The organism is Roseibium sp. RP-7, from assembly GCF_053005225.1.
In genome coordinates this window covers 170,502-283,030 of the sequence record NZ_JBRKQA010000004.1, presented here as the reverse complement: position 1 = coordinate 283,030, position 112,529 = coordinate 170,502, and the positions used below count along the sequence as shown (strand labels likewise).

106 protein-coding genes (2 of these 106 cut by a window edge) are annotated in these 112,529 nt (G+C 59.6%); 61 read left to right on the top strand and 45 right to left on the bottom strand.

All coding sequences use genetic code 11. The features are described from left to right. Positions 1 to 1,074, top strand: partial view of a PAS domain-containing protein gene (locus tag ACVDG9_RS27600; RefSeq protein ID WP_081713180.1) — the 3' portion only. The gene continues 105 nt to the left of window position 1, outside the view; 1,074 of the gene's 1,179 nt are visible here — the last part of the coding sequence; its start codon lies off the left edge, out of view; its stop codon occupies positions 1,072 to 1,074. A gap of 68 nt (positions 1,075 to 1,142) precedes the next feature. On the opposite strand, the gene ACVDG9_RS27595 is transcribed toward ACVDG9_RS27600, so the two are convergent. After that, positions 1,143 to 2,057, bottom strand: coding sequence for a PhzF family protein (locus ACVDG9_RS27595; protein ID WP_447239533.1), 915 nt, complete (start codon positions 2,055 to 2,057; stop codon positions 1,143 to 1,145). Between the two features lie 85 nt (positions 2,058 to 2,142). Between ACVDG9_RS27595 and ACVDG9_RS27590 the strand changes: the two genes are divergently transcribed. After that, positions 2,143 to 3,072 (top strand): LysR family transcriptional regulator, encoded by a 930-nt coding sequence (locus ACVDG9_RS27590; RefSeq protein WP_447239532.1) that lies wholly within the window; start codon positions 2,143 to 2,145, stop codon positions 3,070 to 3,072. Positions 3,073 to 3,362: 290 nt separating this feature from the next. Continuing rightward, on the top strand, positions 3,363 to 3,845 hold the full coding sequence (locus ACVDG9_RS27585; RefSeq protein WP_447239531.1) for a GNAT family N-acetyltransferase: 483 nt from the start codon (positions 3,363 to 3,365) through the stop codon (positions 3,843 to 3,845). A 43-nt stretch (positions 3,846 to 3,888) separates the two neighbouring features. Here ACVDG9_RS27585 and ACVDG9_RS27580 read toward each other — a convergent pair whose 3' ends face one another. Both ACVDG9_RS27580 and ACVDG9_RS27575 read right to left on the bottom strand, forming a co-directional pair. After that, the gene (locus tag ACVDG9_RS27580) at positions 3,889 to 4,632 is read right to left on the bottom strand and encodes a response regulator transcription factor (protein WP_055660733.1); all 744 of its coding nucleotides are present in this window, start codon (positions 4,630 to 4,632) and stop codon (positions 3,889 to 3,891) included. Beyond that, positions 4,629 to 6,011, bottom strand: a complete 1,383-nt coding sequence (locus ACVDG9_RS27575) for a sensor histidine kinase (RefSeq protein ID WP_447239530.1) — start codon at positions 6,009 to 6,011, stop codon at positions 4,629 to 4,631. The genes ACVDG9_RS27580 and ACVDG9_RS27575 overlap by 4 nt, the downstream gene beginning before the upstream one ends. A 113-nt stretch (positions 6,012 to 6,124) precedes the next feature. Between ACVDG9_RS27575 and ACVDG9_RS27570 the strand changes: the two genes are divergently transcribed. The 5 genes from ACVDG9_RS27570 to ACVDG9_RS27550 are packed head-to-tail and all read left to right on the top strand — an operon-like array spanning position 6,125 to position 11,437. Continuing rightward, complete coding sequence (locus ACVDG9_RS27570; protein WP_055660735.1) at positions 6,125 to 7,141, top strand: ABC transporter substrate-binding protein; 1,017 nt, start codon at positions 6,125 to 6,127, stop codon at positions 7,139 to 7,141. A gap of 13 nt (positions 7,142 to 7,154) precedes the next feature. Beyond that, complete coding sequence (locus ACVDG9_RS27565; protein ID WP_447239529.1) at positions 7,155 to 8,636, top strand: sugar ABC transporter ATP-binding protein; 1,482 nt, start codon at positions 7,155 to 7,157, stop codon at positions 8,634 to 8,636. Then, positions 8,633 to 9,574 carry an ABC transporter permease gene (locus tag ACVDG9_RS27560; protein WP_023001512.1) on the top strand — a complete coding sequence of 314 codons (942 nt, stop codon included), beginning with the start codon at positions 8,633 to 8,635 and terminating at the stop codon, positions 9,572 to 9,574. The genes ACVDG9_RS27565 and ACVDG9_RS27560 overlap by 4 nt, the downstream gene beginning before the upstream one ends. After that, on the top strand, positions 9,567 to 10,529 hold the full coding sequence (locus ACVDG9_RS27555; RefSeq protein ID WP_447239528.1) for an ABC transporter permease: 963 nt from the start codon (positions 9,567 to 9,569) through the stop codon (positions 10,527 to 10,529). The genes ACVDG9_RS27560 and ACVDG9_RS27555 overlap by 8 nt, the downstream gene beginning before the upstream one ends. After that, a complete protein-coding gene (locus ACVDG9_RS27550) occupies positions 10,526 to 11,437 on the top strand; it encodes an SMP-30/gluconolactonase/LRE family protein (RefSeq protein WP_447239527.1) in 912 nt (303 codons plus the stop codon). The genes ACVDG9_RS27555 and ACVDG9_RS27550 overlap by 4 nt, the downstream gene beginning before the upstream one ends. Before the next feature lie 100 nt (positions 11,438 to 11,537). Here the strand turns inward: ACVDG9_RS27550 and ACVDG9_RS27545 are convergent, their stop codons facing one another. The 3 genes from ACVDG9_RS27545 to ACVDG9_RS27535 form a co-directional block, all read right to left on the bottom strand. Beyond that, entirely contained in the window at positions 11,538 to 12,563 is a 1,026-nt protein-coding gene (locus tag ACVDG9_RS27545; protein WP_447239611.1) for a LacI family DNA-binding transcriptional regulator, read from the bottom strand. 174 nt (positions 12,564 to 12,737) lie between these two features. Then, on the bottom strand, positions 12,738 to 13,733 hold the full coding sequence (locus ACVDG9_RS27540; protein ID WP_447239526.1) for an ABC transporter permease: 996 nt from the start codon (positions 13,731 to 13,733) through the stop codon (positions 12,738 to 12,740). Between the two features lie 13 nt (positions 13,734 to 13,746). After that, the gene (locus tag ACVDG9_RS27535; protein ID WP_447239525.1) at positions 13,747 to 14,487 is read right to left on the bottom strand and encodes an ATP-binding cassette domain-containing protein; all 741 of its coding nucleotides are present in this window, start codon (positions 14,485 to 14,487) and stop codon (positions 13,747 to 13,749) included. 180 nt (positions 14,488 to 14,667) lie between these two features. Between ACVDG9_RS27535 and ACVDG9_RS27530 the strand changes: the two genes are divergently transcribed. The 5 genes from ACVDG9_RS27530 (at position 14,668) to ACVDG9_RS27510 (ending at position 20,521) form a co-directional block, all read left to right on the top strand. Then, positions 14,668 to 15,648 carry an NAD-dependent epimerase/dehydratase family protein gene (locus ACVDG9_RS27530; RefSeq protein ID WP_228866731.1) on the top strand — a complete coding sequence of 327 codons (981 nt, stop codon included), beginning with the start codon at positions 14,668 to 14,670 and terminating at the stop codon, positions 15,646 to 15,648. 39 nt (positions 15,649 to 15,687) lie between these two features. Continuing rightward, entirely contained in the window at positions 15,688 to 16,680 is a 993-nt protein-coding gene (locus ACVDG9_RS27525) for a substrate-binding domain-containing protein (protein WP_077294129.1), read from the top strand. 268 nt (positions 16,681 to 16,948) lie between these two features. Continuing rightward, entirely contained in the window at positions 16,949 to 17,896 is a 948-nt protein-coding gene (locus ACVDG9_RS27520; RefSeq protein ID WP_077294132.1) for a sugar-binding protein, read from the top strand. A gap of 93 nt (positions 17,897 to 17,989) precedes the next feature. After that, positions 17,990 to 19,492 (top strand): sugar ABC transporter ATP-binding protein, encoded by a 1,503-nt coding sequence (locus tag ACVDG9_RS27515; RefSeq protein ID WP_447239524.1) that lies wholly within the window; start codon positions 17,990 to 17,992, stop codon positions 19,490 to 19,492. A gap of 18 nt (positions 19,493 to 19,510) precedes the next feature. Beyond that, entirely contained in the window at positions 19,511 to 20,521 is a 1,011-nt protein-coding gene (locus ACVDG9_RS27510; protein ID WP_447239523.1) for an ABC transporter permease, read from the top strand. A gap of 74 nt (positions 20,522 to 20,595) precedes the next feature. Here ACVDG9_RS27510 and ACVDG9_RS27505 read toward each other — a convergent pair whose 3' ends face one another. The 4 genes from ACVDG9_RS27505 to ACVDG9_RS27490 form a co-directional block, all read right to left on the bottom strand. Next, a complete protein-coding gene (locus ACVDG9_RS27505; protein ID WP_447239522.1) occupies positions 20,596 to 21,591 on the bottom strand; it encodes a zinc-binding alcohol dehydrogenase family protein in 996 nt (331 codons plus the stop codon). Positions 21,592 to 21,629: 38 nt separating this feature from the next. After that, positions 21,630 to 22,421 (bottom strand): ATP-binding cassette domain-containing protein, encoded by a 792-nt coding sequence (locus ACVDG9_RS27500; RefSeq protein ID WP_023001508.1) that lies wholly within the window; start codon positions 22,419 to 22,421, stop codon positions 21,630 to 21,632. A gap of 75 nt (positions 22,422 to 22,496) precedes the next feature. Further along, on the bottom strand, positions 22,497 to 23,438 hold the full coding sequence (locus tag ACVDG9_RS27495) for an ABC transporter substrate-binding protein (protein ID WP_023001507.1): 942 nt from the start codon (positions 23,436 to 23,438) through the stop codon (positions 22,497 to 22,499). A 46-nt stretch (positions 23,439 to 23,484) separates the two neighbouring features. Then, a complete protein-coding gene (locus tag ACVDG9_RS27490) occupies positions 23,485 to 24,507 on the bottom strand; it encodes an ABC transporter permease (RefSeq protein ID WP_152507791.1) in 1,023 nt (340 codons plus the stop codon). A gap of 138 nt (positions 24,508 to 24,645) precedes the next feature. On the opposite strand from ACVDG9_RS27490, the gene ACVDG9_RS27485 reads away from it, so the two are divergent. Continuing rightward, positions 24,646 to 25,548, top strand: a complete 903-nt coding sequence (locus ACVDG9_RS27485) for a GntR family transcriptional regulator (RefSeq protein WP_023001505.1) — start codon at positions 24,646 to 24,648, stop codon at positions 25,546 to 25,548. Here ACVDG9_RS27485 and ACVDG9_RS27480 read toward each other — a convergent pair. From ACVDG9_RS27480 to ACVDG9_RS27465, 4 genes are all read right to left on the bottom strand, one after another. After that, complete coding sequence (locus ACVDG9_RS27480; protein ID WP_447239521.1) at positions 25,533 to 26,534, bottom strand: aldo/keto reductase; 1,002 nt, start codon at positions 26,532 to 26,534, stop codon at positions 25,533 to 25,535. The two genes, ACVDG9_RS27485 and ACVDG9_RS27480, sit on opposite strands and share 16 nt — an antisense overlap. Next, entirely contained in the window at positions 26,531 to 27,652 is a 1,122-nt protein-coding gene (locus ACVDG9_RS27475) for a mannitol dehydrogenase family protein (protein ID WP_447239520.1), read from the bottom strand. The genes ACVDG9_RS27480 and ACVDG9_RS27475 overlap by 4 nt, the downstream gene beginning before the upstream one ends. 111 nt (positions 27,653 to 27,763) lie before the next feature. Beyond that, positions 27,764 to 28,852 carry an ROK family transcriptional regulator gene (locus tag ACVDG9_RS27470; RefSeq protein ID WP_447239610.1) on the bottom strand — a complete coding sequence of 363 codons (1,089 nt, stop codon included), beginning with the start codon at positions 28,850 to 28,852 and terminating at the stop codon, positions 27,764 to 27,766. A gap of 69 nt (positions 28,853 to 28,921) precedes the next feature. Further along, positions 28,922 to 29,563 (bottom strand): SGNH/GDSL hydrolase family protein, encoded by a 642-nt coding sequence (locus ACVDG9_RS27465; protein WP_023001501.1) that lies wholly within the window; start codon positions 29,561 to 29,563, stop codon positions 28,922 to 28,924. A gap of 377 nt (positions 29,564 to 29,940) precedes the next feature. Here ACVDG9_RS27465 and ACVDG9_RS27460 point away from each other — a divergent pair, with 377 nt between their 5' ends. From ACVDG9_RS27460 to ACVDG9_RS27430, 7 genes are all read left to right on the top strand, one after another. Further along, the gene (locus tag ACVDG9_RS27460; RefSeq protein ID WP_447239519.1) at positions 29,941 to 31,014 is read left to right on the top strand and encodes a substrate-binding domain-containing protein; all 1,074 of its coding nucleotides are present in this window, start codon (positions 29,941 to 29,943) and stop codon (positions 31,012 to 31,014) included. A 98-nt stretch (positions 31,015 to 31,112) separates the two neighbouring features. Beyond that, the gene (locus ACVDG9_RS27455; protein WP_447239518.1) at positions 31,113 to 32,606 is read left to right on the top strand and encodes a sugar ABC transporter ATP-binding protein; all 1,494 of its coding nucleotides are present in this window, start codon (positions 31,113 to 31,115) and stop codon (positions 32,604 to 32,606) included. Between the two features lie 25 nt (positions 32,607 to 32,631). After that, positions 32,632 to 33,594 (top strand): ABC transporter permease, encoded by a 963-nt coding sequence (locus ACVDG9_RS27450; protein ID WP_152512205.1) that lies wholly within the window; start codon positions 32,632 to 32,634, stop codon positions 33,592 to 33,594. A 2-nt stretch (positions 33,595 to 33,596) separates the two neighbouring features. After that, on the top strand, positions 33,597 to 34,553 hold the full coding sequence (locus ACVDG9_RS27445) for an ABC transporter permease (RefSeq protein WP_023001496.1): 957 nt from the start codon (positions 33,597 to 33,599) through the stop codon (positions 34,551 to 34,553). Positions 34,554 to 34,582: 29 nt separating this feature from the next. Beyond that, positions 34,583 to 35,263, top strand: a complete 681-nt coding sequence (locus ACVDG9_RS27440; protein ID WP_447239517.1) for an SGNH/GDSL hydrolase family protein — start codon at positions 34,583 to 34,585, stop codon at positions 35,261 to 35,263. 352 nt (positions 35,264 to 35,615) lie between these two features. Then, entirely contained in the window at positions 35,616 to 36,062 is a 447-nt protein-coding gene (gene rnk / locus ACVDG9_RS27435; RefSeq protein ID WP_447239516.1) for a nucleoside diphosphate kinase regulator, read from the top strand. A gap of 183 nt (positions 36,063 to 36,245) precedes the next feature. Continuing rightward, complete coding sequence (locus tag ACVDG9_RS27430) at positions 36,246 to 36,764, top strand: GreA/GreB family elongation factor (RefSeq protein WP_447239515.1); 519 nt, start codon at positions 36,246 to 36,248, stop codon at positions 36,762 to 36,764. A gap of 72 nt (positions 36,765 to 36,836) precedes the next feature. Here ACVDG9_RS27430 and ACVDG9_RS27425 read toward each other — a convergent pair whose 3' ends face one another. Both ACVDG9_RS27425 and ACVDG9_RS27420 read right to left on the bottom strand, forming a co-directional pair. Next, positions 36,837 to 37,409, bottom strand: coding sequence for a carboxymuconolactone decarboxylase family protein (locus ACVDG9_RS27425; protein WP_447239514.1), 573 nt, complete (start codon positions 37,407 to 37,409; stop codon positions 36,837 to 36,839). Positions 37,410 to 37,478: 69 nt separating this feature from the next. Beyond that, entirely contained in the window at positions 37,479 to 38,669 is a 1,191-nt protein-coding gene (locus ACVDG9_RS27420) for an acetyl-CoA C-acyltransferase (protein WP_447239513.1), read from the bottom strand. A 111-nt stretch (positions 38,670 to 38,780) separates the two neighbouring features. Between ACVDG9_RS27420 and ACVDG9_RS27415 the strand changes: the two genes are divergently transcribed. After that, complete coding sequence (locus ACVDG9_RS27415; protein WP_209171158.1) at positions 38,781 to 39,353, top strand: TetR/AcrR family transcriptional regulator; 573 nt, start codon at positions 38,781 to 38,783, stop codon at positions 39,351 to 39,353. A 135-nt stretch (positions 39,354 to 39,488) separates the two neighbouring features. Here the strand turns inward: ACVDG9_RS27415 and ACVDG9_RS27410 are convergent, their stop codons facing one another. Next, positions 39,489 to 40,595: a glycosyltransferase family 4 protein gene (locus ACVDG9_RS27410; RefSeq protein ID WP_447239512.1), complete on the bottom strand. Its 1,107-nt coding sequence runs from the start codon at positions 40,593 to 40,595 to the stop codon at positions 39,489 to 39,491. A gap of 1,610 nt (positions 40,596 to 42,205) precedes the next feature. Between ACVDG9_RS27410 and ACVDG9_RS27405 the strand changes: the two genes are divergently transcribed. Together ACVDG9_RS27405 and ACVDG9_RS27400 are read left to right on the top strand one after the other, a co-directional pair. Beyond that, positions 42,206 to 42,724 carry a MarR family winged helix-turn-helix transcriptional regulator gene (locus ACVDG9_RS27405; protein WP_297836017.1) on the top strand — a complete coding sequence of 173 codons (519 nt, stop codon included), beginning with the start codon at positions 42,206 to 42,208 and terminating at the stop codon, positions 42,722 to 42,724. Further along, complete coding sequence (locus ACVDG9_RS27400; protein WP_152507806.1) at positions 42,721 to 43,341, top strand: gamma carbonic anhydrase family protein; 621 nt, start codon at positions 42,721 to 42,723, stop codon at positions 43,339 to 43,341. Before ACVDG9_RS27405 ends, ACVDG9_RS27400 begins: the two co-directional genes overlap by 4 nt. An 83-nt stretch (positions 43,342 to 43,424) precedes the next feature. On the opposite strand, the gene ACVDG9_RS27395 is transcribed toward ACVDG9_RS27400, so the two are convergent. Both ACVDG9_RS27395 and hemA read right to left on the bottom strand, forming a co-directional pair. Continuing rightward, positions 43,425 to 43,808, bottom strand: a complete 384-nt coding sequence (locus ACVDG9_RS27395; RefSeq protein ID WP_023001486.1) for a c-type cytochrome — start codon at positions 43,806 to 43,808, stop codon at positions 43,425 to 43,427. 216 nt (positions 43,809 to 44,024) lie between these two features. Further along, positions 44,025 to 45,248, bottom strand: coding sequence for a 5-aminolevulinate synthase (gene hemA / locus ACVDG9_RS27390; protein ID WP_297836012.1), 1,224 nt, complete (start codon positions 45,246 to 45,248; stop codon positions 44,025 to 44,027). A 171-nt stretch (positions 45,249 to 45,419) separates the two neighbouring features. On the opposite strand from hemA, the gene ACVDG9_RS27385 reads away from it, so the two are divergent. Both ACVDG9_RS27385 and ACVDG9_RS27380 read left to right on the top strand, forming a co-directional pair. Beyond that, on the top strand, positions 45,420 to 46,124 hold the full coding sequence (locus tag ACVDG9_RS27385; protein WP_023001484.1) for a Crp/Fnr family transcriptional regulator: 705 nt from the start codon (positions 45,420 to 45,422) through the stop codon (positions 46,122 to 46,124). Between the two features lie 2 nt (positions 46,125 to 46,126). Continuing rightward, positions 46,127 to 46,687, top strand: coding sequence for a DUF4202 domain-containing protein (locus ACVDG9_RS27380; RefSeq protein WP_447239511.1), 561 nt, complete (start codon positions 46,127 to 46,129; stop codon positions 46,685 to 46,687). Here ACVDG9_RS27380 and ACVDG9_RS27375 read toward each other — a convergent pair. Genes ACVDG9_RS27375 through ACVDG9_RS27350 form a run of 6 tightly spaced genes read right to left on the bottom strand, consistent with a single transcriptional unit; the run spans position 46,677 to position 52,153 of the window. After that, the gene (locus ACVDG9_RS27375) at positions 46,677 to 46,949 is read right to left on the bottom strand and encodes a hypothetical protein (RefSeq protein ID WP_023001482.1); all 273 of its coding nucleotides are present in this window, start codon (positions 46,947 to 46,949) and stop codon (positions 46,677 to 46,679) included. The two genes, ACVDG9_RS27380 and ACVDG9_RS27375, sit on opposite strands and share 11 nt — an antisense overlap. A gap of 6 nt (positions 46,950 to 46,955) precedes the next feature. Then, positions 46,956 to 47,534, bottom strand: coding sequence for a cytochrome c oxidase subunit 3 family protein (locus ACVDG9_RS27370; RefSeq protein ID WP_447239510.1), 579 nt, complete (start codon positions 47,532 to 47,534; stop codon positions 46,956 to 46,958). Positions 47,535 to 47,542: 8 nt separating this feature from the next. Next, complete coding sequence (locus ACVDG9_RS27365; protein WP_447239509.1) at positions 47,543 to 49,480, bottom strand: nitric oxide reductase activation protein NorD; 1,938 nt, start codon at positions 49,478 to 49,480, stop codon at positions 47,543 to 47,545. Between the two features lie 10 nt (positions 49,481 to 49,490). Further along, entirely contained in the window at positions 49,491 to 50,300 is an 810-nt protein-coding gene (locus tag ACVDG9_RS27360; protein WP_228933061.1) for a CbbQ/NirQ/NorQ/GpvN family protein, read from the bottom strand. Positions 50,301 to 50,305: 5 nt separating this feature from the next. Beyond that, positions 50,306 to 51,676, bottom strand: a complete 1,371-nt coding sequence (locus tag ACVDG9_RS27355; RefSeq protein WP_075281799.1) for a cbb3-type cytochrome c oxidase subunit I — start codon at positions 51,674 to 51,676, stop codon at positions 50,306 to 50,308. A 24-nt stretch (positions 51,677 to 51,700) separates the two neighbouring features. Then, positions 51,701 to 52,153, bottom strand: a complete 453-nt coding sequence (locus ACVDG9_RS27350) for a c-type cytochrome (protein ID WP_023001477.1) — start codon at positions 52,151 to 52,153, stop codon at positions 51,701 to 51,703. Positions 52,154 to 52,664: 511 nt separating this feature from the next. On the opposite strand from ACVDG9_RS27350, the gene ACVDG9_RS27345 reads away from it, so the two are divergent. The 12 genes from ACVDG9_RS27345 (at position 52,665) to ACVDG9_RS27290 (ending at position 62,658) form a co-directional block, all read left to right on the top strand. Continuing rightward, complete coding sequence (locus ACVDG9_RS27345; protein WP_447239508.1) at positions 52,665 to 54,278, top strand: cytochrome D1 domain-containing protein; 1,614 nt, start codon at positions 52,665 to 52,667, stop codon at positions 54,276 to 54,278. Between the two features lie 70 nt (positions 54,279 to 54,348). Then, the gene (gene cobA, locus ACVDG9_RS27340) at positions 54,349 to 55,152 is read left to right on the top strand and encodes a uroporphyrinogen-III C-methyltransferase (RefSeq protein WP_447239507.1); all 804 of its coding nucleotides are present in this window, start codon (positions 54,349 to 54,351) and stop codon (positions 55,150 to 55,152) included. Continuing rightward, complete coding sequence (locus ACVDG9_RS27335; RefSeq protein WP_023001474.1) at positions 55,145 to 55,462, top strand: c-type cytochrome; 318 nt, start codon at positions 55,145 to 55,147, stop codon at positions 55,460 to 55,462. Before cobA ends, ACVDG9_RS27335 begins: the two co-directional genes overlap by 8 nt. Beyond that, entirely contained in the window at positions 55,459 to 56,607 is a 1,149-nt protein-coding gene (locus ACVDG9_RS27330; RefSeq protein WP_447239506.1) for a cytochrome D1 domain-containing protein, read from the top strand. The genes ACVDG9_RS27335 and ACVDG9_RS27330 overlap by 4 nt, the downstream gene beginning before the upstream one ends. Positions 56,608 to 56,610: 3 nt before the next feature. After that, positions 56,611 to 57,600, top strand: a complete 990-nt coding sequence (gene ahbB, locus ACVDG9_RS27325; RefSeq protein WP_447239505.1) for a siroheme decarboxylase subunit beta — start codon at positions 56,611 to 56,613, stop codon at positions 57,598 to 57,600. Then, a complete protein-coding gene (locus ACVDG9_RS27320; protein ID WP_447239503.1) occupies positions 57,597 to 58,052 on the top strand; it encodes an Lrp/AsnC family transcriptional regulator in 456 nt (151 codons plus the stop codon). The genes ahbB (ACVDG9_RS27325) and ACVDG9_RS27320 overlap by 4 nt, the downstream gene beginning before the upstream one ends. Then, positions 58,049 to 58,537: a siroheme decarboxylase subunit beta gene (gene ahbB / locus ACVDG9_RS27315; protein ID WP_447239502.1), complete on the top strand. Its 489-nt coding sequence runs from the start codon at positions 58,049 to 58,051 to the stop codon at positions 58,535 to 58,537. Before ACVDG9_RS27320 ends, ahbB (ACVDG9_RS27315) begins: the two co-directional genes overlap by 4 nt. Positions 58,538 to 58,540: 3 nt before the next feature. Then, positions 58,541 to 59,761: a heme d1 biosynthesis radical SAM protein NirJ gene (gene nirJ / locus ACVDG9_RS27310; protein WP_447239501.1), complete on the top strand. Its 1,221-nt coding sequence runs from the start codon at positions 58,541 to 58,543 to the stop codon at positions 59,759 to 59,761. Then, positions 59,736 to 61,283, top strand: coding sequence for a cytochrome D1 domain-containing protein (locus ACVDG9_RS27305; RefSeq protein WP_447239500.1), 1,548 nt, complete (start codon positions 59,736 to 59,738; stop codon positions 61,281 to 61,283). The genes nirJ and ACVDG9_RS27305 overlap by 26 nt, the downstream gene beginning before the upstream one ends. Further along, positions 61,240 to 61,983 (top strand): CbiX/SirB N-terminal domain-containing protein, encoded by a 744-nt coding sequence (locus ACVDG9_RS27300; RefSeq protein WP_447239499.1) that lies wholly within the window; start codon positions 61,240 to 61,242, stop codon positions 61,981 to 61,983. The genes ACVDG9_RS27305 and ACVDG9_RS27300 overlap by 44 nt, the downstream gene beginning before the upstream one ends. After that, positions 61,980 to 62,231, top strand: coding sequence for a hypothetical protein (locus ACVDG9_RS27295; protein WP_023001466.1), 252 nt, complete (start codon positions 61,980 to 61,982; stop codon positions 62,229 to 62,231). Before ACVDG9_RS27300 ends, ACVDG9_RS27295 begins: the two co-directional genes overlap by 4 nt. Before the next feature lie 25 nt (positions 62,232 to 62,256). Beyond that, positions 62,257 to 62,658, top strand: a complete 402-nt coding sequence (locus ACVDG9_RS27290) for a hypothetical protein (protein WP_228873121.1) — start codon at positions 62,257 to 62,259, stop codon at positions 62,656 to 62,658. A 12-nt stretch (positions 62,659 to 62,670) separates the two neighbouring features. Here ACVDG9_RS27290 and ACVDG9_RS27285 read toward each other — a convergent pair whose 3' ends face one another. The 8 genes from ACVDG9_RS27285 to ACVDG9_RS27250 all read right to left on the bottom strand — a co-directional run bounded on the left by ACVDG9_RS27285 (position 62,671) and on the right by ACVDG9_RS27250 (position 72,803). Next, positions 62,671 to 63,696 carry an FAD:protein FMN transferase gene (locus ACVDG9_RS27285; RefSeq protein WP_447239498.1) on the bottom strand — a complete coding sequence of 342 codons (1,026 nt, stop codon included), beginning with the start codon at positions 63,694 to 63,696 and terminating at the stop codon, positions 62,671 to 62,673. Beyond that, complete coding sequence (locus tag ACVDG9_RS27280; RefSeq protein WP_447239497.1) at positions 63,693 to 64,241, bottom strand: nitrous oxide reductase accessory protein NosL; 549 nt, start codon at positions 64,239 to 64,241, stop codon at positions 63,693 to 63,695. Before ACVDG9_RS27280 ends, ACVDG9_RS27285 begins: the two co-directional genes overlap by 4 nt. Beyond that, positions 64,238 to 65,068, bottom strand: coding sequence for an ABC transporter permease (locus ACVDG9_RS27275; RefSeq protein ID WP_447239496.1), 831 nt, complete (start codon positions 65,066 to 65,068; stop codon positions 64,238 to 64,240). The genes ACVDG9_RS27280 and ACVDG9_RS27275 overlap by 4 nt, the downstream gene beginning before the upstream one ends. 3 nt (positions 65,069 to 65,071) lie before the next feature. Then, positions 65,072 to 65,992 (bottom strand): ABC transporter ATP-binding protein, encoded by a 921-nt coding sequence (locus ACVDG9_RS27270; protein WP_447239495.1) that lies wholly within the window; start codon positions 65,990 to 65,992, stop codon positions 65,072 to 65,074. After that, the gene (locus ACVDG9_RS27265) at positions 65,989 to 67,272 is read right to left on the bottom strand and encodes a nitrous oxide reductase family maturation protein NosD (protein ID WP_447239494.1); all 1,284 of its coding nucleotides are present in this window, start codon (positions 67,270 to 67,272) and stop codon (positions 65,989 to 65,991) included. The genes ACVDG9_RS27270 and ACVDG9_RS27265 overlap by 4 nt, the downstream gene beginning before the upstream one ends. Before the next feature lie 3 nt (positions 67,273 to 67,275). Next, a complete protein-coding gene (gene nosZ, locus ACVDG9_RS27260) occupies positions 67,276 to 69,186 on the bottom strand; it encodes a TAT-dependent nitrous-oxide reductase (protein WP_055660829.1) in 1,911 nt (636 codons plus the stop codon). A gap of 30 nt (positions 69,187 to 69,216) precedes the next feature. Further along, positions 69,217 to 71,430 carry a 4Fe-4S binding protein gene (locus ACVDG9_RS27255; protein WP_447239493.1) on the bottom strand — a complete coding sequence of 738 codons (2,214 nt, stop codon included), beginning with the start codon at positions 71,428 to 71,430 and terminating at the stop codon, positions 69,217 to 69,219. Between the two features lie 155 nt (positions 71,431 to 71,585). Then, complete coding sequence (locus tag ACVDG9_RS27250; protein WP_447239609.1) at positions 71,586 to 72,803, bottom strand: NnrS family protein; 1,218 nt, start codon at positions 72,801 to 72,803, stop codon at positions 71,586 to 71,588. 139 nt (positions 72,804 to 72,942) lie between these two features. Between ACVDG9_RS27250 and ACVDG9_RS27245 the strand changes: the two genes are divergently transcribed. Then, positions 72,943 to 73,704, top strand: a complete 762-nt coding sequence (locus tag ACVDG9_RS27245; protein WP_447239492.1) for an NnrU family protein — start codon at positions 72,943 to 72,945, stop codon at positions 73,702 to 73,704. An 11-nt stretch (positions 73,705 to 73,715) separates the two neighbouring features. Here ACVDG9_RS27245 and ACVDG9_RS27240 read toward each other — a convergent pair whose 3' ends face one another. From ACVDG9_RS27240 to ubiT, 4 genes are read right to left on the bottom strand one after another with little or no spacing between them, the layout of a single operon-like run. Continuing rightward, positions 73,716 to 74,102 (bottom strand): hypothetical protein, encoded by a 387-nt coding sequence (locus ACVDG9_RS27240; RefSeq protein WP_447239491.1) that lies wholly within the window; start codon positions 74,100 to 74,102, stop codon positions 73,716 to 73,718. Beyond that, complete coding sequence (gene ubiV, locus ACVDG9_RS27235; protein ID WP_447239490.1) at positions 74,075 to 74,986, bottom strand: ubiquinone anaerobic biosynthesis protein UbiV; 912 nt, start codon at positions 74,984 to 74,986, stop codon at positions 74,075 to 74,077. The genes ACVDG9_RS27240 and ubiV overlap by 28 nt, the downstream gene beginning before the upstream one ends. A gap of 3 nt (positions 74,987 to 74,989) precedes the next feature. Continuing rightward, complete coding sequence (gene ubiU, locus ACVDG9_RS27230) at positions 74,990 to 75,976, bottom strand: ubiquinone anaerobic biosynthesis protein UbiU (RefSeq protein WP_447239608.1); 987 nt, start codon at positions 75,974 to 75,976, stop codon at positions 74,990 to 74,992. 20 nt (positions 75,977 to 75,996) lie between these two features. Further along, positions 75,997 to 76,554: a ubiquinone anaerobic biosynthesis accessory factor UbiT gene (gene ubiT, locus ACVDG9_RS27225; protein WP_447239489.1), complete on the bottom strand. Its 558-nt coding sequence runs from the start codon at positions 76,552 to 76,554 to the stop codon at positions 75,997 to 75,999. A gap of 149 nt (positions 76,555 to 76,703) precedes the next feature. Between ubiT and ACVDG9_RS27220 the strand changes: the two genes are divergently transcribed. The 12 genes from ACVDG9_RS27220 to ACVDG9_RS27165 all read left to right on the top strand — a co-directional run bounded on the left by ACVDG9_RS27220 (position 76,704) and on the right by ACVDG9_RS27165 (position 92,638). After that, on the top strand, positions 76,704 to 78,218 hold the full coding sequence (locus ACVDG9_RS27220; RefSeq protein WP_447239488.1) for a UbiD family decarboxylase: 1,515 nt from the start codon (positions 76,704 to 76,706) through the stop codon (positions 78,216 to 78,218). Further along, on the top strand, positions 78,215 to 78,796 hold the full coding sequence (locus ACVDG9_RS27215; protein ID WP_447239487.1) for a UbiX family flavin prenyltransferase: 582 nt from the start codon (positions 78,215 to 78,217) through the stop codon (positions 78,794 to 78,796). The genes ACVDG9_RS27220 and ACVDG9_RS27215 overlap by 4 nt, the downstream gene beginning before the upstream one ends. Positions 78,797 to 78,936: 140 nt before the next feature. Next, positions 78,937 to 79,305: a FeoA domain-containing protein gene (locus tag ACVDG9_RS27210; RefSeq protein ID WP_447239485.1), complete on the top strand. Its 369-nt coding sequence runs from the start codon at positions 78,937 to 78,939 to the stop codon at positions 79,303 to 79,305. After that, positions 79,305 to 81,686, top strand: a complete 2,382-nt coding sequence (gene feoB, locus ACVDG9_RS27205; protein ID WP_447239483.1) for a ferrous iron transport protein B — start codon at positions 79,305 to 79,307, stop codon at positions 81,684 to 81,686. Before ACVDG9_RS27210 ends, feoB begins: the two co-directional genes overlap by 1 nt. 585 nt (positions 81,687 to 82,271) lie before the next feature. Beyond that, positions 82,272 to 84,008: a dihydroxyacetone kinase subunit DhaL gene (gene dhaL / locus ACVDG9_RS27200; protein WP_447239481.1), complete on the top strand. Its 1,737-nt coding sequence runs from the start codon at positions 82,272 to 82,274 to the stop codon at positions 84,006 to 84,008. Between the two features lie 19 nt (positions 84,009 to 84,027). Further along, complete coding sequence (gene dhaL / locus ACVDG9_RS27195; RefSeq protein WP_023014445.1) at positions 84,028 to 84,690, top strand: dihydroxyacetone kinase subunit DhaL; 663 nt, start codon at positions 84,028 to 84,030, stop codon at positions 84,688 to 84,690. After that, a complete protein-coding gene (locus ACVDG9_RS27190) occupies positions 84,690 to 86,777 on the top strand; it encodes a bifunctional sugar-binding transcriptional regulator/dihydroxyacetone kinase subunit DhaK (RefSeq protein ID WP_023001445.1) in 2,088 nt (695 codons plus the stop codon). Before dhaL (ACVDG9_RS27195) ends, ACVDG9_RS27190 begins: the two co-directional genes overlap by 1 nt. 131 nt (positions 86,778 to 86,908) lie before the next feature. After that, positions 86,909 to 87,889: an ABC transporter permease gene (locus tag ACVDG9_RS27185; RefSeq protein ID WP_077294620.1), complete on the top strand. Its 981-nt coding sequence runs from the start codon at positions 86,909 to 86,911 to the stop codon at positions 87,887 to 87,889. Between the two features lie 80 nt (positions 87,890 to 87,969). After that, on the top strand, positions 87,970 to 88,971 hold the full coding sequence (locus tag ACVDG9_RS27180; RefSeq protein WP_023001443.1) for a substrate-binding domain-containing protein: 1,002 nt from the start codon (positions 87,970 to 87,972) through the stop codon (positions 88,969 to 88,971). A 78-nt stretch (positions 88,972 to 89,049) separates the two neighbouring features. Next, the gene (locus tag ACVDG9_RS27175) at positions 89,050 to 90,654 is read left to right on the top strand and encodes a sugar ABC transporter ATP-binding protein (protein ID WP_075281778.1); all 1,605 of its coding nucleotides are present in this window, start codon (positions 89,050 to 89,052) and stop codon (positions 90,652 to 90,654) included. 5 nt (positions 90,655 to 90,659) lie between these two features. Further along, positions 90,660 to 91,670 (top strand): ABC transporter permease, encoded by a 1,011-nt coding sequence (locus ACVDG9_RS27170; RefSeq protein ID WP_436839754.1) that lies wholly within the window; start codon positions 90,660 to 90,662, stop codon positions 91,668 to 91,670. Between the two features lie 23 nt (positions 91,671 to 91,693). After that, the gene (locus tag ACVDG9_RS27165) at positions 91,694 to 92,638 is read left to right on the top strand and encodes a carbohydrate kinase family protein (RefSeq protein WP_447239480.1); all 945 of its coding nucleotides are present in this window, start codon (positions 91,694 to 91,696) and stop codon (positions 92,636 to 92,638) included. Positions 92,639 to 92,657: 19 nt separating this feature from the next. On the opposite strand, the gene ACVDG9_RS27160 is transcribed toward ACVDG9_RS27165, so the two are convergent. The 6 genes from ACVDG9_RS27160 to ACVDG9_RS27135 all read right to left on the bottom strand — a co-directional run bounded on the left by ACVDG9_RS27160 (position 92,658) and on the right by ACVDG9_RS27135 (position 99,088). Further along, positions 92,658 to 93,638 carry a sugar-binding transcriptional regulator gene (locus ACVDG9_RS27160; protein ID WP_447239479.1) on the bottom strand — a complete coding sequence of 327 codons (981 nt, stop codon included), beginning with the start codon at positions 93,636 to 93,638 and terminating at the stop codon, positions 92,658 to 92,660. Positions 93,639 to 93,807: 169 nt separating this feature from the next. Next, positions 93,808 to 94,665: a DeoR/GlpR family DNA-binding transcription regulator gene (locus tag ACVDG9_RS27155; RefSeq protein ID WP_447239477.1), complete on the bottom strand. Its 858-nt coding sequence runs from the start codon at positions 94,663 to 94,665 to the stop codon at positions 93,808 to 93,810. A 101-nt stretch (positions 94,666 to 94,766) separates the two neighbouring features. Then, positions 94,767 to 95,714: a D-ribose ABC transporter substrate-binding protein gene (locus tag ACVDG9_RS27150; protein ID WP_023001437.1), complete on the bottom strand. Its 948-nt coding sequence runs from the start codon at positions 95,712 to 95,714 to the stop codon at positions 94,767 to 94,769. A 98-nt stretch (positions 95,715 to 95,812) separates the two neighbouring features. Then, the gene (locus ACVDG9_RS27145; protein ID WP_447239476.1) at positions 95,813 to 96,862 is read right to left on the bottom strand and encodes an ABC transporter permease; all 1,050 of its coding nucleotides are present in this window, start codon (positions 96,860 to 96,862) and stop codon (positions 95,813 to 95,815) included. Between the two features lie 13 nt (positions 96,863 to 96,875). Further along, positions 96,876 to 98,417, bottom strand: coding sequence for a sugar ABC transporter ATP-binding protein (locus tag ACVDG9_RS27140; RefSeq protein ID WP_447239475.1), 1,542 nt, complete (start codon positions 98,415 to 98,417; stop codon positions 96,876 to 96,878). Further along, on the bottom strand, positions 98,414 to 99,088 hold the full coding sequence (locus ACVDG9_RS27135) for a DUF2291 family protein (RefSeq protein WP_296598009.1): 675 nt from the start codon (positions 99,086 to 99,088) through the stop codon (positions 98,414 to 98,416). Before ACVDG9_RS27135 ends, ACVDG9_RS27140 begins: the two co-directional genes overlap by 4 nt. A 540-nt stretch (positions 99,089 to 99,628) precedes the next feature. On the opposite strand from ACVDG9_RS27135, the gene ACVDG9_RS27130 reads away from it, so the two are divergent. The 4 genes from ACVDG9_RS27130 to ACVDG9_RS27115 all read left to right on the top strand — a co-directional run bounded on the left by ACVDG9_RS27130 (position 99,629) and on the right by ACVDG9_RS27115 (position 104,812). Further along, positions 99,629 to 101,233: an FGGY-family carbohydrate kinase gene (locus tag ACVDG9_RS27130; protein ID WP_447239607.1), complete on the top strand. Its 1,605-nt coding sequence runs from the start codon at positions 99,629 to 99,631 to the stop codon at positions 101,231 to 101,233. A 1-nt stretch (position 101,234) separates the two neighbouring features. After that, positions 101,235 to 102,752: a glycerol-3-phosphate dehydrogenase gene (locus tag ACVDG9_RS27125; RefSeq protein WP_447239473.1), complete on the top strand. Its 1,518-nt coding sequence runs from the start codon at positions 101,235 to 101,237 to the stop codon at positions 102,750 to 102,752. A gap of 45 nt (positions 102,753 to 102,797) precedes the next feature. After that, positions 102,798 to 103,730 (top strand): sugar phosphate isomerase/epimerase family protein, encoded by a 933-nt coding sequence (locus ACVDG9_RS27120; protein WP_447239472.1) that lies wholly within the window; start codon positions 102,798 to 102,800, stop codon positions 103,728 to 103,730. A gap of 146 nt (positions 103,731 to 103,876) precedes the next feature. Then, positions 103,877 to 104,812 carry a sugar-binding transcriptional regulator gene (locus ACVDG9_RS27115; protein ID WP_055661105.1) on the top strand — a complete coding sequence of 312 codons (936 nt, stop codon included), beginning with the start codon at positions 103,877 to 103,879 and terminating at the stop codon, positions 104,810 to 104,812. A 26-nt stretch (positions 104,813 to 104,838) separates the two neighbouring features. On the opposite strand, the gene tkt is transcribed toward ACVDG9_RS27115, so the two are convergent. Further along, positions 104,839 to 106,854 (bottom strand): transketolase, encoded by a 2,016-nt coding sequence (gene tkt / locus ACVDG9_RS27110; protein WP_447239471.1) that lies wholly within the window; start codon positions 106,852 to 106,854, stop codon positions 104,839 to 104,841. A gap of 143 nt (positions 106,855 to 106,997) precedes the next feature. Between tkt and ACVDG9_RS27105 the strand changes: the two genes are divergently transcribed. From ACVDG9_RS27105 to fba, 5 genes are read left to right on the top strand one after another with little or no spacing between them, the layout of a single operon-like run. Then, on the top strand, positions 106,998 to 107,762 hold the full coding sequence (locus ACVDG9_RS27105; protein WP_447239470.1) for a DeoR/GlpR family DNA-binding transcription regulator: 765 nt from the start codon (positions 106,998 to 107,000) through the stop codon (positions 107,760 to 107,762). A 4-nt stretch (positions 107,763 to 107,766) separates the two neighbouring features. Continuing rightward, positions 107,767 to 108,546, top strand: coding sequence for a triose-phosphate isomerase (locus ACVDG9_RS27100; RefSeq protein WP_075281771.1), 780 nt, complete (start codon positions 107,767 to 107,769; stop codon positions 108,544 to 108,546). Position 108,547: 1 nt separating this feature from the next. Further along, positions 108,548 to 109,003 (top strand): D-erythrulose-4-phosphate isomerase, encoded by a 456-nt coding sequence (derI, locus tag ACVDG9_RS27095; RefSeq protein ID WP_023001425.1) that lies wholly within the window; start codon positions 108,548 to 108,550, stop codon positions 109,001 to 109,003. A gap of 32 nt (positions 109,004 to 109,035) precedes the next feature. Then, positions 109,036 to 110,022, top strand: a complete 987-nt coding sequence (locus tag ACVDG9_RS27090) for a class 1 fructose-bisphosphatase (protein WP_447239469.1) — start codon at positions 109,036 to 109,038, stop codon at positions 110,020 to 110,022. A gap of 10 nt (positions 110,023 to 110,032) precedes the next feature. After that, the gene (gene fba, locus ACVDG9_RS27085) at positions 110,033 to 111,070 is read left to right on the top strand and encodes a class II fructose-bisphosphate aldolase (protein WP_447239468.1); all 1,038 of its coding nucleotides are present in this window, start codon (positions 110,033 to 110,035) and stop codon (positions 111,068 to 111,070) included. A 54-nt stretch (positions 111,071 to 111,124) separates the two neighbouring features. On the opposite strand, the gene ACVDG9_RS27080 is transcribed toward fba, so the two are convergent. Next, positions 111,125 to 112,018 carry a LysR substrate-binding domain-containing protein gene (locus ACVDG9_RS27080; RefSeq protein ID WP_447239467.1) on the bottom strand — a complete coding sequence of 298 codons (894 nt, stop codon included), beginning with the start codon at positions 112,016 to 112,018 and terminating at the stop codon, positions 111,125 to 111,127. Positions 112,019 to 112,087: 69 nt separating this feature from the next. Between ACVDG9_RS27080 and ACVDG9_RS27075 the strand changes: the two genes are divergently transcribed. Continuing rightward, positions 112,088 to 112,529 carry the beginning of a DMT family transporter gene (locus tag ACVDG9_RS27075; protein WP_447239466.1) on the top strand. Its footprint extends 512 nt past the window's final position, so 442 of the gene's 954 nt are visible here — the first part of the coding sequence; it begins with the start codon at positions 112,088 to 112,090; its stop codon lies beyond the right edge, outside the window.

Genomic DNA, 112,529 nt, shown 5'->3' with positions numbered 1-112,529 from the left:
GATCCGGTTGCGGAAGAGTTGTGCTGGCAAAGGTCGGATCCGACCTCTGTCAGAGGTTATCGCCTTGCAAAGCTGTCCATTCAAAGGGCGCTTCAATACTACATCCAGCGTGACAGAACCCGCTTCCTCAAGGTGATTTCCAATGCGGTGGAACACGGTCTGTCGCAGACGACACGTGTCACCATGAAAACGGATGGCGGTCACAAGTCCTACGACCTGGTGGCTTCTCGCATTTCCGGCAAACCGGCGTTTCTGATCATAGGGCTGATGAAGGAGTGTGCGCCGGAAGCGCCGGTCAACGCGGAATTGCCGGACATTCTGCAAAACCTGTCCAACGTCTTTATCTCGAACGCCAGTGCTGTCCTCATTACGGATAACAAGGGGGTGGTTCAGTCGGCCAATCGCCAGTTTCTGAAGCTGTTCGGCATAAGTAACGCCAAACAGGTTGTCGGCCGAGATGCAAGAACGATCCCCAATTACATAGGCAAGAAGCTCGCCGGCTCATTTGCCGAGATGTTGCGAAGCCGCCTTGCGTCCAAAGGAACGCTCAAGCTGCCTCAGACGGTAGGCGATCCTGTTGAAGTTCTTTACGATCTGCATCCGATGGCGCTCGATGATCCGAACGGCGGTATCATCTTTGCAGGGGAACTTGCTGCCAATTCAGTGGAAATATCCGCCAATGAAGTTCTGGATGCGGTTCCAACCCCAATTCTGGTTGCCGATCTGGATACTCGCCGCATCAAATACGCCAACAAGGCCGGGCGCGGCGAGTTGGGCTTGTCCGCAAAACAAATAGGAACCGAACGGCTATCCGACACGCTCATGAGCGCGAATGACGTTCGTGATCTGACCCTTGTTCTCGACAAGGTCGGTTGGGACGCTGGCCGTGTGTGGCAGGTTCAAAGTCACATCGGACTCAAGCGGCACTACCGCATTCGCACCTGCTTCATCGGCAAACAGTCCTCGCGGCAGATCGTGCTCGAGTTTCTGCCTGTCCGGCTTGAAAAGGACAAACCCGGCAACGAAAAAGCCCAGAATTTCTTCTCGCGCCTGCTGGACATGAGCTTCAACTGATCCTGCCATCACCGTACGTCTCTGGAGGCCCGCCAACGCAGACCTCCAGGCATTTGAGTGTCATGCCGTCAGATCGTGACGGTCATTTCCTCCATGACGGATCCATAACCACCCGCCATCAGGCCGGTAATCCTGCCATCTTCAAGGTCAAGATCCACGGTAATGACGCTAGGGGAAGCCGGGGTCATGAAGTGGCCCTGTTCAATGACGAACCGTGATTTCCTTTCGTGAAGCAGGTCGTGCAGCACACAGGCGAGGGGGCCCGCGGCCATGCCAGTGGCGGATTCCTCGTCAATTGCATAGCGCGGTGCGAACATGCGGGTGGTGGCGTCGGCCTGCGTGGCGTTTCGATCGGTCGTGAAAACGTAGTAGCCGATCAGGTCCAGCTTGTTGCTGATGTCATTGATCCTCGACTGGTCCGGCACGATCTTCTTCAGGACTTCTGCATCGCGTACAGCGACGACGATGAAACTGTTGCCTGTGTTCACGAGGACAGGGCGCAGGCGCTCATCCAGCTGGTCTGCCTTCAGACCGAGCGAAGCCAGCACGTCGGCTTCGCTGACACCGCGCTCGGCCCAGGCTGGGCTCCGTTCATAAGTCGGGGCGAGCTGTTCCATGTATGCCGCGCCGTTCTTGATGACGATCTTGCGCGGACCATCGACGGTTTCCTTTGAGGTGACACCCTCCCGAACCCGGCCCAGTTCTGCCATGTAGCTGAAGGTCGCTATCGTTGCATGGCCACAATGGGCTATCCGCCTGTTTGGCGTGAAGAAGTCCAGCTTGAACCCTTCTTTCGCTGATTTAGACACGAAGGCTGTCTCTGAGAGTCCGATCTTTCCCGCAACGGTCAACATGTCTGCGTCCGACAAGCCATCGGCATCGAGGATGACGCCGGCCGGATTTCCACCAAAGGCTTCCGAACCGTTCCGGCGCGTAACGAACCCGTTCACGATGCGGGCGACAATTTCTTTCGTTTCACTCATTCCATGCACCTCTCAATCATTGACTGGACACAAGAATGATGTCGTCTTATTGCTCTTTCAACGTCTGAATACATGAGTGAATTTCATGAATGAGCGAGACGAACTGCAAAACCGTCTTTTGCTGAACGCACAGCTGCTGCACGCTATTGCGGAAGAAGGGAACTTCTCCCGGGCAGCCGTCGCAGTGGGGCTGGAGCAGTCGGCGGTCAGCCATCGCATCAAGTCTCTGGAGGCTGCGCTCGGCATTCGGCTTTTCGAGCGAACGACCCGGCGCATCGTCCCGACGGAAGCGGGACGGATCGTTTGTGATGCCGCGCAGCGCTGTCAGGAGATCTGGGGCAGTGCGCTGTCGCGGATAGCGGATGTGAAGACGTCCAGGACCATACGTCTGTCCGTGTCGTCCTCTGTTGCCATGAAATGGATCGTTCCGGCGCTGCAGCGCGCGCAGGAGGCCGGTCTTGACCTTGTGGTCGATGTGGAAGACAGGCTTGTCGACCTTCACACCGGTGAAGCCCAGGCGGCGATCCGCTACGGGACCGGCCCTTATCCCGGGTTCCACGCAGAAGCACTCATGACTGCACAACTTGTGCCCGTTGCGCGGCCCGGCTTGTTGAAGGGGCAAATGGTTCCCGGCAGGGGAGCACCGGCCTTGCTTGCAGACAGGTCCGGCGGGACAGACGGAACGGGCTTCAGCTGGACCGACTATTTCAAGGGGTGCAACTGGCCCGAGCCACCTTCAAGACCAGTGGCTTCCTTTGCAAGAGCCGACCTCGCGATCCAGGCGGCCATCAGTGGCATGGGTGTAGCGCTCGGCAGGACACTACTGATCGAAAACGACATCGAGGCAGGGTTTCTGGAAGTCGTCGGCAAACCGGTCGCCTCGAAGGCAAAATACTGGCTGGTGACGACGGCTGCCTATGCAGACACGGAGGGATATCGCGATCTGCGGGCCTGGATCGGCACTGAAATCGAGATCGCACGCAACCAGAACCGAAGGCTGATTTCCCAGGCTTGAACGGTATTTGGTTCCGTAGGTGGCCTTTCAAGCGTCACCAGACGCCTTGAGCCATTGCATCGCAAGGTCAAGTTTGTCCTGGTCGGAAAGACCGAGGTACTCGAGGTTCGACCAGGTCAGGAAATGCAGGGCCAAATTATCCAGAACATGATTGCAGTGGCGAAGTCCGCTTTGTTGACTGCTCGTGGCTGATCGATCAAACGGATGGCCTGCTGCTTCACGCAGAGGCCATCACGTTACCGGTACGCTGGTTCACGCCTTCCGCCAACCTCGAAAGATCCACTGGACCCATGACTGACAAGACCTACCAGATCAGGGCATTTGAGCCAGGCGACGGTGATGCCCTTGCCGCCATCTATCAAGGTGCGGTCGATCAGATTGCCAGGGCCGACTACTCGGAAATCCAGCGGTCTGCCTGGCTCTCCATTGCACCGACGGGTGATATGATGGAAACGGCCTATGGGGATGGAAGGCTCGCGCTTGTGGCGGTAGATCACGAAGCGCGGGTCATCGGATTTTCCGACCTCGAAGAGGATGGGCATATCCAGTTCCTCTACGTTGATCCAGGTGCGGCCGGCCGTGGTGTTGGTTCAAGCCTGATCAGGGCGCTTGAAGGCGCGGTGAGGCAACGGGGTCTGGGCCGCCTTTATTCGGAGGCAAGCGAGACGGCACTGCCGGTATTTTTAAAGCAGGGCTTTGAACGTCTGCATCGTCGCGACCTGAAGATCGGCGATGTCGATATACATAATTACAGCGTCGAGAAGCGTCTTTGACGGATCTGGATGCCGGGTGGTTTGTGGCAATCGGGCCGAAGCGTCAACGCGCCTTTTCGATCTGCTCGGTATGGCTGTCCAGCCACTTCTGCAGGTCGCGCTCGGCGCTTTCCAGGCTTTCGGCGTTTATGGCACGCAGGTTCAGGGCGCGTGTAATGGCACGTGTTCGTTTGTTGATCGCAAAATCGGCAGGTACCGTTTCGAGATTGTCCACGCCCAGCTTGTCATAAAGCGAGAGCAGGCGGTTCTGGACGGTGCGAAGCGACAGCCCTTGCCGAACGGCAATGACCTTGTCCGAAAGGCCGAGAGCCATGTCGAGGAGAACGGCATATTCGCTGTCCGTAAGCGTGTCGTGCGTCCGGATGTGGCGCTGCTGAACCCGGTGGATTTCCTGGTCCACCACGATCTGGGACTCCAGAAAAACACCGCGCAGCGCCAGGTGGAGCCGCTCCTGTGTTGCCGTCTTCAGAACATATCCATAGGACGTTTCCTGGGGCACGATCCGGGCAATGCCGCGCAGGTAAGCCTCGTCCGAATAGTTTGACCAGAACAGGATGCGGGTCTGGGGACGTTCGCGCCAGATCGTCCGGGCGGCGTCGATGCCATTGCGTTCCTTCATCTGAAGATCCATCACCACCGACTGGATGGAATGCCTGCGTGCCAACTGCTCGCCCTCCAGGCCGTTGGTCGCGTGGAGGATATCCTCGACATCCGGCAAGGCCAGCTGCAGGGCTTCGCTCAGATACCCGGCATGGAATTGATCGTCTTCTACCAGAAGCACCTTCATGCAAGCTCTTCCTCACCCGTGTGTGGTGCGGTTTCCTGGCACGGGGCGCAGGTCATCGGCAATTTCACCGTGATGGTCGTGCCTTCCTTGCTCGACATGCCGAAATCCGCGGCGATCAGCCTTGCCCGTGTGCGCATATGGGCAATGCCTCCTGTTGCCTTGCTGGTGTGCCGGCCGAGACGGGAACCGGGAAGCCCCTTGCCATTGTCCTTGATTGTCATTTGCAGGCCGGATTTCACACGCTTCACGGAGACACTTATCTGGTCGGCTCCGGAGTGGCGAGCGGCATTGTTGATGGCTTCCTGGGCAATGCGAAACAGGGCAATCCGGATGGTGGGATCCAGGGTATCGATCAATCCGTCCGTCTCGTCCGCAGCTTCAAGGAAGGTGGACGAAACGTCCTCCACCGCGCGCTCCAGATGTATTCGCAAGGCGTGTGCAAAGCCGAACAGGTCCAGGATCGTTGGTACGGCAGTATCGATGATCCGGCGAAGGTCACCGATGCAGTGCTGTATGCTGCCGATCACCCGGGCCTTGTCGGAGGCCGTATCCATCTTCTCGACATCGCGCATGATCCGGGTCAGATCGGCAAGGGTCTGGTCATGCAGATCCATGCCGATGCGCTGGCGTTCCTGTTCCAGAACCCGGGTCAGCTCCAGTGCGCCTTGCCGCAGGCCTTCTTCGCGAGCCTGGGCTTCCGCGCGGACGACGGCTGCGCGCTTGGCCTTTTCATTCGCGCGAAGGGAATAGAAATAGGGGGCAAGCACATCGGCAATCTGCCTGACGCGCACAACTGTTGCCTCGTCGTAGATGTCCGCTGTGCAGGAGGAGCAGTTCAGCGCGCCGATGGTGCGGCCAAGCACCTTCATGGCGACATTCACCCGGCTGCGCAGCTTGTGCTTGATGATCGGTTGGGCCAGCGCACCCTCATAGGTGTAGCGCTCGTCTTCCATGGCGTTGCCGGTGAGCATGTAATCCGTCTCCCCGAGCAGGATGCTGCGAACGGGTGAGATGGCGACAAGCGTGCGTGACAGGCTCCAGCGCGTCTTCATGCCGACTTCGTAACTGGTGTTCCAGGTGTTCTTGTCGTCCACCAGGCAGACGTCCAGGTGATCGATCGGAAGCAGGTTCTCGATCTCGGCCTTCACCGATCTCAGGGCAGCCCGGATTTCGACCTGGCCCGCAAGATGACTGGAAATGCGCAAGAGAGAGACGAGAGCCGTCGGCTCCGACACCTCCTGGTTTTCATTGGCTTCCTGTCGCATGGCAACAACAAGCTCCTCCCGTTTATTGCATGCCAGTGTGCGGTACAGGGCTTGCGTCGGCAACCCATCTGTTGCGCGCTCAAGTGCATCATGGTTGCGGGAACCCGCAACCATGATGCGTTTCTTCCGCTTTACGCATTTCCTTAACGTCAGCAATCTGAGCGCGGGATGCGTTGGGAGAACTGTGTCCCGTTATCAAAGACGCCTGCTGGCGTCAGGGAGGAAACATGAACACCAAAGCCAAGCTCTTGGGGGCGGTCGCACTTGTTGCGGTCACCCTGCCGGGTCACGCTGTAGCGGACACCGCAGATAAACGTATTGCCCTTTCCAATAATTATGCCGGCAATTCATGGCGTCAGGCCATGCTTGAAAGCTGGGCCAAGGTCGGTGACAAGGCTGTTGAAGACGGCTTGGTCGCCTCGGCCGATGCATTCACCACGTCCGAAAACCAGGCAACCGAACAGGCTGCCCAGATTCAGAACATGATCCTGCAGGGCTACGACGCGATTGTGGTCAACGCAGCTTCGCCAACCGCCCTCAACGGCGCGATCAAGGAAGCTTGCGACGCTGGCATCACGGTCGTCTCGTTCGACGGTATCGTCACCGAGCCCTGCGCATGGCGCATTGCGGTCGATTTCAAGGAAATGGGCCGTCAGCAGGTCGAGTATCTCGCCGGACGCCTGCCGGATGGCGGCAACCTTCTTGAAATCCGCGGTCTGGCCGGGGTTTTCGTGGACGATGAAATCCACGCAGGTATCGAGCAGGGCGTGACGGAATTTCCGAAATTCAAGATCGTCGGATCAGTTCACGGCGACTGGGCGCAGGACGTTGCCCAGAAGGCGGTCGCAGGCGTCTTGCCGAGCTTGCCGGAGATCGTTGGGGTCGTCACCCAGGGCGGCGATGGCTACGGGGCAGCGCAGGCGATCAAGGCGGCCGGCCGCGATATGCCGATCATCGTGATGGGCAACCGCCAGGATGAAATGAAGTGGTGGGCCGAAGCGCGTGACGAAAACGGCTACGAGACCCTGTCTCTTTCCATTGCCCCGGGTGTTGGCACGCTTGCCTTCTGGGTGGCCCAGCAGGTGCTCGATGGTGCCGAAGTGCCCAAGGATCTCACGGTCCCTTTCCTGAAAGTCACCCAGGAAACGCTTGACGAGACGCTTGCCGCAACACCTGCCGGTTCGGTGGCGAACGTCGAATACAGTCAGGAAGACGCCAAGTCCGTCATTTCAGCTGCCAACTAAGGGAGAGACGGAATTGGAAGTGGCAACTGGCGCCGGCAGGCCGAAGCCGGATGTCCCGTTGGTTGCCCTTTCGGGCGCGTGCGTTCACTTCGGTGCAGTGCGCGCGCTCGACGGGGTCAGTCTGACCGTCAGTCCCGGCGAATGTGTCGGTCTGATGGGTCACAACGGTGCGGGCAAATCGACAGCCGTCAACGTGATCAACGGCGGACTGACGCCAACGGACGGACAAGTCCGTTACGGGCATGAGGACGGCAGAAAAGGAACGGGGGCAGCACGTGCGCGTGCCTGCGGTATCCGCAGTGTTTTTCAGGAACTCTCCTTATGCCCTAACCTGTCCGTGCTGGAAAATCTGAGGGTTCCACATCGTGATCTGACAGGATTTGGCTGGCGCAAATCGGCTGCCGGACGGATTGCCGGTGCTCTCGACGAAATCTTTCCCGGACACAGGATCGAACCGGGCATGATCGTCGGCGACCTCACCCTGGCGGAACGTCAGATGGTCGAGATCGCTGCCGGATTTGCAGGTGGCCCTACACCGCCGCGTCTCGTCATCCTTGACGAGCCGACATCGTCCCTTGATGCCTCGATCGCCCGGCAACTGCTCGAACATGTCCGCCGTTTCTGCGCCGAGGGCGGTGCGGTCATTTTCATTTCGCACATGCTGGGCGAGGTTTTCGAAGTCGCTTCACGGATCGACGTGATGAAGGACGGCAAGATCATCGCCAGCAGACCGGCGTCCGAATTTACCCAGCAGGGCCTGATCGACGCCATGGGACATGTGGCAAACGAGAAGGCTGTCGCCCGGGCGGCGGTCGAAAGCAGCCAGCGCATCGGCGAAGAAGTGCTGAAGACGCCGGAAGGGCTCAGTGCCCGCAAAGGGGAAATCGTTGGCCTGGCGGGTCTTGCCGGGCATGGGCAGGCAGAAGCTTTGGCCCGGTTCTTCATGTCCCGGTCGGGGAAACTAACGCGGGTGAAGGATCCTGAAGCGGCCTTCGTTGCCGGTGACCGCGGCCGGGACGGGGTCATGCCGCTCTGGTCGATCCTTCGAAATCTCACGCTGACACACCTGCCAAGCCTGACCCGGCGAGGGTTGGTCGACAGGATTGCTGAACAGGCGCTGGGCGCAGACTGGAAGAAGCGCATCGGTATTCGGACCGACAATCTGGGCAATCTCATCCTGTCCCTGTCCGGCGGCAATCAGCAGAAAGTTCTTTTCGCCCGCGCTCTGGCCTCATCCGCCCCGATCGTGGTGATGGACGACCCGATGCGCGGTGTCGATGTCGGCACCAAACAGGAAGCTTACGACATGATCCGAACGGAAGCCGCCAACGGGCGCACCTTCCTGTGGTACTCGACGGAAACGGATGAAGTCTGCCAGTGTGACCGGGTGTTTGTGTTCCGGAACGGGCAGATATCAGCGGAGTTGACCGGGGACAGCATCACGGAAGAAAACATTCTGGCCGCATCCTTCCAGATGCAGGGGGCCGGCGCATGAACGGAAAGTACCGCATTCTGCTTCCGGTCCTGTCCCTGACTGTGCTGCTGGCGGCCGTCTTTTACCTTCAACCCCGGGCAATGAGCTACTTCGGCCTGAACCTGCTCTTCAATCTCGCGGTGCCGATCGCATTGGCAACCATCGCGCAGATGATGATCATCATGGTCAACGACATCGACCTGTCGGTCGGGACGTTCGTCAGCTTCGTCGCCTGTGTAACGGCAACCTTCCTGAACGATGCGCCGCTTGTCGGCGCGGCTATCCTGCTGGCATCGATCCTCGCGTATGCGGCCATCGGCGCGCTCATTCACATTCGCCAGCTTCCGGCAATCGTGGTCACGCTCGGCATGTCATTCGTCTGGGGAGGCCTGGCGGTTCTGCTGCTGCCATCGCCGGGTGGTGCGGCGCCGACATGGATCCGGACGGTGATGACCGTCAAGCCTCCGCTTGTGCCGATGGCGGTGGTGGCCTGCATCCTCATCGCCGGTCTAACGCACCTTTTGATCATGCGGTCTTCGACGGGCACGCTGTTGCGCGCAGTCGGCGGCAACGCCCAGGCGGTCGCCCGCTCCGGCTGGTCGGTCACGAAACTGAAGGCGGGCGCCTATGCGCTTGCCGGCTTTTTCGGGGTCCTGGCCGGTATTTGCCTCGTCGGACTGACAACGTCGGCCGATGCCAATATCGCGCTGCGCTACACGTTGCTCTCCATCGCCGGAGTGATCCTGGGGGGAGGAGAGTTCACCGGCGGCCGGGTCTCGCCTGTCGGTGCGGTCCTCGGTGCGTTGACACTCGCGCTCGCCGGAAGCTTCCTCTCGTTCATGCGCCTGTCGCCGGACTGGCAGATAGGCGCCCAGGGCGCGATCCTCATCCTTGTGCTTGCGGTGCGGCTGATCTTTTCGCGCCGCAGCCGGAAATGGAAGGGAGCCGAAAATGGATAACTCCCGTCTTTCGACAGTTCTCGCCATCCCCAGAAGACCCTCGTTCTGGGCATTCGCGGCCAGTGCTATCGCCTATTTCGCAACCCTTTCGCTGACGGAAGGGCGCGGCGGAGGGGAGCTTCTTTCCGCAGCGCTGACCTTTGCCTCCTTCTCGGCCATTGTCGGGCTTGGCCAGATGTTCGTCATTACGCTGGGGCCGGGCAATGTCGATCTGTCTATCCCTGCGACCATGACCCTGGCCGGCACGCTGTCGCTCAAGTTCATGGATGGCGCTGCAAATCTCATCTTGCCGGGTCTCGCCGTTGCGCTTGCCGTCGGTATCGGCGCGGGCACATTCAATTACCTGCTGATCCGGCTTTTGCGGATCCCGCCAATCATTGCGACCCTTTCAGCGTCGTTCCTTTATCAGTCGCTGGCGATCTGGTGGAACCGCGGCCTCAGGATCAAACCGCCCGAGGCGCTCGCGGATTTTTCGACCGGTGCCATAGCCGGCCTGCCAAACCTGACGATCATTGGCGTGTTGATTGCGCTGTTGAGCTGGGTGGTTCTGGAACGCTCGATCTTCGGACGCTGGGTGTCCGCATTCGGGCAGAACACGCGCGCGGCCCGGCTGAGCGGGATCCCGGTGGAGACGGTCCGCGCGGTCACCTATGTCGTCTCCGCCGTCCTGGCCGCGTTCACCGGATACCTTCTGGCGAGCTTTTCAGGAGGTGCCGCGCTGAACATGGGCACGGAATATCTCCTGATTTCCATCGCCGTCGTCGTGATCGGAGGCTGCTCGATCGCAGGCGGCAATTCGAATGTCCCGGGCATCTGGGGTGGGGCGCTGCTGATGTTCCTGGTCGTCTCGATGTTGAATTCCTACGGCTTCGGCGCAGGCGTGCGCCTGATCATGACTGGCGCCATCATCATTGGCATCGTCGCTGCCGCATCCGGAAAGGGCAGACCCACATGAACAGTTTCTCTTCTCCCTATCAGATCGACGATCCCCGGTTCAGGAACCTGATCCAGAAGAACGCCAGGCTGCGCCCACTTGCGACCGGCTTTGAATGGACCGAAGGGCCCGTCTGGTTTGCCGATCACCAGCACCTGTTTTTTTCCGATATTCCCGCAAACCGGATGATGCGGCTGACACTCGATGGGCAAGTCAGCACCTACCGCCAGCCTTCGGATTATTCCAACGGCAACACCCGGGATCGTCAGGGCAGGCTGGTGTCCTGTCAGCACGGAACCCGTTCCGTTACCCGGACCGAGCTGGACGGCACCCGCACCGTGATTGCAGACAGCTACCAGGGAAAACGTCTCAATTCACCGAATGACGTGATCGTCCAGTCGACCGGTGCGATCTGGTTCTCCGATCCGACCTACGGCATCCTGAGCGATTATGAAGGCTACACGGCAGAGCCGGAGCAGGCGGCCCGCAATGTCTTCCGCGTTGATCCGGCGACGGGGGACGTCGAGGCAATGATCACCGACTTCACCCAGCCGAACGGTCTGGCCTTTTCAGCGGACGAGAGCGTTCTCTACGTGGCGGAATCCGGCTCCAGTCATGATGCCGGGGTTCCCTCCGTCATCCGCTCCTTCAAACTGGACGACACCGGCAGGATCCTGTCGGACGATGTTTTTGCCACGATTGACCGGGGCCTTCCCGATGGAATGCGGGTTGATATGGCGGGCAATCTTTGGAGTTCGGCGTCCGACGGCATCCACTGTTTCCACCCCGACGGGACCCGGCTCGGGAAGATCCTGGTGCCGGAAGTCGTCTCCAACCTGTGTTTCGGTGGTGTGCGCGGCAACCGGTTGCTGATCACCGCAACCACGTCCGTTTATGAGATTGCGGTCAACGCGAGATCGGCGATCTGACAAATCTGGCTTGTGAGGAAGCATTCTCGGCGATGAGAAAGTCCTTTAAAGCCCCTGAGGGACGGTTCGTTGGTTAATCCTGGAGCGCTGCCTGGGCCCACTACAGCATTTCGGTTTCCTGTCCGAGAACCGGTCTTGCAGCCCTTACGGACGCCCGCTCGATGAGCGGGCATTCGACCTTGATCTGGGCCGGTCCGGACTGGCGGCCATTCGCGTTGTCGAGCAGCAGTTCGAAGGCGATTTCTCCCATCTCGTATTGTGGCAATACGAGCGTTGAAAGCGGCGGATGCGTGCTTTCTGAAATTTCCCGATTGTCAAATCCGATCACCGCAATGTCTTCCGGTATCCGCAGGCCGCGTTCCTTCAGGGCGTCGAAACACCCAAGGGCCATGAGATCGTTCGCGCAGAAAATTGCGTCCGGTGGCATGTCGAGATCCATGAGCGCATGGGTGTGCTCGTAACCGGACAGCGGCTCCCAGTTGCCCGGTTTGACGAGGTCGCCGTCGAAAGGAATGTCGTGGCTCGAGAGGGCTTGCCGGTAGCCTTTGAGCCTGTCCCGCGTCGCTTCCACGCCCGACTGGCCGTTGATCAGGGCAATGCGTTTGTAGCCGGCCTTGATCAGATGATCGGTTGCCGTCCGCCCTCCCAGAACGTCGCCAGGTACGACTGAGGGAAGGGAGCGATCGGCGTTGTAACAGTTCAGGAGCACGGTGTGCTGGCCGTCAAAGGCGGAAGACAGTTCGACGCGCCGGGTCAGGATCGTGCCGTAGATCATGCCCAGAAGAGGCAGGCGGCTCATCTGGTTGACGATCATCTGCTCGGTTTCTTCGTCTCCGTGGCTGACTGCCAGGCTGACGTTGATGCCGTATTCGTACGCCTTGTCCCGAACACCTTCGAAAGCCAGCGCCATCCACGGATCGGTTGTGATTTCGTCCGCAATGAAAACAATGTTCGACCGGTCATCGGGCACGGTCCGCGCACCCCGGCGTATCAGATTGTACCCCAGTTCTCTGGCGGCTTCGTGCACGCGCTTGCGCGTCGCGTCGCTCAACTTCGCGCCGCGACTTCCGTTCAGGACGAGCGATACCGTTGCCTGCGAAACTCCGGCCATTGCCGCAACATCCATCATTGTAGGACGTCTATCTTTGCCAAGCCGGGCTTTTTTCGCCATATTCGTTCCGGTCTCCTCGCGCTGGACGGATTAGGTGTCTGAACCGGCGAATGACTATCGGGAAAGACGGTCAAACGCAACGTTTCTGCACCGTCGATATCTGCACAGGTGTCTGTTTCTCCTCACGCTTTAGTCGAGTGAACGCAAATTGCGGACGCGGTCGAATGCAACTGCGATGACAATGAAGCAGCCGATGAACATGCCTTGCCAGAACGTCGAGATGCCAAGAAGAATCAGAGAGTTCCTGATCACTTCGATCAAGAGAGCTCCGATGACCGCTCCAAGGGCTGTTCCCTGGCCTCCGGCAAGATTGGCACCTCCAATCACCGCTGCGGCAATCACCGTCAGTTCCATCGCCTGTCCCAGATTTGTTGTCACGCTGCCGAGCCAACCGGCCATCAGGATGCCGGCGACCCCTGCGGTCATGGCCGAAAACACATAGATCGAGACCTTGATTCGCTTCACCGGAATGCCTGTCAGCGTCGCTGCCTGCTCGTTTCCGCCAATGGCAAACACGTATTGCCCCCATCTCGTCCACCGAAACACCACGCTCATCAGGACGGCCAGAAGACCGAGTACGTAGATCGGATGCGGCAAACCCAGTGTCGAGCCACCACCGACCCATAACAGCAGGTCGTGATCGGGGCCGAATTCCCAGATCATCTTGTTGTTGGACAGGACCATTGCCAGAGATCTGGCGGCCGACAGCATCCCGAGCGTCACCACAAACGCCGGCATGCCCACGTAAGCAATCAATGTACCGTTGATCGCTCCGACAATACCCGCTGCGATAAGTGCCGCGATCGCTGATATCCAGAACGGGTTTCCCGACGACATCAGGACACTGATGACCATCGCGGACAGGACGACTGTCGATCCGACCGACAGATCAATCCCTCCCGACGCAATTACGGTCGTCATGCCGATCGCGATCAGGCCGACAAATGCAAAGTTGCGTGTCACATTGAACAGATTCCGCTGGGTTGCGAAGGAATCCGTCAGCAAAGACAAGGCGACACAGGCGAGAAGGGCTGCCAGAAAGACCCAGAAAATCTGGGAGTTGAATATCCTGGAGAAGGGCGACCCGTGCTGGCTGTGCCCAATGGCTTGCTCAAGAGTTGTCATGGTGCGATCCCCCTCAAGCCGTTTCGATGGCGCCGGTAATCAAACCGGTCACCTCTTCCGGAGAACTTTCGTTTGCCGGCTTGCAAGCCACGAGTTGTCCTCTTCGCAGCACGGCGATGCGGCTGCAGACCGCAAACACATCCGGCATTCTGTGGCTGATCAGGACAACGCTGATACCCTGGTCACTCAGCCGATGGATCAGGTCCAGGACCTCGGCAACCTGGCGTACGGAAATGGCGGCGGTCGGTTCATCCATGAGGACGATTTTGGCGTTGGAAAGAAGCGTTCTGGCAATGGCCACAGCCTGCCGCTGTCCGCCGGACATACGCCTGACAAGGTCTCGAGGGCGGGTTTCGGATTTGAGGACCGCGAATAGCTCTGCTGAGCGCTTGTACATGGTGGCATAGTCCAGCAGCTTGATCCCGCCGAAGGACCGCCGCGGCTCTCGGCCAAGAAAGACATTGGACGCCGCCGACAGGTTATCGCAAAGCGCCAGATCCTGATAAACGACTTCAATACCTTCTACTTGCGCGTCGAGCGGACGATGAAAATCCACGCTGGTGTCATCAATGGAAATCGAACCGTTGGTGGGCCTGAAGTTGCCAGCAACGATCTTTACCAGGGTTGATTTACCCGCTCCGTTGTCCCCCATCAGTCCCAGCACCTCGCCCGGAGCCACTTCCAGGGATACGTCGTTCAAAGCCTGAATGGCTCCAAAGCTTTTTGAGATTCCGCTCAGCCTCAGCCTCGACATTCTGATTATCCTCCCCAAACACCCGGCCAGATGGACGTCGCCACTTGGGAAGTCCTCCCGGTCATGTCCCCGTGACAAGCCGGTTTCAGCTTACCGCATGACACACGTTTTGGTGTCGTTTTTCAATTCTTGACTAATTAATATTAGTAAATATTATTTAATAAAGGCAAGGGGAGATAAATGAAGCTTCTGCTTACAGGTGCCACGGGCAAGGTCGGGCAAAACTTCCTGCCGCGCTTTCTGTCTGAGGACATGTTCAGCGGGTGGAGCGTTGTGGCTCTGTGCAACAACCGGACGATCGATCCCGGCGATCGCGTAGAGGTCATCCGCGGCTCAATTGCCGATCCCGCTTGTGTGTCGAAAGCCATGGCCGGTGTTACGCATGTGCTTCACATGGCTGCCGTCAAGGAATCTCCCGAACTTGCAATCGACGTTTCCGTGAAAGGAATGTTTGTCCTGCTCGAAGAGTTCCGGAAACTGGCAAATGCAAGGCAATTTGTTCTGATCAGCGGGGACTGTGCCGTTGGTCATGCCTTCCAGCCATATTCGGAGCCGGTTACGGAAACTTCGGAACGCAAGGCTTATCCGGGTTGTTATGCCCTGACCAAGGTTCTGGAAGAGGTAATGCTGGAGCAATACCGGCATCAATATGGTCTGAACGGCTGTATATTGCGCGCGCCCTGGATCATGGAAAAGGACGACTTCAAGTTTGCGCTGAGCTTTGGTCCAGACCAGTTCGGCGGGCCCTTGTGGTCGGACTTTCTTGCCGCCGATGAAATCCAGCGCCTTGCCGGCGGCCGATTTGCCCCGTTGCTGCTGGATCGGGAAGGTGTGCCGCTCAAGCGCAATTTCGTGCATGTGGATGATCTGGTTTCCGCGATCCTTGCGGCATTGGACAGTCCGAAGGCGGCTGGCCAGCTTTTCAATATCTCCATGAACGAACCGGTCGACTACCGGTGCGTCGCCAACCATCTCGCGGCCACAAGATCCTACGAAATCGCGGAAATTCCGACCTCTCTCCACAGTAACTGGCTCGACAATTCCAAGGCGCGCCAGAGGCTGGGCTGGGAACCGTCGGTAGACCTGGAGGCTCTTGTTGAAGGGGCTTGGAACTACAGAAGGGACATCAAAGATCCCCGTAAAATCTGGTACCCGGGGTAAATCGCTCCGGGACCTGCTGGACAGAAGGGAGTGACACGCATGAGACGGAATTTACTGTTGCTTGGCGCCGCTGCCGTTTTGGCAATTTCAGTCGGATCGAGCCTTGCACAAGACAAGAAAACCCTCGCAATCGTGGTGAAGGGGCTTGATAACCCTTTCTTCGAACAGATCAATCTGGGTTGCCAGAAGTGGATGTCCGAAAACGCGGACAGCGAATATGAATGTCTTTATACCGGCCCTGCATCATCCGCCGATGAGGCTGGCGAGGTTCAGATCGTGGATGATCTGCTTACCCGCGGTGTTGCCGCAATCGCCATTTCGCCGTCCAACGCACCTGCCATGGCAAACCGCATCCGTCAGATCGCGCCAAGCGTGCCGGTCATGACCATTGATGCGGATTTCCTGGCTGACGACCGCGACCTTCGCAAGACCTATCTTGGTACCGACAATTATCTGATGGGCGTCAAGATGGCTGAGGAGGCCGCGAAGCTCAAGGCGGATGGCGGAACGGTGTGCCTGCAACTTGGAAACGTCGCAGCCGACAATATCAATGCCCGGGCTCAGGGGTTCCGTGATACGGCCGCTGGAGAAAAAGGTGTCGATCGCCTGACTGGCCAGAACGGCTGGACCGAGATCGATGGATGTCCCGTTTTCACCAATGACCAGGCTGATCTTGCAAACCAGCAGATGGCTGACACGTTCATCGCCAATCCCGATCTTGATGCGTTCATCCTAATCGGTGGGTGGGCTCAGTTCGCGCCGCAGGCCTATACGCAGGTGACGGATCAGGTGATGGACAAGCTGAAGTCCAAGGATCTGATCATCATCGCCGGCGATACCTTGCCGCCTCAGACGAAAGCCTTCCGCGATGGCAGGAGTCATGCCCAGGTCGGCCAGAGGCCGTTTGAAATGGGTTATCGTGCACCGGATGTGATGATGCAGCTCATCAACGGAGATAGCGTAGACGATCCGCTCTATACGGGGCTGGATGTCTGTAACCAGGAAGATCCTGGTTTCTGCGCAGACAACTAGACACTTCTCCACTGGCCGCCGAACTGGCGCATTGGTTCGGCGGCGCTTTTTCCTGGCGGGGCCATGGCTTTCACATGGTGCTTTCCTGCCGGTGTGCGTGCGTGCGCCCATCAGATCTTTTTCGCGAAGGGTGCCAAGGTTCGAAATATTACCCTCGATTAGCTGCAAGGGACGGCCTGCCAATTAATACTTGAAAACTTCAATTAATTAATATTAGTAATAATTTGTTGCGGGCAATGTATCGTTGCCCAGAGACAGGGAGGAAAAATTGAAACTTCGGAAAACTCTTTGCGTGGCAGCCATTGCCACACTCGCCGCCACGGCGGCGCATTCGCAGGAAAAGCCGCAACTGGCATTCGTTGTGAACGCGGCCTCCGACTTCTGGAAACTGGCTGAAGCCGGCGTGAACGCCGCGCAGGCGGAACTGCCCGGCTACGAGCTGCAGTTCCGGTATCCCGCCCAGGGAACGGCAGCGCTTCAGAATGCCCTCATGGACGACCTTGTGGCTGCCGGGACTGACGCCATCATGATTTCGTCTGTGGATCCCAAGACATCGACCGACGCCTTCAATCGTGTTGCCGCACAGGTGCCGCTGTTCACGACCGACAGCGATGCGCCGGAAAGCGACCGGATTGCCTATCTGGGGTCATCGAACACGCTTGCTGGAAATCAGGCTGGCGAAATTGCAATCAAGGCCTTGCCGGACGGGGGAACCTGCATGGGTTTTGTCGGCTTTCTCGGTGCCGATAACGCCAAGGAACGCATCGCCGGTTTCCGCGAAACCGTGAAAGACAAGGGCATCGAGCTGGTCGACGTCCGAGGTGACGACGTCGACTTCGCCAAGGCCCGGTCGAACGTCGATGACGTTCTCGCTGCCAATCCGGAAATCGACTGCATGGTCGGCTTCTACTCCTACAATCCCCCGAAGATCTACGAAGCGCTTCAGGCGGCTGGCAAACTGCGTGAAATCACCGTCATTGCCTTCGACGAGGACCCGATCACCCTCGGTGCTATCCGTGAAGGCAGCTTCGCCGGAACGGTGGTGCAGGATCCTTATCAGTGGGGCTACCAGGGCATGCACCTGATGGCCGACTTTCTGGAAGGCGACAAATCCGGAATTCCGGCTGATGGTCTGATCATCGTACCGACGAAGATCATCGATGCGGAAAATGTCGATCCGTTCGAACAGCAGCTGAAAGAGCGCATCAAAGGCTAGGTCGGGCCCTCCCAGGCGGACCCTGAGGCTGCGCGGACCGGATTATTGCCGGCCCGTGCAGCCGAAGCTGATCATTATGGCGGAGCCAAAACCTTGATCCCCGGATTTGAGAAGATTTCCCTCGAACTCACACGGGTAACGAAAGTCTATCCGGGTGTCGTTGCCCTTCAGGATGTCGATTTGAGCATCAAGGGCGGAGAAATCGTTGGCCTGATCGGCGAAAACGGCGCCGGCAAGTCCACCTTGATGAAAGTGCTGGGTGGCGCGATCTCCCCTGACGGGGGCGATATCATCATAGACGGCGTCCAGTCCGGTGGACTGACCCCGGTCGAAGCTTCTGCGCTCGGCATTGCCTTCGTTCATCAGGAGCTCAATCCGTTTTCAAATCTTGACGTGACCGCAAACGTGCTTCTGGGCCGCGAAATCACATCCGGTCCGCTACGATTGCTCGACCGGCGCGCCATGGTGGCCAAGGTGGAACCTATTCTCGAGATGCTCGGTACGCGTTTCGGTGCCAGCGACTCCGTTGCGGACCTTTCGCTCGCAGATCAGCAATTGCTCGAAATTGCCCGCGCATTGTCGATGAATGCACGCCTGGTCATTCTCGATGAGCCGACGTCAAGTCTCACCTTGTCGGAAACCGACAGGCTGCTTCAGGTCATGCGGCAGCTGAAGGATCAGGGCGTTGCAATCCTGTTTATCAGCCATCGTCTGAGTGAAGTGGAAGACGTTGCAGACAGGGTTGTGTGCCTGCGCGATGGCAGAAACGCGGGCGCACTGGTCGGTGCCGGCATCCGCAAGGACAGAATGGTGCGGATGATGATCGGCAGGGATGTCGGTCAGTTCTATGAAAAAAAGCCCCACCAGTTGCGCGAGCCGGTGCTTGAGCTGCAGGGTGTGCGCACGTCGACCTTTCCCGGCTCACATGTCGACCTGACACTTCATGCCGGTGAGATCCTCGGAGTTGCCGGTTTGGTAGGTGCGGGCCGAACGGAACTTGCACGCGCCGTCTTCGGTGTGGAGCCGCTGGTTGATGGCACCATCCGGCTCAACGGCCGGGAATTGCAAACTCATTCAGTTCCAGAAGCGATTGCCGCGGGGCTGTCGTTGGTGCCGGAAAACAGAAAAGAGCAGGGCCTTCTTCTTGATTTTGCGATCTGCGCAAACATTTCCTTGCCCTGTCTCAACAAGCTGAGCCGCCGCGGTGTCGTTGACAGGGCGCGCGAAGCTACGCTGGCGGAAAGCTCGCGCGACCGGCTTTCCATCAAGACCAGCGCCATCACACGGGCCGCTGCTGAGTTGTCCGGCGGAAACCAGCAGAAGGTGGTGCTGGCGAAGTGGCTGGCGATGAAGCCGAAGGTTCTCATTTTCGACGAACCGACCAGAGGCATCGATGTGGGCGCGAAGGCGGAAGTCTATCACCTCATGCAGGCGCTCGCGGACGAAGGCGTCGGTATCCTGATGATCTCGAGCGACATGGAGGAAGTCATCGGGGTGTCGGATCGTGTCGCCGTCATGCGCAGGGGGCACGTGTCGGGGATCCTGGGTCGTGACGAACTGACGGAAGAAAACATACTCCGGCTGGCGGTCGGGTAAGGGAGTTGGGGAGACAGAATGCAAAAGAAGGATATCGGACTGGCGGTACTTGTTCTGGTGGTCGGGACAGTTGTCGCCCTGATCAATCCCCGGTTCTTGTCGCCGATCAACCTGGCGAACACGGCCAATCTCATTGGTCTTTTCGGGCTGTTTTCCCTTGCAGAAGCTTTCGTGATCGTGACGGCCGGTATCGAGTTGTCCGTCGGTTCTCTTATCGCGCTCCTTGGTGTCATCTTCGTCGATCTGATCGTTCAGCAGGGCGTTCCCTGGCCGGTTGCCTGCCTGATCGTTCTTCTGCTGGGAGCCTGTTTCGGTTTCATCCACGGCTGGCTGATCACCCGGTTGAAGCTTCAGCCTTTCATCGTCACCTTGTGCGGCCTCCTGATCTATCGCGGGGTCGCGCGGTTCTACACCAAGGACGGGACGGCAGGCTTTTCGTTCGGAGACAGTTTTCCGGTTCTGGAGTGGCTGATTTCGGGGCGGAGCGGCGGTGTCCCCCACTCCATCATCGCCTTCACCATTATAGCGGTGATCGCCTGGTTCGTGCTTCATCGCACCGTATTCGGCAGGCATCTTTTCGCTGTGGGCAAGAACGAGGAAGCAGCCCGCTACACCGGAATCAACACGAGACGGGTCATTGTTCTGGCCTATGTCATCTGCGCTGTTCTAACCGGTCTCTCGGCCATCTTCTTTGCCATGTATACCCGCTCCATCCACCCCGCATCCCACGGCAATTTTTATGAACTCTATGCAATTGCAGCCGCCGTTCTGGGAGGGTTTTCCCTAAGGGGAGGGGAGGGGTCCGTTGTCGGCGTCGTGTTGGGTGTCGTTCTGCTGCAGATGCTTCAGAATCTCGTCAATCTGCTCGGCATTCCCACATCGCTCAACTTTGCGGTTATGGGCAGCGTAATCCTGATCGGTGTCATCGCAGACAATCAGATCGCCAAACACAGGAACTCCCGACGCCAGGCAAGCGCACTTGCGACCATTGCACCGGCCAGCCGGGAGCCGCGTTCGGAAACGGTATGATGTCGCTTTTTCAATCTTGAGCGAGCACGGACCGGGCAGGCCTGCTGGTGGGCTGCCTGATCCGACAAGGGGGCTTAGAGAGTGACGATCGCCTTGATCAAGGCTTCCCTGTCTGTCGCCAGCTCCTTGATCTTCGCCGGAAGATCCTCGAGGCGCACGGTCAGCGTGCACAGCGCGTCCGTGTCGACCCGGTCTGAGCGAATTGCCGACATGACGGTCTCGAAGTCTTCTCTCGTGGCGTTTCTGCTGCCGATGATCTGGGTTTCGCGCTTGTGAAACTCCGGGTCGCTGAAGCTGATGGTTTCCTTCACGACGCTCACCAGTACATAGCGGCTGCCATGCGCAAGAAGAGGAAAGCCGGCTTCGATGGCGGCCGCATTGCCTGTTGCATCGAAAATCACGTCGAAGCCGTCTTGCAGCGGACCTGACAGAATGTCGGTTCCGACGAGATGCGTGTTCTTGAAGCCGAATTTTTCCGTCGCCTGGGCCAGCCGCGTTTGGCTCATGTCCAGAAGATGAACTTCGGCTCCCGAAAGCCGGGCAAAGAGAGCTGTGCCGATGCCGATGGGACCGGCCCCGGTGACCAGAACCCTGTCGTCGGCAGATAACGCCGCCCGGCGAACGGCATGGGCCCCGATTGCAAGAAACTCCACCATCGCCGCCTGAAGTTCCGTCAAGCCGGTCGCCGGATAGAGATTTTGCTGGGGAACGGCTATGCGGGAACACATTCCGCCATCCCGGTGAACACCGAGAACCTCGATGCTGCTGCAGCAGTTCGGTTTGCCCTTCATGCAGGCCCGGCAGGCGTTGCACGAAAGATACGGGTTGACCACCACCAGTTCCCCGGCAGTCCACGGGCCGACACTTTCCGCGACCCTGCCGCTAAGCTCATGACCAATGACACGCGGGTAGTTCAGGAAAGGGTGCTTGCCTTCCAGAATGTGATAGTCGGTGCCGCAAATGCCGACGGCCTCGATGTCCACAAGCACCCAGCCGTCCGGCGCGTCCTCGGGCAGGGCCCGCGTTTCGAGCCTGAAGACACCCGGTTCGATGACGGTACCGCATACCATTGATCGGGCCACTGCCGGTGATTTAGTCTTTTCAATATTCATTGAACGGCTTTCCGGCTCCGGGGAGCCCAGTCGTGAGGAAGGTCGCCCTTGATGATAAGGCTGAGAACATCATCCTTGGTCACGTCTTCAATCCGGTGCGAGCCGACTTTACGGCCCTTGTTCATCACTATGACACGATCGCAGAGTTCGAACACGTCATGCATGTCGTGGCTCACCAGGAGGATGCCTATTCCTTCTTCGCGCAATTGTCTGATCAAGGCACCGACCATGGCCGTTTCCGAAGGGCCGAGAGCGGCTGTCGGCTCGTCCATGATCAGGATCTTGACGTCAAAATAGATCGCTCTGGCAATGGCAACAACCTGGCGCTGACCGCCCGAGAGGCTCGACACCGGATCGTTCAGGTTCTTGAAGTTCGGGTTGAGCCTTTTCAGAACGCGGACCGCCTCGGCCATCATCCGGCTGTCGTCCAGATTTCCGAACCTTGTTTTCAGTTCCCGGCCGAGAAACAGGTTGGCGGGTGCGTTCAGATGATCTGCAAGGGCAAGCGTCTGGTAGATGGTTTCGATGCCCAGATCGCGGGCGTCGTGGGGCGATTGAATGTCGGCGATTTCGCCATTGACGCGGATTGTCCCCTCATTGGGGATCATGGCCCCGGACAGGATGCGCATCAGACACGATTTGCCGGCGCCGTTGTGGCCGAGAACGCCAACGACTTCACCTGGATAAAGCTCCAGAGAAACACCGTTCACCGCCCTTATGCCGCCAAAGTGCTTTTCGATTGCCTCCATCTGCACCAGCGGTGCCGCGGATTGTGCATCTGGTTTCATATTCCGTGTCCCGATCGACGATTGAAAAGACCGGAAGCCTTTGAACAGAAAGGCTTCCGGCCGCGTTGTGGTGCGTTAGTAAAGGACGTTCTGAACGCTCGGATGATCGATGTTGTCCTTGGTCGCCAGGACGACGCCGGTATCGATGAAGTTCGGGACCTGTTCACCGTTCAAAAGCTTCAAAATGGTCTGAACGCCGATCTCGCCCATCTGGAACGAGCCTTGAACGGCAGTCGCGGCCAGGGTGCCATCACGGACGAAATCCTGAAGGTCGGTGTTGCCGTCAAAGCCGATTGCCGTGACTTTGCCGGCCTTGCCAGCTTGCGCCAGGGCCCGGCCCATGCCGATGGCTGTCGGTTCGTTGGCGCCAAAAATGCCGACGAGATCCGGGTTTGCCGCCAGAACGTCGGTGGTCTGGTTCAAGGCGGTGGCCATCTGCGACTGGGAGTAATAGGGGCCGACGATCTCGATCTTGGACTGATCCTCGATCCGCTTGACGAAGCAGCCGACGCGGCCAAGTTCGGAGCCAACACCCGCGACATAGGACATCACGGCAACCTTGCCCTCTGTCCCGACTTCCGAAATCATCTTGTCGGCAACCAGTTGACCAGCAGCGCAGTTATCGGTCGACAGGAATGACTGGTAAAATTCCTTGCCGTTGTCGGCGAGGCCGGAGTCGATGATGACGACGGGAATTTCGGATTCATACGCTTTCTTCACCGCCGGGATCAGGGCTTCCGGATCGGATGGTGCCAGGACAATTCCGGATACGCCGCGGTTGATGGCGTTCTCGACAAGGCTGACCTGATCGGCAACGGCCGATTCCGACGCCGGACCGTTGAAGGTCATCGTGTGGTCCGACTGGCCTTCGATGGCTGCGCTGGCGCCCTTGTTCACGTTCTGCCAGAAGTTGGAATTCGTCGTCTTGACAATGACCGCAATTTCTCCGGCCTGCGCGGCTGCTGCGGACAGCGCAAGGGCACTTGCCATCATCGCTGTGGTCAAAAGCTTCTTCATTTCATTCTCCTCCGTCTGAAGTTGCTCTGGAAATCGTCCGGCTTTCTCAGCGCCGGTTTCTGATCTGATCGACGTAGACCGCCAGAATGACGATGACCCCGATCACGATTTGCTGGATGAATGCGGACACGCCGGCCATGTTGAGGCCGTTCCGCAGAACGCCGATGATGGCTGCGCCGATCATCGTTCCGGAAATATTGCCGACGCCGCCCATGAGCGAAGCCCCGCCGATGACGGCCGCAGCGATCGCGTCGAGCTCGTACATGACGCCTTCGTTCGGCTGAACCGTCACGAGACGGGACATCAGGACGTTGCCCGCGAGCCCTGCAAGAGCTCCTGAAAGGACGTAGGCAAAGATCTTGGTGCGATCGACCAGGACACCGGAGAGGCGCGCGGCTTCCTCGTTCGAACCTGTGGCATAGATATGCCGGCCGATCTGGCGGCGCCTGAGTAGATAGGCTGCGGCAAGCGCGACAACCGCGAGCAGAATGACCGGATAGGGAATTCCGGGGAAGACGACTTTCGGGAAGATGCCGCCGGTTTTCTCCACGATGCGGAACAAGGAGCCATTGCCCAGAAGACCGAAACTTTCGCCCAGACGCGAAATCGGCGCTGCGCCCGTCAGCTGGAGGGCAACGCCTCGGGCGATCAGCATCATGCCGAGCGTTGCCACGAACGGGGTGATCCGCATTTTGGTAATGACGAAGCCGTTGACGAAACCGCAAGCGGCGCCGGCCATCACGCCGATCGCCATGGCGGGACCGACCGGCACGCCTGCCTTGATGCTCAATCCGGTGATGGTTCCAGAAAGGGCAAGCACAGAGCCGACGCTCAGGTCGATGCCGCCGGTAATGATGACCATCGTCATCCCGATGCCCAGCAAGCCGATGACGGACGTCTGCAGCAGCACAGTCAGGCCGTTGTTGATGGAGAAAAAGGCCGCGTTTCCGAAGGAGAACGCGAAGATCAGCAGGGCAAGGGTCAGGAGCGCCGATAACTTGTGAAAGGAACCGGCAGACAGTTTGAAGGTCCAGGAAGCAGGCTCTGCGCCTCGATCAAGATCCGCCATAAATCCTCCCGGGCCGGATATTGAATAAAATAATTAAAAACAATATGAGGTCAGGTAATGCGACGCGTCAACAGTTTTTTATTTTTTAATACAAACAATCGGAATTGTTCAGCGTTTTGGATATGTTAGGTTGCTGCCATGGCAAGAACGGACGAACGATTCAGGCGCGCATACAACAGGTTGCTGGACATCTGCAGCACCATGGCGATTGGCGACGAGTTGCCCGCCGAGACCGCGCTTGCGGACAAGATGGAAGTCAGCAGAACCATCGTACGTACCGCATTGCAAAAGCTGGACAGCGATAATCTCATTCGCTGGGAAGGCCGTACCAAGACGTTGATCCGGAAACCTCAGGCGGAGCACCGCCTGGTTCCTGCCGAAAGTTCCCTGTCCACGGAGGAACTGGAGCACAGGTTCTTTGAATGGATCCTGCGTTTCGACGTTCCGGCGGGGACGTCGCTCAACGTGGCGCAACTGTCGCGGCAATTCGGTGTTCCCGTCCACAACCTTCAGGAATTTCTGGCCGGACTGAGCCGTCTCGGTCTTGTGGAGCGCCGTCCAAGAGGAGGCTGGTCGCTCCTTGGGTTCACGTCGGAATTTGCGGTTGAACTGTCAGAGTTTCGAATGGTGCTCGAGCTGAATGCGGTGCGGCAGCTGCTGACCCTTCCGCCCGAGCACGAGATCTGGAAAAAGCTCAAGGCCTTGAAGCGCGAACATGAGGACCTGAAGTCGGTCCTTGAGGAGCGGTATCACGACTTTTCCCTGCTGGACGAAAAGTTTCATTCAGCCGTCAACAGCGTGGTCAAAAACCGGTTTGTTCTCGAGGCACAGAAGCTCATCAAGCTGATCTTCAACTACCACTACATGTGGGACAAACGCGATGAGCTGGAACGCAATGCGGCCGCGATCGAGGAGCATCTCGAATGGATCGACGCGATGCTCGACAAGGACGGCGCAAGGTCGGAAGCCGCGGCGCTAAAGCATCTGCGGAGATCGAAGGAAACGCTTCTGCAGTCGCTGCGGGTTCACAAGTTCGCCTGAAGGCCCTCTTGCGCAGGGGTGCCAAACACTCTTGAAAAGCTGACGGGCAGTGCTTCCGCGAGGCAGTCTAGATTGCGCTTCAGGGATGAGGCCTTCGATGTGCCGAGCAGAACAGAGGCGACACCGGGATAGCTGTGGGCGAAGTGAAGGGCCGCGCTGGCAAGCGGAAGTCCCAGTGTCGCGGCCTGTTCCTTGAGCGCGGTCACCTTTGCCAGGATTTCCGCTGGCGCGGGTGCGTAATCGAACCAGGCGCCCTCAACCGGTCCCGTTGCCAGAATTCCGGAATTGAAGATCCCGCCGAGAACCAGACTTGTGCCTTTTTCCCGGCACCGCCCGACGAGTTGGTCTTCGGCTTCCCGGTCGAGCAGGGTCAGGCGTCCCGCAAGCAGAATGGCGTCCAGGTCGGTCTCGTTCAGAAGATCGAGACAAACCCGGGTTTCATTCACGCCGAGGCCGAAGGCGCGGATTTTTCCCCTGTCTTTCAATCTTTGCAACCGGTCGAGCCCGGTCGCCAGCAAGTCCCGCATATGTGTTTCGTTTGAAGCACCATGGGTGTAGGTGCCGATGTCGTGGATGTAGACGATATCGACATGGCGCGTCTGCAGCCGCTCGAAACTGCCTTCCAGCGACGCTTCAATGCCGTCACCGGAATAGTCGTAGCTAACAGCGTTCGGAAGCGGGTCGAAAAAACCGTCGGCCTCCTTCAGGGGAGTTCCCGGTGACAGAACGCGCCCAACCTTGGTGGACAGGACGTAGTCCTCCCGCCGCCTGGATTTCAGGAACCGGCCTAGCCGCTCTTCCGACCGGCCACGGCCATAATGAGGTGCGGTGTCGAAGTACCGGATCCCGGCGTCCCAGGCAGACTGGAGAACCTCGTTTGCCTCTGGATCCGGCACTGCCCGACCCATGTTTCCGATGGCGGAGGCTCCGAAGGAGATATCCGTTACCAGAACACTTGTGTTTCCGATCTGTCTGCGTGCCCTCATGAGCGTGCTGTCTCGGCACCAGCCGCCACTGCATCCAGCCGGGGCATCTGAAGTGACGCGTCGGCTTTCCGTGCCCAGGACAGGAAAGATGAAATACGTCGGTCTATCTTTTCCCCGTGGTTCTGTGCGATGTCGGCAAGCTTGTGGTCCAGAAACGGGTTCTTGAACCTGTCGATTGTCGTGGCGGCATAGGCTTCCGCTTCGTTCTTGCGGCCATGAGCCTCGAAGGCAGGGATGACTTCGCGTCGATAGAGATCTGTAAGGTCGGGGCCATAGTCGGGACTGTCAATCAGTTCCCGGACAAACTGCAGGGACGAACCGCCTGCAGCCAGCCATCGTGACACCAGGTAGGTGTGTCCAAGGTTCAGGATGAAAAGCTTCAGGGTTTCGACCTGTTCCAGATCCTCGACCACCTGAACGCATGGGTGCACGCAGGGCAGAATGAGGCCGGGTTGTTTCTCTATTGCCCAAAGCGCATAGGGTTCGGCCACTGCTCCGGCGGGTTCCAACGGCTCGGAGACGATCCTGTCGACCAGGGAATTCACCCAGGTCACGTTTGAGCGGAGCCAGTCTGCAAATTCAGGCGGGTAAAGAGCCGCAATGGAAAGGACAAGATCTCTCAGAACATTGCCGTTTTCGGGTATGAGTTCGGCCGGCATGACCTGCACCGGAGCGCCGCCCATGCCGAACCTTTGGTAGAGGAACCACGTCAACTTGGCCGGATAGGACATGTCGATGGAAAAGTCGGTGCTCTTGTCTGCCTCACTTGGCCGATAGCCCGCATCAGCGGTGTTGGAGAGGATAATCCTTGCTTCGCCGGCCACGGCTTTCGCGACCTCGGCAAGGTCTTCCGGCAAGGACAAGGCACGTTTGATGCTGCTGACGGTCTTGCTTGTGTCCACCAGGGTGCCGTTGTCGATGCCCTTGATCCGGACTTCGTAGCCGGCAGGGTCTGCAAGCGCCTTCAGGCGATGTGCCCGGGACGCGTCGCCACTGGTTTGAACCACCGTGATCGGTCCGGCGACCTGCCCTTCGGCAATGGCTTCGGAAACGAATAGATCCGCATGCGCTTGCAGGAAGCGGCTGGTCCCGAATTGAACGATCGTTGACGTCGACATGGCTCTCTCCCGAATGATTTTATGTTTATTATTATTATGAACATTTTAAATCAAGCAATTTCCGACCGCGGATAAGATCAGGCGGTTGTCGGGGGTATAGACATCAGCGGGTCAGTTTCCGCTGACCATGAACCTGGAACTGAACGGCAGACTGGCAGCGCCGATCGCCTTCGGCGCCGGCACGATGTTGCCTGCGATTGCCTTGATCTGCGGGGCTGCTGCTTCCAGTTTCCGGCAGATGTCCTGGCAAATGCTTTCAGGCGCATAAGACGACAGGATGACTGTTTCGATTTCCACGAATTGACCGACCCCATGCAGGGAGGCGCGCATCTGGGCAATCAGCCGTTCTTCCCAATCACTCACCAGAGCACCGTAGTCTGGCCAGGATCCTGAACGGTCCCAGAGCGGGTCGACTTCCTTGCCCTGTGCCGACAGGTCCCTCTCCAGTGCCGCAATGCCGACATCGAAGCTGACTTCGGAATTGCCGTTGTAGATCTGGTGATTGAGGACAAGGCGGCCGTGCAGGTCGGCGCCGAGGTAGAAGAACATATAGTCCGAAAGTGTCTTGGCAGTGCCGAACATGCTCTCACCGCTGGCCGCTGCGGTGATGTCGTTCTGGACAAAAACGGCAATGCCGAGCTGTTCCTCGATCTCCGCCTGCAAGGCCTTGAAATAGGCTTCTTCGTCCATGCCGCCCGACAGTCGGCGGGGCAGGGCAAGACCGACGCCAGCCAGGCGTTCGCGTTCCGCATCCGGCAGCAGCTTCACCGCGCTCGCAATCGTCTCCAGAAATTCCGAATGGTTGCTGCCATGGGCAAGCTGCGGATTGGGCAAAGTCTTGTGAAAGCGGATCTTGCCGACAAAATCGATGAGAACGATATCGGTGTGCCGGTTGCCGACGCTGATCCCGATGGAATAGGCCCCTTCGGGGTTGAGGGTCAGCGGCACGGTTGGCGGGCCGACACGGCCCTTTTGCGCTTCCCCCTTCGCCACCAGTCCTTCCTGCTCCAGCGACCTGACGAGAACGGACACGGTCTGCGCCGAAAGGCCCGTCTGTTCGCCGATCTCCAGCCGTGTCGTCGAGGAGTTCTGCAGAAGCAGCGAAAGCACCAGGCGCTCGTTGTAGCTTCGCACACTGACGGCATTCAGGCCTGATGCACGGTCGGCTATGCGCAGCGGATTGGGCGGAGCAAATCTCATGTCAGGCATGGAAGGCCCTCCGTTGCCGTGCCGGATAAATTCCTGACGGCAGCTGTGCGCGCAGCGAACTCATTTCCACCCGATCGCCTCCACTTCCCGCGCCAGGGCGACACCGAGATTCTCATGTGCCTGAGCGTTGATGTGGAACCCGTCCAGCGGATCACAGGTCGAGACGGACCCCGCGTCGAAGAAATGCACCTCAAGCGAATCCGACATGATCTCGAACTGAAGGGCAAGTTCATGAGACTTCTGCTGGGCGGCCTTGAAGATGTTCTCCCATTCCTTGATGTCGTCCAGCATCGGCGGCGGCGAGACCACCATGATCTCGGGCACCGTTCCGTCAGGGCCGGGCGAGAGTTCCTTGATGTCGTGGATCAGGCAGCCGATGCCCATTGCCACTTCCGACGCCGGCTGGCCAAACCGGGCCTTCAGGTCGTTCGTGCCCAGCATTATGATGACAAGGTCCAGAGGAGCATGGCTCATGAGGCAGGGTCGCAGATAGGTGCGGCCATTCTTCAGCGCGCCTTCGATAGGGTCGTCATGCACCGTTGTCCGACCGCTGAGGCCTTCCTCGATGATGTGCCAGCCCTTGCCGAGTTCACGCGCAAGCACACCCGGCCACCGCTGCAGCAGAGTGTAGCGATCCAGTGGTGTCCCCCCTGGAATTTGTCCGTGCGTGTTCGAGTCGCCGTAACACAAGATCGTGCGCATGCTGGCAGCGTCCTGATTTAGTTATTGAAAACAGTCGGTTGTCCCGAAGGTTGGCCGAAACCTCTGTTGCCATACATTGCATCGCTCGCGGGATCTGACAAGCTTTCCAATTAATCATTCAATATGAATAACTATTGACAGGCAAGTCCTGCCGTGATTTTTAACGGACCTGGGAGGAGGTCCCACCCATCGCAGTTGCGTTCACCCGCCGCCGGAATGCGTTTCGGCGAACGGCATCGCCTTGTCTGCCGGCCGGCACCCGTTGTCGCTGCCGGAACGGCTGACCTGTGCGTAGAGGAAGGCTGTTCGCCGAGGTCAGGCGCTCGGCAGTCTTCCTGCAAGCAGATCAAAAGCCTGACCCTGGAGGAGGAATTTCGATGACATATTTCAAACCTGCCACTCTGGCGGGCTGTCTGGCGGTCGCCATCTCGTCATACCCTGCATTCGCGCAAGACACGTTTCTGATGGATGGCGTTACGGCCAGGGAAGGCGACAATCCGGTCGTCGAAGCGGGCAAATACAAGAAGGATTGCCCCTGGACCATCGGCATGAGCCACTTTGGGGTGAACGCCAATACATGGACCGTTCAGGTGGCACATGAGTCCGAAGCGGCTGCTGCCAAGAACGACTGCATCACCAAGTTCATCCTGCTCGACGCTGGTTTCGACCAGAAAAAGCAGGTGGCCGATATCGAGGATCTGGTTGCACAGAACGTCGATGCGATCATCGTTCAGCCTGTAACGTCAACGTCTGCGGATGCGTCGATCGCCAAGGCCGTGGCAGCCGGCATTCCGGTTATCCTGCACACCGGCCGTATCGAGAGCGATGCCTATACGACCGAGATCCAGGGCGGCGCCGAACACTTCGGCAAGGTGATGGGCGACTGGCTTGTCAACGAGGTTGGCGCCGACGGCAAGATCTGGGTTCTGCGCGGTCTCGCCGGACACCCGGAAGACACCAACCGTTACAACGGCTTGCTGCAGTCTCTTGAAGGCACGAATGTCGAAGTCATCGCCGAGGAACATGGCGACTGGCAGTACGACAAGGCCAAGAACCTGTGTGAGACGCTTTATCTGAACAACCCGTCTGTCGACGGAATCTGGTCTTCCGGTGCCGACATGACCCGTGCCTGTGTTGACGTGTTCAAGCAGTTCGGCGCTGAAATTCCGCCGATTTCCGGCGAAGGCAACAACGGCTTTTTCGGTCAGTGGATCCGGGACGGATTTAAATCCGTGTCTGCGGAATACGCGCCTGCCCAGGGGGCTGCCGGTGTGCGTGCTGCTGTCGCCCTGCTGGAAGGCAAGGAGCTGAAGAAGCACTACGACTACAACCCGGCAGGCTGGGACGTCGACAAGGCCAAGCAATATTACCGCGAGGACCTGTCCGCCAACGTCTGGTGGCCAACCGAGCTGCCGGAGGAAAAGCTGCAGGAGCTCTACGGCAAGAAATAGCCTCCTCCCGAGGCCGGACGGCCAGCCGGTGCTGCAGTTCCGCGCACCGGCTGGTCACCGACAGCAAAGATCCAGAATATGATCCGGGGGAGAAGGCAATGACTTGCCTCGTTGAAATGTCGAACATTTCCAAATCGTTCGGCGGAAGCAAAGCAGTCGACGGTGTGTCACTCAAGCTCATGCCCGGCACGGTCCATGCCCTGATGGGTGAGAACGGTGCCGGCAAGTCGACGCTGATGAAGATCCTGGCCGGTGTCCACCAGCCCGACAGCGGGGAGATCTTCCGCAAGGGGCGGAAAGCTGGTTTCGAGACGCCGAGGGAAGCTCTTGAAGCAGGCATATCGACCGTGTTTCAGGAGCTGTCTCTGCTCGCCAACCTGACGATTGCGGAAAACATGTTCCTTGGCCGCGAGCCGGTAACAGCATTCGGAACGGTCGACAGGGCAAGGATGGGGCGCGAAACCCGCAAGGCCCTTGCCGCATTGGGGCTGGAGTTGAACCCCGATATTCTGGTTTCCGAGCTGTCGATTGCGGAGCGCCAGTTCGTTGAAATTGCCCATGGCATCAAGGCGGATGCCTCGGTGTTCATTCTGGACGAACCGACAGCCGCGCTGAATGCAGCCGATGTTGAGGTGATGAATGCGCAGATCAGGCGCTTGCGCGATGAAGGCAAGGCGATTGTCTATATTTCGCACCGCATGGACGAGATATTCGGCATCTGCGACACGGTGACGGTTCTCAAGGACGGCAAGCTGGTCGCAACGCGGCCCCTGAGCGGCATGACGCCGGACAGCCTCATTGCCCTGATGGTCGGCCGCGAACTGCAGGACCTCTTTCCCGCACGCGGAAAAGCGTCAACAGAAACCGTCCTCGACCTTGAAGACTTCAGGATCGATCCGGGCAGCACACCGCTGTCCCTTCATGTCAACAAGGGCGAGATCGTCGCCCTTGCTGGACTGGAAGGGCAGGGACAACAGCAATTGTTGAGATCGCTCGCAGGGCTTTACCCGGCTTCGACAGGCACCGCGTCCATCAAGGGCAAGACCTTGCCGCTCCCCGCGCCGAAAGCATCCGGCATCCGGCAGCTCCAGGCGAGGAAAGTCGGCTTCGTTCCCGAAGACCGGAAGGAAGAGGGTCTCTTCCTGGGGCTTTCCATCGCACACAACATTGCCGTCGGTCTGTCTTCCGTGCATGGCGAACTCTCCATCGCGCACGACTATCGCAAGGCGATTGCCGAGACGATGGCCAGCATGAACATCAAGGCGTCCGGTCCATCCGCACCGGTCGGCACGCTTTCGGGTGGCAACCAGCAGAAGGTGCTCCTGGGGCGCTACCTTGCGGCCGGTCTTGATCTGCTGCTCATCGAAGAACCGACCCGGGGCGTCGATATCGGGGCGAAGGCGGAAATCTACAAGCTGTTGCGCAGCTTTGCGGACGAGGGTGGCGCAGTTCTGGTTCTTTCCCGCGAGACAATTGAGCTCATCGGTCTGTGCGACCGCATTTATGTCGTCCATGGCAAGGCCATTGTCGCGGAGCTGCCCGCCGAGACCGCAACGGAGCACCAGATCCTGAACGCTGCCTTGAGCGCCTGACCCTGCCCACAAGATTGAAGTGATCATGACACAAGCATTTCTCGCGAGATTGACGCAGCCGAAAGGCCGGCAGGGTTTGTGGATGCTGCCCTTGCTGATCGCCATCGCCATCAGCGTTTATCTCGGTCTTCGCACCGACCAGTTCCTCGGTTCTGAAAACCTCTTCAACCTGATTGCCCAGGCGATGCCGCTGGTCATCACGGCCATTGGCCAGATGTTTGTGGTCGTGGTGGGCGGCCTCGATCTGTCGGTGGGTTCCCTCATCAGCTTCACGACGGCCATTCTGGCGCTTGATGCGCCGGGCTACGTGACGATACCGGCGGTTTTCCTGTTCGCGGTATTGGTTGGCCTCAGCAACGGCCTTGTGATCACCCGGCTGAATGTCCACCCGATCATCGCAACGCTGGCAATGCAGTATGTCATTCTGGGCATCACGCGCATCCTGCGTCCGGTTTCCGGAGGCACCGTGCCGGATATCGTCATCCAGTCGGTCGGCGGCACGTTTCTCGGAGTGCCGATGCCGGTGTTCTGGGGTGTCGCGGTGGTTCTGGTGGCCTGGAAATTGCTGCATGGATCGCGCTTCGGCCTGCATCTGTTCGCGATCGGCGGCGGAGTTGCAAACGGCACGCCGGATGCTGCGCGAAATTTCGGCGTTCCGGATCGTCGAAACATCCTGCTCGCCTATGTCGCCTGTTCGTGTTTTGCGGCCCTTGCCGGTGTCTTCCTGGCCGGCCGGATTGTTTCGGGCGATCCCAATGTCGGTCTCTTGTTCGAACTGGATGCGATTACCGCCGTCGCCGTCGGCGGAACACAGCTCTCCGGCGGTATCGGCAGCCTGCAGGGCACGGTGATCGGGGCACTGGTTCTGGCGCTCCTGTCCAACGGCATGAACCTCACCAACGTGTCGCCCTTCATCCAGACCGCGATCAAGGGCGGTCTCCTGCTCCTGGTCGTGGGGCTCCAGACCCGCAAGAAGATAGGGCTTTGATCATGTCTGCGATCGTGAAGCATCCTTTCCTGCAGCGCCTGCTGCGTGTTCCGCCGGCATACTACGTGTTCGCCATCCTGCTGATCACGCTCTGGATCGCCAGACCGCACATGCTCAACGCCAATATCATGGGCATCTTCATTCGCCAGGTTGCGCCGCTCGGTGTGCTGGTTCTGGCTCAGTTGCTGGTGATGCGCGTGAAGAGCATCGACCTTTCCGGCGGCGGCATCATCCTGTTGGTCAACTACTTCATTTCCTCGGGCATCTTTCCCGGGGCGTCGATGCCGTTCTTCATCGGGCTTAGTCTGGCAACCGGTACCGCGATCGGTCTCTTCAACGGCTGGATGATCGGCAAGCGCCGGGTTTCTGCGGTTATCGTCACACTGGCGGTCAGCATCATCCTGGTCGGGTTCGTGCAGTATCTTTCAAGCGGCAAACCACCCGGCGACGTGCCGTCCTACCTGAACGACATCTACAACATCAAATGGGGCCCGGCCCCGGTTCCGGTGCTGTTCTGGTTCGCCCTGACCGTGGTGATGGCGTTGTTTCTCTCAAAGACGGTGTTCGGCAGATATGTCACTTCGGTCGGCGAGAACCCGGAAGCCGCGCATTTTTCAGGGGTACCGGTCGAGCGGACCGTCATTCTTGCCCATACGCTGGCCGGTTTCATCGCAGCGGTTGCGGCCCTGGTGCAAACCGCCTCCATCGCGGTCGGCAGTGTCCGGGTTGGTCTCGATCTGCCTATCCTGGCAGTGGCTGCAACCATTCTCGGCGGGGTCGTCTTCGGCCGGGGCGAAGGCGGGGTCTGGGGCCCGTTCTTCGGGGTCCTGTCCTTCGCCCTCCTGTTCGTGGTGATGACCACCTTCGGCATCGATGACCCGGGCAAGCTCATTGCCCAGGGGCTGATCATCCTGCTCGCCGCCATCTTCTACGGCATCAGAACGTCCAGATCCAATTGAGCCTTTCCGTAAAATTTGAGGAGGAAACAATGGCAAACGAAAAGTCGATACTTTGCTTTGGGGATTCGCTGACCTGGGGCTGGATCCCCGTCGTCGAAGGCGCCCCGACAATGCGCTACCCTTATGAACAGCGCTGGACGGGGGCAATGGCCGCCGAGCTGGGCGAAGGGTACCGGATTATCGAAGAAGGCCTCAGTGCCCGCACGACGAGCGCCGATGATCCCAACGATCCCCGTCTGAACGGCAGCCAGTACCTGCCGTCGGCCCTGGCCAGCCACCTGCCATTGGATCTGGCGATCATCCTTCTGGGAACCAACGACACCAAGCCGTTCTTCAATCGCACGCCCTATGACATTGCCTATGGCATGTCGAAGTTGGTCGGACAGGTGCTGACAAGTGGTGGCGGCATCGGCACGCCTTATCCGGCGCCAAAGTGCCTTGTCGTTGCACCGCCGCCTCTGACGCCTATGCCGCATCCCTATTTCCAGGGCATGTTTGGCGGGGCCCACGAAAAGTCGGCGGCGCTGGCCGAGCAATACCGGAACATGGCCGATTTCATGAAGGTCGATTTCCTGAGCGCAGCGGACCACATCACCACTGACGGCTGCGACGGCATTCATTTCACGGCCCAGAACAACATCGAACTGGGCAAGGCCATTGCCGGAAAGGTTCGTGAGATCCTGGACCGGCAGCAGGCCGAAGCGGCTTGATACTCCTGGTTCAGACCTGACAACTCTCCTTGCCGCCCGCCAGTGTAGCCAAAGCATGTGCGGGCGGCTTGACTTTGCATGAAATTCTTCGCAACTATCCCGTCATGAACAAAGCCGCCGCGACCAGCTACAAACGAGATTTCAGAGCTATCCCCAAAGCGGGAGAGTAGCCCCCGGCTCGGCTGTCATGCGCCCCGAGCCTCGGGGTAAACACTTGAGATGATGCAACAGGAACCGGTCCTGCCGGTCAAGATCATCGAAGCGCACAAATCACCACATCTTGAGACTTAACTCCGCCGTCCGGACGTGTTCCGTCCATTGGTGCCTGAAGGCACCCGGCAAGGGGGACTTTATGCGCGAACCGACTGATTTTGCTTCGAAGCCTGACATCGTCATCGGCACGACCGACTATGAACGACTGGAAGGCCTCGCTTCCTCGTTTGAAACACGACTGCCAAGTGTCACGGAGGATCTCCTGGCCGAATTGAGCCGGGCCAGACTCGTCCCTGACGGGGCGTTGCCTGCCGATAGTGTGAGAATGGGTTCCGTCGTCCGGTTCCGAACCGACGATACGGACGAAAAGACCCTGCAACTGGTCTTTCCGGGCGACGCGGATATCGCAAACGGCAGGATTTCCATCCTGACACCCATCGGCACCGCCCTCATTGGCCTTTCCGCGGGCCAGTCGATCGCCTGGTGTGCAAACGACGGACGTCGGCATCGCCTAAACGTCGTGTCGGTCAGCCAGCCGCCGCTCGTCGGTGGAGGTCCGGAGTTGCAGAGCCCGGATCGCGGTTAGTCATGACTTCCGGCTCGCCGTTTCACAAACCCCGTTTCCTGGATCACGCAGGCAGTCTTCTCGCAGGAACTTAGCCCCTGCCGGTCTCTCGCACCCGAGACGGCCGGACAGGGGGAACAGTCTTGAAGCTGAAACCAGATCCAACACCGGCCTTCGCCAAAGCGGGGCCGAAGGAGACACCGCATGCGCGAACCAAAGCAGTTTATCTTCACGAACAAGGACTACGCGACCCTGACAAGGATGGTGTCGCAATGCCCGCGAACCAATACGCCGTTTGTTTCCCTGCTGCGCCGGAAATTGGCGCAAGCCCACGTAGTGCCCTCATCGGAGATCCCGGTGAACGTCGTCACCATGAACAGTCGCGTGACCTTCCAGGTGGACGATCATGCACCCGACACAAGGGTGGTCATTCCCGATGAAGCCGACAGTCTTGTTGGCCTGACCTTGCCGATCACGACGACAACGGGAATGGCCTTGCTTGGCATGTCGGAAAAGCAGAGCATGGAACTTGCAGGCCTTGGCCGCCAGAGCAGGACTCTGACGGTGATCGGGGTTGCCTACCAACCCGAAGCCATGGGTGGTGTTCGCTTGGATGTGCTGCAAGGTCCGATATCCGCCAGACGGCAAGGCAGGCCTTTTCTGCATCTTGTTCATAGCTCGGATGAAGACGCAGAGGGCAACCTCGTTCACTTGCACCGGTAATATGCATGATCCGCTGTCTCCCGGCGCCGTATGCCGGGCGACAGCGAGGAATAGGTTTTGCTCGTCACCTTTTCAGCTGACCAGCTCTGCTGATGGTGTGCGTTGCCAGGCGAATTGCTCGAAATACGGCTCGATCGGCGTATTGGCCAGCTTGTTGGTGTAATTGCTCATCACCTTCTGGGAAATGGCAAGCACGACTTCGAGAACCTGCCGGCTGGTGAAACCGGCAGCCAGAAACGCCTCCACCTGCCGGTCGCCGACCGATCCGCGCTCGCGAACCATCTGCAGCGTGAACCGGCGAAGCGCCTCAAGCCTGGGCGTCGGCAATGGCGTTTCGTTGCGCAAGGCGTCCGAGACCTCATCATCAATGCCCATGCGTTTTGCGATGCCGGTGTGGGAGGGGACGCAGTAATGGCAATCGTGCTCGACGTTTATCGACTGCCAGACAACTGTCTTTTCCTCGTCCGTGAAGCTGCTTTCCAGAAAAAGCCGATGAAGAACCAGATACCCTTCCAGCAGGCCCGGAGCTTCCGCCATGACCGCATGGAGGTTGGGCACGACGCCGAACGTAGCCTTTGTTTGTTCGAGCAAGGGTTTGCTGCGATCCGGCGCCGTTTGTGCCGTGTGGATTTCAAATTCGGTCATGAAGATTGTCTCTTGTCAGTCTGAAGGTGGGGGAATGTGCTGCCGTTGGCTCTATGCGCTTCAAAGCGTTTAGGTGGAAAGTTCGATGGCCAGCGCGGTGGCTTCGCCGCCGCCGATGCACAGCGCTGCAACGCCGCGCTGGGCTCCATGTGCTTTCAAGGCATGAATGAGCGTGACAACCAGACGGGCACCGGTCGCGCCGATCGGGTGGCCGAGCGCGCAGGCGCCGCCGTTGACGTTCAGATTCTCGCGCGGAATGCCGATGTCATGTGCGGCAGCCATTGCGACCACCGCGAAGGCCTCATTGATTTCCCAGAGGTCGACGTCATTGGCAGACCAGCCGGTGCGATCCAGAAGTTTGAGGATCGCCGGGATCGGCGCGGTCGTGTACCAGGCCGGGTCCTGCGAATGGGTCGCGTGGCCACGCACGATTGCTAATACCGGCAGTCCGTTGGCTTGCGCGTAGCTCTTGCGGGTCAGAACCAGTGCCGCGGCACCGTCCGCGTTGGCCGAGGCACTGGCAGCTGTGATGGTGCCGTTATCAGAAAAGGCTGGGCGAAGCCTCGGGATTTTTTCCGGATCGACCCGTCCCGGAATTTCGTCGTCCTCGATAGTGACCGTGCTTTTGCGGCCTGCGACCTCAAGAGGGACGATTTCATCCCGGAAGGCACCGCCGGTCACCGCCTTTTGCGCACGGACGAGCGTTTCCTGGGCAAAGGCGTCCTGGTCGGCGCGAGTGAAACCGTATTTTTCAGCGGCCGCTTCTCCGAAAGACCCCATCGGCCGGCCAGCCTCATAGGCATCCTCCAGGCCGTCGCGCATCATGTGGTCAAGTACCTCGCTGCTGCCGAACTTTCGACCCGCGCGCATTTGCGGCAACAGGAAGGGTGCGTTCGACATCGATTCCATGCCGCCTGCAACGACGATGTCTGCTGATCGGGAAATCAGGAGATCGTGTGCGAGCATGATCGCCTTCATGCCGGAACCGCAAACCTTGTTGAGTGTGGTTGCGCCCGTGTGGTCGGAAAGACCGGCTGCACGGGCCGCCTGCCGGGCCGGAGCCTGTCCCTGACCGGCAGGAAGAACGCAGCCCATCAGAACTTCACTGATCGAGTCTCGCCCAGCTCCCGCATCCTCAAGTGCTGCTTCAATCGCTGCCGCGGCGAGCTTTGGAGCTGCTACGGGGCTCAAGGCCCCCATGAAAGCACCTAGCGGTGTGCGTCTGGCGGCGCAGATAACGATCGGATCGGATTCGCTCATGGGTATCTCCTGGTTGGTGTCCTAAAATAGATTATGATCATAATTTATAAAATCAAGAATAGATTTGGATCGTAATCCGAATTAAGATTCCAACAACCAACGGAGGTAGAAATGCGTGTCAGCAGGGAAACTGCAGCCAGAAACCGCGAGAACGTCGTGAAAACCGCGAGCAGACAGTTTCGGGAACACGGCTACGACGGGATCGGTATCGCAGGACTGATGAAAGCTGCCGGGCTGACGCAGGGTGGCTTCTACAAGCAATTTGCCGACAAGGACGCCATTATCACCGAAGCAACGCAGCAGGCGCTGGACGAAAATCTCGTCGCCTGGCAATCCGTTGTTGAAGGACACCAGGACGACCCTTTGAACGCTCTACGACGCTGGTATCTATCCCGGGAACATGTCGACCGGCGTGACGCAGGTTGCGCTTATGCCGCGTTGGCGGCCGAAGCCCCGCGTCACGGCAAGGATCTTCAGGATGCGTTTTGTGAAGCCGTTGAGAAATCCATCACCCTGCTGACCGACACCCGCGCCGAAAGTGCCCAGTCCCGCTGCGAGGCAATTCGGCTGATCACCGGCATGGTCGGGGCACTTGTCCTGTCACGGGCTGTCGGGGAGGGGGCGTTAAGCCAGGAAGTTCTCGATTGCGCGATTCTGGAACCAGCGCCTGGACGCTCGAAATAGGCAATGCCCCGGCGTCTCATGCGCCTTTTCACCGTTGTGGTGTGTGAGACCTGTTTTGCGCTCAAGGGCGGCACGGCAATAAGGTGAAACCGGAAATAGGCATGCACGGCCGTTTTGGTGCCAATGAACCTCATGTCAAGCATCGGCAAAAACGGTCAATGGAGGACGGCCTGCGGCTTGAGAAATTGTCTCGTCCCATTTGGCCAGGACGGTTGCCGTGGAAAAGCGGTCCAGCGAAGGTGGGCCGGCCTCGCAAAAAGATCCGCGCAGCTCTGGGTCGGTAAGGACCCGAGTGATCGCCGTAGCAAGTGCCTCCTTGCTGCCCATCGGCACGAGCAGACCGGTGGTTCCGTCCTGCACGATTTCGCTGGGACCCCACGGGCAGTCGACGGACACAACGGCCATCCCGCTCGACATTGCCTCGAGGACGACATTCGCAAAACCTTCGAAGCGGGAACTCAGGGCAAATACGTCGCCGGGTGATACCCATTCGCCAGGAACTTGCGTGACACCCGAAAGACGGACGACTTCCTGCAGTCCGAGGTCGGAAATCTGCTTTTCGAGTGCGGACCGCTCCGGCCCTTCGCCATAGATCGTCAACACCGCATCAGGGACGCTCTCCACAACCTGGGCAAAGCTGGCGATGAGGATATCAAACCCTTTCTGCTGGTCGAGCCGTCCTACCGCGACCACCCTGCGACCTGCATCGGGCCGCGGCATGGCGCGGGGCAGCGGCGTGACCGGATTTGGAATAACGATGGTTTTTTTGCGAACGCGGGCGGGTTGTCTTGCACGCGCGCGCTCCGTCATGACGACGACACTGGTCGCTGCAAAGGCCGCCATCGGCCGAGACCAGCGCCAGAAGCGGCTCATTTGCTGAACATCAAAATTGTTGCGTTCGGATATGATCGTCGGCGTACCGGTACCTGCGGTCGCAAGGACCGTGATGACGTTGATCTTGGTCAGGAAGGAGACGACCATATCCGGTCTGATCCTTGCAAAGCGCCTGCGCAGATCCTTTACCCGTTGCATGGTGACAAAATGCCGAGAATTTTTGCCGGTGCGGCTTAGTCCTTCCACCTGAATCCTGGGGTCATAGGAAAAATAAGAGGTGGCATCGGTCGCATTCAGGGCGATCACATGTACATCGTCGCCAGCGGCAAGGCGGTGGTGCGCCAGCAGGTTGACGACTTTTTCAGCACCGCCTGCTCCGAGGCCCGCAAGAACAAACACAACACGCATTACGGATCCTTTCTCGCTGCGGGGCTGGTGAAGCCTTTCGATGTCGGATGCCTATTAGTCTCTGATTGTTCAATGTAGGCCCGGCCTCCAGCAACCATCACTTGATGCTCGTCGACGATGACCATACGGGTAAGCTTTGGCGTCATTGTAACGCTTCCCTTCAGATCGGCTTTTAGTGATGATTTGAAGAAAGGAAGACCGAAATGCAGGTCCTGTTTTGCTTGACGGGACTTTGGGTTCCGGAGGTCGCCCCATGTCTCCGCGCGCACTCATGCAGGGCGGCGATACCCCGGTGAATGCCGTTGCCGAGGGGCCGTGCCGACGCAGAGCCATCAAGCCGGGCCTTATCAAGCGTGCCTTCCGCTGCAGTTTTGGTGTGTCCCCTTCCATTCGTCCGCGTAATTCTGGCTTGACGTCTTGACGGGAACGTTTCAACGGATAATTGACCGATAAATTTACTATGTACCTTGCCCATGTCACCCCACCATATTCAATTGGAAACGAAATTTATCCTTGTATGAAGTATCTATGGCTACAGATTTACAGGACGTATTACGCTGAAGGTGAATTTCGCGTGCCCTTGATGAGCTGTAAAAAGAATATCCACCGAGAAATACACTGTAAAAAAATATAGCGTTGCCACCAACCGTATGGTTGGCATTCCTTATCAATCAGGAAGCAACTTGTTTTGGGATCTTTTTGTGTTGCCTAAGCTTTGTTATTTTCTAAATTGAAATAGAACCTTCCGTGTTTATGTCGTTTGCTTTTAGGAAACTTTCCAGAATCAAATTGCAATAGCTGCCATTCCAAACGTGGTCTTGCGCATATTTCTACGAGCACTCTCCATGCTCGCAGATCGGACGATGCCGCTTCCCTCACCGTGCTGTCAGGTTGCCCAACCCACTACGTGAACTTGCCGCACAGGAGCGAAGAAAAAAATGATAATTAGCCATCCGCCCTATATTAACAAATAATACACCATTAACGCTACGCAGGGAAAGCTTTGAATGTCGAAAGTTTTTCCGAGAGGCCTGAGACCTTTTAATCGCAAAGTTCGTCAATGCGATTGATCTCTAGGAAGGCAATATTCTTTAGTTTGACAATGCGAAGCTTGCAGTAATTCAAGAATAATTCTTGATGTGAATTGGGTGAAGAAAATGATTTACATCAGATATCGCAATACCTAGGTCAATTTATCGAGGCGCTAGACTTTGTCAGGCTTGTGAAACAAGACACGTACTGAATAGTCAGGTTTCAGAATTTCCCGGAAAGTGTATTTGCAACTCGTGCGACGAATACAGACAAAGCGGGAAGGCCCTGTTTTTATCGAAACGTCACAGCAGCCAGCTGACACTCCGTTCGGCACGAAATTGCATCCAAGGTTTGCGTTTCAAGCTGTCGGACAGGCCTTCGGAGTGGACACAAGAAGAAGCCTCCGAGGTATTACCTTCTTGAATTCTTCGAAATGAGAAGACCTCTTGGGGGCACCCTTCAGGCGTTTCTTGTTCCAGCGCATCGGATCTTGCGTGGCGTTATGAGCGCGAAGAGTTTGTATTGGCGGGAGCGGACATGGGCGTTGACAGGGTGAAAAATTAATATATGCATAGGCTATGCAATTATTGGACGCCAACAAACTGGGTGCCCTCGGCACTTTGATCCGCGACCGGACAGATGCGGCGCTGGGACCATTGTCGCCAAGCGCCGCGGCCGTTCTGTCGATGCTTCACTTCAAGCCCGGGTTGACGACGAGTGAAATCGCAACGGTCGTCGGCGTCAGTCAACCGACTGCCGTCAGGTTGATAGATGGGCTGGAACGACAGGCGTTGATCAAGCGCGGCGAGCAGGTAGGGCGCGTCACCCCGCTCAGCCTGACAAAGGCCGGTCACGATGAGGCCGAAGCGTTGCAGTTGCGCCGGCTGGCCGCTTTGGACGGTTTGCTTGGCGCCTTGCCCGAGAAAGACCGGAACCGGTTCGTTTTGCTGCTGGACAGGGTTCTTGAAGAGGCGACGACATCGCGATCCTTTGCCAGAACAACTTGCCGGCTGTGCGAGCATAACCTGTGCAGCGCCGATGTTTGCCCGATTGGCTGCAAGGCAAGCGAAATCGAGAAAGCGCAGGAGCGGCTATGAGCACGTCTGAAGGAAGCACCTCACCTTTCATCGATCCGGATGCATGGGTTGCGCCTGACGCAACGGTTGCGGGCGATGTCAGGATCTGTGCGGGCAGCAGGATCATGAATGGTGCCCGGCTGGTGGCGGAAGGCGGCAGCACAATCCGTATCGGCCGAAACTGTATCGTGCTCGAAAACGCCGTGATCCGCGCAACGTCCCGTCACGATTGCAAAATCGGAGATCATTGTCTGATCGGCCCGAACACTCATGTTGTCGGCGCGGAAATCGAGGATGAAGTCTTCATCGCAACCGGAGCTGCCGTTTTCCATGGCGCGCAGGTGGGGCACGGGTCGGAGGTTCGCGTCAACGGCACGGTTCACCTTCGCACGCGGCTGGAACCCGGATCGACCGTTCCGATCGGATGGGTCGCTGTCGGTGACCCGGCCCGGATCCTTTCGGCAGACCAGCATGAAGCCATCTGGACAATCCAGAAGCCGCTCGACTTTCCGGGGTTTGTCTATGGCGTCGACAGAAACGCTCCCGACGTGATGAAAACCATCACCCAACGGCTTTCGGAAAGCCTGGGGGAACGCCAGGTAACCGCGGCCGGTGCACCAACCGTGCCGGGCCTTTGAGCCCAGGAATTACCGACGGGTAGGCCACGACCGGACCGCGCCTGAGTTAACGGCGCGAGCCCGGTGTGCCCGTTGCAGTCCGCTTATTGAAACGTCTTCAGGTAGGCGATGACGTTCTCAATTTCCTCGTCCTTGCGCAGCCCGGCGAAGGACATCTTTGTCTTGGGGACGACTTCCTTTGGCTTGTGCAGATAGGCCGTCAGGGTTTCTTCGTCCCAGACCAGTCCGCCGTCAGCCTTTTCGGTCATGCTGGCGGAATATTTATAGCCTTCGACCTGGCCTGCAGGCGCGCCGACAATCCCGTTGAGCGCCGGGCCAACCTTGTTCTTGGCGCCGTCGCCGACAGCATGGCAGGCCTGGCATTTCTTGAAGATCTTTTCGCCTGCAGCAGCGTCGCCGTCAGCCCAGGCAGGAGCCGCTGCGAAGAGACCCGCAAGCGTGACAAGGCAGGTGAGTGTCTTTCTCATGATGTTTCCTTTCCTGTTGCCGGCACATTGCCGACGATACGGCCGGCGGACGGCCGCGGTGGGTTTTCATGGTGGCCGGGCAAACCTTGTTTGCCCGGCCTGACCGGTCCGTCCCCAGGCCTCATTGTCGGACGGACGAGGTCATGGTGAGGGTGCGAGGCCAGAAAGCCGGTGATCGCCTTTCACATCCTTGACATCCGTCAAGCGAGCCTCCGGCTATTCGGCGGCAACGGGCTGTCTTGCCAGCTGGCATTGCGACCAAAGCGAATGAAGCGCGCAGACCAGGCGGTCGACATCCCCGGATGTGTGAACCGGCGACGGGGTAATCCGCAGCCTCTCGGTTCCCTTTGGAACGGTCGGGTAGTTGATCGGCTGGATGTAGATGCCGAAATCCTCCAGGAGCGTGTCCGACAGGAATTTGCACTTGGCCGGATTACCGACGATCACCGGTATGATGTGGCTGGGATTGTCGACATGTGGAATACCGAGCGTATCGAGACGCCGCCGAACCTTGGCGACGATGGCCTTGTGGGCATCCCGTTCCACCGAACTTTCCTTCAGATGTCTGATAGACGCCGTTGCGGCCGCCGCGATGGCGGGGGGAAGGGCTGTGGTGAAGATGAAGCCGCTGGCAAAACTGCGCACGAAATCACAAAGTTCGACAGACGCTGCGATATATCCTCCGACAACGCCGAAGGCCTTGCCAAGGGTGCCTTCGATGACGGTCAGGCGGTCCATCACGCCTTCCTGCTCTGCGATACCGCCTCCGCGCGGCCCATAAAGGCCAACGGCATGGACCTCGTCCAGATAGGTCATGGCGCCAAATCGGTCTGCAAGATCGCAGATCTGCGAAATCGGCGCGATATCCCCATCCATGGAGTAGACGCTTTCAAAGGCGATCAGCTTCGGCTTTGCCGGGTCGGCAGCCCGCAATTTGGCTTCCAGGTCTTCCAGGTCGTTGTGTTTCCAGATCACCTTTTCGGCGCGCGAGTGGCGTATTCCCTCGATCATCGAGGCGTGGTTCAGGCTGTCGGAAAAAACGATGCAGTCGGGGATCTGCGAGGCGAGCGTACCGAGCGCCGCCCAGTTGGAGACGTAACCGGATGTAAACACCAGCGCGGCTTCCTTGCCATGCAGATCGGCGAGTTCGGCTTCCAGCAGCACGTGATCGTGTGTCGTGCCGGAAATGTTTCTGGTTCCGCCAGCCCCGGCTCCGCAGCGGTCGACCGCCTCGTGCAGGGCTGCCAGAACCTTAGGATGCTGCCCCATGCCGAGGTAATCGTTCGAGCACCAGATGGCGACATCTTTGGTGCTCTCTCCGCTGGTCCACTTCGCTTCCGGAAAATTGCCGCGTTTACGCTGAAGGTCGATGAAGACGCGGTAGTTTCCGTCATGCTTCAGGTCTGCAAGACGGCTTTTGAAAAAGGCTTGATAGTCCATGACGTCCCCGCTTTCTCAAGTGTCCGGTAGACGCTAGTTGCGGGGCGGGACAGGCTGAATGACAATAGTCAAGAAAGGCAAGAATCCATCGATGGTCCGCGCTTGCTATTGTGCAAAGTCACCAGGTCGGGCTAGACGTTCTTGCATATCACTTGCCCAGGACCTTCATCGATGCCGACCGACCGCCAGCGGAAAATTGCCCAGAACTCCCTGCTTCTGAAAAGCTTCCCGCAGGAGATCCGAGACATGGTGCTCGGCATGTCGAGCTGGCGGACATATGACCGCGGTGAGACGTTGTTCCTGCATGGTGAGACAGCGCAGGCAATCCACATCGTCATGGATGGCTGGGTCAAGCTTTACCGGATCGCGCCCAACGGAGGCGAAGCGGTCGTGAATGTCTTTGCCAAGGGCGAAAGCTTCGGTGAAGCGGTCGCGTTCCGCGGGCTTGCCTATCCGGTTTCGGCGGAAGCGGTAACCGCCTGCGAAGTGATGCGCATACCCAGCACGGCCATCCTGGAAGCCATGCGCAAGGACCCGGACATTGCCGTGTCGGTTGTGGCATCGACCTTCATTCACCTGCATTCTCTCGTTTCGCAGCTGGAACAGTTGAAGGCGCAAACCGGACCGCAAAGGGTTGCCGAGTTCTTGCTGGAATTGTGCGAGCAGGAAAGCGGTAGCTGCGAGGTAACCCTGCCTTACGACAAGTTCCTGATCGCCGGCCGTCTCGGCATGAAGCCGGAAAGCCTGTCGCGGTCTTTTGCGCGGTTGAAATCTGCGGGGGTCCGCATCAATCGCAATCATGCGGAAATCAAGGATATCGAACGGCTTCGGGCCTTCTCCGAAGAAGATCCGGTGGATGCCTGGACCAAGGGGTGACCATGATGAAACTGGACATTGCCTTTACGGCCATCGACGCCGCGAACGCCGCTGACCCCAACCAGGAAGACGGCAAGCCTGCGGCTCTTCTATATGGGCAACGGATGAGCGAAGAGCTGGAACGGCTCTACCCGGAGGCGACCGATCCGTTGAAGATTGCGGCCAGGGGCCAGCACATCGAGCGCTGGATCACACCGCGCCAGTCCTACCCGGAAGGCAAGGCCGGCTATCACGCCTGGCGCCGGAATCAGGCCCGTCATCACGCAGACCGGGTCGGTGAAATCATGGCCAGCGCGGGCTATTCACCGGAGGAGATCGAGGCGGCGGCGAAGATGCTGCGCAAGGAAGGCCTCAAGCGGGACGCGGACGTGCAGGCGCTGGAAAACGTGATCTGTTTTGTGTTCCTGAAATGGTATTTCGCGCCATTTGCCGCCAAACACGAGGACAGCAAGGTGCTCGATATCGTGCAGAAAACGGCACGGAAGATGTCGGAGGAGGGACGGGCCCGGGTGCTTGCCGAATTCGATCTTCCAAAGCAGCTTGCCGAAGCTTTCAGGGACTGAGCCCCGGTGCCACGTAAAGCACCAGCAACAGCAGGCAAAAGAACCCGATCACCCAGCTGAAGCCTGACAGCCAGGCAGGCGCCTGCCACAACCCGAGATATCGGGACAGTATGATCCGTGCCTTGATGAAGGCCAGCAGCAACAGCAGTCCGCCGAAAAGAGCCGGACTGAAATGACCGGTTCCGCCTGTAGTCACCAGAACGGTAGCGGCCGACAGGCCCAATAGCGCAATCCACGCAAGCGTGACGGAGGGAAGGGTCATCGTTCGCTATCCCAGGACATAGATCACCGGAAACAGCAGAACCCAGATGAGATCGACCATATGCCAGAAGGCGGTGCCTGTTTCGATGGTACGTGGTTCGTCTTTCCAGGCAACCAGACCCAGCACAAAGATACCGGCAAGCACATGAGCCGCGTGAAACCCGGTGAGCAGGTAGTAGAAGGTGAAGAAGGGGTGGGTCTCCGTGGAGATCCCTTGCTCTATCTTGACCGCATATTCCTGTATCTTGATGGCGAGGAACAAGCCGCCGAGGGCCATGGCACCAATCAGGTGCAAACGCGCCGCGGTGCGTTTCATCGCAAGCCGAAGCTCCAGGCTTCTGGCCGCCAGAAAACCACTGGTGATCAGAACGATCGTATTGATGCCCGCAAGCGCCGGGTCGAGATGAGCTCTTGCGGCAGCAAATCCAGCCGGATCGGATATTCGCACGCCCATGAAGGCGGCAAGACCGGCACCGAACACCAGCAATTCACTGACGATGAGCACCCACATCATCAGTTCCCCGGGCAACTCGTCGAGGATGCCGGCGTCGCCGTCTTGTTCCGGCTTCGGTGACGGAGCGTGCATCAGCGGCTCTAGCCTCCGACAATCTGGCGGTAGATCTGCGGCAAGGCCTGTGTCAGCCGATCGGGATGCGGGATAACGGCAAAGCCGCCTTGACCAAACAACCGCGGAAACCAGGACTTGGCCGACTTGTCGATGGTGACGCCAAAGACGGATTGGCCTGCCCGCCGGGCTTCCCGAACTGCCATCCTGGTGTCTTCGATGCCGTGCCGCCCCTCGTAGTGATCGAGATCGTTTGGCTTGCCGTCCGTGATCACCAGAAGGAGCTTGCGCTTGCGCGACTGCGCTGCCAGGTCGGCGGATACATGACGAATGGCTGCCCCCAGACGGGTGTAGAAGCCGGGACGCAGCGTTCCGATCCTCTGTTCGACAAGGGCACTCATCGGTTCATGGAACCCCTTGCAGGACTGCAGGTACACCCGCTGCCGTTTCAGGGATGAAAACGCAGTGATGGCGAAATCATCGCCGCAGGCGTTCAGACCCCAGGCCAAAGCTGTCAGGGCTTCGCGTTCGATATCGATCACGGCGCGTCCGGTGACGGCGCTCTCGGTCGAGCGGGAAACGTCGAGCAGGATGGAAACCGCAAGATCACGCGCTTCCGGACGGGTCTGCAGCCAGATTCGTTCCGAGCCGGTGCCGCCTGCAATCCGTTCGGCTTCAGAGCGCACGGCTGCATCAAGATCCAGTCCGTCGCCTTCCAGGTGTCCACGTGTCGTCACCCGGCCCGGGCGGAGGGCCTCGAACTGCTTCTTCACCGAGCGGATGCGCCGTTTGGCCCGCTCGTCCATGCCGGCGGATCCCTTTTCAGGATCCGCTTCCGCGGTGCTGGTCAGAACGCAGACGTGGTCTGCCAGATAGCGGCCGCTGCGCGTGTCCCATTCCGGGTAGAGATGCCGTCCGGACAGTCTTTCGCGGTCCACATCCTCCGGGGCGAGATCAAGATGCAGCTTCAGACGGGTTGCCGGTGCCTTGGAGATTTGCCCAAGGCCGATCTCGTCCTGATCGTCAGCCGCTTTCTTGGCGCTGTCATGGTCGTCGTCATCGACACGCCGATTGAGATTGAGAAACTCCGCCCAACTCAAAATGGCTTCAAACTTGTGGAGGATCAGGCTGTCCTTGCGTTCCGCCTGATCTGCCTTGCGTCTGCGGGCGCGCACGGTCTTGCCGGTCGCTTCCTCGGGTGGGCCGTCTGTCTCGCGGCTGTCGACTTCGTCTCCCGCTGAAAACACGACCTCTCTGAGATCCGGCCAAAGCGGCACAGGCCGGAAAGGGCGGTATCCGCGCGGGGCAGTTATTTCCTCGAACGAATTCCGGTCAACCCGCTCCTGAAGTTCCAGGACATCGCGGGGAGGAAGCGCGGTGTCTCCCAGCATTTGACGCACAAGCCTGTCGACCCTTGCTTCCATGTCCGGCAGCGGGGCCTGAGGTCTTGCTGCCAGCACCTGCTGGCAGAGTGCGCTGTAAAGATCCCGCAAGCCGGGAGCGTGTTCGAGCGTGTCTCGAAGCATCGCGGAAATCGCCCTGAGCGCTTGAAGATCGGCGCGGAGCGGATCCGTTTCGGCGATATGGGTTGGTGCATGGGCCGCAAGGGCCGTCAGCCAGACATAGAGTGCTGCATTTGCCTCCCGCAGCGGGAACACCGCAAGACTGGCCGGCAATCTCAGGATTTCGCCGTCGAAGCTGGTCCGTGTCACGGTTTCGGCTTCCGTGCCGAGCCGCCTCAGAAATCCGAGGCGATGGCGGGAAACCTCCTGGGCGACCGGACGGAGCTCGACACTGTGAGCTCCGCCCAATCCCCGGAAAAGGACAGCAAGCCGCCCGCCGACCTCATCGAGGCCGACCGCGGCTCCATGATGCACCTCGGGTGCACCCAGGCGGCTTGCAAACGCGTGCCACAGTTTCCCGACAGTTTCCTCGGGTTCCCATGGCTCGATGTCGATCTTGCCCATCGGTCTGGCCTCACCCAAACACGGCCGTGACAAGATCAAGGAGCCCGCGTTTCACGTCTTCATCGTCGGTCAGCGGTTCGATCATTGCAGCTTCGATCGCCCGTCCGACAGGCATGCCCTGGGCAATCAGCGTTGCCGCATAGACGACCAGACGGGTCGACACACCTTCTTCGAGATCCTGGCCTTTCAGCGCCCTGAGTTTCCCGGCCAGACGTACCAGCGAGGCGGTCCGGTCGTGATCGAGGCCGCTTTCCTCGCAAACCACTTCGGTTTCCAGATCCGCCGGCGGGAAATCGAATTCAAGCGACAGGAACCGCTGGCGGGTGGATGGTTTCAGGGTCTTCAGGATGTTCTGGTAACCGGGGTTGTAGGATGCAACGAGCATGAAGCCGGGTGCGGCCATCAGCTCTTCTCCGGTTCTGTCGATCGGCAGGGTCCTGCGATCATCGGTGAGCGGATGCAGGACGACCGTCACATCCTTGCGCGCTTCCACAACCTCGTCGAGATAGCAGATTGCGCCTTCCCTGACGGCGCGTGTCAGCGGTCCGTCCACCCAGACGGTCTCGCCGCCCTTGAGAAGATACCGGCCGATCAGATCGGCGGCGGCAAGGTCGTCATGACAGGCGACCGTGTAAAGCTTGCGGCCGAGCCTTGCTGCCATATGGGCGACGAACCGGGTCTTGCCGCAGCCGGTCGGCCCTTTCAGCAGAACCGGCAGGCCGTTCCGGTGCGCGGCTTCGAAGACATCGCATTCGTCGCCTTGCGAGAGGTAGAAGGGGGCAGATGCCGCCCCCTTTTCCATGGAGACTGTAGCGTCCATATCCATCACTCCGCGGGGGCGCCGGCTGCTTCACCGGGCTGGATGACTTCGCGGCGTGGCATTGCAACTGCGTAGATGAACAGGATGGCGCCGAGGACGAAGGCAGCACCGGCCCCGAAGCGCATCCAGTAGAACACGGCCAGCTGGTCCTGAACGTCCATGTAGTATTCGCCCATGACACGCTGCAGGTGGGTTTGCACCGTTCCGGCGAACGTCAGCACGAAGGTCATGAAGGACATGCCACCGGCCATCAGCCAGAAGGACGCCATGTTGAGCACCTGGTTGTAGGGATCCCGGCCGCGCAGAAGCGGCATGGCGTAGGTGATGATCGCCAGGTTCAGGGAAACATAGGCGCCGAAGAAGGCCAGGTGTCCGTGGGCAGCGGTGATCTGCGTGCCGTGGGTGTAGTAGTTCACGCCATGAAGGGTATGCAGGAAGCCCCAGACTCCGGCACCGAAGAAGGCAAGCGTTGCGCAACCGAGCGACCACAGCAGCGCGGCCTTGTTGGGGTGGTCCCGCCGACCTTTCCACACCATCACGAAGGCAAAGGCCATCATGGCGAAGAAGGGGATCACCTCCAGCGAGGAGAAGATCGAGCCGATCCACTGCCAGTATCCGGGTGTCCCGATCCAGTAGTAATGGTGGCCGGTGCCCAGGATGCCGGAGAACAGTGCGGCGGCAACGATGACATAGAGCCATTTCTCGATGACTTCGCGGTCGACGCCGGTCAGCTTGAGCATCAGGTAGGCGAGGACCGAGGCCATGATCAATTCCCAGACACCTTCGACCCACAGGTGCACGACGTTCCACCAGTACTGCTTGTCGAGCGAGAGGTTGCTTGGATTGTAGAAGCTGAACAGGAACAGGAGCGCCAGGCCCCACAGGCCCAGAAGCAGGATGTTGGTGATCGCGGTTTTCTTGCCCTTCAGCACTGTCATGGTGATGTTGAACAGGAAGATGAGGGCGGCAACAACGATGCCCACCTTGACCCATTTGGGCTGTTCGATGAACTCGCGGCCTTCCTTGCCCAGCAGCCAGTTGCCTTCAAACAGGTTGAAGACATAGGTGAGAACCACACCCAATGTGCCGACCACCAGAATGATAAGCTGCAGATAGGCCAGCTTGGTGGAATGGATTTCCCGTTCCGCTTCTTCCGGGATCAGGAAGTAGGCGGAGCCCATGAAGCCGAGCAGCAGCCAGACGATCAGGCTGTTTGTGTGCAGCATCCGCACGATGTTGAAGGGAAGCAGCTCCGACAGAAAGTTCGGCGCCACATAGATGTAGCCGGCGAGCAACCCGCCCAGAACCTGGACGGCGAACAGGCCGAGCGCCACGGCGAAATACGCCAGCGCAACCTTTTGAGATTGGTATTTCATCTTGGGTTTCCTCAGCGTTCAAAATCAGCCGGCGTCGTTCGGCGGCCAGTCCTGGGCGTCGATCTTGTCTGTCCAGATCAGGAAGTTCGAGAGATCGCGGATCTCTTCGTCCGTCAGGTGGAACTGCGGCATCTGTCGGCGACCTTCGATGCCGGAAGGCTGGGATTCCATCCAGCCCTTGAGGGTCTCGAATGCCAGGTCAGGATCGTCCAGCACACCCCAACGGGTCATCACGTTGCCGACTTCGGGGGCGAAATACGCACCCTCGCCGAGGATCGTGTGACAGTTGATGCAGGCCTTGTCCTCCCAGACCCGTTTGCCTGCGGCAACGCTTTCGGTCAGCGTTTCCGCATTCGTCGATGTGCTGGTGATGTAAAGGTGGCTGTGCGCCGACAGCCCCACAAAGATGATGATGAAAAAAAGCGACCCGCCATAGAATATGTTTCGGGCCATGCTTTTGGTCATGACTTCGCGCATAGCGCGCTCCTTTCCCCGGAGTTGATCCTGCCGGGAGGGTGCCAGCGCGCAGCCGCATTTCCTTAACCAAAGTCAAGTGGACCGGAAAGCGGTGCTGAAGACGGTGAAAATCATCGCAATGGGATCGACGCCTTCGCCGATGTTGCCGTGAAGTGTATGCTCCCCTGCGACAATTGTGTCGTCTTGCAGGCGGTAAACTCGTAAATATCTCAATAAAGACAATCGCTTAGGAGGGGCGTGTCTTGCCGGTTTTCCCGACGGACATGGCTGAACAAACCTGCCTGAAAATTTCAAGTTAACGAAAGTCAAGGAAGCAGACCCTGCCAGCGCGCACCGTCCGATTGCCTCACCAGTCGAACGGAGACTAATCATGATCTCGACACGAGCCATTCGGAGAAATGCGCTGCTGATGAGTGTGGCTTTCACACTCGGATTGTCGGCAGTTGGCGTTTCTGCCCAGGATAAGCCGGCGGACCACGGCAGTGGTCCTTCAGCTGCCTATGAGCCTAGCATGTCAACTCTCGGCCAGCTGAAGGTCGAGATTCCGGGGCGCAAGGAAGGCGATCCCGTGATGACGCCTGAAGAATATCAGAATGCAAACCAGATCTATTTCGAACGCTGCGCCGGTTGCCACGGCGTGCTGCGCAAGGGTGCGACCGGCAAGCCGCTGACCACGGATATCACCCGGGAAAACGGCTACGAATATCTGCGCGACTTCATCACCTACGGATCGCCCGCCGGCATGCCTAACTGGGGTACCTCGGGTGAATTGACCGAGGAACAGGTCGACATGATGGCGCGCTACATCCTGCTGGAACCGGCGTCACCGCCAGAGTTCGGCATGGACGAAATGCGCAAGAGCTGGAAGGTGCTGGTTGCACCGGAAGACCGCCCGAAAGAGAAGTTGAACGATATCGACATCGACAACCTCTTCTCGGTCACCCTGCGCGACAGTGGCCAGGTCGCCCTAATTGACGGTGAAACCTATGCCATCCATGCGGTGATCAACACCGGTTACGCGGTTCATATTTCGCGTATTTCCGCCTCCGGCCGCTATCTTTACGTGATCGGGCGCGATGCGCTTGTGAACATGATCGACCTTTGGATGGAAGAACCGGCAACAGTGGCGCAGATCAAGGTCGGCACCGAGGCCCGCTCCATCGAAACATCGAAAATGAAGGGATGGGAAGACAAGTATGCGATCGCCGGCTCCTATTGGCCGCCGCAATATGTGATCATGGATGGCGACACGCTGGAGCCGCTCAAGATCAAGTCGACCCGTGGCATGGTCTACGACGACCAGACCTATCATCCCGAGCCGCGCGTCGCCTCCATCGTGGCATCGCACTACAATCCGGAATTCATCGTCAACGTGAAGGAAACCGGCAAGATCCTGCTGGTCGACTACTCGGACATCAAGAACCTGAAGACGACCGAGATCGAAGCCGAACGCTTCCTGCATGATGGCGGGTTCGACAGCACCAAGCGTTACTTCCTCGTGGCTGCCAATGCCCGCGGCAAGGTCGCAGTCGTCGACACCAAGGAAGGCAAGCTGACGGCCCTTCTTGAAACGGGTGGTCAGACACCTCATCCGGGGCGTGGTGCCAACCTGATCCACCCGACCTACGGTCCTGTCTGGGTCACTTCGCACCTCGGCGATGAAACCGTCGCCCTGATCGGGACGGATCCGGAAGGCCATCCGGACAGTGCCTGGAAGGTCGTGCAGACCCTCTATGGTCTCGGCGGGGGCTCGCTCTTCGTCAAGTCCCATCCGAAGTCGAACCATCTCTACGTGGATGCACCCTTGAACCCGGACGCGGAAGTCTCGGGCGCGATCGCTGTGTTCAACGTCGACGACCTGACCCAGGAAGAACCTGAATACAAGGTTCTGCCGATTGTCGAATGGGCGGATGTCGGCGAGGGCCAGCCGCGTGTCGTTCAGGGTGAGTTCGACCAGGCGGGCGAGGAAATCTGGTTCTCCGTCTGGAACGCCAAGGACAAGGAAAGCGCGATCGTCGTCGTTGACGACAAGACGCTCGAGCTGAAGCACGTCATCAAGGACGAACGGCTGATCACTCCGACCGGCAAGTTCAACGTCTTCAATACGCGCGCCGACGTCTACTGACGTCCCGCCGGGAGAGGCGGAATTCCGCCTCTCCCGTTTCTTTCTTCCATGCCGCCTGCAGGAGCAAACGATGAAACAGTCAGGGAAGGTCTATCTGATCGGTGCGGGACCCGGAGACCCGGAGCTTCTGACGCTCAAGGCCCTGCGAATGCTCCAGGAAGCGGATGCGGTCGTTTTCGATCGTCTGGTTTCACCTGAAATCCTGTCGTTGGCTCCGACCAGTGCCCTGCAGGTGCCTGTTGGAAAATCGCCCGACAATCATCCCGTTCCTCAGGAGAGGATCAACGAGATCCTTGAAGAACTGGCGCTGGAAGGCTTGACCGTCGCCCGGCTGAAAGGCGGCGATCCGCTGATCTTCGGTCGCGGTTCGGAAGAAGCCGAACATCTTTTGTCACGCGGCATCGCGGTCGAATATGCGCCCGGCATTACCGCTGCCCAGGGGGCCGCCTGCGTAACAGGTGTGCCGCTCACCCATCGTGGTCTGGCATCCGGCGTCCGCTATGTGACCGGACACCGGCAGGCAAACGGCGTTCTCGACCTCGATTGGAAAAGTCTCGCTTGCGAGGATACCACGCTGGTCGTCTACATGGGGGTTGCCAACATCGGGCAGATTGCCCTGCGCCTGATTGCCGAAGGACTGAGCGGGACAACCCCTGTACTTGCCATCGCCAACGCGACGACACCGCGTGAAACCAGGCTCTATTCCGAACTCGACAGGATCGCGATCGATATCCGCGACACCAGGTTCAAGGCGCCGGTGCTGTTTGTTGTCGGCAAAGTCGTGACCCTGAGTGCCGAATGGCCGGCAACAACCTTTGACGCCATGCTCAATACCGTGGACAGCGGCGCAGCCGGAAAGCTGGTCCATGCTTAAGACGCTGCTCACCATTGCCTTCTGTCTTCTGGCCATCACAAGCCTAGCGCTTGCGGAGGAACAGGAAACGCCTGCTGCATTGGTCAACCTGGTGCGACAGGACTGCGGCTCGTGTCACGGCATGACACTGAAAGGTGGCCTTGGACCGGACATCCGGCCGGATGCCCTCGGTCATTACGACATCGACACCCTGTCCACGGTGGTTCTGGACGGCATCCCGAAAACGGCAATGCCTCCCTGGCGTCCGATCCTGAGCGAGGCCGACGCGAGGAAAATTGCCGAATATCTTTTGAAGGGAGACACGAAATGAAGTGGCTATGTGGAGCCGTTCTGGCAACCATGTTGACCGGCACTGTCCAGGCACAGTCGGTCGTTGCCACCGGCGATCTCGGTCTTGTGGTTGAACGGGCGAGCGGGTCTCTGTTGCTGGTCGATCAGTCCGACCGTGCCTCCCTGGCACGGATAGAAGGGCTTGGCGACCTTTCCCATGCAAGCCTGGTCTATTCACCGGACGAACGTTTCGCCTATGTCTTCGGCCGCGATGGCGGCCTTTCCAAGGTCGACCTTGCCGAGAAACGGATAGCCAAGCGGGTGATTCAATCCGGAAACGCCATCGGCGGGGCCATCTCGGACGACGGCTCACTGGTCGCGGTTTCCAACTATGAGCCAGGCGGTGTGCGTATCTTCGACGCTCTGACGCTGGAGATGGTTGCAGATATTCCGACCGGGTCGAAGACAATCGGTCTTGTCGATGCACCCGGCAAACGCTTTGTCTTCACCTTGTGGGATGCAGGCGAAACCTGGATCGCGGACCTCAATTCGGAGGAACCGAAGATCACCAGGATTGCCGGCATGGGCACCAACCCCTATGACGCCCTGATCACCGGTGACGGCCGTCTCTACATCACCGGCCTGTTTGGTGAAGACGGATTGACCGCGCTCGACCTGTGGCAGGAAGACCCCGAACCAATTCGCGTTTTGCCCGGATATGGCCGCGGGGAAGCGGAGTTGCCGGTCTACAAGATGCCCCATCTGGAAGGTTGGGCACGTGCTGGCCAGGAGTTTGTCCTGCCTGCCGTCGGGCACCACGAGGTTCTGTGGGTCGATGGTGAAACGCTCGCCGAAACCGGGCGCACCAGTACCCATGGTCAACCGGTCTTTGCCATGGCGCGGCCTGATGGCCGCCAAGTCTGGGTAAACTTCGCACATCCGCTCAATGACACCATCCAGGTGATCGATACGGTCACAAAGCAGGTCGTTCACGAATTCAAACCCGGCCCTGCCGTACTGCACATGGAATTCACGCCACGCGGCAACGAGGTCTGGGTTTCCGTGCGCGATGCCGGCAAGGTCATGATTTACGACACCCGGACCTTCGAGAAGACAGGCGAAATCGACGCCGAAAGCCCATCCGGCATCTTCTTTACAGCCCGGGCACACAGGACGGGGTTGTGAGCCATGACAAGCCTCATCGATCCCATTGACCTGACCCTGCTCGACAACTGGCAACGGGACTTCCCGTTGGTGCCAAGACCTTTCGAAATCATTGCAGCCGGAACGAACTGCTCTGAAAGTGACGTTATCGGGCGGCTGCACGATATGGCTGCGACCGGCCGGATCACCCGTGTTGGTGCCACCTGTGCACCCAACACGGTTTCGGCAAGCACATTGGCGGCAATGTCGGTGCCACATGATCGCATCGAGGCTGTTGCCGGGATCGTCGGTGCTCAGCCGGGCATAAATCATTCCTACCTACGGGAGAATTACCGGAACCTCTGGTTCGTTGCCACCGGCCCGGACCGGGAGCATGTCAACGGGGTTCTGGACACCATACGGGAGCAGACTCAGCTTGCCGTACTGGATCTCCCGATCATCCGTCCGTTCAATATAGACCTAGGCTTCAGCTTGAACGGCGGCCTGGGCCGGCCACCAGTGCCCCGGCCGGTCCGGTTGGAGCGACTGCAGGAGGGAGACGATGACCTCCTGCAGGCTCTGACCACGGGACTACCGATCATACAGCGTCCCTACCTGCGAATTGCGGAACACCTCGGCCGAACGGAAGAGGACGTTCTGGAACGAATAGGCGAGCTACTTGAAGCCGGTATCATTTCCCGCTTCGGCGTGATTGTACGTCACCGCGCCCTTGGCTGGCGCGCGAACGCCATGGTTGTCTGGGATATCGAACCGGAAAGGATCGCCTCGGCGGGCCCGGCGCTTGCCGCGCATCCGGGGGTGACCCTGTGTTACGAACGCCGGCCCGTTGCAGGCGTCTGGCCCTATCGGCTTTACTGCATGATCCACGGCCGGAGCCGGTCGCAGGCGCTGGATGTTCTCATCCAGGCATCGCGCCTGCCGGAAGTGGCGGGCGTCAGGCATGACGTCCTCTTTTCCACCCGTTGCTTCAAGCAGACCGGGGCGCTGATCTCTCGCCAGGGAGTTGCGGCATGACCCGGGAACTGTCTCCTCTCGAGCGGACCTTGATCAATCGTCTGCAGGACGATCTGCCACTGGTTCCGCATCCCTTTCAGGAATTGGCGCAGGAACTGGGCCTGAGTGAAGAAGAGGTTGCCGGGCACATCCGGACCTTGCGCGACGACGGCCTGCTGACGCGGTTCGGACCCTTCTTCGATGCGGAAGCCCTTGGCGGTGCCTTTTGCCTTTGCGCCATCGCGGTACCGCCAGCGCGTTTCGAAGACGTCTTAACCAAAGTCAATGCTTACCCCGAAGTCGCCCATAACTATGAACGGGACCACAAGCTCAACATGTGGTTCGTCCTGGCAACGGAAAGTCAGGCCGCAATTTCGGCAACTGCCGAAGCAATCGAACGCGACACAGGCTTGCCGGTGCTGCTGTTTCCGAAGGAACGCGAGTTTTTCATAGGCTTTCGGGTGAACGCATGACCTTGACCCCACAGGACCGAACGATCGTCGAAGCCACACAGGCCGGATTGCCTCTGGTCACCAGACCCTTTGCCGTCGTTGCGGAAAGCCTGGGACTGAGCGAAGCGGAGCTGATCGACCGCTTGAAGCAGCTGAAGGCGCAAGGTGTCATCCGGCGGATCGGGGCTGCCCCAAATCATTACCGGCTCGGCATGACCGCGAATGGCATGACCGTCTGGGATGTCGATGACGCAGTGGTCGACAGTCTCGGCAAAAAGGTCGGTGCCTTGCCGTTCGTCACGCATTGTTACCGCCGTCCGCGGGCGCTGCCCGACTGGCCTTACAATCTCTTTGCCATGGTTCATGGAGAAACCCGCGAGGAAGTGATTGCAAAGCGGGTGGAGATTTCCAGTCTGCTGGGCAAGGCCTGCCGTGCCGGCGACATCCTGTTTTCAACGCGCATCCTGAAAAAGACCGGCATGCGCCTTCGCGGCAAGGAGGGCTGAACGATGTTCCGCCTCTCGGAATACATGCACCAGCTCGTGGAGCCGACACCTGTCAGGACACGCCGCGGCACCGGTGCGGTCAAACCGGTGGTGATCTGGAACCTGACCCGGCGCTGTAACCTGAAATGCCGGCATTGCTACACCGTGTCGGCAGACGTCGATTTTCCAGGCGAGTTGACCCACGACCAGGCCATGGCGACCCTGGAGGATCTTGGACACTTCGGCATTCCCGCCTTGATCCTGTCCGGGGGCGAACCGCTGGACCGGAAAGACCTCTTTGAGATTGCCGGGCGCGCCAGAAGCCTTGTGCGCATGCTGGCTCTGTCGACCAACGGCACCAGGCTGCACGGCGAGACTGCCGACAAGGTGGCCGAGATCGGTTTCGATTATGTGGGCATTTCCATTGACGGGATCGGGTCCACGAACGACTGGTTTCGTGGCGTCGAGGGAGCTTTCCAATCTGCCCTGCGGGGCGTTCGCGAATGCAAGTCACGCGGCATCAAGGTCGGATTGCGCTTTACTCTGACCGAGGGCAATCACGAGAGCCTGCCGGATCTTCTGCGCCTGTGCGACGATGAAGGTGTCGACAAGTTCTATCTGTCCCATCTCGTCTATGCCGGCAGGGGCGACAAGCACCGCGGCGAAGATGCCGAGCACAAGCGCTCCAGATGGGCAATGGACATTCTGATGGACCGCGCATGGCAAGGTGTCAGCGGTGGCCGGCCACTCGATATCGTAACCGGCAACAATGATGCCGACGCGGTTTACTTTCTGGAATGGGTACAGCGGATCTTTGGTCCGGAAACGGCAGCCCATGTGCGCGGTCATCTCGCGGCCTGGGGAGGCAATTCCTCCGGTCTCGGTGTCGCCAACATCGACACCCTCGGCAACGTGCATCCGGATACCTACTGGTCCGACTACACCATCGGCAGCGTGAAATCCGTTCCGTTTTCCGAACTCTGGACCGGTGAGGACCCCATGCTGGCCCGGCTCAGAACAAGGCCAAGACCGCTCAAGGGGCGCTGCGGTGCCTGTGCCTTCAAGGACGTGTGCGGCGGCAATACCCGTATCCGCGCACTGCAACTGACTGGCGACCCCTGGGCCGAAGACCCTGCCTGTTATCTCAATGACGACGAAATCGGGCTTGCCGGCCCTGGCGGCGAGCGCCTGGCCGTGACCCCGTTCCGAGGAAAACGCCATGATCCGGCTCACCGCTTCGCTTAGCGCACTCCTTCTGATGACCTCGCTTTCGGTTGCAGGCCCCGCACAGGACTACGCAGACAACTGCCAGGACTGCCATGGAGCAGGCCGTCTTGGTGGTGTCGGACCGGCACTGATCCCGGAGACCCTCGGCCGCATGCGCGGACCGGATCTGGATGCTGTCATTCGAGACGGCCGCAAGGCGACGCAGATGCCGGCATTCGCCGATATTCTAGGTGCCGATCAGATCGAGGCCCTGGCCGCTTTCCTGAAGGAGCCACTGAGTGACGTTCCGGACTGGACCGAAACGGATATTGCCGCCAGCCAGGTGATCAATGAGGACTATCAGCCGGTCGAAAAACCGGTCTGGCAGTCCGATCCGATGAACATCACCCTTGTCGTCGAAACAGGTGATCATCACGTGAGTGTTCTTGACGGCGATACCTTCGAGACACTCGACAGGTTCGCAACGCCGTTTGCGGTCCATGGCGGGCCGAAATTCTCGCCGGACGGGCGCTATGTCTTCATCATGTCGCGCGACGGCTGGGTCCAGAAATACGATCTCTACGCGCTTCAGGAAGTCGGCCGGGTGCGGGCAGGGCTCAACAGCCGCAACATTGCCATGAGCCATGACGGCAAGTGGCTGGCGGTTGCCAACTATCTGCCGATGACGCTGACGATCCTGTCGACCGAGGACCTTTCGGTCGCAACCGTGATGGATGTGACGGCCAAGGACGGCACGGCCAGTCGCGTTTCGGCGGTCTATCAGGCTCCCAACCGCAAGAGCTTCATCCTTGCCTTGAAGGATGCTCCGGAAATCTGGGAAGTAGCGACCGATCCGGAAGCCGACCCGGTCTACGAAGGCTTCGTGCACAGCCGGGAAAAAGGAATGGTCGAAGCTTTGCCTTCGTCCGTCGGTCTCTTCGCCCGCCGCCGGATCCTGACGGCGGAACCGCTTGACGATTTCTTTTTCGATGATGAATACCGGCATCTCGTCGGAGCGTCGCGCGACGGCGCGCGCGGTGTCGTGGTCAACCTGAATGTCGGACGTGAAATCGCTGAACTGCCGCTGGAAGGTATGCCGCATCTCGGGTCCGGTATCAGCTGGGAGCGGGATGGCCGCAGGGTCATGGCGACCCCGCATCTGAAAGAAGGCAAGCTGTCGGTCATCGACACCGAAACCTGGAAGCAGATCGCGACAATCAAGACCGACGGTCCCGGCTTCTTCCTGCGCAGTCACGAGAACACGCCCTATTTCTGGGCCGATGTCTTCTTCGGTCCGAACAAGGACGAAATTCATGTGATCGACAAGGAAAGCCTGGAAATCGTCAAGACCTTGAAGCCCGTCGAAGGCGCGACGGTTGCCCATGTCGAATTCACGAAAGATGGCCGCTATGCCCTTGTCTCGGTCTGGGAGGACGACGGTGCGGTGATTGTCTACGACGCCAGTACGCTGGAAGAAATCCGGCGCCTGCCCATGCGAAAACCTTCGGGGAAGTACAATGTCTGGAACAAGATCACCTTTTCGGAAGGAACGAGCCATTGAGGCGATCCTCGTCTCGCACGGCCAGCCGTCGCACCCGCAGGCAGGTGAAGCGTATTTGCGCGCACTTGCGCAGCAGGTCCGCGAATTCCTGCCCGAATGGTCCATCCGCTCGACCACGCTGGCCGCGCCTGGCGCTCTTGAACGGACTCTGGGCCTTGCCGGGCCTGAACCGCTTGTTTTTCCGGTTTTCATGGCCGAAGGCTGGTTCACGCAGACCGCTCTGACAGGCAGGCTGAAAGGGACGGGCGCCCGGCAGCTGCCTGCCCTCGGCATCCATCCCGAGTTGCCACGGTTGACGGCGCATTTTCTGGAAATGACGGCTGAAAGAACTCACTGGAATGCGTCCGGCTACGAACTGCTGCTGGCAGCCCATGGGTCGGCAACCTGCCGGTCGACCGCGCAAAGCACCCTCCGCTTTGCGGCTGGTCTTGCCGAATGGTTGCCGGAAAGACCGATCCGACTGGGCTTCCTGGAAGAAGCACCCTTCCTGGAACAAACGGCTACAAGTTGCGGCATGAGAACGGTCTTGTTACCCCTGTTCGCCGGAAACGGGCACCATGTGACCCAGGACATTCCGGAAGCTCTCGACAAGGCCGGGTTCGAGGGACTGCGCCTTGCTCCGCTGATCGAGGCGCCTTTCGTACCCAAACTCATTGCCTGCGCTCTGGAGAGCGCCAATCGGAAGGAACTGGCGGCGTGACCCGGATCGAAACCGGCTGGCCGGTGCGCAAACTTGCGATCGTGCTTTATCCGTTCACGGCCGCTGCCGTTGCCATCAACCTCTTCATGCTCAGCCTGATGGGGCAGGCCATCGGCTTGCCGGCCCTGTCGCCGATCGTGTCGATCTGGATCAGCTTGCCACTCGGCATCCCGGCCACATGGCTTGCAGCAAAGTGGGTGCGGCGACTGATGGACGAAGCAGATGGAAAACTGCCACCGGCAGATTGACACCCTCGTAAACGGGAAACGGACCATGTTGATACAAAGGGACCTGCGTCGAGGAACTGGCCTGCGCATGGCTGGTGCCGCCGCCGCTGTTTTCGGTGTCATGACAGTTGTGAGCGGTGGAACGGTTCTCTTTGGTGGCGATCAGCTATCCAGACTGGCTGGCAACGTCGTCTCGTTTGTCCTGTGGTTCAATTTTCTGGCGGGCTTTGCATATGTAATGACCGGCATCGGGCTCTGGTTTGCCAGAGGGTGGGCTCGCTGGATGGCCATCGCGATTCTGATCGGGACCGCGGTCGTCTTATGTGCATTCCTTGTGTATGTGTCCCAGGGTGGGCCTCATGAAACGCGCACTCTCGTGGCATTGATCTTCAGAACGGGCTTCTGGGCGATCGTTACCTCGACCGCCCTGCGCGCCGTAATCCGCTGAAAGACGCTTTCCTCAAGCCCTCAGCCACCCTGTCGAACCATCGCGGCGCACCACGAAGGCGCTGGTTGCCGTAAAGTCGGTAAGGGCTCTGCCAAGGCGGTTCTCTTCAAGTACCAATGCAGCTGTGGACAGGCCATCGGCAAGAGCTGCGGCCGGTGCTATGACGCTGGCGCCATCTACTGCACCCGCAACCGGCAGGCCGGTTCGCGGATCAATGATGTGGGAGCGCCGGCCGGCTTGATCGAAGGTCGTTCCGAGCCGCGCGGAACTGGCGACTGCGGCGTTCGTCAATCTGATCCTGGTATTCGCCTCTGCGCGTTCGGCCACCGGCTGCAAGGTCACTGGCCAACCACGGTGAGCGCCTGCGTTGAGAGCAAGTTCTTCATCCGGCCCGCCTCTGGTGACGATCTCACCGAGGTCGACCACCATGTTCGTGCATCCCTTCGCGGCTAGCAGGGCCGTCACCCTGTCCGTGATGTAGCCTTGGGCAATGCCGTTGAAGGACATGGACATGCCTTTTTGCGCAAAGCGGATCTCGCCCGGGTCATAAACGACGTGTCTGAAGCCTGTGCGGCTTCGGGCAGTTGCAAGATCTTCTCCGGTGTCGCCGGACGCCTGCCTGGCGTAATAGGCCCACAAAGGTTGAATGGTCGGGTCGAAGGCTCCTTCAGTCGCGGCGTGTAGCCTGTCGCACAGGCCGAGCAGATCGACCATTTCCAGAGAAGGTGCCGAAAGCCGTCCGTTGGCATTCAGCCGGACCAGCTCGCTGTCCGGTTGGTAGAGACTGAAGATCGCTTCCAGCCTGCGGATTTCCGCTTCCACCTTGGTGAACAGGCGTTTCGCTTCGCTTGCGCTTTCATGCAGGATATCGATCTCGGCCCCAGCCCCGAGCGCAATGCCGCGCCAGCGGTACAATTGGGCCTGTCCACCTGCCATTGCGGCACCCGCCGGCAAAGCAAGACCAGTAACACCGGCGGCGCAGATCCGCAGGAAACGCCTGCGGTTCATGGGTGGTTGATTGATGGTTGCATGTGTCATTGCGCAGCCCCGTGTTTTACAGACATGGGGACCGAGGTGGCAGCGGACACATCGACGGCTCCCAGAACGTAGTCGGTCGGGATGTCTTCGGCGCGGACGACGCGGCCCATGTTGTCCCGTGCGAAGGCGTCCGCTCCGGCCTGCGTACCAAAGGGAATTGCTTCCGGGGCGCCCATGCCGCCTGCCACGTCGCTGCCGATGACGAACCAGGCCCCATCCAGATCGATCCAGTTGTCGGTACCCGGCTGGGTCCAGCTTTCTGCGCGCTCCATGTCATTGACATAAACGGCAGCAATATCCTTTGGCTCTTCGGGAGAACGCAGGAAGGCAACCGCATCGCGGACCTGTGTGAACCAGAGCGGATTGGGATTTCCTGCCAGATGGATCTGCGCCTTGGGGCCGTCATGTTCCAGAACGGTCATCTGGCAGTAGTGACCAGCTGCTTCCGGTGTCAGATGCACGGCATCGGGTTTGGCAATCTGAACCTCTTCCTGGCAGGCAGCCAGGACCCCGAGCATGAATATCGAAATGAGCGCGCGTTTCATGGCGCAATCCTTTTTATCAGAAGAGCGGAGCCAGCCATGGCCAGGCCGGCAAATGCGGTCAGGGAGCCAAGGGCAAGCAAGGGGTCGAAAGGCAGCGTGTCTGCCACCCCGGCCATGCCGCCCACCAGATCGCTTGCGCCGAGGGCGGCCAGGTTGAACAGACGGAAGGCGTCGGCCGGATTGAGCAGGATGGCGTAGGGGAAGACGTCGGACGCGAAGACACCGCTTGGGTTTGCGACCAGCGCGCCAAGCAGCGCAAGGTCATACAGGACGACCAGCATAAGCCACACGGCAACTGAAGCCGCCGCCGCAGTGCGCGACTGGCGTGTCAGTGAACTCAGAACGTAGCCCGTGGCGAGAAAGCAGACGCCGAGCAGGATCGAGGTTGCGATCAGACGCGCAAAATCCGCAAGGCCCGAGAGGGAGCCGAAACCCGCTGCCACAAGCAACCCGGCGGTCAGGCCGTAGCCGACAACCAGTGCGAACGCCAGAACCAGTGTGTGGCCGACGGCCTTGCCGATCAGGAATTCGACACGGGAGATCGGGCAGGACAGCGTCATCAGCAGTGTGCCACGCTCGATCTCGCCGCAGATGGCATCGAATGCGAGCAGCAGGGCGATGAGCGGCACGAGATAGACCGACAGACTGGCCAGAGAGGCAACGGTAATGGTCAGGCGGTCGACGCCGAGCGTTCCGGCGGGTGCCGAGCCGAGCAGGGCGAGCGCCAGCGAGAACACGGCGAGGATCATCGCTGCAAGCAGGATCCACCTGTTGCGGATACCAATTCGGATTTCTTGTCCTGCTACGGTGAGGATTCTGGAGAACATGGTTCAGGCCTCCTTGCCAGCGGTGCAGGAAAAATACCGGTAAACGTCGTCGAGGCTTGGCGCGTGCACATCGACATCCTCAACCAGGTTGCCGAGTGCGCTGATTGCCGAAAGGGCTTTGACCTTGTCGTCCGCGTTGCAGTTGAATTCGACCGAACGTCCGTTCATCTGCCCGCCGCCGAGGCTTTCGGAGACATGGGCAAGATCTTCGGGCCTGGTCCAGACCTTCAGCCTGATCGGCAGCCCGGCCTGGGCGCGCAGGCGGCTCAGCACATCGTCCGCGACGAGCCGGCCTTTCGACAGGATCAGGATCCGGTCTGTCCGGGCCTCCAGTTCGGTGAGGGCGTGAGACGACAGCAGCACCGTCGTTCCCTGACCGGCGATTTCACCGATCAGTTCATAGACCGTCTGCCGGGAGATAGGATCAAGGCCTGTCGTCGGTTCGTCGAGCAGGATCAACCGAGGTCTCCCGACAAGAGCCTGGGCAAGACCAAGGCGTTGACGCATGCCCTTGGAATAGGTGCCGACCCGCCGTTTTGCAGCCTCCGCCAGGCCAACCCTTTCGAGCAGCGGCAAGGCCCTGGCCGGGCTTTCGCCTTTCAGTCTCGCGTAGAAGGTCAGCACTTCCTTGCCGGTGAGCGAGGCGGGAAAGGCGACCGATTCCGGCAGATAGGCCGTGCCGACACGGGCATCGTGACTGCCGGGGGCAGCTCCCATGACGGCGACGTCTCCATGGTCGCGCTTCAGGAACCCGAGCACGATCTTGAACAGTGTGGTCTTGCCGGCGCCGTTGTGCCCGAGCATGGCAACCCGTTCACCTGCGTTCAGCGAAAAAGACACGTCATCGACGGCCTTGTGCCCGGAAAAGGTCTTGCAGACGCCGTCCACGCGGAGGGTCGGTGCAGAAAGGGACGTTTCGGTCATCCTTGAACTCCCGAATTCGGTGTCGCCCGCACCGGCGGATGCATCAGTGGGGCGTTATCGACGATGCCGCCTGGCAGCAGCGCCGGAAATTGAGATTGGGTCCACCGCAGCAGCTGAACAGCCGGACTGCCGACCAAAAGCTTGGCGGAAGGCTGGGTCCAGAGAACCTGGTCGACCATGTCATTTGGCCGGTAGGCGGTGTCGGCAATGCCGTCGCCGTTCATGTCGAAGGCCGGGTGGTCGCTCCAGTAGTTGCCGCGCCCGTCCGTGCTCCAGTCAAGCTGGCGGCTGCCGACGTATTTCACCTGGGTCTTGTTGGCGATGAAGGCATTGCCCTTGAAGGCGTTATTTGCAGAACCCGCCGTGAAGTGAACACCGATGGGGCAGCCTTCGAAGCTGTTGTCTGTCACCGTGTTCTTGTTAGCGTTGTACATGAACAGACACTTCTCGCCGCCGCCTTCGACCTGGTTGCCGGAAATCTCGGCGTGATTGGCGTAGTTGAGCATGAGGCCGTGATTGCGGTCGCCGATCGAGACATTGTTGCGTACCTCCAGCCGGTCGGAAAACATCAGCGCGTAGCCGATGTCGTTGCCTTCGGAAACGTTGTTCTCGATGACACCATTGTTGCCGTGCATGTAATGAACGGCAAAACGCAGGTCTTCGAACCGGTTGTTGCGGAAGGTGTCCTTGGGACTGGTGTTGACGAAGATGCCGTCGCGGCCGTACCGGATCGTGTTGTATTCCGCCAGAAGATCAGGCGCGTTCCAGACGTAGATACCGTTGCCGCGCTCGTTCATGCGCAGGTCCTGGCGGCCTTCGATGAGATTGTTGGACACAGTTGCGTTGCGCGCACCATGAACATCGACACCTGTCAGGTTGTCGAGGATCCGGTTGTCACGCACGATGGCGCGATGCGCGGTCTTGGACAGCTTGACGCCTGCATCCAGCGTTTCCTGCGAGAGGCCGGAGCCGGTCAGTTCCAGCCCTTCCACGACACTGTCCGGTGCGTTGATGGTGACGACGCTGCCGGTGCCATTTCCGGCAATACCCGCCTTGCCCGCTCCACTCAGCGTCAAGGGTTTGTCGAGAACCACTGGGCCCTCATGCTTGCCGGGTGCAAGCCGGAGAATGTCCCCGGCCTGCGCTTGTTGAAGAACCTGCTGCAAGGCGCCCTTTTCGGCTGGTACCTGCCATTCTTCCGCCTGTAGCGGACCGCAGACGGTCAGGCTCGCCACAGCAGCGGTGGAAAGGGCCAGTGATCTGAAAAAGGCGCGGTGCATGGCTTAGGCGTTCCTCGGTTCCACGAACATCCGGCCGCGCATTTCCATGTGCAGCGCATGGCAGAACCACTGGCAATAGTACCAATGGACGCCCGGGCGTTCGGCAACAAAGGTGACCGACGCGGTCGCCTGCGGACCAACTTCCATGGCGATGCCATAGTTGGACAGGCAGAAGCCATGGGTCAGGTCATCGATATCATCGATGTTGGTGACGTAGATGGTGACTTCGTCGCCCTGCTTTACCGTGAACTTCTCGAGGCTGAATGTCGGCGCGACCGAGTGCATGTAGACACGCACCTTGTTGCCGTCGCGGATGACATCCGCGGCATATTCCAGCTCGACGCCGTCGGCGGCAGCCTGTTTCTTGGCATCGTCAAACCAGGGATGGTTGCGATCCCAGACAGTTGCCGGATTCAGCTTCGACGCATGCACGATGATGCTGTCATGCGGCTCGGCGAACGTCGGCCCGTCGTGAACCACCTTCATGTCGTCGGTGGAAATGTCGATGAGCTGTTCGTTCTCCGGTTTCAGCGGACCGACGTTCAGGAACCGGTCCTTGGAGAACTTGTTCATCGAGATCAGCCATTTGCCGTCCGCTTCCGCGGTTTCACCCATGGACGTGGAGTTGTGGCCCGGCTGATAATGCACATCGACCTTCGAGATGATCGGATCGACTTCTTCGCCCGCATAGGCGCGGATGGCCTTGTCGACGTTCCATTTCACGATCTGGCTGTCGAGGAACAGGGTCGTGAATGCGTTGCCCTTGCCGTCGAAAGCCGTGTGGAGCGGGCCAAGGCCGAGCTGAGGTTCGGCGACAACAGCCGAGCGTGGATCGGCATTGTCAGAGAAGAGCGCGTCGACCTTGGTCACGTCGATCACCGTGCAGGTGGGCGACAGCTTGCCATTGATGACGATGTGCTTCTTGTCCGGTGCCGCGTTGCAGCCGTGCGGGCTGTTCGGAACCGGGATATAGCGGGTGAACTGGGAATTGGCTTCTTTCCGGCCGTCGACGATCGGCACACCGTTGAGTTCCCGGTAGTTGCCCGCAGCGACGGCTTCCTCGATCGCCTTAATGTTGAAGACGACGCAATGGTCCAGTTCGCTCTCGGTCATTTCGGCAAGGTTCATGCCCATTTCCGAGTTGTAGCTGGTCGAAAAGGCGTATTTGCCCTGGTAGTCGGCGTCGCAGTTATCGAGGTTGCCCGATACGATCACCTGCCAGGCGACCTTCATCTCGTCACCGTCGATGGCGGTGAACAGGCAGGAATACTGGGAAGGATCGTCAAGAATCTTGCCGTCGTTGACCAGTGGGGCTTCATGCTCGCCATTGGCAAAGACATAGCCCGTGCGCGGATATTTCTGCGGTCGCATGCCGTGGATGTCGTGTGCGTTCGGGATCTCGATGATCTTGTCGCACTTCATCGTGGTGCAATCGATGCGGGCCACGCGCGTGTTCGCCTTGTCGTTGGCGAAGATGTAACGACCGTCGTAGGTGCCGTCGGTGAAGGACATATGCGGATGGTGCAGGTCGCCGTTGTCATAGGTGACCTTGCCCTGTGCCGCGAGATACGCCTTGGTTTCCGGCAGCAGACCTTCCGTCAGGATCTTGAGGGACTCGTTGGTCTGGCCCCAGCCGGTTGCCGAGCAGCGGTTGAATACCGGAACACGCATCAGTTCGCGCATGGACGGGAAACCGAGAATGCGCAACTCGCCGCTTTGGCCGGACGACCAGAAGCCGTAATATTCGTCGAGTTCACCCGGTGCGAGTTCGAACTTCTGTCCGTCTCCCTGCGCATATGCAAGGTCTGCACCGCTGAGGGCGACTGCGCCCATTCCGGCGACAATGGCGGTCTTGGCTGATCCGCCCAACAGATCCCGGCGGGATACGCCGCGCTGTTCTTGAGTGTCCTTCATGGCTGATCTCCTTAGGTTGCCTTTTGAAGGTTATTTGGCCGGCACCGGCGTTTCCGCCTTGGCTTTTGTGTCCGGCTTGACGAGACCGGTCTGCACCTCGAACCGCCGTCTTTTCGCGAGCTTCTTGATGCAAACGGGACATTTCTGGTCGTGCTGATACAGAACCTGGCAATGCAGGCAGTTCAGGCACTCGTTGGGATTGATGTGGCCTTCGGGATGGATGGCCTGGACCATGCACTCCTTGGCGCAGCGGTTGCAGGGGTTGCCGCACTCGCGGTACCGCTTCAGCCAGTCGAACATCCGCAGCCGTGCCGGGATCGCGAGGGCCGCGCCGAGCGGGCACAGATACCGGCAGTAGAACCGCTCGATGAACAGGCCGGCTGCCAGCAGGGCCACCGCGAACAGGACGAAGGGCCAGGCGCGCTGGAACTTCAGGATGATGGCCGTCTTGAAGGGTTCAACCTCGGCATAGTGTTCGGCCACATCGAGTGAATAGAGCGACAGTCCGAACAGACCCAGGAAGATGATGTATTTCACCGGCCACAGGCGCTCATGCAGACCCCACGGCACTTCGATCTGCGGGATACGGCACAGCTTGGCGATACGGTTGGTCAGCTCCTGCAGGGCGCCGAAGGGGCACAGCCAGCCGCAATAGGCGCCGCGTCCCCAGAACAGAAGGGCAGCAGCCACGGAGAACCACAGCAGGAACACCAGCGGATCCATCAGGAAGGCGTCCCAGCTGAAGTCGCTCGTGAGGGCGGAGAAGAAGGCCAGCACGTTGACCACCGACAGCTGGGCGTTTTCCATCCAGCCGAGCCAGACCAGCGTGAAGGTGAGGAAGCCGATGCGGAACCAGAAGGTGAAACGCTCGTTACGGGTCACCTGCATCTGGAAGAAGAACACCAGCGTGAGCACGGCGATGGCAGCGCCAAGGATCAGAACGTCCGTCTTGCGGTCATTCCAGATCCGTTTCCACAGTGCCTGGACACCTGTGTCCTTTTCCGCGACGGCTCCGCTGGATTGACCCGATGCTGCGGCAGGCGCTGCGGCTGGTGCAACGGTCTTCAGATAACTGTCGGGCAGGCGGTAGCCGAGGTCGAACGTCAGGAACACCTTTTCGATCGGCCCGACCGGGCGCTGCACGAGCAGCTGCAGCCGGAATTCCTTGGCAGGATCGAAACCTGAGTCTGCCGGAATGATGAAGAGGTCCATTTCGGAAAAGGCCGGGGCACCTTCCGCGGCGATGGTTCCGACGCGGTTGTGCTGGCGGTCATGGAAACGAACCGAGACATCGTCCTGGATGAGCTGGATCCGGTCGAAAATCCCGCCCCGCACATAGCCCGACCCCTTGAAGGAATAGCGTCCCCGGCCGGCCACAAGAATGGCATGGTCGCCGTCGTTCAGCCGTGCCATCAGGTTGGCATATTCCGCTTCACCCAACAGCGACAGGCCGATTGAAGGTACATCTGCAAGAGCGAGATAGAGGTCGATGAAAGTGTCGGTTTCCGGGCCTTTTTCAGGCCTGTCGACCGCACGTTTGTCGCCCTGGCTCACAAAGGATTCGTTGATCTGCGCAACATCCAGGGAGAGGCGCCGTACCGAGCCATCACCGGTCAACGTCATCCAGTCACTGATGTCTTTCTTGCCGGGATCGACTTCCCTTTGCGGGCCACTCTCCGCAACTTCGGAAGCAAGACCACCCAGACCCAGGGTCCGTGCAACCTTCAGGCCCGAACGGATAATGGAATCGTCGATGACCATGATGGTCACGGTCGCGCCGGATATGATGTCGAGATCGTGTGCCGAGCCACCACTGGCAGCTTCCGACTTCAGGTCGAGACCTGCATATCCTTCCGTGACCGCACGGATTTTCTTGTCCGGAATTCCGATCAGGACAATCGGTTCGGAGTGTTTGACCAGTCGGACACCCGTGATGACGGCGTCCTTGTCGACCCCGACAAGAGTGTGGATCGGTTTGCCGGAATAGCCCGTTGTGGAGACGAAATCCGAAGTCAGGTAAACCCAGCCGAGCGTGTCTTTGCCTTTCAGGGCAGGCACGACCGGAACATCGTTCTTCAGCGGGCCGAAAGTTTCGGCCCCCGGCACGAGTTCGCCCGGTGCTACCTTGTCGAGGTAATGCTGGACCAGCGCTTCATCTGCCTTGACCGGTGCGATTCCCACCAGACCCAGGGCAACAGCGATGCTCAGGAAGGCGAACAGAAAAATGTGACGGGGATGACCCACGAGACGCGCTCCAAGAAGTCGTGTGTTTTCTCTTGGGGCTAGTTGTCGGCCTTCATGGCCTGGAACTTCTTGACGATAGTCAAGCGTGTCGAAATTGATTTTTCAGGAGATGAAAAAAAGGCGCTCACCTGTGGCGAGCGCCTTGATAAATATTGTTATTTTCGTATTCGAGGCGTCGTCAGGATCGGGAAATAGACCCCGACATACAAAGCGAAGGCCACGATCCACAAACTGCCCGACAGCAGCATGGTTTCGAAATAGCCGAGGGCGCTGAGCCCGAAACTTCGCACCAGCGCGGCGGCGATCAGAAGCACATAGGCGAGCACGATAGGCCTAGACACCTTCAACGGCAAACCCGCGTGACCGAGCGAGGCGCGCGTCATCATTGCAAGTGTCATGCTGCCGATTGCTCCGGCAGCAAGCAGATGCAGGGCAGCCGTTTCGGAGTATTCGCCGGTCAGTAAAGTCACACCGTAAACCAGGTATCCGGACCCAAGCAGCAGATAGGCGACATGCAGGATCCAGAGGATCGGTTCCCTTCGCGCCGCCCAGCCTTGCCAGCCGGCAAGACGTAATAGCGTGACCAGCCCGGCCGCCAGGCAAAGCCCACCACGCAACACCTCAGGCACAAACGGCAGGAATGCGAGAGCTGTCAGCAGCACAAGCAGGATACCTGCCCGGTCCAGCCAGACACGTGACACGGGCAGGGACCCTTGATAGCCCGCCCGAAGCAGGGCGTTGCGCGTGAACGCCGGCACGACCCGGCCACCGATAATCGCGATCATGGCCGTACTGGTGAATATTCCCATCCGAACGCCGGCCTGGGCGGTGTCGTCGGTCCAGCCGACCCACTCCAGATGCATCATCAGATTGCCGGTGAGGAGAGCCGTCAGCAGGGCCAGAAACACCATGTTGCGGGCCTGGGATTTGCGAGCAAGGCGCCCGAGTACGGCGGTGGAGAGGACCGGGACAAAGGCAAGGTCCACCGCGGCAACGATCACCGGGTCGATGCTGTTGGAAAACCAGATCGCAAACCGTCCCGCAAGCCAGACCGTGCCACTGGCAATGACAAACAGCGAACCGGCTTCCTTCGTTCCGGTCCAGTTGGGCACCGCTGTCACGAAGAACCCTGCAATCACGGCGGCCGTATAGCCAAAAACCATTTCATGCGCGTGCCAGAGGTGCGGTGCCATGGCCATGGGTGTGGAGATAAAGGTGCCTCCGGCGGCGTGCACACCGAGCCAGACTGTCCAGGCGAGCATGGCAAATACCGAAAAAATGCCTGCGGACAGGAAAAAGAACCTGAACCCGGCGGTCAACACTGTCGGGATCCGGGTAGGGCTGCCCAATGCCCCAAAACGATGAGTTGCCATCATGAGCTTGCCTTTCAGGGTGTTTCTGCCGGCAGGCCGGCAAATGCAGCTGAAGATGAAACAGGCCGAAGGGCCCTTGGCTCATGATCCCAAGACGGGTCCGCAAGTGTCTTGACCATCGTCAAGTCGGATTGGATTCATGACTATAAGAGTCATGTATATCGACGGAGCTGCGAGGTTCCGGAAACGTGTTCCTGTAGAGAGCGCCCCTGCCATGCTCAGCCTCAACTGGCTCAATTTTATCGCGGCCTTCCTGGTCTTCTTCGCCTCCCACATGGTTCTGGTCAGGCCGCCGATTCGTCCGCTTCTGGTCGCCTTCCTCTCACCGCGCGGGTTTTCACTCTGCTATTCGCTGCTTTCGCTGGGGATCCTGTGGTGGTTGATTGTGGCAGCCCGTGATGCGCCATACGTTGCGCTTTGGCCTTGGGAGACCTGGCAGACCTATGTACCCGTATTGATGATGCTGCCCGTCTGTCTGATCCTCGCCTTCGGGATCGGTGCACCAAACCCGTTCTCCTTCGGCGGGCGGCACAGCAACCGGTTCGATCCCGAGCGTCCAGGCATCGTCGGCCTGACCCGTCACCCGATCCTGGTGGCTGCGTTTCTGTGGTCAGTGGCGCATGTTGTTCCGAACGGAGATCTGGCACACGTCATCCTGTTTGGAACGTTTGCGGTTTTCTCTCTGGCGGGCATGAAACTGATCGATCGGCGCAAACAAAGGGAAATGGGCAATACCTGGAATTGCCTGCTAGCCGACATGAAGCATTCGTCTAGATTGGTGCCGGTCAACTGGCAAGCAATCCTGATCAGGGCAACGGCAGGGCTTGTGCTCTACATTGTCCTGGCAGTCGCGCACCCCTTGTTTGCAGGTGTCGATCCCGTGGCAACGCTGATGCCGTAAGGCAGCGGTCTTCAGGTCTTGCCGGAAATTCTGGCCAGTTCCGTCAGCCGCCGGGCACACCGATCCGCCATATCTGCCAGAAACTTGAGGCTTTCTGCATGATCGACCATCTCCTGCGCTGTCAGCGGCTTGCGGCTGAGGAGCGCCAGGTCGCTCAGAAAGGATATACCGGACGCCATCTGGGCATACTCGGTCTCGATATTGCCGGTCAGGTCCCTCTGCAGCTTGAGGGTTCTCCAGGTTTCTATGGCGACGATCGTCCGGTCCAGTTGTTCCTTGCACGTACAGGGCATGTCCAGGCGTTGCAGTTCACGGTGGATCTGCTCGATGACATCCGGAAATGGTTCGCTTCGCGCTTCGGTGCCCGGTCTCAGGCCGGGAGCGTTGCTGTCTTCCATCCTGCATCTCCTGCGAGATAGGCGTTGCAGACAGGGCCGGGCAGGCCTTGGCCTGCGAGCTCTGCATTCAAGTCTTCACATGTCAGCTCGCCATCCAGAAAGCGCCTGAATGTGCCCGCGACCTTCACCATGTCCAGCGAATGAGGAGACAGGCGTAGCCGGCGGACACCCGTTGCCTGTAATTGTCCGCTGGTTACGCCCGCAACATGAACGGCAGCCGACAGGGTCTGAATTCCGTTTGCCGCCAGGAACCCGCGATCGTCCAGTGTGGCGATGTTCATTCCGTCCGGGTCGCGATCACAGACAAACTGACAGGCGTCCTTGCGCAGCCCATGTGCCCTTGCATGGTAACAACGGGACGAGAGTGCGAGTGGAAGCCTGCCGAACGCAAAGAGTTCAATGTCCACCTCCGGCACGAGCGCGGCGATTTTCTGGATCGAAACAAGAGGCAGTTCGACCGGAGGACACCAGGCCGTGGCTCCTCTGTCGGCAAGCAGTCTGAGGCTGGCTTCGTTGTAGACATTCAGAAACGGGCCTGCCGTGAATTCCTGGCCAGCGCGGCCCGGGACCATCGACAGATCGTTGATCTCGATCGGCATGTCATAACCTGCCTGCTGGCGCAGGATCTCCCGTTCCCGCTTGTTGACGGGTTGCGCAAGCCCTGACAGGACCACCTGTTTACCGGCCTTGGTCAGCATCTCCATGATGTCCGGCCAGAGTGCATCGGTGAACGGCATGCGCTTGCCGCACACGACTTCACCCAGATACACGCGGTCGATGTCCGCTTCCTCGGCGATGCCGCGGTAGAAGTCGACAAGCCGCTCCGCAGACCAGTTGAAGAAACAGGGCCCGAGCGCAAGTTCAATTTTCGGATGATCCGGCATCTTTTATCGCCATGTTTTCTTGTAGGAGCCTGCGGTCTGACGGCCGCCTTCCGAAAAGGCTTTCAAGGCATCGATGGCCGGGCCGGGGTCGCCGCCGTCTGAAAGACTGTCGACAGCCTTCCGGAACGCGCCGACGACGCCCGCGATATAGGCCTTGCCGCGTTGGCGACCTTCGATTTTCAGCGCTGTGACACCCGCCTTGGAAAGGTCTCCGAGAAGCTCGAAGGCATTGAGGGAAACCGGGTCCTCGAACAGGTAGCCGGTCTTGCCTTCCGCGGTGAACTGGCCCTTGCAGAGCGTCGGATAACCGGCTGCCTGGCCTTGCTCGAAACTGTCGATTGTGAACCCGCCGAGCCGGGCCTGAAGTTTGCCATCGGCGTCTTCGGTGTAGTCGACATGTTCCGGCGGCGAACACACGCCGGTCAGGTTCGGCGACTTGCCCGTGGCGTAGGAGGAAAGCGAGCATCTGCCCTCTGTCATCACGCAGAGCCCGCCGAAAACGAAGACCTCGGTTTCGACATTGATTTCCTTGTTCAGGCTGGCGATTTCAGGCACCGACAGCACCCTGGGCAGGACGACGCGCTTCACCCCGAAAGTGTCCGCATAGAACCGGATCGCCTCGGGCGTGTTGGCGGCCGCCTGCACGGACAGATGAAGCCTCAGTTCAGGATGGTTGCTTGCCGCATGATCGAGAACAGCAAGATCTGCGGCAATGACGGCGTCGGCCCTGCATTGCGCAGCGGTATCAACGGCCTCTCGCCACAAACCGACATCTCCGGCCCGGGCAAACGTGTTGATTGCGACCAGCACCCTGGACCCCTTGCGGTGGGCAAAGGCAACGCCCTCCGCCAACTCTTCCGGCGAGAAGTTCAGTCCGGGAAAGTTGCGCGCGTTGGTCTCGTTCGCAAGACCGCAATAGATCGCGTCGGCACCGGCTTCCGCTGCTGCGCGTAACGCGGCAGGGGTTCCTGCCGGGCAAACCAGTTCCAACGGCTTTGCTTCAGGTGATTTCATGAGAGTTTCTGCCGGGAACAGTCAGCCTGGGCGGATTTTTGCGCAAAGGCACGAACCTGGCCCAGCAGCTTGTCGCTGAAGGTGTTCACCCAGTCGGCCGACTGTCCGCTCAGGCCGAAGAATTCGCCCGGGGTGAGGTCTGCCTCTTCCAGCGTGTTGCGCAGGGCCAATACGTGCTCTGTCCTGCCTTCGATACGAAGATCACGGCTGAAGAACAGGGCATCGCCATCATAGGTGCCGTCCAGCAGTCCCAGCAGCACCAGAAAGGGAGCGCGCACGATCGCCCGAGCATCGCCGATCCGGCTCTTGTCACAGATCCGGACCCTGGAGTTGTCCGGATCCAGTGACAGAAGAAAGGCGTGGGGCAAATCGTCCGGAACGATCGCGATCGGCACCTGGACAACGTCGCCGAGCCTGCGGATCAGATCCGGCCGGCGTGCGACGAGGCGTTTCGTGAGGGTCGACAACAGCGCTTCCATTGGAGGTTTCGGCAGGGGCGAAACAAGGGAGGAAACGAGTGGTGGCAGGCTTTCCGAAGAGGGGTGTGTTTGCATCCGGATCTCACTTTCTGTGAGCGGAGCCTAGACCGGCATCGCCCCTTGCCAACTTGACAATTATCAAGGCGGGCATCGGTCGTTCTGCCGATATCGCCGGACACTCTGAGCAGCGTGTTGCCACACGCGCATGTCTTGCTGGAAACACGATGCAAAAGACCGGTCGCGACCTGCCTCCCTTTCCCAACTTGCGGAAATTCCTGGATTTTCTGGGTCGTGAAGACGATCTGAAGACCCTGAGCACCCCCGTGGATGTTCATCTTGAAGCGACCGCGTTGCATCAGAAGGTGATCGGGCGTGCCGGTCCCGCGGTCCTCGTTTCCAATCCAGTCCGGGCAGACCGGGGCGGTTTTGCCGCACCCCTTCTGATCAATCTCTTCGGCACCTCGAAGCGCGTTGCGAACGGACTGGGTCTTCACCCCGAAAACCTGCCCGACCTCGGACAGTTTCTGGCCAGCTTGCGCAGTCCGCAGCCGCCCGCTTCCTGGCGGGAGGCTGGACACTTGATCCCGATAGCAAAGGCAGGGCTCAATTCAAGGCCGAAGATGACTGGCGTTCCCAAGGAACTCCAGCGGGTTGAGCCGGATCTTTCGCAGTTTCCGGTCCAGACCTGCTGGCCGGGCGATGCGGGACCACTGATCACCTGGGGAATGGTCGTCACCCGTAGCCCCAGCAGGGACGACCCCAGGAGCTACAATCTCGGCATCTATCGGATCCAGGTGCTGGACAAGGACAGGGCAATCCTGCGCTGGCTGCCGTTTCGCGGCGGTGCCCAGCATTACCGCCAGTGGCAGCAGTCAGGCGAGGTAATGCCTGTTGCCGTGGTAATCGGCTGTGATCCGGCAACCTTGCTGGCGTCTGTTATCCCGGCTCCGGCAAACGTGAGTGAACTGGCGCTGGCCGGCATCTTCAACGGCACGCCATCAAAGCTCGCTCCCTGCGACACGATCGATCTTCATGTCCCGGCGAGTTCCGAGATTGTCCTGGAAGGAGAGGTCCAGCCGGGAGAGACGGCGCTGGAAGGACCTTTCGGCGATCACACAGGTTACTACAACGAAGCCGCCGATTATCCTGTGTTCCGGCTGAAGGCCATGAAGATGCGCCGGGACTGCGTCTATCTGTCGACCTTCACAGGCAGGGCACCCGACGAGCCCTCTGTTATCGGCGAGGCCATGACGGGTCTCTTCCGCCCGCTGCTGCAACAGGCAATTCCGGAAATTATCGATGTCCATCTACCTCCTGCGACCTGCTCCTACAGAGTGGCGATCCTTCAGATCGCCAAGACCTATCCCGGTCAGGCACGGAGGGCGATGATGGGCTTCTGGTCGCTATTGCCGCAGTTCTCGATGACCAAATACGTGATCGTTGTCGATCAGGACATCGACATCCGGAACTGGGACGATGTCATGTGGGCTGTCGCGACACGGTCCGACCCGGAGCGCGACCTGCTCGTCCTGACCGGAACACCGGTCGATCAACTGGACTTTGCCAGCCCGCGCGAGGGACTGGGTGGCAAGCTCGGCATTGATGCGACGATCAAGACTGGCGCAGAGACGGCACGGACGTTTGCGGAGAAACTGACCATGCCGGCGGAGATGGAAACGCGAGCTGACAGCCTCTTCGCGCAGCTGTGCCGGACACCTGCGGCCGAGGTGCACCCATGAGCCGGCGCAAACGACTTGTAATCGGCATTTCAGGGGCGTCGGGTGCGGCAATTGCACTTGAAATTCTGCGGTTGTGCAAGGCACTCAGGCTCGACACCTTCACCACGGTGAGCGCTGCGGCGGAACGGACGATACAGCTTGAGTTGGGCGATGCGGCCCGCCGGGAAATCCACGATCTCGCGACGCAGGAATATGCCGCTTCGGATGTCGCCGCACCCATATCCAGCGGATCCTTTCAGATGGATGCCATGATCGTCGCGCCCTGTTCCATGCGCAGCCTCGCTGCCATCGCCTACGGCACGGGGGAGGGACTGCTGGCGCGTGCTGCAGATGTCACGCTAAAGGAACGCAGGCCGCTTGTCCTGCTGGCTCGTGAAGCCCCGCTCCACGAAGGGCACCTGGAGGCAATGCTCAAGGTCACCCGCATGGGTGCGATCGTCGCACCGCCGGTGCCTCCGTTTTATCTGGGCCTTTCAACGATAGAGGAAATGACCCGGCAGATTGCTGCCCGCGCGCTCGCAACGGCGGGGATCGATCCGGGAGACAGCCTGCGGCGCTGGACTGGTGAACCTGCCTGAAATTACGTCTCCGGCAGCCCTTTGCCGGTCGATCTGTGATCTTTCGCCGCGGCCGAGCCCCCTGTCAGACTTGACTATGGTCAATTGGGTCGGGTTCCCCCGGTGCTACGCCCTTATTCGGAACAAGAAGGGCTTCGCCAATGTCTGAACCAATCCTTCAAACCGAGAGTGGACAAATAACGCCGCCGCCGACAGCCGATGGCGCGGATGTTCTGACGCTTGCGCATGCCGTGCCGGGCAAGGCGTATCATGTTGTCTGCCTGGGCGAGACACGCCACTCGCGCATGGAACTTCTTGCGGCCGGGCTTGCACCCGACACGGTCATCAATCTTCTTCGCGGCAACGGTTTGCGGCCGCGCATCGTGGCATGTGGCGATATTCGCGCCGCGATCGGCGTGGATCTGGCCTTGTCGGTCCATCTCTATCCTTGTGACTGCGGCTGCGGTTGCGATAGCAATCGCCAGAAGGAACAGGGACAAGAACACGTTTTCCGGGGGAGGGACGTCTGATGGGCTGTTCCAGTTGTGCCGCACCCGGTTGCGTTCGGCGGGATCTTCTGCCCTGTGCGCCGGCCCAGTACCGGGTGTTCCTGCTCGGCCCTGCCAATTCGGGCAAGTCCACGCTGTTCAACATGCTCACCGGCGCCCGGCAAACGATCGGCAACTGGCCCGGCGTGACCGTCGATCGAAAGAGCGGAACGGCTGTCATCAAGGGTCTGACCGTAGAATTCGTTGACCTGCCGGGAATCTCGAGCCTGTCCGCTCCCCAGGCGGAACGGATAGATGAAAGGGTTGCCAGAGACGCGCTCGTCAACGTGGCGCACGATGCCCTGATTGTTGCGGTGGATCTGTCTGCGCCGCATCGCGGATTGTCCATGTTGCTGCAGGCCCGTGGAAACAGCGTGCCGGTTGTGGCGGTTCTGACGAAGGCCGACTGCTGGACGTCGGCTGCCGTCGACGCAGCCGCGCGGGTTCTGAGCGAACAATTGAATGTTCCAGTGGTTGCCGTTTCCGGCAGAACCCTTTCAGGGCTCGATCAGCTCCATGACCAGCTTGCACGTTGCCTGCAAGACCGGCAGCACGTTTCCTCTCCTCAGCAGACATCCTTGCCCGGCAAGGTCTGCGACGCCTTGGAGGCGTTGCAACGGGTACTGGACGGCAGGCCCGAATATGAAAATGCCAACACCGTTGCCGCATCGCGCCGGTTGATGGAACGGGACTGGCTGACGGAAAAACGCGCGAGACAAGACCTTCTTGAAATCCGTGACCGTTTGATTGAGGAGACCGGACCTGTGGAAGGCGTGCCGCTCGACCAGTATCTGGCGGACGCGCCCCTTGCACAGGCAACCCTTCTGGCGCGCCGCATAGATATGCCGCCCCCTGCAGGTCGCAGATTTCTGTCCGACAGGTTCGACCGGATCGCCCTTTCGCCATGGTTCGGCCCGGTGCTGTTTCTTGGCGTGATGTATCTCCTGTTCTTCCTGACGATCAATGTGTCCGGCGTCTTCATCGATCTTTTCGACGGCCTCGGTCAGGCTGCCTTTGTCGATACGCCAGCGTTCGTTTTCCATCAGCTGGGGCTGTCCGGCACGGTTCTCGACATTGCCGTCAGTGCGATCGGTACCGGCATTCAGACGGTCGGGACCTTCGTGCCGGTGGTCGGGTTCCTGTTCCTGTGCCAGATCTTTCTGGAGGAAAGCGGATACATGACCCGCGCCGCCGTGGTCGCGGACCGTGTGATGCGTCGTCTGGGACTGTCGGGCCGTGCCTTCCTGCCGCTCGTGCTCGGCTTCGGATGCACAATTCCGGCCGTGCTGGCAACGCGGACACTCGACACGCGCGCCGAGCGCATATTGACCTCGATGATGGCACCCTTCATGTCTTGCGGTGCGCGCCTTCCGGTCTATGCACTGTTTGCCGCTGCGTTCTTCCCGGTTGGGGGCCAGAATGTTGTTTTCGCGCTGTATCTGATCGGCATCGCGGCAGCGCTATTCACCGGCTGGATGCTGGCTCCCAGGCTGACCTTGCAGCGACCCCGGCCTCTGGCAATCGAACTGCCGATTTACCAGATGCCGCCGTTTTCCAGGGTCCTGCGGCTTTGCTGGGCCCGGATTCGGCAATTTGTAGCCGAGGCCGGGAAGACCATCGTGATCGTGGTTGCGCTGCTGTCGTTTCTGAATTCCGTCGGCCCCGATGGCAGCTTCGGCAATGAGGACAATGGCACCTCCATACTGGCGCTCACAGCCCGGCAGGTTACACCCGTTCTTGAACCCATGGGCGTCAGTGCCGACAACTGGCCGGCAGCGGTTGGTCTTTTCACCGGCATGTTCGCAAAGGAAACCGTCGTGGGGACCCTGCAGGCTCTCTACGCCTCAGGCGAAACGGCAGGTGAAGTGGTTCCCAATCCGATGGAAACCGCACAAGCCACGGTGCTTGCCCTGGGCGAATCCCTGCTCGGCCTGGCGGATGCCCTGCTTGATCCGCTTGGACTGGATGTCGGTGACATTTCCAGTTTCGAAGCTGCGGCAGGCGAACAGAACGTCCAGCCAGCCGTCTTTGCCGAAATGTCCAGGTATTTCGGCAGCCAGAGCGCTGCATTTGCCTACATGCTGGCCGTATTGCTCTACATCCCCTGCGTTGCGACCCTTTCTGCGATTGCTCGGGAGATCGGTGCCGGTTGGGCCGTCTTTGCTGCGGCATGGACAACGTTCGTCGCCTATTCCGGCGCCACGATCGCCTATCAGCTCAGCCAGATCGGCAGCCACCCTGACCGCTCCCTTTTCTGGCTGGCGCTGATGACGGGACTGATCGGACTGACCTTCTTCATAAGTCGGACCCTTGGAAGAAGTGGTCCGTCCAAGGCGGATTTTCGACCTTCCGCATCCGGGTGAATTTTACCCTCATAACTAGAAAGTGCCAATTTGTGCTGTCGGGCGTTGGAGGGGTGGCGAAGGGCGATCGACGCTGTGAGCATCTGCAAGGCCTTCGCTTCCCTGCATCGATAAGAGCAGCCAAAAGGCATGTCTGAATGCTCATTTAGATCAGTGTCTTAGATTCATGGGTTACCACCCGCCGTTCTGTCGAGTTGGACCGAGCCAGGTCAAAGTGACGGCATCGAAATTCGTACTCCAAACAAGTGCAGATACCGAAACCTTAGGTAGTGGGAACGCAGTTCCGGTCCTGGCCGGGATTGCGGCTGCAATGCTGTAGCGTCGCTGGCCGACAGCGTTTCGACACGGAAAATGTCAATTTTTGATATTATTCGACTCTTGCTTGACAAATGACAAAATACGGATGAAGCATAGAGCCCATCAAGACCGGACCTGCACGTTCAGGGCGGCTCAGGGAGGAGCTAATCAGCGTCACTCTTGTCTCGGAAACTTCGGTTGGCCGAGCGCGGACCTTTGTTCAAAGGCGTCTCGCGCATGGCTTCCGGGGCTGAGCCCTTCTGTGACGTTTTTTCAAGCGGAAAGAGAATGCAGAGATTTATCAACGACCCAGACAACCTTGTGGACGAGACCGTCGCCGGCTTCGTGAGGGCGCATAGCGACCTTGTTCGGCTGGATCCGGAAAACGACCGTGTTGTCGTGTCCACCACAGCGCCGCGGCCAGGTCGTGTGGGTATCGTCACTGGTGGTGGATCGGGTCACGAGCCGGCCTTTATCGGCTACACCGGCCGGAACCTTGTCGACGCCACCGCTGTTGGCGAGCTGTTCTCTTCACCGACCGCCAAGAGCTTTGCCGATGCGATCCGCGCCGCCGATGGCGGCAAGGGCGTTGCCGTCCTTTATGGCAATTATGCCGGCGACAACATGAACGTGAAAATGGCCAAGGAAATGGTGGCTCCCGACGGCATAGAGGTCGTTACGGTGGTTGCCAACGACGACGTCTGCTCTGCGCCGCTTGCCGAGCGGGAAAAGCGCCGGGGTGTCGCCGGAGAAATCTTCATGTGGAAGATCGGCGGAGCGAAGGCTGCGCTCGGCGGGTCATTGACGGAAGTGCAGGCGGCCGCGCAAAAGGCAATCGATGCCTGCCGGTCCGTTGGTGTGGGTCTCGGGCCCTGCACCTTGCCCGCTGTGGGTCATCCCAACTTTTCGATCGAAGCCGGTACGATGGAAGTGGGCATAGGTCACCACGGCGAACCCGGTGTTCGTGTTGAAAAGCTCGCTTCTGCCGATGCCGTGGCCGACGACATGCTGAAGATCGTTCTCGATGATCACGGACTTGAGGACGGTGCGGAAGTCGCCGTGCTTGTTTCGGGTCTCGGTGCCACGCCGGTGAACGAGCTTTATGTCCTCTACAACCGCATCGAGACACGTCTCCAGGCGCAGGGCATTCGTGTGCACAAGGCGTTTGTCGGCAACTACTTCACCTCCCTGGAAATGATCGGTGCGACCTTGACGGTCATGGCGCTCGACAGTGAGCTGAAAGATCTGCTGGACATGGCCGCCGAGGCACCGGGCATGTCGACCGGCAAGGTCGAAGCACCGGAAGTTACCGAAGGCGCTCAGACCAACAGGTCGCGAGGAAGCCGAAAAGAAGCGCGGTCCACCGTCGCGAAGGATGTCACCATCGAGGGACCTTCTGTGCCTGTTGCAGGATCTCAGGAGATCGTGGCGGAAGTTGCCGAGGTGATCGTCGCGAACAAGGCCTATCTTTCCGAAATCGACGGTCTGATCGGGGACGGTGATCACGGGATCAACATGGCCAAGGGGTTTGGTCGTGCCGCGGAGCGTATTTCCGGCAAGTCCATTTCACTTGATGAGGCAATGAGCGTTCTGTCCGATGTCCTGATGAGCGAGATCGGCGGATCCATGGGGCCATTGTACGGCTTCATGTTCCAGGAAATGGCAACGACCGTTCAGGGGCGCCCCGCCATCGATGCCGACGGGTTCTCGGCCGTTCTCAATGCCGCGCTTGAAGGCGTCCGCCGGACCGGTTCGGCAAAGGTCGGCGACAAGACACTGATCGACACGCTTGTTCCGGCGGTCGAAGCCTTTGACGGTGCGAAATCGCAAGGGTTCGTTGCTGCCCTTGCCGCCATGCGCAAGGCCGCAGAACAGGGACGTGACAGCACGATCGATCTGGTCGCGAAGATCGGACGTGCCAGCCGTCTGGGCGAACGATCGCGCGGTGTGCTGGACGCAGGCGCGACATCCTGCTGCCTTATCCTGGTGGCACTGGCCGACTCACTTGAAAAGAGGCTGGGCTAAACGGAGCAGCAGACGAACCATGACAAACCTCAACGCAACGCAAATGACCGAATTGCTCCGCATCGTCTCGATGCGGATCGACGAAGCAAGTGCTGAACTTGGTGCCCTGGATGGCGCCATCGGTGACGCCGACCATGGGAACACCATGGCACGCGGATTTGCCGCGGTCGTTACCGCATGCGTTGAGGCTGCAAACCAGGACGTGAAGGCCGGTGCCCTGTTGCCGATTGCAGGACGCTCGTTCCTGAATGCCGTCGGTGCAACGACCGGCCCGCTCTATGCCAGTGCCTTCCTTCGGGCTGGTCAGGCCTTTGATGCGCAGCAGGATATTCCGGTGGATCGTCTCCCGGAGATGGTCGTCTGCTTCTGCGACGGGATTGCACAACGGGGCAAGGCGACCCCTGGCGACAAGACCATGCTGGACGCCTGGGGGCCGGCTGCGCGTGCCGTAACAGAAGCACAGCAGAATGGCGCTGGTCCGGTTGCTTGCCTCGATGCCGCGCTGGAGGCCGCGAGCGAAGGGCGAGAAGCCACGCGCGCCATGGTCGCCTCCGTCGGCAGGGCCGCAAGACTGGGTGAAAGATCGCTCGGGCATGTCGACCCGGGAGCCGCCTCCGCAGTCATCATCATTGCCGCATTGCGCGAGGGTCTCGCGAACCTCCTGCAAGGGGAGGCAAGCTGATGGTGAAGCGTTCCGGCGGGAAACCCGACAAGGCCGTCCTGAGTGAAATGCCGATGCGGTTCGGCGACGATCCACTGCTGTGGGCTGCCTGGCTCTATTACGAAGACGGCATGACCCAGGCGGACATCGCCAACCTCATGGGGCTTTCCCGGGCGTCGGTAAATACCTATCTGGCCGATGCGCGCACGCGTGGGCTGGTCAATATCGAGATCGAACCGGATCGTTTCCGTTCGGTCATGATCGCAAAGGCTATGAAGGACCGCTTCAACCTGCAGGATTGCCTGGTCATCCCCAGCGAAGGCGGTGATCGTTCGCTGTTCGAACGGCTCGGCGCTGCAGGTGCGCAGGTGCTCAAGAGGCTGGTGCGCGCCGGCGACACGATTGCAGTGGCCTGGGGCCGGTCTGTTCTGTCCCTTGCCGAGGAATTGCACCATCCGGGCCTTGCCGACATTCGCGTCGTTCAGGCGTCCGGCAGCACGACGGCCCGTATACCCTGGACCCCGGAGGCCTGCGCCGCGCGCCTCGCCGAAGCGCTTGGGGCTCGTTGGGTGCCGCTGTCGGCACCTGCCATCGTATCCTCGCCGGAAATGCGCGAGCGGCTGCTGGCCGAAACAGTCTTGTCCGAGCAGATGGTCGTTCTTTCGGAAGCCAATCGCATCGTGATGGGCATTTCGTCGATGCGCCCGGAAAGCACAATTCACACAAGCGGCTTTCTCGACGGGGTCGACCAGCAAGCGCATTATCAGGACGCGGTCGGCAGCGTCAGCGGGCGCTTCATCTCGGCACGTGGCGAACCGGTCATCGGTCCGGTCAACGATCGGACGATCGGCCTTGATCTTGCAGCGTTGCGGGCAATCCCGCAGCGCATTGCCGTTGCCGGCGGCATTGAAAAGGTTTCGGCGATCCTTGCTGCGCTGCGTGGCGGATACGTCAACGTGCTGATCACCGATGCGGCCAGTGCAAGAGGTGTGCTCACGGCGGATGGCTGGCAGGAGCCGAAGCGCCGTTCGCAAGTCCCGGCCCCTGTTGTCGACGGGGCTGCACCGCGCGTCCATCATGGCGGCGACAAGAAACTGATCAACGAAGCACGGGACATTGTCGACGAGAGTATCGACGGTCTTCTGCTGGCGCATGAACCCTTGCTTGCCAAGGTGCCGGGGACCCATCGTGCCGTGATGGCGCGGAACGGGCCTAGGTCCGGCAAGGTCGGCATCGTCATAGGGGGCGGTTCGGGCCATGACCCGGGGTTCTGGGGTTATGTCGGCCAGGGCTGCGCTGATGCTGCCGTCATGGGCAACATCTTTGCCGCGCCGCCGCCTGATCCGATTTTGGCTGCGAGCCGTGCAGTTCATGGCGATGCCGGGCTTCTTTATATCTACGGAAACTTCTCCGGTGACGTCATGAACTTCGACATGGCTGCCGAAATGGCAGCGGCGGAGGGAATTCGTGTTCGTCAGGTTGTGACGACAGACGACATCGCCTCGTCACCACCGGATGCCCGCGGGTCGCGCCGGGGTGTTGCCGGCAACGTCTTCGTTTTCAAGATCGCGGGGGCTGCGGCAGATCTCAATGCCTCGCTCGAGGCCTGCGAAATCGTTGCGCGGCGGGCGGCCGACTGTACCTACACGATGGGTCTCGCCCTGGAACCGGTAAGGCTGCCCGATACCCGTCAGCCGAGTTACGAGGTCGGTCCGGACGAGATGGAGATCGGGGTCGGCATCCACGGTGAACCCGGTGTGATGCGGCAGAAGATCGTCAAGGCGGATGATGCCGCGGATCTGCTTCTGGACCGCATTCTGAGCGAGATGGCACCGGTGCGCGGCGATCGCGTGGCGCTCCTCATCAACTCGCTCGGCGGCACCCAGACGATGGAACTCTACATTCTGGCACGCCGTGTTCGCCAGCGTCTGAAGGCGCATGGCATCGGCGTTCACCGCACCTTCGTCGGACCGTATTTCACCTCGCTGGACATGAAGGGAGTGTCGCTCTCGCTGATGAAGCTGGACGACGAGCTTATCACCCTTCTCGACCATCCCTGCCACACTCCTGCACTGACGGAACTCGGTGAGCAGAAGGGTGGAAAGTGACGAAAAGACAATGGGTTAAAGGTGAATTGTCAAACCTTGAATCAGAGTGATTGACATTTGTCAGATACCCTTGTCTAAATACAATTAACGATCCGGAGTGCAAACGCTCCGGCCCCTGGGAGGAAAGATTGTTGCCTAGAGCTGACCGACAGACGGTGTTTTTGGCGCTGATCAATGTGATCGTGCTGGTCACCGGTGCCCTGCTTGCAGGTGCCAATTTTATCGACAGCTATAACCTGCAGATCATGGCTGCCCAGGTGCCGGAGCTCGGCCTCCTGGCGCTTGGCGTGACCCTGGCCATGATCTCCGGGAACGGCGGTATCGATCTTTCCGGTATCGCCCTGGCCAATCTCTCCGGCATCGTTTCGTTTCTGGTCGTTCGTGCGCTTGTCGTGCCGGGTGATGATCCGCTGCTGTTCTCCTGGACGTTCGCCGGCGTTGCAATTGCGGTCGGTCTCGTCGGTGGTCTTCTGAATGGAATAGTCATCGCCTTTGCCGGTCTGACGCCGCTGATCGCGACACTCGGCACCCAGCTGCTGTTCACCGGTGTCGCCGTCTGGCTGACCAACGGATCGGCGCTCAGCCTCGGATATATTCCGCCGCTCGACAGCTTCGGAAACCTGCCCGTTCTCGGCGTTCCCCTGTGCTTCACGCTGTTTGTCGTGGTGGCCGCGCTGATTGCCTATGTCCTGCGCTATACGCCCTTCGGCGTGAAGCTGATGCTGCTCGGGTCGAATGCCAAGGCCGCTCACTATGGCGGTATCCCGGCCCGCCGCATGATCGTGATCACCTATACGATCTGCGGAATTCTGGCCTCTATCGCGGGTGTCGTCATCGCTTCACGCAATCTGTCCGTCAAATGGGATTACGGCAGCTCGTATGTCCTCATCGCGATCCTGATTGCGGTTTTGGGTGGCGTGAAGCCGGAAGGCGGATACGGCAAGGTGCTGTGCGTTCTTCTTGCGGCAACGGCGCTGCAGATCCTGTCGAGCCTGTTCAACTTTCTCGGAATCTCGAACTTCTTCCGCGACCTTGCCTGGGGTGTCCTTCTGCTCGCCCTGCTGGCCTCGGCTCGCGTGAACTTCAGCATCTGGTTGCCATCAAGGCAATGAACGGATGCGCCGCGGGCCTGAGGGCATCCCGGGCGGCGCAAGAATGAACAGCCCTTTTAAAAAACCGTGGAGGAAAGACTATGAAATCAGTCAAGAAACTGGCTGGAAGCGCGCTCGTCCTGAGCACTATACTTGCCGGCCCGGCTTTGGCTGCAGACGAGCAGACCATCACGACGGTCGTGAAGGTTACCGGCGAAAACTGGTTCATCCGCATGAACGAAGGCGTCGATGCCTTCAATGCGGACAAGGAGGCTATCGACGCCACCCAGATCGGCCCGGCACAGGCCGATGCGGCTCAGCAGGCACGCATCATCGAGGATCTGGTTGCCAAGGGCGTATCCGCGATCGCGGTAGTGCCGATGGATCCGTCCGCACTGGAAGGCGTGCTGCGCCGTGCACAGGGCCGTGGCATCAAGGTCATCGCACATGAAGGTGACAGCATCGTCAACGCGGATGCCGACATCGAAGCTTTCGACAACGCGGCATTTGGCACCAAGATCAACGAAGGTCTGGCCGAATGCATGGGCGGTGAAGGCAAGTGGACGACCTTCGTCGGCTCGCTCGGCAGCCTGACGCACAACCAGTGGGTTGATGCCGGTGCGGCCAACGCGGAAGCCAAGTATCCGGGCATGGAACTGGTTGCTGCGAAAAACGAATCCTTCAACGACGCCAACAAGGCGTATGAGAAGGCCAAGGAAATCCTGCGCGCCTATCCGGACATCAAGGGTTTCCAGGGTTCCTCCGCAATCGACGTCATCGGCATCGGCCGTGCGATCGAGGAAGCTGGCCGGTCTGATCAGACCTGCGTCTTCGGCCTGGGTCTGCCCAAGGACACCGGACCTTACTTGGAGACCGGCGCTGTCGACCGGATCTACTTCTGGGATCCGAAGGATGCCGGCTACGTGATGAACGTCGTTTCGGAAAAGATCCTCAACGGCGAAGAAATCACCGATGGCGCCGACCTCGGCGTGCAGGGCTACAACTCGGTCAAGGTGAGCCAGGGTCCGGGCAAGGGCATCATCATTCAGGGTCAGGCCTGGGTTGATGTCGGCAAGGAAAACTACGGCGAATACCCGTTCTGATCCACTGACACACGACCGCAAAACAGGGGGCGCGGGAACACCGCGTCCCCGAACCTATCGAATTCACAGGACGTCACCATGCAGCCCCAGCCCGCTCAGTCTCAAAAGACAGGCACGGCGCCTTTTCTAGAGATCCGCAATGTGCGCAAGTCGTTTGGCGGCGTGCAGGCGCTGAAGGATGTCAGCGTCACGCTTCATGCCGGACAGATCTACCATCTCATGGGTGAAAACGGCTGCGGCAAGTCCACGTTGATCAAGATCATCTCTGGCGCCCAACCGGCGACATCGGGACAGATCTTCATCGATGGCGTGCAGACCGAAGGCGAGGTCGCAGGCGATCTCGGTGCCATCGGTGCCCTGCGTGCGGGCATCGAAACCGTCTATCAGGACCTTTCCCTGCTCCCCAATCTGTCGGTTGCCGAAAATGTCGCCCTCACAGGTCAGCTCGTGGAAGCAGACGGAAGTCTCGCCCGGAGGCTTAAGCTGGGCGCGCTTTACGAAACGGCGGCCAAGGCTCTTGAGCAGGTTCATCTGCCGACGGACCGTGCCTTCCTGACGCGCAGAATTGACACGCTTCCTCTTGCAACCCGGCAGCTGGTCGCGATTGCCCGCGCCATTGCCGCAGAGGCACGGCTCGTCATCATGGATGAGCCGACCACTTCGCTCACCCGCCAGGAAGTGAACTACCTGCTTTCCGTGGTCCGGAAGCTTTTGGACAAGGGCGTGACGGTCCTGTTCGTGACGCACAAGCTCGACGAGGTGAAGTCGCTTGGTGGACACGCCATCATCATGCGTGACGGTCAGAAGGTTGCCGAGCGCGACGTGACCACCACCAACAAGGCCGAAATCGGTCATCTGATGACCGGTCGCGAGATTTCCGAGGCCCGGTATCGGACCGAGCCGAAAATCGGCGACACGCTGCTTCAGGTCGAAGGACTGAGCCAGGGACGTGCCTTCAAGAACCTCTCGTTCACGGTGCGCAAGGGTGAAATTCTGGGTGTGACCGGCCTTCTGGATTCCGGCCGCAACGAGCTGGCCCTCGCGCTTTCCGGTGTCGTCCCGGCAGAACGCGGCACGATCCGTCTGGACGGCCGGTCGGTTGCCCTGCGCTCGCCGGCCGAGGCCATCAGGGAAGGTGTCGGCTATGTTCCCGAAGACCGCCTGACCGAAGGCCTCTTCCTGGAAAAATCCATTCAGGACAACGTCACGCTGCCGGTGCTGAACAGGCTGCGCAACTTCTTTGGAATGATCAGCCAGCGCAAGGCGCGCAAGCTCTCCGAAGACCAGATCACTGATCTTCAGGTGGTCGCGCCCGATGTCACGGTGCCGGTGCAATCGCTATCGGGCGGTAACCAGCAAAGGGTTCTGATCGGACGCTGGCTCACCATCGAACCACGCCTTCTGGTGCTGCACGGCCCGACTGTCGGCGTCGATGTCGGCTCGAAGGACACGATCTTCCGCATCATTCAGCGTCTGGCGGACGACGGCATGGCTGTCGTGATCATTTCCGATGACCTTCCCGAGCTGCTGCAGAACTGCGACCGCATTCTCGTCATGCGACAGGGCGGGATCGTCGCCGATTATGCGGCCGAAGAGGTCGATGAAGACGGGATCTACCAGACAATGGCTGCAGGCCCGGCGACGGAAGCGCCGGCGAACATGGACGAGGAAGCCGCACAGTGACCGACATGACCCTTACCCACAGCGGACCCGGCGTGTTCAAGCGCATCTGGGATCTGATGGGCCGCAGACCGGAGCTGTTCACTCTTGCACTCGTCATCCTGACGGTGATCGGCGTTGCGATTGCCAATCCGGACTTTCTGGCGGTCAACAATCTCTTCGACATTCTGCGGGCCTCGGTGGTCCGCGGCATCTTTGCAATGGGCGTGCTTGCCGTTCTTGCCGCCGGCGGGATCGATGTATCGTTTACCGCGATCGCAGCCTTCGTCATGTACGCGCTGACCATGCTGGTCACGAATGTGTTTCCGGGCATGCCGATCTGGGTGATCCTGCCGCTGGCCGCCGCCGGAGGAGCTGCTTTCGGCGTGGTCAACGGACTTCTGGTCCATGCGCTGCGCACGCCTTCGCTGATCGTCACCATCGGCACCCAGTACTTCATTCGCAGTTTCCTGCTGACGTTCATCGGAACGGCCCTGTTCATGAATATTCCGGCCGCGATGGATGGCTTCGGGAAAGCCTCGCTGATCACGTGGCATGGCACCAATGGTGTGATCTCGACCCTGCCGGCAACAGTGCTGGTGCTTGTGGCCGCGGCTTTTGCGACCTGGTTCATCCTCGAAAGAACGCTCATGGGACGGGCGATCTTCGCGGCTGGCGGCAATCCGGGCATTGCCGAGCGCCTCGGTTTCAATCTGTTCTATGTCCGGTTGTTTGTCTTCGGCTGGGCCGGCCTACTGGCTGGTGTCGCTGGTATCGTGCATGTCGCGTCGAACCGGCTTGCCAACCCGTTCGACCTTGCAGGCATGGAACTGGAAATCATCGCGGCAGTGGTGCTCGGCGGCGCCAAGATCACCGGCGGTTCGGGAACCGTGGTCGGCACACTGCTCGGCGTTGTCCTGATCACGCTGGTCAGCAACGTTCTTGTCTTCATCGGTATCCCCAGCACGCTTCAGCTCGCCATCATCGGCGCCTTCATCCTGCTGGCGGGCACGATCTTCGCATTGCGCAACCGCGCCTGAAACATAATTTCCCGGGAGGAAAAATGAGCCACGATGCTGCTGTCATAGGCCTTTACATTCTTGACGTTCTTGGTCGACCAGTCGATGCGATCCCCGAGGGCGGTAACGTCGAGTTCATCGACGAAATTCGGTTGACCGTTGCCGGTACCGCGGGCGGTACGGTGATCGATCTGGCGAAACTCGGGCTGAACTGCCTGGCCGTCGGAGCCGTCGGCGACGATGAAAAGGCAGACTTCGTGCTGTCGACGCTCAACCGGTTCAAGGTCGACACCAGCCTGATGCAGCGGCTCGAGGGCGTACCGACGTCGGCAACCATCCTGAACGTGCGCCGCAACGGTGACCGTCCGGCCCTGCACCAGCGCGGCGCGTCCGATCATTTCGATGTCCCCGCCGACATGTTTGATGCCGTGCTGGCGCCGTCAATCATTCACCTGGGTGGAACCGGACTGTTGGCCAAACTGGATGGCGAGCCGAGTGCGAGACTTCTGGCGGAAGCCAAGAAACGTGGCCGCACGGTCACCTTCGATCTGCTGGGAGCCAACGAAAACACAATCGACCTGCTCCTGCCGCTGCTTCCGCATGTCGATTATTTCATGCCGTCGATCGAAGAAGCCCGTCTGATTTCCGGTGCAGGCGACATCCAGGAAGCAGGACGTTTTTTCCTGGATCGCGGCGTTAAGCAGTGTGTCTTCACGCTCGGCGGTGACGGCGTCTGCTTCATGGATCACAAGGGCGAGTTTGTCCGCCAGCCTGCGTTCGAAATTTCCGTTGTGGATACGACCGGCTGCGGCGACGCCTTCGATGCCGGGTTCATCACGGCCCTTCATCACAAGATGGATCTGAAGACTGCGCTGAACTTTGCGCAGGCCTCGGCGGCGCTTGTGGCGACGGGGCTCGGGTCTGACGCGGGCATCAAGAGCTTCGAGGACACCGTCAACTTCATGAATTCGGCAAAGGTTCTTGCCTGATCGACAGAACGCGCGGGCCTCAGCCCTTGAGGAGGGCCCGCGCCGTTTCCAGGTCGGTGACAAAATGGGTTGCATAGCCACCCTTCAGCGTTGCGCGGATTGCCTCGAGCTTTGACAATCCGCCTGCCACGCAAAGCCGGCGTGGAATGGCGCGCAGCTCATCGAGTTCGATCCCCATCATGCGCTTGTCGAATTCCCGGGTGATCTGATTGCCTTCCTCATCGAGGAAACGGCAGATCAGAACGGCTTTCGCGCCGTCTTCACCGTAGGCGTCGATTTCCTCGTCCGTCGCGATGTCGGCGAAGCGGATGGTGCTTTCCGGCCCAAGGCCGCCGAGCCCGAAAACGATCGTACGGGCTTGCCGGATCATGTCGAACTGGCGTTCGAGGGCAGGTTCCCGTCGCAGCGCCTGGCACAGGTCTGCGCTCGACAGAACAGCCGGTGCATTCAGGTTCATGCTGATCGCACCAAGCTTACGGGCCATGATTGCGGTGCAGAGTTCGGCGGAAAAGTCACGCTTGCTGGTCGCTGCTCCTGTCACCTGAACCACCGTGACCCCGTCGACGTCGCTCATGGGTTTCAACGCGTCGGCAACCGCAAGAACAGTCTTGCCCCAGGAAACACAGAGGATCTCACCGGGGTCGATCATCCGCTCCAGCTGGCGCGCACCGGCTGCACCAATGGTCAATAGCCGTGTCTGGGCATCTGCGCCGGGTTGATGCTGCACCACCAGCGTTTCGCTGAGGCCAAAGCGTTCGCATATCTCCCGCGAGAGATCGGAACGTGCCATGACGCCCGCATCCATGGCGATGCGAACGACACCCCGCTCTCGTGCTTCCTGAAGATAGTTCACGATGGTTGCGCGCGAGACACCGATGATGCCGGCAATGTCGCTCTGGTTGAGCGATTCTTCGTAATAGAGCCAGGCTGCCCAGACGACGACATCGTCAAACTCCGCAGGTACGCGGCGATTGACCTCTCGAGACGGTTCCATTGTCATGACCGCTCCCCCCTTTGTTGCCGATCTGAATTGCACGATTTCGGCCGATAGTCCAATCCGCCGATTAGTGAATCTGACTTTTGGCAACATTAAGTAACATTTGTCATTTCGTTGCAACAAAAGACGACAATGTCACGATTGTCTGGAGACAAGAATTGTCGAGAGGATCTCAGGCAAGCCGGACGTCGATTTTTCTGGACAGCATTCGGTCGACAAGCAGCGGGGGAACGGCGGAATTCACGACAACCGCGTCGTAGTCACGAAGATCGTTGCCACCGTAAAAGGCCTTCTTGTCGAACATCCCATGGCTGGCAACCAGGATGATCCGCTTGGCCTTTTCCTGCATCGCTTTCCGAACGGCCAGGTCTTCTTCGGTGTCGTAGAAGGTCTTTTCCTCGAAGATCGCATCCGCAGAGACAATCGCCGCATCCGCATCGAGGTCTTTGATTTCCCGGATCGTTTGCGGACCGTGGAAACAGCCAGACCAGGATTTGAAAGTCCCGCCGAGCCCGATGAGAGAAATATCGGGAAGCTCGCGGAAATCGTTCATCAGATCGAGGGAGTTGGTCACGATGGTGAGCGGCACCTTGCTGGCGAGGTACCTGGCTGCGTGCCTCAGGATCGGGGAACCTGCGAGAAAAACGGTCTGGCCGGGCTGGATCAGATCCGCAGCGGCCGCTGCGATCGCCTGATAGTCGCCGTCGTCAGTTGCCGCGGTATCAGCCGGTTCAGCTAAACCAGCAGCACTGGTTCTGGAGGTGATCACACCGCGCGACTTCGAGACAAGCCCGTCCTCGACCAGCGTGTCGATATCGCGATGGACCGTCATCAGGCTGATGCCGAAGCGTTTCGAAATCTCGTCGATGCGCGCACTCTGGCGGCTGTTGACGTAGTCGGCGATCAAACGCCTGCGCGCAATCTGGCGCGCCTGTCGGCTGTCGGTGGGAAGGTGGGCCCGGTTTCCGGGGGAACTGGTGTTGTCCGATGCCACTCTGTGTCGCTTCTGCTGCTGCTCGATCAGCTTCACTTAACGTCAAAGTCCGAATTTGGCAAAGTGGCAGCGTTGCGGTCCGGTTGCCCGGAAAAAAGCGGAGGCACCTTGCGATGCCTCCGTCAGGTGGGGAGGGATTATTGGGTCAGGGTGAAGGCTGCCGTGACCTTGTCGACGTTGTCGGCCGTGATCAGCACGCAATCGAAGAGCTGCTTTTCGCTTTCCGCGCCGGTGGAGCCGGTCTTGATGTACTTGTCGGCCTGGCGGATTGCTTCAGCGGAGAAGACAGCAACCGGCTGCAGCACGGTGTACTGAAGTTCGCCAGCACGGATGGCAGCAACCGCGTCCGGCGAACCGTCAAAGCCACCGACCTTCACCTGGTCAAGCTTGCCGGCTTCCTTCAAGGCGGCGATGGCGCCGAGAGCCATTTCATCGTTGCCGGAAATGACGCCGATAATGTCCGGATTGGCCTGAAGCATGGACTGCATCTTCTGATAGCCCTGGGTACGGTCCCAGTTGGCGACTTCCTGTGCTGCCTTTTCCAGATCCGGGTACTGGGTCAGCACGGTTTCGAAACCGTTGGAACGGGTTGCTGCGTTGTTGTCGGAGGGCGCACCGAAAAGCTCGACGTATTTGCCCTCTTCACCAACGGCTTCCACCCACTGCTGCGCACCGATTGCAGCGCCCTGGGCGTTGTTGGAAACGAGCTGTGCCTGGGCAAGGCCTTCCTGGTTGATTTCAGCGTTGATGAGGAACACCGGAATGCCGGCGGCCACGGCCTTCTTCACCGCGCCGACAGAACCGTCTGCATTGGCCGGGTCGAGAATGATTGCCTTGGACTGGTTGGTGATCGCGGTGTCGATCAGGGTGCTTTCGGTGTTGGTGTCACCTTTATGGGCGCTGACCTGTGCTTCGTAACCGAGCTCTTCCGCAGTCGCCTTTGCCACATGGCCTTCGGTGTACCAGTAGGGGTTGGCCGGGTCGTTGACGATGATCGAGATCAGGCCGTCGGCAAGAGCCGGGCTTGCAATCATCGGCAGGACGGCGGCAGCAGCAAGCAGGGTCCGTCTGGTAAATTTCAACATCGAGTATTCCTCCCTTAGCGTGAATGGGGGTCGCCAATTGGCGGGTATTCCCGCTCCCTAAGTCCTCCGGGAGCGGCGAAATCTGTTCGAGGCAGTGGCTATTTCTTCCGCGCGCTGCCGTATTGGATGGAGTTCATCAGGACGGCGAGCACGATCACGGCACCGGTGAAGACGGTCTGCCAGTAGGACGAGACGCCGATGATCACGAGGCCGTCGGACAGGAAGCCGATGACGAAGGCACCCAGCATGGTGCCTCGGACGGTGCCTCGGCCACCGGTCAGGGCTGCTCCGCCGATCACCACAGCAGCAATTGCGGTCAGCTCGTAGGTCGTTCCCGCGGTCGGGCCAGCGGATGTCAGCTGGGACGAGAGAACAAGACCTGCGATGGCCGCAAGAATGCCGGAGAGCGTATAGACCGACACCTGCACCTTCTTAACGGGAACGCCGGAAAGATCGGCCGCGTGGGCATTGCCGCCGGAAGCGTAGAGCCAGCGACCGAAGGCGGAACGGCTGAGCATCAGGCCGGCAACGATCGCAAGTGCCGCCAGCACCAGAACACTGATCGGTACGCCGAACAGACGGTTGAAACCAAGCCAGTCGAAACCGGTGTTTCCAAGCGAAGGATCGCCTGACAGGTTGTTGTAGGTGAGGCCGTTGGTCATCAACAGGGCAATGCCGCGGGCGACATACATGACGCCGAGCGTTGCCACGAAAGCCGGAACGCGGAACCAGGCGATCAGGATCCCGTTGACTGCGCCAACCAGCGCCCCGACGACACAAGTAATGACGACCACCGCCCAGACCGGCGGATAGACGATGACGCCGAAGGCATCCAGAACGATGCCCTGCATCTGGAAGCCGGCAATGACACCGGACAGGGCCAGAATGGAGCCGACCGAAAGGTCGATGCCGCCGTTCAGGATCACCAGCAGCATGCCGATGGCCAGAATGCCGTAGATCGCCACATGCGAGGACATGATCAGGAAGTTCCCGACCGTGAAATAATGCGGCGACAGTAACGAGAAAACGGCAATGATCGCGATAAGGGCGAAGAAAGCGCGGCCTTCGAGAAGGAGCCGTCCTATATTTTGCTCGCGGGACTGGCGGTTCTTGGCGACCGGTTGCGTGTTGGCGCTCGTAACGCTCATGATCTGATCTCCGTCAGGCGACCACGGCTTCGCCGGAGGCGGCCATGATCTTTTCCTTGCTGATGGTTGAATCGAATTCCGCCGAGATCCGGCCCCGGTGCATGACGATGATGCGGTGGGCGATGGACAGGCATTCGCCGACTTCCGAGGTCGAGTAGATGACGGCCAGACCTTCGCGGGCACGTTCGGCCAAGAGCCGGAACACTTCCGCCTTGGCGCCGATATCGATGCCGCGGCTTGGCTCGTCGAGCATGATCACCTTCGGCTCGGTGGCCAGGATCTTGCCGATCACGACCTTCTGCTGGTTGCCGCCAGACAGCGAGCCGATCGCCGCGTCCGGTCCGGAGGTCTTGACGGTGACCTTGCGGATGCTGGTTTCGATGAGATCGGATTCCAGCTTTCTGGACGTGAAGATGCCGCGCGTGAAATCCATGATGGAGGCAAGCGACAGGTTCTGGCCGACCGTCATTGTCTGGACGAGGCCGTCCTTCTGCCGATCTTCGGGAACAAGCGCGAGACCGTTGGCAATTCTCTGGCCGATCGAGAGTGGCGAGACATTGCCGCCGTTCAGGAGGATGTCTCCCGTCTCCTGCTTCAACCGCCCGGCGACGGTTTCCAGAAGTTCAGTGCGTCCGGCGCCCATCAATCCGTAGATGCAGACGATCTCGCCGGCTTTCACGTCAAGCGACAGGTCGTCGACCACGTTGTAATCCGCACCTGACGGGTCGGCGACGGTCAGATTGCGAATGGAAAGGGCGGTTTCGCCAAATTCGTAACCGGTCGGTGGTGAGCCGAGATCATAGTTCTCGCCCACCATGTTGCGGACGATCCATTCCAGGTCGATGTCGCTGCGTGGCGCATAGGCGGTCATCACGCCATCCCGCAGGACAACCGCGTGATCGGTGATCTGGAGCGCTTCTTCCAGGTGATGGGAAATATAGACGATGGAAACGCCGCGGCTTGTCAGATCGCGAATGACCTTGAACAGCACTTCCACTTCCGAGGCAGAAAGGGCAGAGGTTGGCTCGTCCATGATCAGGATGCGGCTGTCATATGAAAGCGCACGGGCAATTTCGACGATTTGCTGCTGGCCGAGGCGCAGATCCTCAACCGGTGTCAGCGGGTTGATATCCTCTTCCAGCTCCACCATCAGCGCTCGCGTCTGGCGTTCTTCCTCCGCGAAGTCGACCCCCATCGGTCCGCGAATTTCACGGCCCATGAAGATGTTGTCCCGCACGGAAAGGTTCGGCGCCAGGCTCAGCTCCTGGTGGATGATGGAGATGCCTCTGTCCCGGGCTTCGGTAGCCGAGGCAAAGGTGATCGGTGCGCCATCCAGAATGATTTCACCCGTCGTCGGCGTCGTGATGCCGGACAGGATGCGCATCAAGGTCGACTTGCCGGCGCCGTTTTCGCCGAAAAGGGTGGTGACCTGGCCACGATGAATGTCGAAGTTGACACCCTTCAGAGCCTGGATCGCACCGTAGGACTTGGCGACATTACGCGCGGCGAGCACGACTTCGTCTTCCACTGCGGCAACGGGATGGATCGCGTTCATCGAACGGTGACCTCCGTCGGTGTTACCAGCCAGTTCTTGGGATTGATCAGGCGGAACGCGCCGGTAACCTGAATGGTCTTGCCGGTGAGGGCGCTCGTGTCGAGGCCTTCAAGCACCACCTGCTTCATTGCCCGGTTGATGGCGGAAGCGGCGTTCTGATACTCAATCTGGTTCTTGAAATCGCCGAAGGCGATATCCCCCGGGACATCGCGAAGATCCGTGCCGTTGATGGCAGGACCCGTCTGGACGCGAACCCGGATTTCCGACGGCACACCGTCGATCGTGACGTTGTAAAGTCCCGACTTTCCTTCGCCGACGACACCTTCGAACTTCACCGGAATGATCGAGCCGGTAGACGAAGCCGTGCCGTAGGTTTCGGCCAGCTTTGCTTTGTCGGAAAGCGCCAGGGCGCCAATCTCGCTAGCTTCGACCGCCTTTTGTGCAACGAAGTCGCGAATACGCGGGAAAGTGTCCACGCCATAGACGTCAGGTGAAAAAGCCTGTTGCCGAATGTCGCTTTCGGAGCCGACACGCACGACCTTGGTGTCCAGGACTATGGCGCCGGCCACTACAGCGGCGATCGCGACCGCGATCCACTTTCCATAGCTGGGCTTCACGAATGATGAGCCGCCGACTGCTGTTTCGACCTTGGCCATATCTTCCTCCGGCATGCAATTCTCGTTCGGCCGCGACAAGGCTTGCGGCCGGCATGTTCTTCTCGTGTCAGGAGCTGGATGTGTCGGGCGCCCGTTAATCGCGCCCGTTCAGCACGTTCTTAGCGGCTATGCGCAACTGGATGCGCAAATGCCCGGTGCCGCGTGCGGCATTGATCCGCGATGCGCTTCCGGGTGGCCGCCATTTCTAACGTGAAAACCATTGTTCTCCTCCCAGTCCGCGCTTGCGCGGCTTTTTCGTTTGAGGGTCCCGTTCCTGCGAACGCTGCTCCCACCCTCGAACCGGGAGAAATGCCTGCTGCATGCCTCCCAATGACAATCACCCTAGATGAAATAAATTACTTTGTCAGTAAAAAAATACATGCATATGAGATAATAGTGTTATATATAGACTGCAGAAGCTTCGTCCCGAACGGCGCATGCAGGGCTGTGCAAACAGTCAGGATCTGCGAGAGTCCGGTCAGTTGAAGCTTTCTGGGAGGAATGAAATGCAAGCCGAAATAGCGGCTCTTGAGCATGGCTTGGGCGGTGGACGCCATCATGCATAAGGGCGACATTCTTATCGGAATCGACTCCGGCACGTCCGTGGTGAAAGCGGTGGCGTTCGACCTTTCAGGCACCCAGATTGCGGTGGCTTCGGTCACGAATGCCTATGACACTGGCGCCGGAGGTGCCGCGACCCAGTGCATGAGCCGAACCTGGCAGGACTGTGTCACAGCCCTGAAACAGCTTGGTAATCTGGTCGAAGGCCTGAGCGGGCGCACTGTCGCGATCGGCGTGACCGCGCAGGGAGACGGAACCTGGCTGGTGGGGCGGGACAATGTTCCGGTCGGTGATGCCTGGCTTTGGCTTGATGCCCGTGCCGCACCTACTGTCAGCCGGCTGGAAGGAAATGCGCTGAACCGGGCCCGGTTCGAGGCAACGGGAACAGGGCTGAATACCTGTCAGCAAGGCGCCCAGCTTGCGCATATGGACCGGTTTGATTCGGCAAGCCTGGACCGTGCGGAAGTCGCGCTTCATTGCAAGGACTGGCTCTACCTGAACCTCACGGGCGTCCGGGCAACGGACCCGTCCGAGGCAAGTTTCACCTTCGGCAACTTCCGGACCCGGCAATATAATGATGTGGCTATCGAAGCGCTCGGCCTCAGGCACCGGCGGCATCTGCTGCCGGAGATCGTCGAGGGAACGGAAACAACCCACGGCTTGAGCGATGCGGCCGCGCAGGCGACAGGCCTTCGGGCAGGGACACCGGTTTCGCTCGGCTACGTCGACATGGTGATGACGGCACTTGGCGCCGGTGTCTACACGGGCGAAGCGGATGCCGCTTGTTCGACGATTGGCTCCACCGGTGTGCACATGCATGCCAAGCCAGCCGAAGAAGTGCACCTCAATGCTGAAGGCACAGGTTATGTGATTGCGCTGCCGGTGCCGGGCATCGTTACCCAGGTGCAGACCAACATGGCGGCCACGCTCAATCTCGACTGGGTTCTCAACATTGCCGCTGACGTGATGCGCGGCATGGGACAGGATGTCTCTCACCGCGATCTGGTGTCCCACATCGAGGGCTGGCTTGCCGCCGGCAAGCCGGGCTCCATCCTCTATCACCCCTACATTTCCGAAGCCGGCGAACGCGGCCCCTTCGTCAATGCCAACGCCCGCGCCGGATTTACTGGGCTTTCCGCCGCAAATGGCTACGCGGATCTGGTGCGCGCGGTGGCGGAAGGTCTCGGTATGGCCGCCCGTGATTGCTACGCCGCAATGGGAGCACTTCCTTCCGAACTTCGGTTGACCGGAGGCGCGGCACGCTCCCCGGCACTACGTCAGATACTGGCAGCTGCGGTGAACGCACCGGTTCGCGTCTCGGCGCGGGACGAGGCCGGAGCGGCGGGTGCTGCAATGATGGCGGCGGTTGCCACGGGCGTTTATCCGGACATGCGCAGCTGCATCAGCGAGTGGGTCACGCCTTTGCTTGGACAGGCGGAAGCACCCGATCCCGGCCTGGTCCGGTCCTACGAGACTATTTTCCCGGTCTTTGCAGGTCTTCGCAGGGATCTTGCAGGCACATGGGACCTGCTCGCGAAACTGCGCACCGAGAGCCGCGACGAGACGGAACCTGCCAGCAGTGTCACCACAGGAGCATGAAATGACGAGCGAAACGCAGACGATCGATCTTTTGGTGATTGGTGGCGGCATCAATGGCGCCGGCATTGCGCGCGACGCTGCCGGCCGGGGACTGTCCGTCTGGCTCTGCGAAAAGGACGACCTTGCGCAAGGAACGTCATCCCGGTCGGGCAAGCTGGTTCACGGTGGTCTGCGCTATCTGGAATATTATGAATTCCGGCTGGTGCGCGAAGCCCTGATCGAGCGGGAAGTGCTCATGAATTCGGCCAGCCATATCATCTGGCCCATGCGCTTCGTGCTGCCACACAGCCCGGCAGACCGCCCGGCCTGGCTCGTGCGTCTCGGCTTGTTTCTCTACGATCACCTGGGAGGCCGCAAGAAGCTGCCGGGCACCCGGACGCTCGATCTGCACAGGGATCCGGAAGGTGCGCCGATCCTCGACAGTTACAAACGCGGTTTCGAATATTCCGACTGCTGGGTCGACGATGCCCGCCTTGTTGTCATCAACGCATTGGACGCCTTTGAGAAAGGGGCCCGGGTTCTCACGCGTACGGCTGTTGCCAGCGCGCGCCGCGACAACGGAGCCTGGCTGGCAACATTGCGCAACAGCGAAACCGGCGAAACGTCAACAGTTCGAGCCAGGTGCATCGTCAATGCGGCAGGTCCCTGGGTATCCGATGTCATCTTGAACGTAGCCGGATCGAATTCCAGCCGGAACGTGCGGCTGGTCAAGGGAAGCCATATCGTTGTGCCGAAGTTCTGGCAGGGGCAACAGGCTTATCTGGTCCAGAACGACGACAAACGGGTGATCTTCATCAACCCCTATGAGGGCGACAAGGCTCTGATCGGGACCACGGATATCGCTTATGAAGGCCGGGCCGAGGACGTGCAGGCCGAAGAATTCGAGATCGAATATCTGATCAAGGCCGTGAACAGGTACTTCAAGGCAAAGCTGCGCCGGTCGGATGTCCTGACGTCCTTCTCGGGTGTGCGTCCATTGTTCGACGACGGCAAGGGCAATCCGTCCGCCGTAACGCGCGACTATGTGTTCGATCTCGACATGACGGACAATGTCCCGCTTCTGAATGTCTTCGGCGGCAAGATCACGACCTTCCGCGAGCTGGCCGAGCGCGCGATGCACAAGCTGGACCGGATCTTCCCGCAGATGGGCGGCGACTGGACGGAAACCGCCACGTTGCCTGGCGGCGAAATTCCGAATGCGGATTTCGAGAGCTTTTCGGAAACGATGCGGCAGGCCTATCCGTGGATGCCGCGCGCCCTTTTGAAACACTACGGGCGCTGCTACGGAGCAAGAACCAGCCGGATAGTCGGCTCGGCCACCGCACTGGACGGGCTTGGCAGACACTTCGGAGCGCAACTCTATGAGGCCGAGGTGCGCCATCTCGTCAATGAGGAATGGGCGCAGACCGCCGATGACATCCTGACCCGGCGGACCAAACACGGCTTGCACCTGAGCGCGGATGAAAAAGCGGCCTTCTCGAGCTGGTTCAACGCCGAATACGCCGCACGCGCCGCCTGATATCCGGCTCGGACGCCTGCCATTTCCCCGACGACTGGACACTTCATGCCCCTGACGCTTTCGCTCAACACAAACCCGCTGGTCAATCGCTACGCGGATCCCGTGGATCTGATCGAGACGGTTGCACGCGATCTGAAGATCCGCGACCTGCAGTTGACGCACGAGTTCATCAACCCCAGCTGGCCGGCGCCCCTTATCCGGCGGTTGACGCGCGAGATGTCGGCGTCACTTGCCAGGACAGGTGTGCGGGTGACCAGCGGTATGACGGGCCCCTACGGCCGTCTCAATCATTTCGGTCATCCAGATGCCGATGTGCGGCGTTATTATGTAGACTGGTTCAAGACCTTCGCCGACATCATCGGCGATCTCGGAGGCGTTTCCGTCGGCACCCAGTTCGCGATTTTCACCTACAAGGATTACGACGATCCGGTCCGGCGGGACGACCTGATCAGGATCGCCATCGATTGCTGGGCGGAGGTTGCCGAACACGCGAAGGGGGCGGGCCTGGAATATGTTTTCTGGGAGCCGATGAGCATTGGCCGGGAATTCGGTGAGACCATAGCGACCTGCCTTGCCCTTCAGGAGCGAATTTCAGCCACGCCGATGGCCGTTCCGATGTGGATGATGGCCGATATTGACCACGGTGACGTGACCAGCTCAAATCCGGACGATTTCAACCCCTTTGCCTGGGCCGAAGCCGTTCCCCGGGTGTCGCCGATCATTCACATCAAGCAGAGCCTTCTGGACAAGAGCGGCCATCGGCCCTTTACGGCGGAATTCAACGCCCGCGGCCAGATCCATCCCGAGCCGCTCCTGGAAGCTTTGGCGAAAGGCGGCGCCGAGGACAATGAGATCTGCCTGGAACTCAGCTTCAAGGAGCGCGAGCCAAATGACCGGCAGGTCATTCCGCAGATCGCCGAGAGTGTTGCCTTCTGGGCACCTCATATCGATACGGGCCAGCAGGATCTCAACATCTAGCTGATCGCGTCTTCGGCTATTTGCCAACGGGCTTGCGGTAGCAAGGCCCCGATATCTAAGCTATTGAAATCAGGTGACCGTCGCGGTTCGGCTGGCGGCGGCAAGCGGCATTGCGAATTATTGGGAAGGTACGCAAGGTGAGGGATATCGACCCGGAGGAATCGCTCGCGACGCGGGCTGCCTGGCTGCATTACGCCGGTGGACTGACACAGGCGGCCGTGGCAAAGCGGCTCGGGGTTGCCTCGGTCAAGGCGCACCGGCTGATCGCAAAGGCGGCTGCCGAAGGGGTGGTGAAGGTCTCCATTGATGGTGCGATCATCGAATGCGTCGAGTTGGAGGACAGCCTCTGCGACCGTTTTGGCCTCGAATTCTGTGACGTCGCACCGGATCTGGGCGAGCCCGGCATGCCGCTGCGGGCTCTGGGCCAGGCCGGTGCGGATTTCATCCGCCGGGAAATCGAGCGCAAGGAGCACAAGGTCATTGGCCTTGGCCATGGCAGGACGCTTTCCAACGCTGTTCGCCTGATGAGCCGCATGGATGCAGGCGGTGTCCAGTTCGTGTCCCTGCTAGGCGGATTGACCCGTAACTTTTCCGCCAATCCGTACGACGTCATGCATCGCCTTGCCGAAAAGACGGCGGCGAGCGCTTTTGTCATGCCGGTGCCCTTCTTTGCCAATTCGTCGGAAGACCGGGAGGTGCTGCTCGCGCAGCGCGGGGTTCAGGACGTGTTCGACATGGCGAACGCAGCCGATATCAAGCTCGTCGGGATTGGCACCGTCGAGCCACAGGCGCAGCTGGTCTCGTCCGGCATGATCGAACTCAGTGAAATCCAGGAAATCAAGGCCGGTGGCGGTGTCGGCGAAATGCTCGGCCATTTCTTCGATGCCAGTGGACGGACACTGGAAACGACCCTGACCGCCCGCACGCTTGCGGCCACGCTGGATGAACGGGCCGACAGTCAGATCATCGCGATTGCAGGTGGCCCTGAAAAGATCGAGGCCATTCGCGCCATCTTGCGCAGCGGACGCCTGCGTGGCCTCATCACCGACGAGACCACCGCGCATGCCCTGACCGGAGCGTGACCGGTCAGGATGCGCAGATGGCTTGATCAGCCGGCCAGAGACTTCGCCTTGCGGGCAATCTCTTCTTTCGTGATGCCGAATTCCTCGTAGAGACGTTCGGCCGGTGCAGAAGCTCCGAAACCACTCAGGCCGATGACATTGTCTTCACTGCCAGCATAACGGGCCCAGCCAAGTTTTCCCGCGGCCTCGATGGCAATGCGCGGGGCGGTGCCGAGAACGTCGGCGCGGTAGGCGTCCGGCTGGGCGTCGAACAGTTCCCACGACGGCATCGATACGACCGCAACGGCCAGTCCATCGGCTGCCAGGCCCTCTGCTGCCTCGACCGCCAGTGCGACTTCGGTTCCGGTCGCGATCAGCGTGATGTCGCGGCCTTCTCCGAACTGGCGGATGACATAGGCACCGCGTGCCGTCAGGTTTTCCTCTGTCCGCTCCAGGCGCAATTGCGGGACAGCCTGACGGGAAAGTGCCAGAAGGCTCGGTGCATTCTTGGAGCGAATGGCACAGTCCCAGGCTTCCAGCGTTTCAACCGTGTCTGCCGGTCGGAACACCGTCAGGTTGGGGATTGCCCTCAGCGAGAGGAGATGTTCGACCGGCTGATGGGTCGGGCCGTCTTCGCCAAGACCGATGGAATCATGTGTCATGACATAGATGGAGCGCAGCCCCATCAGGGCCGAGAGGCGAATGGCGTTCCTTGCATAGTCGGAAAAGACAAGGAAAGTGCCGCCGTAGGGCAGAAAGCCGCCATGCAGCGCGAGGCCGTTCATGGCTGCGGCCATGGCAAATTCACGAACTCCGTAACCGATATAACGGCCGGACGCTTCGCGCGAAAACTGGCTGTTGACGGCAGGAACACGGGTTAGGTTCGATCCGGTCAGATCGGCTGATCCCCCGATCATTTCCGGCAAGGCCGGGGCAAGGGCTTCCAGGGCCATCTGGCTTGCCTTGCGGGTGGCAGCGGACCTGGGCTCTGAAAAGAGGCTGTCACGCGCGCTGGAGACTGCTGCCTCATAGCCTGCCGGCAAGGTGCCGCTCACGCGTCGTTCGAATTCGCGGCGCTTGTCTTCAGGCGCAGCTGCCAGCCGGTCTTCCCAGGCCTTTCGGCTGTCCTGGCCAACTGTCCCGATCTTCTTCCAGCTTTCTGCGAGTTCATCCGGAATGGTGAAAGCAGGGGCCGTCCATCCGAGAGCCTTCTTGGTCGCGTCCGCTTCGTCCTTGCCAAGTGCCGCGCCATGTACGCCGGCAGTGCCTGCCTTGTTGGGGGAGCCAAAGCCGATCACCGTTTTCAGAGCGATCATCGAGGGTTTGTCGGTGGCTGCCTTGGCTGCGGTCAGTGCGGCGTCGACTGCAGAACCGTCATGTCCGTCGCACGTTTGCACATGCCAGCCACAGGCTGCGAAGCGGGCCGGAACATCCTCGGAAAAGGAAACGCTGGTTGGGCCGTCGATGGTGATGGAATTGTCGTCGTAGAGAACGATCAGTTTGCCAAGGCCCAGATGACCGGCAAGGCTGATCGCTTCCTGACCAATGCCTTCCTGAAGGCAGCCGTCACCGACGATCACATAAGTATTGTGATCTACGAGTTCATCACCGAACTCATCTGCAAGACGCCGTTCGGCCAGGGCCATGCCGACGGCGGTCGCAATGCCCTGGCCAAGGGGGCCAGTGGTGGTTTCGACGCCTTTGGCGTGACCATGCTCGGGATGACCTGCGGTTATCGAACCCCACTGCCGGAAATTTCGGATTTCCTCGATCGTCATGTCTTCATAGCCGCACAGGTGCAGCAGGCTGTAGAGGAGCATGGAGGCATGACCGTTTGACAGCACAAAACGGTCCCTGTCCGGCCAGTCCGGTGTTTTCGCGTCAAACTTCAGGTGTTTGCGAAACAACACGGTCGCTGCATCCGCGAGACCCATGGGCGCGCCCGGATGTCCGGAAGCGGCTGCCTCAACGGCATCTATGGACAACGCCCGAATACAGTTGGCGAGTTTGAAATTTTCCGGGTCCAGGGCTGCTTTCGACGATAGAAATGTGTCTGTAGTCATGAGGTCCTCCTCTGCGCTTACGGCATAGGCGTAGCGGAGGATGTCACAAAAATAAATCACAAAATCACAAAATAACTTTGATTTTGTGATTTTGTGATGTTAGATATCAAGCATCCGGTGAACGCCGGACGAGGAGGATTTGCGTGAAACGCGAAGAACGAAGACAGGCGATCATGGATCTGCTCGTGGAGCACAGGGAAGTCGATCTCGACGACCTTGCGGAGCGATTTGCCGTCTCGAAAATGACAATTCATCGGGATCTGGACGAGCTCGAACAGGCCGGCGTGCTGCGCAAGGTGCGCGGGGGTGCCACTGCGGATTCAGGAACGCAGTTCGAAAGCGACTTCCGCATCCGGGCCCGCCAGGACGCGGCCGCGAAGGAGCGGATGGCCCGTGCGGCGCTCGAGCTGATCGAGCCCGGCATGACCGTGATGATCAACGACGGTTCGATGGCCGCAGTTCTCGGCTCAATGCTGCCGGAAAAGCGGCCGCTGACGGTCATCACCAACAACGCCGCCATTCTCGATGGTTTGCGGGATGAGCCCGGCATAACCCTTTTAGGCCTCGGCGGCGTCTATTCGGCCAAGTTCAACGGCTTTTTCGGCGTCGTTACCGAAGCGGCGCTGTCGCAGTTGCGCGCGGATATCGCTTTCGTGTCGACCCCGGCCGTAGCGGACCTGAAGGCCTTTCACATGGACGACAACGTCGTTCGTTCCAAGCAAAAGATGATGGGTGCCGCGTCTCGGCGCTGCCTGCTCGTCAATCACACGCGTTTCGGACGCACCGCACTTCATACCCTCGCCGATCTGGATCGGTTCGACTGGATCATCACGGATGACCAGCCGGCCGGAAATGCGGCGAAGGAAATCGAGGCTGCGGGGCTCAAGCTGATGATCGCAAAGGACTGAGCGAATGGCTGCCCTCACCGGAAAATGGGTCGGTACGAGCTGGAAAATGAACAAGCTGCTGGCGGATGCCAGACGGTTTGCGGACGGGCTTGTCACGTCCGACGCGGATCGGGATCCCCGGATCCAGCGGTTTGTCATCCCTCCCTTCACCGCGGTGCGCGAAGTGAAGGCGATGCTCGCAGGCACATCGGTGAAGGTCGGCGCGCAGAACATGCACTGGGAAGATGCAGGGGCGTGGACGGGAGAAGTCTCGCCGCTCATGCTGACCGATTGCGGTCTCGACATTGTCGAACTTGGGCATTCCGAACGGCGCAGTTTTTTCGGTGAAACCGATGAGACCGTCGGCCTGAAGACCGAAGCGGCCGTGCGTCACGGGCTCGTTCCGTTGATCTGCATCGGTGAAACGCTGGCGGAAAAAGAGGCCGGACAGGCACAGGCGGTGCTTGAGGCGCAGGTTCGCGCGGCTCTTGGCAATCTGTCCGATGGGCAGAAACAGGCCGAGATCCTCCTTGCCTATGAACCGGTCTGGGCAATCGGCGTCAATGGTGTGCCGGCAACGTCGGACTATGCCGACGCTCGCCAGGCGGAGATCATTGCCGTTGCCGAGGACGTTCTCAACCGGCGTATCCCCTGCCTCTATGGCGGGTCGGTCAATCCCGGAAACTGCGAAGAGCTCATTTCCTGTCCTCATGTGGACGGGCTGTTCATCGGGCGATCCGCCTGGGAAGTCGAGGGTTATCTCGACATTCTCGCCAGGTGCTCGTCGAAACTCGGAGAGGTTTGACATGAAACTTGCAATTGCGGGCGACAGTGCAGGCGAAGGCCTTGCGAAACTGCTGGCGGACTACCTGAAGGATCGTTTCGAGGTCGACGAGATCTCCAGAACGCCCGAAGGGCCGGATGCGTTTTATGCCAATCTGTCCGAGCGTGTTGCCAGCCAGGTGATCTCCGGTGCCTACGACCGGGCGATCCTGGTGTGCGGAACCGGTATCGGAGTGTGCATTGCCGCCAACAAGGTGCCGGGCATTCGCGCCGCACTGACCCACGACACCTACTCCGCCGAGCGGGCAGCCCTTTCCAACAATGCCCAGATCATCACCATGGGCGCGCGTGTGGTTGGCCCCGAACTCGCCAAATCCATCGCCGACGCCTTCCTGAAGGAAACATTCGACGTCAACGGCCGTTCTGCTAGCAATGTTGACGCGATCAATGCCGTCGATTCGAAGTATCATGCGGTCTGATTGAAATTGCTGACCTGAGGAATGATGAGACCATGCTGAGACTTCCGAACGATACGGACGTGAATGCCGAAACGCTGCAGGCGTATCTGGCAAGACAGCATGGGGCGAGCGATACCGCCGCCGTTCTTCAGGCCATTGCGGATGCGACCGGCGTCCTGGCAGACAGGCTTGCCGCAGGCCGCTTGCCGGGGGACCCCGGCGAGGTCGTCGGCACCAATGAAAGTGGCGACAAGCAGAAGGCACTCGACGTCGGTGCCCATCTTCACATGGTCGAGGTGTTGCGGGCAGCGGGTGTCCGCCAGCTTCTTTCGGAAGAAGCCGAAGAGATTATTCTTCTCAATCCGGAAGGCACGCTCGACGTTGCCATCGACCCCATCGACGGGTCCGGCAGTATCGGAACAGGCGCTCCGCTCGGGACCCTGTTCTCGATCCTGCCGGCATCGGACCAGGGTTTTCTGTGCACGGGCAGATCCGTCATTGCGGCGGGATATGTTTCGTTTGGCCATTCCACAGACCTGGGGTTCAGCCTGGGCAACGGCCTTCACCTTGCAGTCTTTGACCGCGCCACGGGTGTGTTCCGCATGTTGCGGGAGAACCATCAGGTGCCCGCAAAATCAAGAACACTTGCCTTCAACGCCTCCAATGCCCGTCATTGGCCGGATGCGGTCCGGCGCTTTTCCGATGACGTTCTGAAAGGCAAGGAGGGGCGTCTTGGCGAAAACTACAACATGCGCTGGCTGGCATCCGCGGTTGGCGAATTTCACCGGATCCTGCTTCAGGGCGGTTTGTTCTTTTATCCGGGCGACCGGCGGCCCGGCTATGAGAACGGGCGCCTGCGTCTGGTCTATGAAGCGGTGCCGATCGCGTTTCTGATCGAGCAGAGCGGCGGCAAGGCAACGGACGGGCAAACGCCTATCCTCGACCTGATGCCCGAAAGCCTGCACCAGAACATTCCGTTGATTTTCGGGTCACCCGAAAACGTCGACATGTTCATTACCTATTGCACGGACAACACCTAAGGAGCTTTTGATGGCCCGCATCACTTTGCGTCAGCTGCTGGATCACGCAGCTGACAACGGCTACGCTGTGCCTGCGTTCAACATTTCCAACATGGAACAGGGCATGGCTGTCATGCGCGCCGCGGCCGATTGCGATGCGCCGGTCATCCTGCAGGCAAGCAGGGGCGCACGGGCCTACGCCGGTGACAGGGTGCTGGCCCGCCTGATTGATGGGTTCGCCGAAACCTATCCCGATATTCCCGTCTGCATGCATCTGGACCACGGCAACAACCTGGCAACCTGCGTGACGGCTATCCAGCATGGCTTCACCTCCGTGATGATGGACGGGTCGCTGGAAGCGGATGGCAAGACGCCTGCCAACTATGCCTACAACGCGGGCATCACCCGGCAGGTCGTGGACATGGCTCATGCGGCCGGTGTTTCGGTAGAAGGCGAACTTGGCGTGCTCGGCTCGCTCGAAACCGGAATGGGGGATCAGGAAGACGGGCATGGCGCGACCGAAAAGCTGAGCGAAGACCAGCTCCTGACCGACCCGGCAGAGGCTGAACGCTTCGTTGCCGACACGGGTGTCGATGCGCTTGCCGTTGCCATGGGCACCAGCCACGGCGCCTACAAGTTCACGCGCAAGCCGGATGGCAGCGTTCTGGCAATGAACGTGATCGAGGCCATTCATGCCCGTCTGCCGAATACACACCTCGTCATGCACGGATCGTCTTCGGTGCCGGAAGATCTCCAGGAAATCATCAATTCCTACGGCGGTGATATTCGCCCGACCTGGGGCGTTCCGGTCGAGGAAATCCAGCGCGGCATCAAGAGTGGTGTGCGCAAGGTGAACATCGACACTGACAACCGCCTGGCAATGACGGCAGCCGTACGCAAGGCCCTGACGAACGATCCGTCCGAATTCGATCCACGCAAATACCTGAAGCCGGCCATGGAGTTGATGGCGCAGGTGTGCCGCGACCGTTTCGAGGCTTTCGGAACAGCCGGCCACGCCAGCCGCATTCGCCCGCTGCCGCTGGAAGCGATGGCACAGCGCTATATCTGAACATCACGCGTTATTGGTCTGGCCAAACTAGGTTTTTCGAATGATATCGCCGAGTTACGCCAGCTCTGCGCGGAGCCAGGCGATCAACTGGTCGACGGCATTGTGCCGCGACTGTTTGGTGCCTCGGTAAACCGAGATTTCGCTTGGTCTCTTCAGGGCAACATCACAGATGGAGCGCAACTTGCCTTCGTCGATCAGGCCGTCCACCGTGCGCTTCCAGCCGAGGGCAACACCCTGACCGGCAACGGCGGCCTGAAGAACAAGCGGGTAACTGTCGAAATAGATGACCTTCTTGTGGGCGGATCGCGGAACGCCGATAGCTTCGAACCAGTCCGGCCAGTCGAACCAGTCCTGTGGCACCACACGGTGCGACAGGAGCGGCAAGGTGGAGACCTCTTGCGGTGTCAGCGGCAACGAAACGTCTTTCAAGAGCGCCGGAGTGCAGACCGGGAAGATCTCGTCGGATGCCGTGAACACCAACCGTGCCGCTCCGGCCGCCCGCCCGGTGGTCTGAAGGGCGACGTCAAATGGTTCGCGAGCTTCCGTCAGGGGTTCCAATGCGCTGACCAGTTGAAGCTGGATTTCAGGATGTGCCGCATGGAAACCAGAGAGACGCGGCATCAGCCAGTAGAAGGCTTCGCAAAGCTGGCATCGCAGGACGATGGTATCTGGATCGCCTGTCCCGCGGATGGCGGCAACTTCCGTGCGGATTGCCCTGAGGGCTTCTCCGACAACCTGGCCCAGGCGTTTTCCTTCCTCGGTCAGGAACACCGCGCGGTTGCGCCGCTCGAACAGGCGGACACCCAGTTCCTCTTCAAGCTGACCAATTTGCCGGCTGATGGCCGTCTGGGTCAGGCCGAGTTCATCGGCCGCGCGTGTGAAACTTTCATATCGCGCAGCAGCCTCGAACGGTTTCAGGCGGGCCAGTGAGAGGTCGTCCTTATGCATGCGTTTCAGTCATGTATTTCTCGAAATTTCTCATTTTTACAAAGATAAGAGACATGCTTCCATGCTGAAATGATATCTTTATTTCTGCTGAAACAACAAGCTGGATCGCTCCTTGCCGGGATCATTTCGATTACCGGAGCAGTGCTGTTGCTGTCCTTGTCCGACGCCTTGGTCAAATTGAACAGCGGCGGTATCGCGCTTGGGCAGTTGCTTCTGGTCCGCTCACTCGTCGCAGCCATTCTGCTTGGGCTGGCGTTTGCGTACACAGGGCGCCCATCGCAGCCGCTTCTTGCGGCAAACGCCTGGGTCTGGACGCGCAGCGTATGCCTTGCGCTGATGTGGGGCTGTTACTACGCCGCATTGCCGCTGATGCCGCTGTCACTTGCGGCAGCCTGCTATTACACCGCGCCCCTGTGGATGGCCATTCTGACATCTGTCTTTCTGGGAAGGCCCGTGGGTGCGAAAGGCACGGTTTCAATTGTCCTCGGGATGGCGGGAGTTGTCATGCTCC

Excerpts from the sequence above, each read along its gene's own strand:
- ACVDG9_RS27595 (WP_447239533.1), bottom strand. The coding sequence starts at position 2,057 with ATGAGTGAAACGAAAGAAATTGTCGCCCGCATCGTGAACGGGTTCGTT.
- ACVDG9_RS27590 (WP_447239532.1), top strand. The coding sequence starts at position 2,143 with ATGAATGAGCGAGACGAACTGCAAAACCGTCTTTTGCTGAACGCACAG.
- ACVDG9_RS27585 (WP_447239531.1), top strand. The coding sequence starts at position 3,363 with ATGACTGACAAGACCTACCAGATCAGGGCATTTGAGCCAGGCGACGGT.
- ACVDG9_RS27580 (WP_055660733.1), bottom strand. The coding sequence starts at position 4,632 with ATGAAGGTGCTTCTGGTAGAAGACGATCAATTCCATGCCGGGTATCTG.
- ACVDG9_RS27575 (WP_447239530.1), bottom strand. The coding sequence starts at position 6,011 with ATGGTTGCGGGTTCCCGCAACCATGATGCACTTGAGCGCGCAACAGAT.
- ACVDG9_RS27570 (WP_055660735.1), top strand. The coding sequence starts at position 6,125 with ATGAACACCAAAGCCAAGCTCTTGGGGGCGGTCGCACTTGTTGCGGTC.
- ACVDG9_RS27560 (WP_023001512.1), top strand. The coding sequence starts at position 8,633 with ATGAACGGAAAGTACCGCATTCTGCTTCCGGTCCTGTCCCTGACTGTG.
- ACVDG9_RS27555 (WP_447239528.1), top strand. The coding sequence starts at position 9,567 with ATGGATAACTCCCGTCTTTCGACAGTTCTCGCCATCCCCAGAAGACCC.
- ACVDG9_RS27550 (WP_447239527.1), top strand. The coding sequence starts at position 10,526 with ATGAACAGTTTCTCTTCTCCCTATCAGATCGACGATCCCCGGTTCAGG.
- ACVDG9_RS27545 (WP_447239611.1), bottom strand. The coding sequence starts at position 12,563 with ATGGATGTTGCGGCAATGGCCGGAGTTTCGCAGGCAACGGTATCGCTC.
- ACVDG9_RS27540 (WP_447239526.1), bottom strand. The coding sequence starts at position 13,733 with ATGACAACTCTTGAGCAAGCCATTGGGCACAGCCAGCACGGGTCGCCC.
- ACVDG9_RS27535 (WP_447239525.1), bottom strand. The coding sequence starts at position 14,487 with ATGTCGAGGCTGAGGCTGAGCGGAATCTCAAAAAGCTTTGGAGCCATT.
- ACVDG9_RS27530 (WP_228866731.1), top strand. The coding sequence starts at position 14,668 with ATGAAGCTTCTGCTTACAGGTGCCACGGGCAAGGTCGGGCAAAACTTC.
- ACVDG9_RS27525 (WP_077294129.1), top strand. The coding sequence starts at position 15,688 with ATGAGACGGAATTTACTGTTGCTTGGCGCCGCTGCCGTTTTGGCAATT.
- ACVDG9_RS27510 (WP_447239523.1), top strand. The coding sequence starts at position 19,511 with ATGCAAAAGAAGGATATCGGACTGGCGGTACTTGTTCTGGTGGTCGGG.
- ACVDG9_RS27505 (WP_447239522.1), bottom strand. The coding sequence starts at position 21,591 with ATGGTATGCGGTACCGTCATCGAACCGGGTGTCTTCAGGCTCGAAACG.
- ACVDG9_RS27500 (WP_023001508.1), bottom strand. The coding sequence starts at position 22,421 with ATGAAACCAGATGCACAATCCGCGGCACCGCTGGTGCAGATGGAGGCA.
- ACVDG9_RS27495 (WP_023001507.1), bottom strand. The coding sequence starts at position 23,438 with ATGAAGAAGCTTTTGACCACAGCGATGATGGCAAGTGCCCTTGCGCTG.
- ACVDG9_RS27490 (WP_152507791.1), bottom strand. The coding sequence starts at position 24,507 with ATGGCGGATCTTGATCGAGGCGCAGAGCCTGCTTCCTGGACCTTCAAA.
- ACVDG9_RS27485 (WP_023001505.1), top strand. The coding sequence starts at position 24,646 with ATGGCAAGAACGGACGAACGATTCAGGCGCGCATACAACAGGTTGCTG.
- ACVDG9_RS27480 (WP_447239521.1), bottom strand. The coding sequence starts at position 26,534 with ATGAGGGCACGCAGACAGATCGGAAACACAAGTGTTCTGGTAACGGAT.
- ACVDG9_RS27475 (WP_447239520.1), bottom strand. The coding sequence starts at position 27,652 with ATGTCGACGTCAACGATCGTTCAATTCGGGACCAGCCGCTTCCTGCAA.
- ACVDG9_RS27470 (WP_447239610.1), bottom strand. The coding sequence starts at position 28,852 with ATGAGATTTGCTCCGCCCAATCCGCTGCGCATAGCCGACCGTGCATCA.
- ACVDG9_RS27465 (WP_023001501.1), bottom strand. The coding sequence starts at position 29,563 with ATGCGCACGATCTTGTGTTACGGCGACTCGAACACGCACGGACAAATT.
- ACVDG9_RS27460 (WP_447239519.1), top strand. The coding sequence starts at position 29,941 with ATGACATATTTCAAACCTGCCACTCTGGCGGGCTGTCTGGCGGTCGCC.
- ACVDG9_RS27455 (WP_447239518.1), top strand. The coding sequence starts at position 31,113 with ATGACTTGCCTCGTTGAAATGTCGAACATTTCCAAATCGTTCGGCGGA.
- ACVDG9_RS27450 (WP_152512205.1), top strand. The coding sequence starts at position 32,632 with ATGACACAAGCATTTCTCGCGAGATTGACGCAGCCGAAAGGCCGGCAG.
- ACVDG9_RS27445 (WP_023001496.1), top strand. The coding sequence starts at position 33,597 with ATGTCTGCGATCGTGAAGCATCCTTTCCTGCAGCGCCTGCTGCGTGTT.
- ACVDG9_RS27440 (WP_447239517.1), top strand. The coding sequence starts at position 34,583 with ATGGCAAACGAAAAGTCGATACTTTGCTTTGGGGATTCGCTGACCTGG.
- rnk (WP_447239516.1), top strand. The coding sequence starts at position 35,616 with ATGCGCGAACCGACTGATTTTGCTTCGAAGCCTGACATCGTCATCGGC.
- ACVDG9_RS27430 (WP_447239515.1), top strand. The coding sequence starts at position 36,246 with ATGCGCGAACCAAAGCAGTTTATCTTCACGAACAAGGACTACGCGACC.
- ACVDG9_RS27425 (WP_447239514.1), bottom strand. The coding sequence starts at position 37,409 with ATGACCGAATTTGAAATCCACACGGCACAAACGGCGCCGGATCGCAGC.
- ACVDG9_RS27420 (WP_447239513.1), bottom strand. The coding sequence starts at position 38,669 with ATGAGCGAATCCGATCCGATCGTTATCTGCGCCGCCAGACGCACACCG.
- ACVDG9_RS27415 (WP_209171158.1), top strand. The coding sequence starts at position 38,781 with ATGCGTGTCAGCAGGGAAACTGCAGCCAGAAACCGCGAGAACGTCGTG.
- ACVDG9_RS27410 (WP_447239512.1), bottom strand. The coding sequence starts at position 40,595 with ATGCGTGTTGTGTTTGTTCTTGCGGGCCTCGGAGCAGGCGGTGCTGAA.
- ACVDG9_RS27405 (WP_297836017.1), top strand. The coding sequence starts at position 42,206 with ATGCAATTATTGGACGCCAACAAACTGGGTGCCCTCGGCACTTTGATC.
- ACVDG9_RS27400 (WP_152507806.1), top strand. The coding sequence starts at position 42,721 with ATGAGCACGTCTGAAGGAAGCACCTCACCTTTCATCGATCCGGATGCA.
- ACVDG9_RS27395 (WP_023001486.1), bottom strand. The coding sequence starts at position 43,808 with ATGAGAAAGACACTCACCTGCCTTGTCACGCTTGCGGGTCTCTTCGCA.
- hemA (WP_297836012.1), bottom strand. The coding sequence starts at position 45,248 with ATGGACTATCAAGCCTTTTTCAAAAGCCGTCTTGCAGACCTGAAGCAT.
- ACVDG9_RS27385 (WP_023001484.1), top strand. The coding sequence starts at position 45,420 with ATGCCGACCGACCGCCAGCGGAAAATTGCCCAGAACTCCCTGCTTCTG.
- ACVDG9_RS27380 (WP_447239511.1), top strand. The coding sequence starts at position 46,127 with ATGATGAAACTGGACATTGCCTTTACGGCCATCGACGCCGCGAACGCC.
- ACVDG9_RS27375 (WP_023001482.1), bottom strand. The coding sequence starts at position 46,949 with ATGACCCTTCCCTCCGTCACGCTTGCGTGGATTGCGCTATTGGGCCTG.
- ACVDG9_RS27370 (WP_447239510.1), bottom strand. The coding sequence starts at position 47,534 with ATGCACGCTCCGTCACCGAAGCCGGAACAAGACGGCGACGCCGGCATC.
- ACVDG9_RS27365 (WP_447239509.1), bottom strand. The coding sequence starts at position 49,480 with ATGGGCAAGATCGACATCGAGCCATGGGAACCCGAGGAAACTGTCGGG.
- ACVDG9_RS27360 (WP_228933061.1), bottom strand. The coding sequence starts at position 50,300 with ATGGACGCTACAGTCTCCATGGAAAAGGGGGCGGCATCTGCCCCCTTC.
- ACVDG9_RS27355 (WP_075281799.1), bottom strand. The coding sequence starts at position 51,676 with ATGAAATACCAATCTCAAAAGGTTGCGCTGGCGTATTTCGCCGTGGCG.
- ACVDG9_RS27350 (WP_023001477.1), bottom strand. The coding sequence starts at position 52,153 with ATGCGCGAAGTCATGACCAAAAGCATGGCCCGAAACATATTCTATGGC.
- ACVDG9_RS27345 (WP_447239508.1), top strand. The coding sequence starts at position 52,665 with ATGTCAACTCTCGGCCAGCTGAAGGTCGAGATTCCGGGGCGCAAGGAA.
- cobA (WP_447239507.1), top strand. The coding sequence starts at position 54,349 with ATGAAACAGTCAGGGAAGGTCTATCTGATCGGTGCGGGACCCGGAGAC.
- ACVDG9_RS27335 (WP_023001474.1), top strand. The coding sequence starts at position 55,145 with ATGCTTAAGACGCTGCTCACCATTGCCTTCTGTCTTCTGGCCATCACA.
- ACVDG9_RS27330 (WP_447239506.1), top strand. The coding sequence starts at position 55,459 with ATGAAGTGGCTATGTGGAGCCGTTCTGGCAACCATGTTGACCGGCACT.
- ahbB (WP_447239505.1), top strand. The coding sequence starts at position 56,611 with ATGACAAGCCTCATCGATCCCATTGACCTGACCCTGCTCGACAACTGG.
- ACVDG9_RS27320 (WP_447239503.1), top strand. The coding sequence starts at position 57,597 with ATGACCCGGGAACTGTCTCCTCTCGAGCGGACCTTGATCAATCGTCTG.
- ahbB (WP_447239502.1), top strand. The coding sequence starts at position 58,049 with ATGACCTTGACCCCACAGGACCGAACGATCGTCGAAGCCACACAGGCC.
- nirJ (WP_447239501.1), top strand. The coding sequence starts at position 58,541 with ATGTTCCGCCTCTCGGAATACATGCACCAGCTCGTGGAGCCGACACCT.
- ACVDG9_RS27305 (WP_447239500.1), top strand. The coding sequence starts at position 59,736 with ATGATCCGGCTCACCGCTTCGCTTAGCGCACTCCTTCTGATGACCTCG.
- ACVDG9_RS27300 (WP_447239499.1), top strand. The coding sequence starts at position 61,240 with ATGTCTGGAACAAGATCACCTTTTCGGAAGGAACGAGCCATTGAGGCG.
- ACVDG9_RS27290 (WP_228873121.1), top strand. The coding sequence starts at position 62,257 with ATGTTGATACAAAGGGACCTGCGTCGAGGAACTGGCCTGCGCATGGCT.
- ACVDG9_RS27285 (WP_447239498.1), bottom strand. The coding sequence starts at position 63,696 with ATGACACATGCAACCATCAATCAACCACCCATGAACCGCAGGCGTTTC.
- ACVDG9_RS27280 (WP_447239497.1), bottom strand. The coding sequence starts at position 64,241 with ATGAAACGCGCGCTCATTTCGATATTCATGCTCGGGGTCCTGGCTGCC.
- ACVDG9_RS27275 (WP_447239496.1), bottom strand. The coding sequence starts at position 65,068 with ATGTTCTCCAGAATCCTCACCGTAGCAGGACAAGAAATCCGAATTGGT.
- ACVDG9_RS27270 (WP_447239495.1), bottom strand. The coding sequence starts at position 65,992 with ATGACCGAAACGTCCCTTTCTGCACCGACCCTCCGCGTGGACGGCGTC.
- ACVDG9_RS27265 (WP_447239494.1), bottom strand. The coding sequence starts at position 67,272 with ATGCACCGCGCCTTTTTCAGATCACTGGCCCTTTCCACCGCTGCTGTG.
- nosZ (WP_055660829.1), bottom strand. The coding sequence starts at position 69,186 with ATGAAGGACACTCAAGAACAGCGCGGCGTATCCCGCCGGGATCTGTTG.
- ACVDG9_RS27250 (WP_447239609.1), bottom strand. The coding sequence starts at position 72,803 with ATGGCAACTCATCGTTTTGGGGCATTGGGCAGCCCTACCCGGATCCCG.
- ACVDG9_RS27245 (WP_447239492.1), top strand. The coding sequence starts at position 72,943 with ATGACTATAAGAGTCATGTATATCGACGGAGCTGCGAGGTTCCGGAAA.
- ACVDG9_RS27240 (WP_447239491.1), bottom strand. The coding sequence starts at position 74,102 with ATGGAAGACAGCAACGCTCCCGGCCTGAGACCGGGCACCGAAGCGCGA.
- ubiV (WP_447239490.1), bottom strand. The coding sequence starts at position 74,986 with ATGCCGGATCATCCGAAAATTGAACTTGCGCTCGGGCCCTGTTTCTTC.
- ubiT (WP_447239489.1), bottom strand. The coding sequence starts at position 76,554 with ATGCAAACACACCCCTCTTCGGAAAGCCTGCCACCACTCGTTTCCTCC.
- ACVDG9_RS27220 (WP_447239488.1), top strand. The coding sequence starts at position 76,704 with ATGCAAAAGACCGGTCGCGACCTGCCTCCCTTTCCCAACTTGCGGAAA.
- ACVDG9_RS27215 (WP_447239487.1), top strand. The coding sequence starts at position 78,215 with ATGAGCCGGCGCAAACGACTTGTAATCGGCATTTCAGGGGCGTCGGGT.
- ACVDG9_RS27210 (WP_447239485.1), top strand. The coding sequence starts at position 78,937 with ATGTCTGAACCAATCCTTCAAACCGAGAGTGGACAAATAACGCCGCCG.
- feoB (WP_447239483.1), top strand. The coding sequence starts at position 79,305 with ATGGGCTGTTCCAGTTGTGCCGCACCCGGTTGCGTTCGGCGGGATCTT.
- dhaL (WP_447239481.1), top strand. The coding sequence starts at position 82,272 with ATGCAGAGATTTATCAACGACCCAGACAACCTTGTGGACGAGACCGTC.
- dhaL (WP_023014445.1), top strand. The coding sequence starts at position 84,028 with ATGACAAACCTCAACGCAACGCAAATGACCGAATTGCTCCGCATCGTC.
- ACVDG9_RS27190 (WP_023001445.1), top strand. The coding sequence starts at position 84,690 with ATGGTGAAGCGTTCCGGCGGGAAACCCGACAAGGCCGTCCTGAGTGAA.
- ACVDG9_RS27180 (WP_023001443.1), top strand. The coding sequence starts at position 87,970 with ATGAAATCAGTCAAGAAACTGGCTGGAAGCGCGCTCGTCCTGAGCACT.
- ACVDG9_RS27175 (WP_075281778.1), top strand. The coding sequence starts at position 89,050 with ATGCAGCCCCAGCCCGCTCAGTCTCAAAAGACAGGCACGGCGCCTTTT.
- ACVDG9_RS27170 (WP_436839754.1), top strand. The coding sequence starts at position 90,660 with ATGACCCTTACCCACAGCGGACCCGGCGTGTTCAAGCGCATCTGGGAT.
- ACVDG9_RS27165 (WP_447239480.1), top strand. The coding sequence starts at position 91,694 with ATGAGCCACGATGCTGCTGTCATAGGCCTTTACATTCTTGACGTTCTT.
- ACVDG9_RS27160 (WP_447239479.1), bottom strand. The coding sequence starts at position 93,638 with ATGACAATGGAACCGTCTCGAGAGGTCAATCGCCGCGTACCTGCGGAG.
- ACVDG9_RS27150 (WP_023001437.1), bottom strand. The coding sequence starts at position 95,714 with ATGTTGAAATTTACCAGACGGACCCTGCTTGCTGCTGCCGCCGTCCTG.
- ACVDG9_RS27145 (WP_447239476.1), bottom strand. The coding sequence starts at position 96,862 with ATGAGCGTTACGAGCGCCAACACGCAACCGGTCGCCAAGAACCGCCAG.
- ACVDG9_RS27140 (WP_447239475.1), bottom strand. The coding sequence starts at position 98,417 with ATGAACGCGATCCATCCCGTTGCCGCAGTGGAAGACGAAGTCGTGCTC.
- ACVDG9_RS27135 (WP_296598009.1), bottom strand. The coding sequence starts at position 99,088 with ATGCCGGAGGAAGATATGGCCAAGGTCGAAACAGCAGTCGGCGGCTCA.
- ACVDG9_RS27125 (WP_447239473.1), top strand. The coding sequence starts at position 101,235 with ATGACGAGCGAAACGCAGACGATCGATCTTTTGGTGATTGGTGGCGGC.
- ACVDG9_RS27120 (WP_447239472.1), top strand. The coding sequence starts at position 102,798 with ATGCCCCTGACGCTTTCGCTCAACACAAACCCGCTGGTCAATCGCTAC.
- tkt (WP_447239471.1), bottom strand. The coding sequence starts at position 106,854 with ATGACTACAGACACATTTCTATCGTCGAAAGCAGCCCTGGACCCGGAA.
- ACVDG9_RS27100 (WP_075281771.1), top strand. The coding sequence starts at position 107,767 with ATGGCTGCCCTCACCGGAAAATGGGTCGGTACGAGCTGGAAAATGAAC.
- derI (WP_023001425.1), top strand. The coding sequence starts at position 108,548 with ATGAAACTTGCAATTGCGGGCGACAGTGCAGGCGAAGGCCTTGCGAAA.
- ACVDG9_RS27090 (WP_447239469.1), top strand. The coding sequence starts at position 109,036 with ATGCTGAGACTTCCGAACGATACGGACGTGAATGCCGAAACGCTGCAG.
- fba (WP_447239468.1), top strand. The coding sequence starts at position 110,033 with ATGGCCCGCATCACTTTGCGTCAGCTGCTGGATCACGCAGCTGACAAC.
- ACVDG9_RS27080 (WP_447239467.1), bottom strand. The coding sequence starts at position 112,018 with ATGCATAAGGACGACCTCTCACTGGCCCGCCTGAAACCGTTCGAGGCT.